This is a genomic window from Novosphingobium mathurense (assembly GCF_900168325.1).
GTDB classification, from domain to species: domain Bacteria; phylum Pseudomonadota; class Alphaproteobacteria; order Sphingomonadales; family Sphingomonadaceae; genus Novosphingobium; species Novosphingobium mathurense.
In genome coordinates this window covers 1-107,335 of sequence record NZ_FVZE01000002.1, presented here as the reverse complement: position 1 = coordinate 107,335, position 107,335 = coordinate 1, and the positions used below count along the sequence as shown (strand labels likewise).

Annotated in this window: 123 protein-coding genes, 1 tRNA gene and 1 pseudogene (1 of these 125 cut by a window edge); 62 read left to right on the top strand and 63 right to left on the bottom strand. The window is 63.9% G+C overall.

Features of this window, described 5'->3' with window-relative positions; all coding sequences use genetic code 11:
* Positions 1–1,191: the 5' portion of a glutamate-5-semialdehyde dehydrogenase gene (locus tag B5483_RS07335; protein ID WP_079729961.1), read on the bottom strand. Its footprint begins 99 nt before the window's first position; 1,191 of the gene's 1,290 nt are visible here — the first part of the coding sequence; it begins with the start codon at positions 1,189–1,191; the stop codon falls past the left edge of the window.
* Between the two features lie 294 nt (positions 1,192–1,485).
* On the opposite strand from B5483_RS07335, the gene B5483_RS07330 reads away from it, so the two are divergent.
* Positions 1,486–2,622 (top strand): peptidoglycan DD-metalloendopeptidase family protein, encoded by a 1,137-nt coding sequence (locus B5483_RS07330; RefSeq protein WP_079729960.1) that lies wholly within the window; start codon positions 1,486–1,488, stop codon positions 2,620–2,622.
* A gap of 1 nt (position 2,623) precedes the next feature.
* The gene (locus tag B5483_RS07325; RefSeq protein ID WP_054944664.1) at positions 2,624–3,034 is read left to right on the top strand and encodes a bactofilin family protein; all 411 of its coding nucleotides are present in this window, start codon (positions 2,624–2,626) and stop codon (positions 3,032–3,034) included.
* Positions 3,035–3,087: 53 nt separating this feature from the next.
* On the opposite strand, the gene B5483_RS07320 is transcribed toward B5483_RS07325, so the two are convergent.
* The 4 genes from B5483_RS07320 to B5483_RS07305 all read right to left on the bottom strand — a co-directional run bounded on the left by B5483_RS07320 (position 3,088) and on the right by B5483_RS07305 (position 7,458).
* Entirely contained in the window at positions 3,088–4,773 is a 1,686-nt protein-coding gene (locus tag B5483_RS07320) for a long-chain-fatty-acid--CoA ligase (protein ID WP_079729959.1), read from the bottom strand.
* 127 nt (positions 4,774–4,900) lie between these two features.
* Entirely contained in the window at positions 4,901–5,602 is a 702-nt protein-coding gene (locus B5483_RS07315) for a DUF1013 domain-containing protein (protein ID WP_079729958.1), read from the bottom strand.
* A gap of 203 nt (positions 5,603–5,805) precedes the next feature.
* Positions 5,806–6,423 (bottom strand): glutathione S-transferase family protein, encoded by a 618-nt coding sequence (locus tag B5483_RS07310; protein ID WP_079729957.1) that lies wholly within the window; start codon positions 6,421–6,423, stop codon positions 5,806–5,808.
* Positions 6,424–6,480: 57 nt separating this feature from the next.
* A complete protein-coding gene (locus tag B5483_RS07305) occupies positions 6,481–7,458 on the bottom strand; it encodes an NAD(P)H-quinone oxidoreductase (protein WP_369817860.1) in 978 nt (325 codons plus the stop codon).
* Here B5483_RS07305 and B5483_RS23750 point away from each other — a divergent pair.
* The 5 genes and pseudogenes from B5483_RS23750 to B5483_RS07285 all read left to right on the top strand — a co-directional run.
* Positions 7,430–7,492: pseudogene (locus tag B5483_RS23750) on the top strand (hypothetical protein); the annotation flags it as partial. The gene B5483_RS07305 and the pseudogene B5483_RS23750 sit on opposite strands and share 29 nt — an antisense overlap.
* A gap of 77 nt (positions 7,493–7,569) precedes the next feature.
* A complete protein-coding gene (locus B5483_RS07300; protein WP_054944660.1) occupies positions 7,570–7,788 on the top strand; it encodes a DUF1192 domain-containing protein in 219 nt (72 codons plus the stop codon).
* Positions 7,789–7,913: 125 nt separating this feature from the next.
* Complete coding sequence (gene clpA, locus B5483_RS07295; RefSeq protein ID WP_054944659.1) at positions 7,914–10,286, top strand: ATP-dependent Clp protease ATP-binding subunit ClpA; 2,373 nt, start codon at positions 7,914–7,916, stop codon at positions 10,284–10,286.
* Positions 10,287–10,467: 181 nt separating this feature from the next.
* Positions 10,468–10,887 carry a group II truncated hemoglobin gene (locus B5483_RS07290; RefSeq protein ID WP_054944658.1) on the top strand — a complete coding sequence of 140 codons (420 nt, stop codon included), beginning with the start codon at positions 10,468–10,470 and terminating at the stop codon, positions 10,885–10,887.
* A gap of 85 nt (positions 10,888–10,972) precedes the next feature.
* Positions 10,973–11,620, top strand: a complete 648-nt coding sequence (locus B5483_RS07285; RefSeq protein WP_054944657.1) for a YoaK family protein — start codon at positions 10,973–10,975, stop codon at positions 11,618–11,620.
* On the opposite strand, the gene B5483_RS07280 is transcribed toward B5483_RS07285, so the two are convergent.
* The 6 genes from B5483_RS07280 to B5483_RS07255 all read right to left on the bottom strand — a co-directional run bounded on the left by B5483_RS07280 (position 11,604) and on the right by B5483_RS07255 (position 17,951).
* Positions 11,604–11,885 carry a DUF167 domain-containing protein gene (locus B5483_RS07280; protein WP_054944656.1) on the bottom strand — a complete coding sequence of 94 codons (282 nt, stop codon included), beginning with the start codon at positions 11,883–11,885 and terminating at the stop codon, positions 11,604–11,606. The two genes, B5483_RS07285 and B5483_RS07280, sit on opposite strands and share 17 nt — an antisense overlap.
* Complete coding sequence (locus B5483_RS07275) at positions 11,885–12,448, bottom strand: gamma carbonic anhydrase family protein (RefSeq protein WP_079729956.1); 564 nt, start codon at positions 12,446–12,448, stop codon at positions 11,885–11,887. The genes B5483_RS07280 and B5483_RS07275 overlap by 1 nt, the downstream gene beginning before the upstream one ends.
* Positions 12,445–14,658, bottom strand: a complete 2,214-nt coding sequence (locus B5483_RS07270) for a spermidine synthase (RefSeq protein WP_079729955.1) — start codon at positions 14,656–14,658, stop codon at positions 12,445–12,447. The genes B5483_RS07275 and B5483_RS07270 overlap by 4 nt, the downstream gene beginning before the upstream one ends.
* Before the next feature lie 10 nt (positions 14,659–14,668).
* Complete coding sequence (locus tag B5483_RS07265) at positions 14,669–15,244, bottom strand: GNAT family N-acetyltransferase (RefSeq protein ID WP_079729954.1); 576 nt, start codon at positions 15,242–15,244, stop codon at positions 14,669–14,671.
* Positions 15,237–16,232 (bottom strand): porphobilinogen synthase, encoded by a 996-nt coding sequence (hemB, locus tag B5483_RS07260; protein ID WP_079729953.1) that lies wholly within the window; start codon positions 16,230–16,232, stop codon positions 15,237–15,239. The genes B5483_RS07265 and hemB overlap by 8 nt, the downstream gene beginning before the upstream one ends.
* A gap of 72 nt (positions 16,233–16,304) precedes the next feature.
* Positions 16,305–17,951, bottom strand: a complete 1,647-nt coding sequence (locus tag B5483_RS07255; protein ID WP_245828876.1) for a M23 family metallopeptidase — start codon at positions 17,949–17,951, stop codon at positions 16,305–16,307.
* Between the two features lie 181 nt (positions 17,952–18,132).
* Between B5483_RS07255 and B5483_RS07250 the strand changes: the two genes are divergently transcribed.
* From B5483_RS07250 to B5483_RS07230, 5 genes are all read left to right on the top strand, one after another.
* Entirely contained in the window at positions 18,133–20,697 is a 2,565-nt protein-coding gene (locus B5483_RS07250) for a helicase-related protein (protein WP_079730324.1), read from the top strand.
* A 29-nt stretch (positions 20,698–20,726) separates the two neighbouring features.
* Positions 20,727–21,020: an RNA-binding S4 domain-containing protein gene (locus B5483_RS07245; protein WP_054944651.1), complete on the top strand. Its 294-nt coding sequence runs from the start codon at positions 20,727–20,729 to the stop codon at positions 21,018–21,020.
* A gap of 19 nt (positions 21,021–21,039) precedes the next feature.
* Positions 21,040–21,378: a ferredoxin FdxA gene (gene fdxA / locus B5483_RS07240; protein WP_007012628.1), complete on the top strand. Its 339-nt coding sequence runs from the start codon at positions 21,040–21,042 to the stop codon at positions 21,376–21,378.
* Between the two features lie 324 nt (positions 21,379–21,702).
* The gene (locus B5483_RS07235; protein ID WP_013831484.1) at positions 21,703–22,236 is read left to right on the top strand and encodes a CarD family transcriptional regulator; all 534 of its coding nucleotides are present in this window, start codon (positions 21,703–21,705) and stop codon (positions 22,234–22,236) included.
* A gap of 173 nt (positions 22,237–22,409) precedes the next feature.
* Positions 22,410–22,742 carry a hypothetical protein gene (locus B5483_RS07230; protein ID WP_079729952.1) on the top strand — a complete coding sequence of 111 codons (333 nt, stop codon included), beginning with the start codon at positions 22,410–22,412 and terminating at the stop codon, positions 22,740–22,742.
* Between the two features lie 17 nt (positions 22,743–22,759).
* On the opposite strand, the gene B5483_RS07225 is transcribed toward B5483_RS07230, so the two are convergent.
* Positions 22,760–23,725, bottom strand: a complete 966-nt coding sequence (locus B5483_RS07225; protein ID WP_079729951.1) for an L-threonylcarbamoyladenylate synthase — start codon at positions 23,723–23,725, stop codon at positions 22,760–22,762.
* A 92-nt stretch (positions 23,726–23,817) separates the two neighbouring features.
* On the opposite strand from B5483_RS07225, the gene B5483_RS07220 reads away from it, so the two are divergent.
* Positions 23,818–24,642 (top strand): DUF815 domain-containing protein, encoded by an 825-nt coding sequence (locus tag B5483_RS07220; RefSeq protein ID WP_079729950.1) that lies wholly within the window; start codon positions 23,818–23,820, stop codon positions 24,640–24,642.
* A gap of 10 nt (positions 24,643–24,652) precedes the next feature.
* On the opposite strand, the gene B5483_RS07215 is transcribed toward B5483_RS07220, so the two are convergent.
* The gene (locus B5483_RS07215) at positions 24,653–26,116 is read right to left on the bottom strand and encodes a PQQ-dependent sugar dehydrogenase (RefSeq protein WP_079729949.1); all 1,464 of its coding nucleotides are present in this window, start codon (positions 26,114–26,116) and stop codon (positions 24,653–24,655) included.
* A gap of 62 nt (positions 26,117–26,178) precedes the next feature.
* Between B5483_RS07215 and B5483_RS07210 the strand changes: the two genes are divergently transcribed.
* Both B5483_RS07210 and B5483_RS07205 read left to right on the top strand, forming a co-directional pair.
* On the top strand, positions 26,179–26,673 hold the full coding sequence (locus B5483_RS07210) for a GAF domain-containing protein (RefSeq protein ID WP_079729948.1): 495 nt from the start codon (positions 26,179–26,181) through the stop codon (positions 26,671–26,673).
* 125 nt (positions 26,674–26,798) lie between these two features.
* The gene (locus tag B5483_RS07205; RefSeq protein ID WP_054944645.1) at positions 26,799–27,425 is read left to right on the top strand and encodes a glycine zipper 2TM domain-containing protein; all 627 of its coding nucleotides are present in this window, start codon (positions 26,799–26,801) and stop codon (positions 27,423–27,425) included.
* 117 nt (positions 27,426–27,542) lie between these two features.
* Here the strand turns inward: B5483_RS07205 and B5483_RS07200 are convergent, their stop codons facing one another.
* From B5483_RS07200 to B5483_RS07175, 6 genes are all read right to left on the bottom strand, one after another.
* The gene (locus B5483_RS07200) at positions 27,543–28,529 is read right to left on the bottom strand and encodes a ParB/RepB/Spo0J family partition protein (RefSeq protein WP_176167974.1); all 987 of its coding nucleotides are present in this window, start codon (positions 28,527–28,529) and stop codon (positions 27,543–27,545) included.
* Positions 28,526–29,302, bottom strand: a complete 777-nt coding sequence (locus B5483_RS07195; protein ID WP_054944643.1) for a ParA family protein — start codon at positions 29,300–29,302, stop codon at positions 28,526–28,528. The genes B5483_RS07200 and B5483_RS07195 overlap by 4 nt, the downstream gene beginning before the upstream one ends.
* Positions 29,299–29,940 carry a 16S rRNA (guanine(527)-N(7))-methyltransferase RsmG gene (rsmG, locus tag B5483_RS07190; protein ID WP_079729947.1) on the bottom strand — a complete coding sequence of 214 codons (642 nt, stop codon included), beginning with the start codon at positions 29,938–29,940 and terminating at the stop codon, positions 29,299–29,301. Before rsmG ends, B5483_RS07195 begins: the two co-directional genes overlap by 4 nt.
* Positions 29,937–31,784, bottom strand: coding sequence for a tRNA uridine-5-carboxymethylaminomethyl(34) synthesis enzyme MnmG (gene mnmG / locus B5483_RS07185; protein WP_079729946.1), 1,848 nt, complete (start codon positions 31,782–31,784; stop codon positions 29,937–29,939). The genes rsmG and mnmG overlap by 4 nt, the downstream gene beginning before the upstream one ends.
* A 68-nt stretch (positions 31,785–31,852) precedes the next feature.
* Positions 31,853–33,130, bottom strand: coding sequence for a tRNA uridine-5-carboxymethylaminomethyl(34) synthesis GTPase MnmE (mnmE, locus tag B5483_RS07180; RefSeq protein ID WP_079729945.1), 1,278 nt, complete (start codon positions 33,128–33,130; stop codon positions 31,853–31,855).
* A gap of 44 nt (positions 33,131–33,174) precedes the next feature.
* Entirely contained in the window at positions 33,175–33,444 is a 270-nt protein-coding gene (locus B5483_RS07175; protein WP_054944639.1) for a DUF6489 family protein, read from the bottom strand.
* A 108-nt stretch (positions 33,445–33,552) separates the two neighbouring features.
* On the opposite strand from B5483_RS07175, the gene B5483_RS07170 reads away from it, so the two are divergent.
* Genes B5483_RS07170 through B5483_RS07160 form a run of 3 tightly spaced genes read left to right on the top strand, consistent with a single transcriptional unit; the run spans position 33,553 to position 36,849 of the window.
* Positions 33,553–34,254 carry a dienelactone hydrolase family protein gene (locus B5483_RS07170; RefSeq protein ID WP_079729944.1) on the top strand — a complete coding sequence of 234 codons (702 nt, stop codon included), beginning with the start codon at positions 33,553–33,555 and terminating at the stop codon, positions 34,252–34,254.
* Positions 34,255–34,271: 17 nt separating this feature from the next.
* Complete coding sequence (locus tag B5483_RS07165; RefSeq protein WP_079729943.1) at positions 34,272–35,858, top strand: FMN-binding glutamate synthase family protein; 1,587 nt, start codon at positions 34,272–34,274, stop codon at positions 35,856–35,858.
* A 22-nt stretch (positions 35,859–35,880) separates the two neighbouring features.
* Positions 35,881–36,849, top strand: coding sequence for a quinone oxidoreductase family protein (locus B5483_RS07160; RefSeq protein WP_176167973.1), 969 nt, complete (start codon positions 35,881–35,883; stop codon positions 36,847–36,849).
* Positions 36,850–36,869: 20 nt separating this feature from the next.
* On the opposite strand, the gene B5483_RS07155 is transcribed toward B5483_RS07160, so the two are convergent.
* From B5483_RS07155 to hemE, 4 genes are all read right to left on the bottom strand, one after another.
* The gene (locus B5483_RS07155) at positions 36,870–37,574 is read right to left on the bottom strand and encodes a YjbE family putative metal transport protein (RefSeq protein WP_013831468.1); all 705 of its coding nucleotides are present in this window, start codon (positions 37,572–37,574) and stop codon (positions 36,870–36,872) included.
* A 33-nt stretch (positions 37,575–37,607) separates the two neighbouring features.
* Positions 37,608–38,864, bottom strand: coding sequence for a transcription termination factor Rho (gene rho, locus B5483_RS07150; RefSeq protein ID WP_007012610.1), 1,257 nt, complete (start codon positions 38,862–38,864; stop codon positions 37,608–37,610).
* Positions 38,865–39,083: 219 nt separating this feature from the next.
* The gene (locus tag B5483_RS07145) at positions 39,084–39,527 is read right to left on the bottom strand and encodes a CopD family protein (RefSeq protein ID WP_054944635.1); all 444 of its coding nucleotides are present in this window, start codon (positions 39,525–39,527) and stop codon (positions 39,084–39,086) included.
* A gap of 46 nt (positions 39,528–39,573) precedes the next feature.
* A complete protein-coding gene (gene hemE / locus B5483_RS07140) occupies positions 39,574–40,605 on the bottom strand; it encodes a uroporphyrinogen decarboxylase (protein WP_079729942.1) in 1,032 nt (343 codons plus the stop codon).
* Between the two features lie 339 nt (positions 40,606–40,944).
* Here hemE and B5483_RS07135 point away from each other — a divergent pair, with 339 nt between their 5' ends.
* The 10 genes from B5483_RS07135 to B5483_RS07090 all read left to right on the top strand — a co-directional run bounded on the left by B5483_RS07135 (position 40,945) and on the right by B5483_RS07090 (position 47,438).
* Complete coding sequence (locus tag B5483_RS07135; RefSeq protein WP_054944633.1) at positions 40,945–41,790, top strand: pyruvate, water dikinase regulatory protein; 846 nt, start codon at positions 40,945–40,947, stop codon at positions 41,788–41,790.
* Between the two features lie 25 nt (positions 41,791–41,815).
* Positions 41,816–42,400, top strand: a complete 585-nt coding sequence (locus B5483_RS07130) for a Maf family protein (protein ID WP_079729941.1) — start codon at positions 41,816–41,818, stop codon at positions 42,398–42,400.
* Positions 42,397–43,269 (top strand): shikimate dehydrogenase, encoded by an 873-nt coding sequence (aroE, locus tag B5483_RS07125; protein ID WP_079729940.1) that lies wholly within the window; start codon positions 42,397–42,399, stop codon positions 43,267–43,269. Before B5483_RS07130 ends, aroE begins: the two co-directional genes overlap by 4 nt.
* Positions 43,266–43,865, top strand: coding sequence for a dephospho-CoA kinase (coaE, locus tag B5483_RS07120; RefSeq protein ID WP_079729939.1), 600 nt, complete (start codon positions 43,266–43,268; stop codon positions 43,863–43,865). Before aroE ends, coaE begins: the two co-directional genes overlap by 4 nt.
* Positions 43,866–43,918: 53 nt before the next feature.
* Positions 43,919–44,602: a DNA polymerase III subunit epsilon gene (dnaQ, locus tag B5483_RS07115; RefSeq protein WP_054944629.1), complete on the top strand. Its 684-nt coding sequence runs from the start codon at positions 43,919–43,921 to the stop codon at positions 44,600–44,602.
* A gap of 25 nt (positions 44,603–44,627) precedes the next feature.
* Positions 44,628–45,197, top strand: coding sequence for a ribosome hibernation-promoting factor, HPF/YfiA family (hpf, locus tag B5483_RS07110; protein WP_079729938.1), 570 nt, complete (start codon positions 44,628–44,630; stop codon positions 45,195–45,197).
* Positions 45,198–45,323: 126 nt separating this feature from the next.
* A complete protein-coding gene (locus B5483_RS07105) occupies positions 45,324–45,785 on the top strand; it encodes a PTS sugar transporter subunit IIA (RefSeq protein WP_079729937.1) in 462 nt (153 codons plus the stop codon).
* Between the two features lies 1 nt (position 45,786).
* Positions 45,787–46,272 carry a PaaI family thioesterase gene (locus B5483_RS07100; RefSeq protein WP_054944626.1) on the top strand — a complete coding sequence of 162 codons (486 nt, stop codon included), beginning with the start codon at positions 45,787–45,789 and terminating at the stop codon, positions 46,270–46,272.
* A gap of 3 nt (positions 46,273–46,275) precedes the next feature.
* Complete coding sequence (locus tag B5483_RS07095) at positions 46,276–46,605, top strand: DUF1491 family protein (RefSeq protein WP_054944625.1); 330 nt, start codon at positions 46,276–46,278, stop codon at positions 46,603–46,605.
* Positions 46,606–46,799: 194 nt separating this feature from the next.
* Entirely contained in the window at positions 46,800–47,438 is a 639-nt protein-coding gene (locus tag B5483_RS07090; protein WP_054944624.1) for a cell wall hydrolase, read from the top strand.
* A gap of 34 nt (positions 47,439–47,472) precedes the next feature.
* Here B5483_RS07090 and xth read toward each other — a convergent pair whose 3' ends face one another.
* The 3 genes from xth to B5483_RS07075 form a co-directional block, all read right to left on the bottom strand.
* Positions 47,473–48,246 (bottom strand): exodeoxyribonuclease III, encoded by a 774-nt coding sequence (gene xth, locus B5483_RS07085; RefSeq protein ID WP_054944623.1) that lies wholly within the window; start codon positions 48,244–48,246, stop codon positions 47,473–47,475.
* A gap of 37 nt (positions 48,247–48,283) precedes the next feature.
* Positions 48,284–48,616 (bottom strand): iron-sulfur cluster insertion protein ErpA, encoded by a 333-nt coding sequence (erpA, locus tag B5483_RS07080; RefSeq protein ID WP_013834555.1) that lies wholly within the window; start codon positions 48,614–48,616, stop codon positions 48,284–48,286.
* A 106-nt stretch (positions 48,617–48,722) separates the two neighbouring features.
* On the bottom strand, positions 48,723–49,148 hold the full coding sequence (locus B5483_RS07075) for a CBS domain-containing protein (RefSeq protein WP_054944622.1): 426 nt from the start codon (positions 49,146–49,148) through the stop codon (positions 48,723–48,725).
* 135 nt (positions 49,149–49,283) lie between these two features.
* On the opposite strand from B5483_RS07075, the gene B5483_RS07070 reads away from it, so the two are divergent.
* Positions 49,284–49,577, top strand: a complete 294-nt coding sequence (locus tag B5483_RS07070; RefSeq protein ID WP_054944621.1) for a hypothetical protein — start codon at positions 49,284–49,286, stop codon at positions 49,575–49,577.
* A 9-nt stretch (positions 49,578–49,586) separates the two neighbouring features.
* On the opposite strand, the gene B5483_RS07065 is transcribed toward B5483_RS07070, so the two are convergent.
* The 4 genes from B5483_RS07065 to B5483_RS07050 all read right to left on the bottom strand — a co-directional run bounded on the left by B5483_RS07065 (position 49,587) and on the right by B5483_RS07050 (position 52,665).
* The gene (locus B5483_RS07065; RefSeq protein ID WP_054944620.1) at positions 49,587–49,976 is read right to left on the bottom strand and encodes a (2Fe-2S) ferredoxin domain-containing protein; all 390 of its coding nucleotides are present in this window, start codon (positions 49,974–49,976) and stop codon (positions 49,587–49,589) included.
* A gap of 66 nt (positions 49,977–50,042) precedes the next feature.
* Positions 50,043–50,501 (bottom strand): DUF2497 domain-containing protein, encoded by a 459-nt coding sequence (locus B5483_RS07060; RefSeq protein ID WP_079729936.1) that lies wholly within the window; start codon positions 50,499–50,501, stop codon positions 50,043–50,045.
* A gap of 83 nt (positions 50,502–50,584) precedes the next feature.
* Entirely contained in the window at positions 50,585–52,048 is a 1,464-nt protein-coding gene (locus B5483_RS07055) for a TolC family outer membrane protein (RefSeq protein WP_079729935.1), read from the bottom strand.
* A 2-nt stretch (positions 52,049–52,050) separates the two neighbouring features.
* Complete coding sequence (locus B5483_RS07050) at positions 52,051–52,665, bottom strand: protein-L-isoaspartate O-methyltransferase family protein (RefSeq protein WP_079729934.1); 615 nt, start codon at positions 52,663–52,665, stop codon at positions 52,051–52,053.
* 217 nt (positions 52,666–52,882) lie between these two features.
* On the opposite strand from B5483_RS07050, the gene B5483_RS07045 reads away from it, so the two are divergent.
* From B5483_RS07045 to B5483_RS07035, 3 genes are all read left to right on the top strand, one after another.
* The gene (locus tag B5483_RS07045) at positions 52,883–54,406 is read left to right on the top strand and encodes a fumarate hydratase (RefSeq protein WP_176167972.1); all 1,524 of its coding nucleotides are present in this window, start codon (positions 52,883–52,885) and stop codon (positions 54,404–54,406) included.
* 106 nt (positions 54,407–54,512) lie between these two features.
* Entirely contained in the window at positions 54,513–55,820 is a 1,308-nt protein-coding gene (locus B5483_RS07040; RefSeq protein WP_054944615.1) for a sensor histidine kinase, read from the top strand.
* 1 nt (position 55,821) lies between these two features.
* Entirely contained in the window at positions 55,822–56,568 is a 747-nt protein-coding gene (locus tag B5483_RS07035; RefSeq protein WP_176168004.1) for a LytR/AlgR family response regulator transcription factor, read from the top strand.
* A gap of 126 nt (positions 56,569–56,694) precedes the next feature.
* Here B5483_RS07035 and B5483_RS07030 read toward each other — a convergent pair whose 3' ends face one another.
* Positions 56,695–57,003 (bottom strand): UrcA family protein, encoded by a 309-nt coding sequence (locus tag B5483_RS07030; RefSeq protein WP_054946409.1) that lies wholly within the window; start codon positions 57,001–57,003, stop codon positions 56,695–56,697.
* A 293-nt stretch (positions 57,004–57,296) separates the two neighbouring features.
* Between B5483_RS07030 and B5483_RS07025 the strand changes: the two genes are divergently transcribed.
* The 3 genes from B5483_RS07025 to B5483_RS07015 are packed head-to-tail and all read left to right on the top strand — an operon-like array spanning position 57,297 to position 59,328.
* Positions 57,297–57,566: a hypothetical protein gene (locus B5483_RS07025; RefSeq protein ID WP_054946410.1), complete on the top strand. Its 270-nt coding sequence runs from the start codon at positions 57,297–57,299 to the stop codon at positions 57,564–57,566.
* A 36-nt stretch (positions 57,567–57,602) separates the two neighbouring features.
* Complete coding sequence (locus B5483_RS07020; protein WP_079729932.1) at positions 57,603–58,457, top strand: diacylglycerol/lipid kinase family protein; 855 nt, start codon at positions 57,603–57,605, stop codon at positions 58,455–58,457.
* A gap of 10 nt (positions 58,458–58,467) precedes the next feature.
* Positions 58,468–59,328, top strand: a complete 861-nt coding sequence (locus B5483_RS07015; RefSeq protein ID WP_054946437.1) for a metallophosphoesterase family protein — start codon at positions 58,468–58,470, stop codon at positions 59,326–59,328.
* Positions 59,329–59,471: 143 nt separating this feature from the next.
* Here the strand turns inward: B5483_RS07015 and B5483_RS07010 are convergent, their stop codons facing one another.
* From B5483_RS07010 to B5483_RS07000, 3 genes are read right to left on the bottom strand one after another with little or no spacing between them, the layout of a single operon-like run.
* Positions 59,472–60,185 carry a GIN domain-containing protein gene (locus B5483_RS07010; protein WP_079729931.1) on the bottom strand — a complete coding sequence of 238 codons (714 nt, stop codon included), beginning with the start codon at positions 60,183–60,185 and terminating at the stop codon, positions 59,472–59,474.
* A 25-nt stretch (positions 60,186–60,210) separates the two neighbouring features.
* Positions 60,211–60,777, bottom strand: a complete 567-nt coding sequence (locus B5483_RS07005) for a DUF1700 domain-containing protein (RefSeq protein ID WP_054946413.1) — start codon at positions 60,775–60,777, stop codon at positions 60,211–60,213.
* Positions 60,767–61,126, bottom strand: a complete 360-nt coding sequence (locus B5483_RS07000) for a PadR family transcriptional regulator (RefSeq protein ID WP_054946414.1) — start codon at positions 61,124–61,126, stop codon at positions 60,767–60,769. Before B5483_RS07000 ends, B5483_RS07005 begins: the two co-directional genes overlap by 11 nt.
* 251 nt (positions 61,127–61,377) lie before the next feature.
* Between B5483_RS07000 and B5483_RS06995 the strand changes: the two genes are divergently transcribed.
* From B5483_RS06995 to B5483_RS06975, 5 genes are all read left to right on the top strand, one after another.
* Positions 61,378–62,733 (top strand): PAS domain-containing protein, encoded by a 1,356-nt coding sequence (locus B5483_RS06995; RefSeq protein WP_079729930.1) that lies wholly within the window; start codon positions 61,378–61,380, stop codon positions 62,731–62,733.
* A gap of 181 nt (positions 62,734–62,914) precedes the next feature.
* The gene (locus B5483_RS06990; protein ID WP_139383935.1) at positions 62,915–64,255 is read left to right on the top strand and encodes a M48 family metalloprotease; all 1,341 of its coding nucleotides are present in this window, start codon (positions 62,915–62,917) and stop codon (positions 64,253–64,255) included.
* Positions 64,256–64,321: 66 nt separating this feature from the next.
* On the top strand, positions 64,322–65,008 hold the full coding sequence (locus B5483_RS06985) for a DsbA family protein (protein WP_054946417.1): 687 nt from the start codon (positions 64,322–64,324) through the stop codon (positions 65,006–65,008).
* Between the two features lie 64 nt (positions 65,009–65,072).
* The gene (locus B5483_RS06980; RefSeq protein ID WP_054946418.1) at positions 65,073–66,236 is read left to right on the top strand and encodes a sensor histidine kinase; all 1,164 of its coding nucleotides are present in this window, start codon (positions 65,073–65,075) and stop codon (positions 66,234–66,236) included.
* Between the two features lie 46 nt (positions 66,237–66,282).
* Entirely contained in the window at positions 66,283–67,080 is a 798-nt protein-coding gene (locus tag B5483_RS06975; RefSeq protein ID WP_013834537.1) for a LytR/AlgR family response regulator transcription factor, read from the top strand.
* A gap of 93 nt (positions 67,081–67,173) precedes the next feature.
* Here B5483_RS06975 and B5483_RS06970 read toward each other — a convergent pair whose 3' ends face one another.
* A complete protein-coding gene (locus tag B5483_RS06970; RefSeq protein WP_054946419.1) occupies positions 67,174–67,383 on the bottom strand; it encodes a hypothetical protein in 210 nt (69 codons plus the stop codon).
* Positions 67,380–67,550 (bottom strand): hypothetical protein, encoded by a 171-nt coding sequence (locus B5483_RS23140; RefSeq protein ID WP_156367348.1) that lies wholly within the window; start codon positions 67,548–67,550, stop codon positions 67,380–67,382. The genes B5483_RS06970 and B5483_RS23140 overlap by 4 nt, the downstream gene beginning before the upstream one ends.
* Before the next feature lie 158 nt (positions 67,551–67,708).
* On the opposite strand from B5483_RS23140, the gene nadC reads away from it, so the two are divergent.
* Together nadC and B5483_RS06960 are read left to right on the top strand one after the other, a co-directional pair.
* Positions 67,709–68,581 carry a carboxylating nicotinate-nucleotide diphosphorylase gene (nadC, locus tag B5483_RS06965; protein ID WP_054946420.1) on the top strand — a complete coding sequence of 291 codons (873 nt, stop codon included), beginning with the start codon at positions 67,709–67,711 and terminating at the stop codon, positions 68,579–68,581.
* A gap of 44 nt (positions 68,582–68,625) precedes the next feature.
* The gene (locus B5483_RS06960) at positions 68,626–69,288 is read left to right on the top strand and encodes a ribonuclease T2 family protein (protein ID WP_079729929.1); all 663 of its coding nucleotides are present in this window, start codon (positions 68,626–68,628) and stop codon (positions 69,286–69,288) included.
* Between the two features lie 48 nt (positions 69,289–69,336).
* Here the strand turns inward: B5483_RS06960 and B5483_RS06955 are convergent, their stop codons facing one another.
* The gene (locus B5483_RS06955; RefSeq protein WP_079729928.1) at positions 69,337–69,792 is read right to left on the bottom strand and encodes a nucleoside deaminase; all 456 of its coding nucleotides are present in this window, start codon (positions 69,790–69,792) and stop codon (positions 69,337–69,339) included.
* A gap of 114 nt (positions 69,793–69,906) precedes the next feature.
* Here B5483_RS06955 and rpmB point away from each other — a divergent pair, with 114 nt between their 5' ends.
* The gene (gene rpmB / locus B5483_RS06950) at positions 69,907–70,191 is read left to right on the top strand and encodes a 50S ribosomal protein L28 (protein ID WP_007012569.1); all 285 of its coding nucleotides are present in this window, start codon (positions 69,907–69,909) and stop codon (positions 70,189–70,191) included.
* A 117-nt stretch (positions 70,192–70,308) separates the two neighbouring features.
* Here rpmB and B5483_RS06945 read toward each other — a convergent pair whose 3' ends face one another.
* Genes B5483_RS06945 through xseA form a run of 4 tightly spaced genes read right to left on the bottom strand, consistent with a single transcriptional unit; the run spans position 70,309 to position 74,008 of the window.
* Positions 70,309–71,295, bottom strand: a complete 987-nt coding sequence (locus tag B5483_RS06945; RefSeq protein ID WP_054946422.1) for an esterase-like activity of phytase family protein — start codon at positions 71,293–71,295, stop codon at positions 70,309–70,311.
* Between the two features lie 48 nt (positions 71,296–71,343).
* Positions 71,344–72,258, bottom strand: coding sequence for a M23 family metallopeptidase (locus tag B5483_RS06940; RefSeq protein ID WP_483869919.1), 915 nt, complete (start codon positions 72,256–72,258; stop codon positions 71,344–71,346).
* The gene (locus B5483_RS06935; protein WP_038576060.1) at positions 72,255–72,458 is read right to left on the bottom strand and encodes a DUF2093 domain-containing protein; all 204 of its coding nucleotides are present in this window, start codon (positions 72,456–72,458) and stop codon (positions 72,255–72,257) included. The genes B5483_RS06940 and B5483_RS06935 overlap by 4 nt, the downstream gene beginning before the upstream one ends.
* Positions 72,459–72,484: 26 nt before the next feature.
* The gene (xseA, locus tag B5483_RS06930) at positions 72,485–74,008 is read right to left on the bottom strand and encodes an exodeoxyribonuclease VII large subunit (RefSeq protein ID WP_079729927.1); all 1,524 of its coding nucleotides are present in this window, start codon (positions 74,006–74,008) and stop codon (positions 72,485–72,487) included.
* Here xseA and purD point away from each other — a divergent pair.
* Together purD and B5483_RS06920 are read left to right on the top strand one after the other, a co-directional pair.
* On the top strand, positions 74,007–75,290 hold the full coding sequence (gene purD, locus B5483_RS06925) for a phosphoribosylamine--glycine ligase (protein WP_054946424.1): 1,284 nt from the start codon (positions 74,007–74,009) through the stop codon (positions 75,288–75,290). The two genes, xseA and purD, sit on opposite strands and share 2 nt — an antisense overlap.
* 13 nt (positions 75,291–75,303) lie before the next feature.
* Positions 75,304–75,828: a hypothetical protein gene (locus B5483_RS06920; RefSeq protein ID WP_054946425.1), complete on the top strand. Its 525-nt coding sequence runs from the start codon at positions 75,304–75,306 to the stop codon at positions 75,826–75,828.
* 79 nt (positions 75,829–75,907) lie between these two features.
* Here B5483_RS06920 and B5483_RS06915 read toward each other — a convergent pair whose 3' ends face one another.
* Together B5483_RS06915 and B5483_RS06910 are read right to left on the bottom strand one after the other, a co-directional pair.
* The gene (locus B5483_RS06915; RefSeq protein WP_079729926.1) at positions 75,908–76,417 is read right to left on the bottom strand and encodes a 3'-5' exonuclease; all 510 of its coding nucleotides are present in this window, start codon (positions 76,415–76,417) and stop codon (positions 75,908–75,910) included.
* A 14-nt stretch (positions 76,418–76,431) separates the two neighbouring features.
* Entirely contained in the window at positions 76,432–77,439 is a 1,008-nt protein-coding gene (locus B5483_RS06910) for an adenosine kinase (protein ID WP_054946427.1), read from the bottom strand.
* Between the two features lie 137 nt (positions 77,440–77,576).
* On the opposite strand from B5483_RS06910, the gene B5483_RS06905 reads away from it, so the two are divergent.
* Positions 77,577–78,029, top strand: coding sequence for a hypothetical protein (locus B5483_RS06905; protein WP_139383934.1), 453 nt, complete (start codon positions 77,577–77,579; stop codon positions 78,027–78,029).
* A 71-nt stretch (positions 78,030–78,100) separates the two neighbouring features.
* Positions 78,101–78,403 carry a hypothetical protein gene (locus B5483_RS06900; protein WP_054946428.1) on the top strand — a complete coding sequence of 101 codons (303 nt, stop codon included), beginning with the start codon at positions 78,101–78,103 and terminating at the stop codon, positions 78,401–78,403.
* Between the two features lie 15 nt (positions 78,404–78,418).
* Here B5483_RS06900 and B5483_RS06895 read toward each other — a convergent pair whose 3' ends face one another.
* From B5483_RS06895 to B5483_RS06855, 9 genes are read right to left on the bottom strand one after another with little or no spacing between them, the layout of a single operon-like run.
* Positions 78,419–78,778 carry a HesB/IscA family protein gene (locus B5483_RS06895; protein ID WP_054946429.1) on the bottom strand — a complete coding sequence of 120 codons (360 nt, stop codon included), beginning with the start codon at positions 78,776–78,778 and terminating at the stop codon, positions 78,419–78,421.
* Complete coding sequence (locus B5483_RS06890; protein ID WP_079729925.1) at positions 78,775–79,293, bottom strand: GNAT family N-acetyltransferase; 519 nt, start codon at positions 79,291–79,293, stop codon at positions 78,775–78,777. Before B5483_RS06890 ends, B5483_RS06895 begins: the two co-directional genes overlap by 4 nt.
* Positions 79,290–79,781 carry an SUF system Fe-S cluster assembly protein gene (locus tag B5483_RS06885; protein ID WP_054946431.1) on the bottom strand — a complete coding sequence of 164 codons (492 nt, stop codon included), beginning with the start codon at positions 79,779–79,781 and terminating at the stop codon, positions 79,290–79,292. The genes B5483_RS06890 and B5483_RS06885 overlap by 4 nt, the downstream gene beginning before the upstream one ends.
* Positions 79,778–80,935, bottom strand: a complete 1,158-nt coding sequence (locus B5483_RS06880; RefSeq protein ID WP_079729924.1) for an aminotransferase class V-fold PLP-dependent enzyme — start codon at positions 80,933–80,935, stop codon at positions 79,778–79,780. The genes B5483_RS06885 and B5483_RS06880 overlap by 4 nt, the downstream gene beginning before the upstream one ends.
* Positions 80,936–80,982: 47 nt before the next feature.
* Entirely contained in the window at positions 80,983–81,720 is a 738-nt protein-coding gene (locus B5483_RS06875) for a SufD family Fe-S cluster assembly protein (RefSeq protein ID WP_054946433.1), read from the bottom strand.
* Positions 81,717–82,460 carry a Fe-S cluster assembly ATPase SufC gene (gene sufC / locus B5483_RS06870; RefSeq protein WP_079729923.1) on the bottom strand — a complete coding sequence of 248 codons (744 nt, stop codon included), beginning with the start codon at positions 82,458–82,460 and terminating at the stop codon, positions 81,717–81,719. Before sufC ends, B5483_RS06875 begins: the two co-directional genes overlap by 4 nt.
* 2 nt (positions 82,461–82,462) lie before the next feature.
* Positions 82,463–82,939, bottom strand: coding sequence for an endonuclease domain-containing protein (locus B5483_RS06865; RefSeq protein ID WP_079729922.1), 477 nt, complete (start codon positions 82,937–82,939; stop codon positions 82,463–82,465).
* Entirely contained in the window at positions 82,939–84,429 is a 1,491-nt protein-coding gene (gene sufB / locus B5483_RS06860) for a Fe-S cluster assembly protein SufB (RefSeq protein WP_054946436.1), read from the bottom strand. Before sufB ends, B5483_RS06865 begins: the two co-directional genes overlap by 1 nt.
* Positions 84,426–84,836, bottom strand: a complete 411-nt coding sequence (locus tag B5483_RS06855) for an SUF system Fe-S cluster assembly regulator (protein ID WP_007012550.1) — start codon at positions 84,834–84,836, stop codon at positions 84,426–84,428. The genes sufB and B5483_RS06855 overlap by 4 nt, the downstream gene beginning before the upstream one ends.
* Before the next feature lie 385 nt (positions 84,837–85,221).
* Between B5483_RS06855 and B5483_RS06850 the strand changes: the two genes are divergently transcribed.
* Together B5483_RS06850 and B5483_RS06845 are read left to right on the top strand one after the other, a co-directional pair.
* Positions 85,222–86,277: a quinone-dependent dihydroorotate dehydrogenase gene (locus B5483_RS06850; RefSeq protein WP_079729921.1), complete on the top strand. Its 1,056-nt coding sequence runs from the start codon at positions 85,222–85,224 to the stop codon at positions 86,275–86,277.
* Positions 86,278–86,450: 173 nt separating this feature from the next.
* Complete coding sequence (locus B5483_RS06845; RefSeq protein WP_054945845.1) at positions 86,451–88,256, top strand: AMP-dependent synthetase/ligase; 1,806 nt, start codon at positions 86,451–86,453, stop codon at positions 88,254–88,256.
* A gap of 25 nt (positions 88,257–88,281) precedes the next feature.
* On the opposite strand, the gene B5483_RS06840 is transcribed toward B5483_RS06845, so the two are convergent.
* The gene (locus B5483_RS06840) at positions 88,282–89,397 is read right to left on the bottom strand and encodes a calcium:cation antiporter (protein ID WP_079729920.1); all 1,116 of its coding nucleotides are present in this window, start codon (positions 89,395–89,397) and stop codon (positions 88,282–88,284) included.
* A 222-nt stretch (positions 89,398–89,619) separates the two neighbouring features.
* Here B5483_RS06840 and B5483_RS06835 point away from each other — a divergent pair, with 222 nt between their 5' ends.
* Positions 89,620–90,642 (top strand): transporter substrate-binding domain-containing protein, encoded by a 1,023-nt coding sequence (locus B5483_RS06835; protein WP_245828874.1) that lies wholly within the window; start codon positions 89,620–89,622, stop codon positions 90,640–90,642.
* 41 nt (positions 90,643–90,683) lie between these two features.
* Here the strand turns inward: B5483_RS06835 and B5483_RS06830 are convergent, their stop codons facing one another.
* From B5483_RS06830 to B5483_RS06815, 4 genes are all read right to left on the bottom strand, one after another.
* A complete protein-coding gene (locus B5483_RS06830) occupies positions 90,684–91,211 on the bottom strand; it encodes a hypothetical protein (RefSeq protein WP_054945900.1) in 528 nt (175 codons plus the stop codon).
* Between the two features lie 147 nt (positions 91,212–91,358).
* Complete coding sequence (locus B5483_RS06825) at positions 91,359–92,141, bottom strand: bifunctional sulfur carrier protein/thiazole synthase protein (protein ID WP_054945846.1); 783 nt, start codon at positions 92,139–92,141, stop codon at positions 91,359–91,361.
* Positions 92,142–92,272: 131 nt separating this feature from the next.
* Positions 92,273–92,485 carry a sulfur carrier protein ThiS gene (gene thiS, locus B5483_RS06820; RefSeq protein ID WP_054945847.1) on the bottom strand — a complete coding sequence of 71 codons (213 nt, stop codon included), beginning with the start codon at positions 92,483–92,485 and terminating at the stop codon, positions 92,273–92,275.
* Positions 92,486–92,532: 47 nt separating this feature from the next.
* Positions 92,533–92,910 (bottom strand): MerC domain-containing protein, encoded by a 378-nt coding sequence (locus tag B5483_RS06815; RefSeq protein WP_079730320.1) that lies wholly within the window; start codon positions 92,908–92,910, stop codon positions 92,533–92,535.
* 102 nt (positions 92,911–93,012) lie between these two features.
* Between B5483_RS06815 and B5483_RS06810 the strand changes: the two genes are divergently transcribed.
* From B5483_RS06810 to rpsI, 4 genes are all read left to right on the top strand, one after another.
* Positions 93,013–94,101, top strand: coding sequence for a COX15/CtaA family protein (locus B5483_RS06810; RefSeq protein WP_079729919.1), 1,089 nt, complete (start codon positions 93,013–93,015; stop codon positions 94,099–94,101).
* 5 nt (positions 94,102–94,106) lie between these two features.
* Positions 94,107–94,439, top strand: coding sequence for a divalent-cation tolerance protein CutA (gene cutA / locus B5483_RS06805; RefSeq protein WP_079729918.1), 333 nt, complete (start codon positions 94,107–94,109; stop codon positions 94,437–94,439).
* Between the two features lie 146 nt (positions 94,440–94,585).
* Entirely contained in the window at positions 94,586–95,065 is a 480-nt protein-coding gene (rplM, locus tag B5483_RS06800) for a 50S ribosomal protein L13 (protein WP_054945850.1), read from the top strand.
* Positions 95,065–95,580 carry a 30S ribosomal protein S9 gene (gene rpsI / locus B5483_RS06795; protein WP_054945851.1) on the top strand — a complete coding sequence of 172 codons (516 nt, stop codon included), beginning with the start codon at positions 95,065–95,067 and terminating at the stop codon, positions 95,578–95,580. The genes rplM and rpsI overlap by 1 nt, the downstream gene beginning before the upstream one ends.
* 170 nt (positions 95,581–95,750) lie before the next feature.
* Here the strand turns inward: rpsI and B5483_RS06790 are convergent, their stop codons facing one another.
* The 4 genes from B5483_RS06790 to B5483_RS06775 all read right to left on the bottom strand — a co-directional run bounded on the left by B5483_RS06790 (position 95,751) and on the right by B5483_RS06775 (position 99,815).
* Complete coding sequence (locus B5483_RS06790; RefSeq protein WP_079729917.1) at positions 95,751–97,040, bottom strand: MFS transporter; 1,290 nt, start codon at positions 97,038–97,040, stop codon at positions 95,751–95,753.
* Positions 97,041–97,118: 78 nt separating this feature from the next.
* Positions 97,119–97,505: a DUF2141 domain-containing protein gene (locus B5483_RS06785; RefSeq protein WP_079729916.1), complete on the bottom strand. Its 387-nt coding sequence runs from the start codon at positions 97,503–97,505 to the stop codon at positions 97,119–97,121.
* Between the two features lie 41 nt (positions 97,506–97,546).
* Positions 97,547–98,281 carry a sterol desaturase family protein gene (locus tag B5483_RS06780; protein ID WP_079729915.1) on the bottom strand — a complete coding sequence of 245 codons (735 nt, stop codon included), beginning with the start codon at positions 98,279–98,281 and terminating at the stop codon, positions 97,547–97,549.
* Positions 98,282–98,315: 34 nt separating this feature from the next.
* On the bottom strand, positions 98,316–99,815 hold the full coding sequence (locus tag B5483_RS06775) for a DEAD/DEAH box helicase (protein WP_054945855.1): 1,500 nt from the start codon (positions 99,813–99,815) through the stop codon (positions 98,316–98,318).
* A gap of 282 nt (positions 99,816–100,097) precedes the next feature.
* On the opposite strand from B5483_RS06775, the gene B5483_RS06770 reads away from it, so the two are divergent.
* Positions 100,098–100,277, top strand: coding sequence for a DUF1289 domain-containing protein (locus B5483_RS06770; protein ID WP_079729914.1), 180 nt, complete (start codon positions 100,098–100,100; stop codon positions 100,275–100,277).
* A gap of 40 nt (positions 100,278–100,317) precedes the next feature.
* Here the strand turns inward: B5483_RS06770 and B5483_RS06765 are convergent, their stop codons facing one another.
* Positions 100,318–100,818 (bottom strand): MmcB family DNA repair protein, encoded by a 501-nt coding sequence (locus B5483_RS06765; RefSeq protein ID WP_054945856.1) that lies wholly within the window; start codon positions 100,816–100,818, stop codon positions 100,318–100,320.
* A gap of 62 nt (positions 100,819–100,880) precedes the next feature.
* Positions 100,881–101,321, bottom strand: coding sequence for a hypothetical protein (locus B5483_RS06760; RefSeq protein ID WP_139383933.1), 441 nt, complete (start codon positions 101,319–101,321; stop codon positions 100,881–100,883).
* A 186-nt stretch (positions 101,322–101,507) separates the two neighbouring features.
* Here B5483_RS06760 and B5483_RS06755 point away from each other — a divergent pair.
* From B5483_RS06755 to B5483_RS06725, 7 genes are all read left to right on the top strand, one after another.
* Positions 101,508–101,584 (top strand) — tRNA-Arg (locus tag B5483_RS06755).
* Positions 101,585–102,568: 984 nt separating this feature from the next.
* Positions 102,569–102,982, top strand: a complete 414-nt coding sequence (locus B5483_RS06745; RefSeq protein WP_245828871.1) for a hypothetical protein — start codon at positions 102,569–102,571, stop codon at positions 102,980–102,982.
* A 191-nt stretch (positions 102,983–103,173) separates the two neighbouring features.
* On the top strand, positions 103,174–103,395 hold the full coding sequence (locus tag B5483_RS23360; RefSeq protein WP_079729912.1) for a hypothetical protein: 222 nt from the start codon (positions 103,174–103,176) through the stop codon (positions 103,393–103,395).
* Between the two features lie 10 nt (positions 103,396–103,405).
* Positions 103,406–103,642: a hypothetical protein gene (locus B5483_RS22800; protein WP_176167971.1), complete on the top strand. Its 237-nt coding sequence runs from the start codon at positions 103,406–103,408 to the stop codon at positions 103,640–103,642.
* A gap of 199 nt (positions 103,643–103,841) precedes the next feature.
* Entirely contained in the window at positions 103,842–105,176 is a 1,335-nt protein-coding gene (locus B5483_RS06735; protein ID WP_079729911.1) for a phage major capsid protein, read from the top strand.
* Between the two features lie 371 nt (positions 105,177–105,547).
* Positions 105,548–105,769, top strand: coding sequence for a hypothetical protein (locus B5483_RS06730; RefSeq protein ID WP_079729910.1), 222 nt, complete (start codon positions 105,548–105,550; stop codon positions 105,767–105,769).
* 13 nt (positions 105,770–105,782) lie between these two features.
* A complete protein-coding gene (locus tag B5483_RS06725) occupies positions 105,783–107,129 on the top strand; it encodes a deoxyguanosinetriphosphate triphosphohydrolase family protein (protein WP_217698197.1) in 1,347 nt (448 codons plus the stop codon).
* The last annotated feature ends 206 nt before the right edge of the window (positions 107,130–107,335 follow it).

Sequence of the window (107,335 nt, the reverse complement as noted above, 5' to 3'; positions counted from 1 at the left end):
GCCGATCTCGGCGCCAAGACCGAACTCGCCGCCATCGGCGAACTGGCTCGACGCATTGACCATGACGATGGCGCTGTCGGCTTCCGCGAGGAAGCGCTCGGCCGCCGCTTCATCGGCAGTGATGATCGCGTCGGTGTGATGCGAGGAATGCATCGCGATGTGATCGAGCGCGGCATCGAGACCGTCAACGACCGCAACCGAGAGCACCGCGTCGAGATATTCGGTGTCCCAGTCTTCCTCGGTCGCCGGCAGAATCCGCGGATCGAGCGCGCGGGCGCGAGCGTCGCCGCGCAGTTCGCACCCGGCATCGAGCAATGACGTCACGACGTCGCGCGATCCGGGGAACTGGGTATCGAGCAGCAAGGTTTCCATCGCCCCGCAGATCCCGGTCCGCCGCATCTTGGCGTTCAGCGCGACGCTGCGGGCCATTTCCGGATCGGCGGCGGCATGCACATATGTGTGGCAGATGCCATCGAGATGGGCGAGCACCGGCACGCGGGCGTCGGCCTGGACCCGCGCGACAAGGCTCTTGCCGCCGCGCGGCACGATCATGTCGATCAGGCCGGCTGCGGTCAGCATCGCGCCGACGACGGCACGGTCCTGCGTCGGCACGAGCTGGATCGCCGCCGCGGGAATGCCGACGCTCTCCAGCCCCTTGGCCATCGCGGATTGAATCGCGCGATTGGAATGCAGCGCCTCGCTACCGCCACGCAGCAGCACGGCATTGCCGGAGCGCAGGCACAGGGCCGCGGCGTCGGCCGTCACGTTGGGGCGGCTTTCATAGATGATTCCGATCAGGCCGATCGGGATGCGTACGCGGCTGAGCTGCAAGCCGTTGGGCCGCTCGGTCTTCTCGATCACCTGCCCGACGGGATCGGGCAAGGCAGCGACCTGGTCCACGGCATCGGCGATACCTGCAAGGCGCGCCGGATCGAGCCGCAAGCGATCGAGCATCGCACCGGTCAGGCCCTTGGCTTCACCGGCTGCGATGTCGATCGCATTGGCTTCCAGAATTGGCGCTTCCGATTCCCGCAGGGCTGCAGCCGCAGCGCGCAGCGCCTCGGCCTTCTGGGCATCGCTGAGCCGGGCAAGAACGCGCTGGGCGGCGCGACCCTCGCGAGCAATGCGCGCGACAAGCACTTCGGGCGTTTCGGCATCGGTCGTGCCGGCGATTGTGGTCTCTACGGTCATGGGCGCGAACTAGCACCGAAGCGGCCGCGTGTCACCGATCCCGCGTGGTAACCAAATTGGTGCAACATGGCTTAATGGTTAACCGTATGTGGGAACAGAGAAACCATTCTTGACAAGAACCGCGCAATTCCGGGCAAAGGCCCAAAGGCGGGTTCCATCAGGTCATCGCAACGAGGGCTCGACTCACCCCGAATCTGCAGCCCTTTAAGGTCAGTGGATTCGCATTTTGGGCCCCTCCCTGCTAGTTGCCGCGGCCGGGACTGGGAAAACAATAGTTTAACGAGCGGGGTCGTTTTGAACTTCACATCAGCCGGGGCGTGGCTTTCACGCCTTAGGGCCAAATTTCCGGATCGCGAGTTTATCATGCGGTCAGACGGACAGGTCCGTTTCATCCGCATTTCCTCTGCCATGCAGCTCAGCGCTGTGGGCGGCGCAGTGTTGCTGGCAACGGCCTGGTGCGGCTCGATGGGCGCGGTGGCGTTCGAACGCTGGTCCGCGACGAGCGAGCAGGCCGAACTGCTCGACCGCGAAGCCAAGGTCGCCACGGCCGAAAGCCGAGTCGCCAAGTACCGCGACGGCATCGATGAAGTGACCTCCGATCTTGCGCGCCGCCAGAAGTTCATCGAACAGATGGTGGAAGCCCACATCGGCGACCTGCCCGATGACAAGGCCGAAGGCGAAGCCGTTTCCGACAGCAGGCAGGAAACCGTGAAGACCGTCTCCAAGGTCAGCGCCGTCCTGCCCGAGGCTTCGGAACTGGCTCATATCGAAGCCGAGCAGCTCGCCTTCGTCGAACGCCTGACCAGTTATGCCGACCGCCGCGCCGAATCGGCATCGAAGGCCATCCGCAAACTCGGCCTCAATCCCAACACGATCATCGCCGGCTCGCGCCGCGCCGAAGGTGGTCCGCTGCTGCGCCTCGCCACCGGCAAGGACGGTTCGCTGGATCCGCGGTTCAAGCGCCTGGGTGTCAGCCTTGCCCGCATGGACGCTCTGGAAAACGGCCTTGCCTCCATCCCGCAGGTGAAGCCGGCCAAGGTCGCATACGTTTCCTCCAGCTACGGCTATCGCTCCGACCCGTTCACCGGCGGAGCAGCCTTCCACGCCGGCCTCGACTTCCCCGGCCCGAAGGGATCGCCGATCTACGCCGCAGCCAAGGGCAAAATCACCTTCGTCGGTGGCCGTCAGGGTTACGGCAACTGCATCGAGATCAGCCATGGCAATGGCCTGATGACCCGTTACGGCCACCTTTCGGCCTTCAAGGCCAAGGTCGGCCAGAAGGTCGATGCCGGGACGGTCATCGCTGCCATGGGCAGCACCGGTCGCTCGACCGGTTCGCACCTTCACTTCGAAGTCCGTGTCAACGGCCGGCCGGTGAACCCGCGCCCGTTCCTCGAGGCTGCCACCAATGTTCAGCAAGAAGCCCGCTAATATGGCCAAGTCGAATGCGAGCCCGCGTCCGTCCAACGGTTCGACGTTCTCGATGCTGGGCGCCGACACCAACATCGTCGGCAATATCGAGGCTTCGGCGGACCTGCACATCGACGGACGGATCGAAGGCGACATCACCTGCAACGCTCTGGTCCAGGGCGAAGCGAGCGAGATCGTCGGCGCCGTAAAGGCGGAAACGGTCCGCATCGCCGGCACCGTTCGCGGCACCATCGCCGCGCGCGAGGTCGTCATTCTCAGGACCGCGAAGATCGACGGCGACGTGGCCTACGATGCCCTGACCATCGAACAGGGCGCCCGCCTCGACGGCCGCCTGAGCCCGAGCGGCGGCCACATGCCGCCAGCCTTCGGCAACGCAGACGAAGCGCAGGTCGCCCTCGAAGCGGCCGAATAAGAACGCAATTGCAGAAATCAGGGCAGGCCGCTCCCGCTGGAGCGCCTGCCTTTTTATTTGCCCAGCACTTCGGCCCGCAGCGCCTTGCGGTCGAGTTTGCCGACCATCGTCTTGGGCAGCGAATCGCGCAGCACAACCTTATCGACGCGCTCATGCTTGCCGACCCGCTCGTTGAGCCAAGCGGCAATCTCTTCGGCGCTCGTCGCCTCACCCGTTTCGGCAACGACGTAAGCGCGTGGGACTTCTCCGTGATAATCGTCGGGCACGCCCAGCACCATCGCCTCGCGCACTGCGGGGTTGGCGAGGAGCACTTCCTCGACCTGGCTGGGAAAGACCTTGAATCCGCCGACTGCGATCATGTCCTTGCTGCGGTCGATGAGGTGGACGTAGCCGTCCTCGTCGATCGTCGCGATGTCGCCGGTGCGCAACCAGCGCTTGCCATCCAGTTCGACGAAGACCTTGGCCCCGGCCTCGGGCCGGTTCCAGTACCCGACCATGACCTGCGGCCCGTTGATCGCCAGTTCACCCGGCTCTCCCGATGCTGCCTCGCGCGTGGGATCGTCCTTGTCGAGCAGGCACAGGTCCGTGCCGGGCATGGGGTGGCCGATGGTTCCCGGCCGCTCCGGCCCGTCGAAAGGATTGGTCGCGACGACCCCGGCGGCCTCGGTCAGCCCATAGCCTTCGACAAGGGTCGCGCCGCTCGCCTTCTCGAAGCGCGCCTTGACCGGCCCCGGCAAAGGCGCGCCGCCGGAAATGCAGGTGAACAGGCTGGAGAAATCGGTGCGAGCCATGTCGGGATGATCGAGCAGCGCCTGGTACATGGTCGGCACACCGGGCATCGCGGTCGCCCTCACCCGTTGCAGCGTGGCCAGGCATTGCCCCGCATCGAAGCGCGGCAGCATGGCGATGGTCCCGCCATCGTAGACCGTGCGATTGAGTACCGTCGCATTGGCAAAGACATGAAAGAAGGGAAGGACACCCACGATCACGTCGCGCGCATGGGCATGGGGATCGATTTCCTCGATCTGCCGGGCGTTGACCGTGAGATTCTGGTGGGTGAGCATCGCGCCCTTGGGCGTTCCGGTCGTACCCCCGGTATATTGCAGCATCGCCAGGTCGGTCATCGGGTCAATCTCGACCGGCGCGGGTTCGCCATCGTGCAGCAGGTCGTTGAATTCGAACACGCAGTCTTCGCGCGGGATTGCAGCGATGTCCTTGCGGCGGAACAGACGCAGGCCCAGGCCCTTCCAGAACGGCAGCATGCTGGAAAGACGGGCGACCACCAGCCACTCAAGCGCGGATTCCCGGTGCACCTTGCACGCCGTCGGCAGGAGAGCCGGAACGTCCAGCGTCACCAGCAGGCGCGCGCCCGAGTCGGCGACTTGCGCCTCCAGTTCCGTGGCCGTGTAGAGCGGCGAGAAGTTGACGACGGTGACGCCCGCCATGAACGCGCCGAAGTAGGCCGAAAGATAACAGGGCACATTGGGCAGGAACAGACCGATCCGGTCACCCTTGCCGAGACCGAGAGACTGCAACCCGCGGGCGAAGCGGCGCGCCTCTTCGTCGATCTGCCGATAGGTGAACGCGCGCCCGAGAAAGTCGGCTAGGACACGTTCGCCATAGGCGGCCACACTGCCGGCAAACATCTGCGGCATCGCAAGCGGAGCGAAGTCCTGCTGCCAGTTGCACGGGTGCGCGTAACGTTCCCGCCAGACTTTGGGGCCGATCCTCTCGTTCATGAGAGCAGTGTGAAGCGTCACCGGTCCTGCGACAAGGGCGATGCAGCCTATGCAAACGAATGCAGCGGGGACGACCGGTCAGTCATCCCCGCTGCTCTTGTTCTCATCCCCTGGGGGAGAAGAAAGCTTATTCGCCGTTTTCCGCTTCGGCTGCGCGCTTGGCTTCGAGCCATGCGGCGGCTTCGGCTTCCTGCGCGGCTTCGCTGGCAGCCTTGACGGCAGCCTCGCGCTCGGCGCGCAGTTCCTCGATCAGGGCCTCGCGGTCGTCGACCAGACGCTCGTCACTGACGACTTCGTCCTCGATGCCGGCCTTCTTGGCGGCCTTGGCTACAATCGCGTCAAGCTCTCGCTGCGAGCACAGGCCGAGGGTAACCGGGTCCTTCGGCGTGATGTTGGCGATGTTCCAGTGCGAACGGTCGCGGATCGCGGCGATGGTGTTGCGCGTCGTGCCGATCAGCTTGCCGATCTGCGCGTCCGACACCTCGGGATGGTTGCGCAGGATCCAGGCGATACCGTCCGGCTTGTCCTGGCGCTTCGAAACCGGGGTGTACCGCGGTCCCTTGGTGCGGCTGACGGTGACCGGCACCTTGTGCATCTTGAGCTTGTACTCGGGGTTCTTCTGACCCTTTTCGATCTCGTCCATGGTCAGCTCACCAGCGCGAACGGGATCGCGCCCGGTGTACTTGCTGGAGGCAAGATCATCGGCCATCGCCTGCACTTCAAGCATGTGCAGGCCGCAGAATTCGGCGATCTGCTCGAAAGTAAGGGCAGTATTGTCGACCAGCCAGGAGGCGGTCGCATGCGGCATGAGCGGTGTCGGCTGGCTCATTGTTCTGGATCTCCGACGAACTTTGGCAAGTAGCGCAAATAATAAGGGCCGCCCCTTCGCGGAGCGGCCGTTCCGGACCCGATTTAGGTGAAAGTTCCGGATTCGGCAAGCACGATGCCCGAGAATCGCGCATTCTCGGCTCAAGGCCTGCAAGCGAGGTCGGCAAGACGGTCCGATCAAGCCGGCGTCGGCCTTGTCAGAAGTCAATCCATCCGAACGTAACCGGGAAGCCCAGAGATGCGTTCGAGCCAACGGCAGATTGCCGGATAATCGTGCAGGCGAAAGCCGCCTGCCTCGCAGACGTGGGTATAGGCATAGAGCGAAACGTCGGCGAGACTCGCGCTGCTGCCGACAAACCAGTCGTGCACGCCGAGGTGCTGTTCCATCACCGAAAGGGCCGCCTCTCCCCCTGCCCGCTTCGCCATGATCTGGTCGCGCTGCATGGGTGTGAGATTGGCCTCGCCGACGAAGCAGAGCCAGAATCGCAGGGTCGCGATATTGGGTTCGTGATTGTACTGCTCGAAGAACATCCAGCGCAGCATGTCGGCCCGTTCGAACCGGTCCACTGGCACAAGGCTTGAACCCTCGGCGAGATACCAGCAGGCCGCATTGCTTTCCGGCAGGAACCTGTCGCCGATCTGGAGAACCGGAATCCGGCCGTTGGCATTGACGTTCGCCAGAAACTCCGGCGTGCGCGTTTCGCCGTTCATGATGTCGTAGAGGCGCCGCTCCAGCGGCACGCCGAGCATGGCCGCAGTAAGGCGGATCTTGTAGCAATTGCCGCTGCGCGGATCCTCGTGAAGGATCAGATTACCGCTCAATCCCGCCTCCTTCCTGTCTACGAGAAGCGGCGCTGCCCGCTGCGCGATGTCATGACGTCACGCAGCGAGGACGATCTTCCCGATATGGTCTCCCGATTCCATGTGGGCATGTGCCTTGGCAGCTTGGGCCAGCGGAAACTGCCTGTCCATGATCGGGCGCAAGGACCCGTCAGCCACCAGCGACCAGACATTCGACAGGATTTCCTGTGCCAGCAGCTCCTTGAACGTGTCGGACCGCGGCCGCAGCGTCGAACCGGTCAGCGTGTAGCGATTGCGCATGACGATGCCCATGTTGATCTCGGCCTTGACCCCACCCTGCACCGCAATGGTCACGTGCCGCCCATCCGGGGCAAGGCACTTGAGATTGCGGGCGACGTAATCGCCGGCAACCATGTCGAGCACGAGGTTCACACCCTTGCCATCGGTAATCCGGGCAACTTCGGCGACGAAATCGGACGCCTTGTAGTCGATCGCGTGATCGGCGCCGATCTTCAGCGCCTGTGCGCACTTTTCCGCCGAGCCACAGGTCACGATGACGGTCAGGCCGAATAGCTTGCCGAGCATCGTCGCCATCGTCCCGATGCCGCTGGTCCCGCCATGGACGAGCAGGGTTTCCCCCTCGCAGGCGTATCCGCGCTCGAACACGTTGTGCCAGACGGTGAACAGAGTCTCGGGCAAGGCCGCAGCCTGGTCGAGCGGCAGGCTGGCCGGCACGGGCAGGCAGTGTCCGGCGCGGGCGATGCAGAATTCGGCATAGCCGCCGCCGGAAACGAGTGCACAGACGCGGTCTCCCTCGCCGATTTCGACGACGCCTTCCCCGACAGCGACGATCGTGCCGGAAATCTCCAGGCCCGGAATCGGCGAGGCGCCCGGCGGCGGAGGATAGTGTCCCTGTCGCTGTACGACGTCAGGTCGGTTTACTCCGGAAAAGGCAACCTGGATGAGCACTTCTCCGGGGCCTGGAACGGGTACGGAAAGCTCTTGCGGCTGCAGGACCTCGGGGCCTCCCGGCTCGAGAAATCCCATGGCGGCCATGGTCTTGGGCAGTTTAACTGACATGGCTGACTAGTTGGCACAGTCACTGGCCACAAGGAAACCACTTTGATGCATTGACATGGAGAAATTCCCGTCCGATGCTGCAGTGCAATGGACGATGATGATCGACCGCGGCGGCGGTCGTCCGAGGACAACCTCGGCGCAGCCAGCCTCCTCGCCAGCGAAAGCCTGGATCGCTATTCGCTGGACGAACTCGATGCACGTGTCGCCCTTCTTCAGGAAGAGATCGACCGCATAAAGGCGCACCGTCAGAAGGCTTCGGCGCACATGCAGGCGGCCGAGTCCCTGTTCAGGCCAAGGACATCGTGATGGCGGCAGGTTCCCAACGTGAACCTCGCAAGCGCCCTGAGTGTTCCTATATGGAACCTGAAACCAGTTTTCGTCCAAAAACTCCCCTGCAAGGAGAGTCCCACTTCGCAATGAAAGTGTCCTAGATGCCCAGTTTTGCGCAAAGCCTAGAAAAGACCCTGCACTCCGCGCTGTCACACGCGTCCGAGCGGAGCCACGAGTATGCGACTCTCGAGCACTTGCTGCTCGCGCTGATCGACGATCCGGACGCGGCACAGGTCATGCAGGCTTGTGGCGTGGATCTCGGCGATCTGGGCGATGTCGTGCGGCAGTATCTCGACCAGGAATATCAATCGCTGAAAACCGAGGAAAAGGGCGATCCCGCCCCGACCGCCGGGTTCCAGCGGGTGATCCAGCGCGCGATCCTGCATGTGCAATCGTCGGGCAAGGACACCGTGACGGGCGCCAACGTACTCGTCGCACTGTTCTCCGAACGAGATTCCTACGCGGTCTATTTCCTGCAGCAGCAGGACATGAGCCGGCTCGATGCGGTCAGCTACATCAGCCACGGCATCGGCAAGGGCGGCAAGCGAATCGAAGACCGCAGCCCCAAGGGATCGGAAGAGCAGACCCCGACACCGGAAGAAAAGGCCGAGACCAAGGCCGCCAACAAAAAGGACTCGGCGCTCGACCAGTTCTGCGTCAACCTCAACGAAAAGGCACTTGCCGGTAAGGTCGACCCGCTGATCGGGCGCGGCCCGGAAGTGGATCGCACGATCCAGATCCTGTGCCGCCGTTCCAAGAACAACCCGCTCTATGTCGGCGATCCCGGCGTCGGCAAGACCGCTATCGCGGAAGGCCTGGCGCGCAAGATCGTCGAGGGTGAAGTGCCCGAAGTCCTGTCCGAAGCGGTGATCTACTCGCTCGACATGGGCTCGCTGCTCGCCGGCACCCGCTATCGCGGCGACTTCGAGGAACGCCTCAAGCAGGTCGTGGCCGAACTGGAAAAGATGCCGCACGCGATCCTGTTCATCGACGAGATCCACACGGTGATCGGTGCCGGCGCCACCAGCGGCGGCGCGATGGACGCATCGAACCTGCTCAAGCCGGCGCTTTCGGGCGGTACGATCCGCTGCATCGGCTCGACCACCTACAAGGAGTTCCGCAATCACTTCGAGAAGGATCGCGCCCTGCTGCGCCGGTTCCAGAAGATCGACGTGAACGAGCCGACCGTCGAGGATACCATCAAGATCCTCAAGGGCCTTCGCACGGCTTTCGAGGATCACCACGGCGTGCGCTACACGCCCGATGCGATCAAGACCGCCGTCGAGCTTTCGGCGCGCTACATCAATGACCGCAAGCTGCCCGACAAGGCGATCGACGTGATCGACGAAGTCGGTGCGATGCAGATGCTGGTGCCGCCCAGCCGCCGCAAGAAGACGATCACCGCCCGCGAGATCGAGCAGGTCATCGCGACGATGGCGCGCATCCCGCCCAAGTCGGTCAGCTCGGACGACAAGAAGGCGCTCGAGAATCTCGAACGGGACCTGAAGCGCGTGGTCTTCGGCCAGGACAAGGCGATCGAGGTCCTCTCGACCGCCATGAAGCTGAGCCGCGCCGGCCTGCGCGATCCGGACAAGCCGATCGGCTCGTTCCTGTTCTCCGGCCCGACCGGCGTCGGCAAGACCGAAGTCGCCAAGCAGCTCGCCACGATCATGGGCATTCCGATGCAGCGCTTCGACATGTCCGAGTACATGGAGCGTCACTCGGTCAGCCGCCTGATCGGCGCACCTCCGGGGTACGTTGGGTTCGACCAGGGCGGCCTGCTCACCGATGCCATCGACCAGCAGCCGCACTGCGTCCTGCTGCTCGACGAAATCGAGAAGGCGCACCCCGACCTGTTCAACATCCTCCTGCAGGTGATGGACAACGGGAAGCTGACCGACCACCACGGCAAGACCGTCGATTTCCGCAACGTCGTCCTCATCATGACGACCAATGCGGGCGCTTCGGACATGGCGAAACAGGGCATCGGCTTCGGCGACACCTCGAAGGCCGACGCCGGCGAGGAAGCCGTGAAGCAGATGTTCAGCCCCGAGTTCCGCAACCGTCTCGATGCCATCGTGCCCTTTGCCTATCTGGCCAAGGAAACGATCAGCCGGGTCGTGGACAAGTTCATCCTCCAGCTCGAACTGCAGCTGGCCGACCAGAACGTCCACATCCAGTTCGACTCCGATGCCCGCGAATGGCTGGGCCACCGCGGTTACGACCGCCTCTACGGTGCCCGCCCGATGGCGCGGGTCATCCAGGAGCGGGTCAAGCAGCCGCTGGCCGAGGAACTGCTGTTCGGCAAGCTCGCCCATGGCGGAGAGGTCCACGTCTCGGTGAAGGAAGACGCGCTCAATTTCGAGCTGACGCCCGCCCCGCCGAAGGAAACGAAGGCCAGGAAGAAGAAGGCACCTGCCAAGAAGTCGGTCCGCAAGACCGGGCCCCAGCCGGAAGAGAACACCGACGACTGAGGCTACACGGCACGGGCGATGCAAGGGGGCGGGCGCCGAGAGGTTCCCGCCCCCTTTCGTGTGCGCCCCTCACTTCGTCCAGTTCCGGTCTGCGAGACGATCCGCCACGGTTTGACCGCGATCAAGTTCCACGTGAAACGCATCGGCTATGCGACAGGAATAGCCCCCACTTGCGGAGAAGATGTCAGTGTCGAGCCAAGCCCCCGTCATCGATGAAGCCCAAACTCCCGATACCCCTTTCTATCGCCTCGGTGGCGCGCCGGTGTTCGAAGCCATCTGCAACCGCTTCTACGACCTGATGGACGAAGACCCGCAATATGCCGAGCTGCGCGCCATGCATGCCCAGGACCTTGCGCCGATGCGCAAGGCCCTGCCCCAGTTCCTTGCCGGTTGGGCCGGCGGCCCGCGCGACTGGTTCGAGGCCGTCCCCGGACGCTGCATGATGAGCGTGCACAAACCCTTCGCCATCAACAGGGCCGTTGCCGAGCAATGGGCCGATGCAATGAACCGGGCGGTCGCCGATGTCGCACCCGAACCGGCGGACATGGCCAAGGCGATGGGCGAGGTTCTCGGCAATCTCGCGCGCGGCATGGGCCGCTGAGCCGAATCTGCGGATCGCGCCTGCGCACATCGCCTCCTTTCAGATCGCACTCGCCAGACGGACCGGCGCGCGATAGGTTGCGCAGGTGAACTCGCTAGACCCACCGCGACAGGCCCTCGCTACCGCGCTTGCCGCGCTCGCCGGCTACGTCGATGCCGTGGGGTTTCTGTCAGCTGATCGCTATTTCGTGTCGTTCATGTCCGGCAACACGACGCGCCTCGCCACCGACCTCATTGCCGAGGGACCGCATCGCGCGCTCGTCCCGGCGCTTCTGATCCTTGGGTTCGTGCTGGGCGTGGCGATGGGCAACGTGGTCGCCCACAAGGCAGGCCGATGGCGCAAGCCCGCCGTTCTCTCGCTCGTTACCGCGCTCCTCGCATTGGCCGCGCTTCTGGCACTGGCGGAATATCTCGAAGCGATGATGGCCATGCTCGTCTTCGCCATGGGCGCGCTCAACAACACGATGCAGCGCAACGAGACGCCCGTAGCGCTGACCTATCTCACCGGCGCGCTGGTGCGCATCGGTCAGGGTCTGGGCGGCCTGCTTAGCGGACGCGGAGCCAACGGCATCGCCGGCTTCCTCGCCCTGTGGCTGGCACTGGCCGGCGGCGCGGCGCTCGGCGCGACGATGTTCCTGCGGGTCGGTGCAGCCTGCCTGCCCCTCGCCGTACTCGCCGCAGCGCTGCTATCGGTTGCCGGCTGGCGAATCGCCCGCGTCAGTCGCGAATCCTGAACTGCTTTTCGCGAGAAGTTGCGCCGCGCAACAACTCCAGCCGCGACGGAGCCAGCCCGAGAGCCTCGGCAAGCAGGTCGCGCACGGCATCGTTGGCCTTGCCGTCCTGCGGTTTGGCCCGGACCTTGGCGAGCAGCTTGCCCTCGGCGATCTCCAGACCTTCGACCTTGGCGCCGGGAGTCACACGGACCGCGAGCCGACTCTCCGCATCGACCAGCGCCCGAAGCGCCTGTGCATCGGGCAGTGCCGGCCTGGGTCTTGCCATCAGCCCGCGACACCGAGCGTCTCGGCGTGGTTGCGACCGTTGATGACATAACGGGCAACGCCCTCGCGGTTGGCAACAATCGCATCTTCGGAAAGGTCGCGGATGTACTTGGCGGGACGCCCCATCCACAGCTGGCCTGCGCCGATGCGCTTGCCGGTGAGCTGCGCCCCGGCCGCGAGCATGCCATCGGTCTCGATATGGCTGCCGTCCATGACGATCGCGCCAAGGCCAACGAAGGCACTGTCTTCCAGCGTGCAGCCATGGACCATCGCCATGTGTCCGATCAGTACGTCCTCGCCGATCAGCGTCGGATAGCCTTCGGGTCGACCGGCCTTGGGACTGTCGCAATGGACGACGGTGCCGTCCTGGATGTTGGTGCGCGCACCGATGACGATGCGGTTCACATCGGCCCGGATCACGCAATTGTACCAGATGCTCACGTCTGGGCCGATCTCGACATCGCCGATGATCCGGCAACCCGGCGCGATAAAGGCGCTGGAGTGGATCTTCGGAGCCTTGCCGTGGATAGCGGCGACGGTGATGTCGTTGCGGTTTTCGATCATGGGTATCCTATCAGCCTGGACCAGCGAATGAACGGCAGGATGGAGGCGTGGTCGTCCGTCCAGGGCCTCTGTGCCGGTGCTTGCAGCCGACTCCATGGGCTATCGGGCTGCATCTTCGCAAGCTCGTTGATTGAAGAGCTGTCGCGCGAGAGAGCGATCCAGTGCGACGGCGTATAGAGGTCGAGGTTCTCGGGCCAGTCCTGGCGCACGCGCGCGGTCAGCCCTTCGCTGCGGGCCAGGGCGGCGATCACCGGCTCCAGCTCCACGTAGCGGTTCGAGATATGCATGAGCAGGACCCCGCGGCCGGTCAACGCGCGCAGATACACTTCCATGGCTTCGCGGGTGAGCAGGTGAAGCGGGATGGCATCGGAGGAGAAGGCATCGATCACCAGCATGTCGAACCGGTGCGGCGGCACCGATTCCAGTTCAAGTCGGGCATCGCCCAGGATAACTTTGGCCTGTGGTGCGCAGTCGCGCAGATAGGTGAACTGCCCCTTGGTCGAATAGTTGAGGATGACAGGATCGATCTCGAAGAAGGTCCAGTCCTGCCCCGGTTTGGCGTAACAGGCGAGCGAACCGGTGCCGAGGCCGACCACCCCGATCCGCGCCGCATCTCCCTCCATCCGATTGGCCGATGCCAGCGCCAGGCCGACGCCGGACCTCGGACCGTAGTAGGTCAGCGGCATGCGCCGCTTGTCCGGATCGAGCGACTGCTGTCCGTGCAGCGTAGTGCCATGGCTGAGGATCCGCATACCGGAGGAGCGATAATCGCGTACGGTATAGATGCCGAAGTAACTGCGCGTGCGCTGGCCTTCGTAGCTCGACATGATCGTGACGAGACCACCCTGCCCGAGCATCGCCAGCAAAAGCACCGTCACGAAGGCCCAGCGCCAGCCCATGACCATGACGCCCGTCCCGGTGAGGAAGACCGTCAGCAGCATCGCCATCGTCGTCGTCCCGGGTTCGGTGAAAAGATCGAAGAGCTGGACCGAAAGGAACAGCGCCAGCATCAGGAGCAGCACCAGCGCAATCCGGGCCAGCCTTGGATCGAGGCCATCCATGCGGCGCCAGCGCAGGATTTCATCGAGCGGGATGAGCAGCGCCGCCCCGAGAATGAGCAAGGGATGTTCCCAGGACCAGTCGAACACCAGCGGCGCGACAAGGGCCGTAAACAGGCCGCCCAAGGCCCCGCCGGCCGAAAGGATCAGGTAGAAGCCGGTGAGATGTCCTGCATCCGGGCGCAAGTCATAGAGCCGGGCATGGAGCGCGACGGACACCACGAAGAGCAGGACGCAGCTCCCGCCCGCCAGCAGCAGTGCTCCGGACCCGTCGGCCAGCATCGCATAGCTTCCGGTAAAGAGCAGAACGACCGGCGCGACAAATGTCAGCGCGCGCGCCTGGGCGCGGCGATCGGCGAAGGCGACGGCGAAGCTGAGGAGGTAGAGACCCAGCGGAATCACCCAGAGCAGCGGGGAGGCAAAGATGTCGGTCGTCAGGTGCGTCGTCGTCGAGAGCATCAGCCCGGAGGGAATCGCGGCCAGGGCAAGCCAGTGCAGCTTGCGACGCCATGACGTCACATCGCTGGCGCGCAGCAGCGATTCGCTCGGCCTTGCCGCGTCGACGGTCCTCCGACGGGTCCATGCACAAGCTGCAACGAGCAGGACCAGCAGGCCATATCCCAGGGCCCAGACAAGGCTCTGGCCGTGCAACGCAAGCAAGGGCTCGGCGACGAGAGGATAGGCGATCAGTCCGGCGAAGCTGCCCAGATTCGATGCAGCATAGAGCGCCCAGGGTTGACCCGCGCGGGCATCGGCCGCGAACCAGCGCTGCATCAGCGGAGCCTGCGCGGCGACGAGGAAGAATACCGGGCCGACCGTCAGCAGCAGCAGCCAGGGCACCCAGATCGCTTCCCAGCCGGGCGCAGGCGAAGCCACTTGCGCCAGCCCGATCGGCAAGGTCGTGGCCGCAATGCACAGGGCAATCAGGTGGATGACGGCCTGATGCCCCAGGGGCTTTTGCGAAAGCCAGTGTGCATAGCCGTAACCGGCGAGAAGCAGGGCCTGATAGACCAGCATCGCGCTGTTCCAGACATTGGGCGCACCGCCCAGCCGCGGCAGTGCCATGCGGGCAACCATCGGCTCGACCATGAACAGCAGGAAACTGCCGACAAGGATCGTCAGGATGAAGAGCGCGCGGTCGGACCTGCCCATCGCCTGCGTCTCAATCGTGGCGCACGCGCCACTCCCCCGCGGTGATCGACCAGGCGAGCGTATCGCAAAGCGGCGGCTCCCACCTAGTGTCGACATAGTCGAGGTCGGTGCGGCGACGCATTCCCAGCCGCTCCATCAGTCCCCAGCTTGCGGTATTTCCGCTGACCGTGATCGCCACGATCTCCTGCGCGCCGAAGCGATCGAAGCCGGCATCGAGCGAGGCGATGGCCGCTTCCTTCGCGTAGCCCCTTCCCCATGCCTCCTCGCGCAGGCGCCAGCCGATCTCGAACCCCTCGGGAAAGGTACTGTCGGGAGCATTGCCGCGCTTGAGTCCGCAAAAGCCGAGCAGCTCGCCGGACAAGTGGCCGCCATCGGCCTTGCGTTCGACCAGCCAGAAGCAGTGGGCATGCTCCTGTTCGCAGCCGATCACCGCATCATAGAGCTGTTCCAGTCGCTCTTCGGACAGCAGCCCACCCAGCCATCGCATCACCGCAGGCGTGTTGGTAATCTGCGCAAACCGCGCCAGATCGGGCCTCGTCCATGAACGCAGGACGAGCCGCCCGGTCTCGAGGCGAAAGTCAGCCATTCAGCAGTCGCGCTGCGTGAGCGGCGTGATAGGTCAGCACACCCGAGCACCCGGCGCGTTTGAAGGCCATCAGCGTTTCCAGCACCAGCGCGTCGCGGTCTCCCGCGCCGACCGCGGCGCTGGCCTCGATCATCGCGTACTCGCCGGAGACCTGGTAGGCGAAGACGGGAACCTCGAAGGTCTCCTTTACCCGACGCACGATGTCGAGATAGGGCAGCCCCGGCTTGACCATGACGCTGTCTGCGCCTTCGGCCAGGTCCAGCTCAACCTCGCGCAGCGCTTCCTCGCTGTTGGCCGGGTCCATCTGGTAGGTCTTCTTGTCGCCCTTGAGCAGGCCGCGCGAACCCACGGCATCACGGAACGGACCGTAGAATGCCGAGGCGTATTTCGCGGCGTAAGACATGATCTGGATGTTGGCGTGCCCTTCGTCCTCCAGCGCGTCGCGGATCGCGCCGATGCGGCCGTCCATCATGTCCGAGGGCGCAATGATGTCTGCCCCGGCGGCCGCCTGGTTGAGCGACTGGCCGACAAGGACCTCGACCGTCTCGTCATTGAGAACATAGCCGTTCGCATCGACCAGCCCATCCTGGCCGTGGCTGGTATAGGGATCGAGCGCAACGTCGGTGAGAAGGCCGACCCGGTCGCCCAGCGCATCGCGCACGGCCCGCAGCGCGCGGCACATGAGATTGTCGGGATTGAGCGCTTCCTTGCCATCGTCGCTGCGCCGCTCGCGCTGGGTGTTGGGGAACAGGGCCAGGCACGGAATGCCAAGGTCCGCCGCTTCCCTTGCCCGCTCGACGATACCGTCCACCGACCAGCGCGACACGCCAGGCAGCGAGGCGATCGGCTCCTCCACGCCCTGCCCTTCGGTCACGAAAAGCGGCCAGATCAGGTCGGCCGGGGTCAGCACATTCTCGCGATGCATCGCACGGCTCCAGGCCGTTGCACGGGTGCGGCGAAGTCGGGTGTGGGGATAAGTTCCAGTCATCACCGGTGATTGCCGGAAAATCGCCGAAGGTTCAATCTGGGCAAAATGTCCCGTTGGACCGAAGCCGTGCGATCAGCCGACCTTCTTGGGCTCGAGCCGGTCGATTTCGCGTGTGTCCGCATCCTGCGGCGCATCGGGCTTGGCGAAACTGTCGAGCGCCGCGCCGGGTTCTACCGTCAGCAGCGCCTTCATGCGCTGCCTGAACTCGTCGCGTTCCTTCCCGTCGATCTGCGGCCGGGTAACGAGACGGATCGACAGGGGATCGACGGTCCTGCCGCCGCGATAGGCTTCGAAATGCAGGTGTGGACCCGTCGACAGCCCGGTCGAGCCGACATAGCCGATCACCTGTCCGGCCCTGACGTGGGTGCCGTTTCTCACCGCGATGCGGCTCATGTGACCATAGCCGGTACCAAGACCGCCGCCGTGGTTGATCCGCACGTAATTGCCATGGCCGCCATGGCGCCCGGCATAAGTGACGGTGCCATCGCTCACGGCATAGATCGGCGATCCATAGGACGCGCCGAAATCGACGCCGGCGTGCATGCGCGTGTAGCCGAGAATCGGGTGACGGCGCATCCCGTAGCGCGAGGTGATCCGTCCCGCGACCGGCATGCCGATCGGCGCACTGCGCGTTTCGGCAAGGCCCGAGGCCGAGAACATCTGCCCGTCTTTGCCCCAGCGCATGAGCTGGAGGCGCGGCTTTCCTTCGCGCTCGACTCCCGCATAGAGCAGTTCGCCCACCTGCCGTTCGCCCTTGGCCGATCGCTTATAGGATAAGATCAGGTCGAATTCGTCGTTCGCCGAAATGTCGCTTTCGAGCGAGAGATACTTGTCGACCGCACGCAGGTAGCCCTGGATCGCGGCGACCGGCGCCCCGGCATTGCGCGCCGAGCGATAGAGGCTCGACCCGACGGTGCCGCGAATGCGCAAGGGGGTCGTATCGACGGCAATGGGATGGCGCACCAGGGCCAGCGCGCCGTCATGACGTGCGACCGAGAGATCGAGGTCGAAGCGGGCGCGGAAGGCCATCTCGTCCAGTGGGCGCGAGACGCCTTCGGCGGGGCGCTTGCCCAAGGTGATATCGAACTGTGTGCCTGACGCGATGTCGGACAGCGGCACCGCACCGGAAATGAGATCGGATACCTGCGAAATGTCGCTGCTGCCAACGCCCGCACGTTCCAGCATGCGGCGGAAGCTGTCGCCCTGCCCCAGCGTGGAGACCAACTGGATCATCGGCCGTTCGGGCACTTTCGCCAGCGGTCGCACCAGCGGGCTTGCCCCCATGTGACGGCCGCTGTCGGCCCCGAAGGCAAGCGGCGCGATGGTCTGGCTGCGGAATTCGTCGCGAACCCGGTCGTTGACCGGCATGGGCGTCGCCGCCTCTACAGCAGCAAAGCTTGGAGAAAGAGCAATGGCGGCCGCGCTCAAGCCGAAAAGCGTAGCGAGGCCGCGATACCAGCGCGGGCTGCCGATGTCGGTGGCAAGGTCAGGCGCCAACTCGACCTTCTCGCACCAGGCTTCGATGTCCTGCTTCCACGCCTGCAAGCGTTCGCGCAGGCCGGGACCGGCAACAAGGGTCTCACCGGAAGGAGGCGGAACTGCGACGTTGGAAATCTCGGGCAGGACCTGGGCATGCGAAAGCGAGGCAGCCGATGCCGCACCGCCTGCATAGTCCCCTTCGGCCGAATTTCCGCCGTTCTCGTCAAGCGCCTTGAACAAAGGCCCCTTCCTCATCGCAACCCACAGGCTCAGGCAGAGCCCGGCGCCCACCTCGGGCACATTCTGCAGAAACCATGCCCACTCAAGGTTAAGACCCCCCTAACTCTGTGGATTTCCGCCCCCATACAGGACGAGTCGACCCTTGTACGCGGCCAGCGGCGATGCCACATTCGGTGGTGAAATGGTTCAGGACCGGAATGTAACGGCGCGCGGTGACGCTCCAACAGGGGTGAAGGCCGTGCTCGGGCCGACCAACACCGGCAAGACTCACCTCGCCATCGAGCGGATGTGCGCCCATTCCAGCGGAGCGATCGGCTTTCCGCTGCGTTTGCTGGCGCGCGAGGTCTATGACCGGGTCTGCGCCATCAAGGGTGAACAGAACGTCGCCCTGATCACCGGCGAGGAACGGATCGAGCCCCGGAACGCGCGCTACCTGCTGTGCACGGCCGAGGCGATGCCGGTGCTCGATCGCAGCCTCGCTTTCGTGGCCATCGACGAAGCCCAGCTGGGCGCCGACCGCGAACGCGGCCATGTCTTCACCGATCGCCTGCTCTACGCCCGGGGCCGCGAGGAGACGATGATCCTCGGTTCGTCGACGCTCGAACCGATGGTCAGGGCGCTCGTGCCCCACGCCGAGATCGTCACTCGCCCGCGCTTCTCGACTCTCAGTCATGCCGGGGCGAAGAAGCTCAGCCGCATCCCGCCACGCAGCGCCATCGTCGCCTTCTCGACCGAGCAGGTCTACGCCATCGCCGAAATGCTGCGGCGCTTCCGCGGCGGCGCGGCCGTCGTCATGGGGGCGCTCAGCCCACAGACACGCAATGCCCAGGTCGCGCTCTACCAGTCAGGTGAAGTCGATTATCTGGTCGCCACAGACGCCATCGGCATGGGACTCAACCTCGATGTCGAACACGTCGCCTTCGCCGGCCTGTCCAAGTTCGATGGCGTGCGCCATCGCCGCCTCACCACCTCGGAAATGGCGCAGATCGCCGGACGCGCCGGACGTCACCAGAAGGACGGCACTTTCGGCACCCTCACCGGATCTGGCACGCACGATTCGGAATTCGACCCCGAAGAGATCTTCGCCATCGAGGAGCACCGCTTCCCGCCGCTGACGAAACTGTTCTGGCGCGAGGCGGAGCCCCGATACGACAGTATCGCCACTCTGATCGGCGACCTTGAGAGCCCGCCGGATCTGCCCGAACTGGTTCCGGCCCCCGAAGCCATCGACCTTGCCGTACTCAAGCGCCTGTCGGACGATCCGCAAGTCACGGATTCGGTGCATGGGTCGGCGATGGTGGAACGCTTCTGGGAAGTCTGCCGCCTGCCCGATTTCCGCCAGCAGGGGGCCGAGACCCATTCGCGCTTCGTTGCCCGTCTGTGGCAGGACCTGCGCCGCGGCGAACTGGGCGCCGACTACGTTGCCAATGCCATTGCCCAGCTCGACCGCACCGGCGGCGATATCGATACCCTCCAGGGACGGATCGCCGCGATCCGGTCATGGGCCTATATCGCCCAGCGACCCGACTGGGTCCTGGCGCGCGACGAGATGGCCGCCCGCGCCCGGGCCGTGGAGGCACGGCTTTCCGATGCCCTCCACGGAAAGCTCACCGAACGATTCATCAACCGACGGACTGCCGTACTCATGAAGAAACTCGGGCCCGATACCGGGCTGCTCTCCGTGCGCATGGAAGACGAGGAAGTGCTGGTCGAAGGCGAGCACATCGGCTCGCTGCGCGGCTTTGCCTTCCATGTCGATCCCGGCGCCCGCCTGTCGGACCGCAAGCTGCTGCTGGCTGCCGCGGAAAGGCACCTGACCTCGTTGCTGCAGAAGCGTGCCGACGAACTGACCGAAGCGATTCACGCCGGGAGCGCCGGGATCACGCTCGATCGTGGAAAGCTCATGTGGGATGGCGAATCGCTTGGCACTCTCGCGCCGGGACGCTCGCTCCTGTCGCCGGTTCTGGTCCCCGACCGCACGCTCGATTCCGTGCCGGGCCCCTCGCGCAAGGCGTTGGTCGCCGCGCTCGAAGCCTGGCTCGATGCTGCGCTGCAACCGCTGGCTCCATTGCTCAAGCTCGATGAAGCCAGCCGTTCCGAGGAAGCTGGCCCCGATCTCAGGGCCCTGCTCATCACTCTCGTCGAAGCTGGCGGCATGACGTCACGCGAGGATTCGGGAGTCGACAAGCTGGACAAGCAGCGCCGCACGATGCTCTCGCGGCTCGGCGTGCGCGTTGGCGCGCTCGATGTTTTCTTACCTGCGATGCTCCGCCCGGGCCCGATCGTGCTGTGGCGCGAACTCGCGCAGGTGTTCGGCAAGTCCCCGCGCGATGGGGCTCCCGAAGACGCGATGCCACCCGCCCTGCCCGCCAAGCGCCGCCAGCGCACACCGGGCTATCGCAGCCTGGGCAAGCAACTTGTGCGTCTCGACATGGCCGAAAAGCTCCTGCGCGAAGCCCACGAGGCGCGCGGCGGCGGCAAGCCCGCGGGAAGCGGACGCAGCTTCGCGCTCGACCCGGCCAAGGCGGTGTCGATGGGACTGACCACCGAAAGTTATGCCCGGCTGCTTCGGCTTGCAGGCTTCCAGCCGATCATGCCCCGCCAGCTGGCCGAAGGCGCCCATGGCCCGCCGGCACCGGTGCGCTGGCGCTGGCGTCCGCCGCGCCGTCACGTCGAAGAAACAAGACCTCAGCCGGTGCGCAAGGACAATGCCTTTTCCATTCTTGCGGATATGGTGCGCAACTAGAGGGGATTCGGGGAGATGGAGGCTACCGCATGAGGATCGACAAGCTGATCTGGTTCCTGCGTCTCGCCAAGACCCGCACCATCGCCCAGGCCATGGCGGAAGAGGGCCACATGCGCCTTAACGGCAGGCGCGTGGAACGCGCGCACCAGAAGGTTTCGACGGGCGATGTGCTCACCCTTGCGACCCCTTCCGGGGTGCGGGTGATCGAGATCGTGACCCTGCCGATCCGCCGCGGCCCCGCCCCGGAAGCGCAAGCCTGTTACAGAGTGCTTGACGGCGGGGCAGATAATCCCATAGCAGCGGCCTTCCGTAACGAGGCCTGATGAAGAGGATACCGCCTCCATGACCTATGTCGTCACCGACGCCTGCATCAAGTGCAAGTACATGGACTGCGTGGAAGTCTGCCCTGTGGACTGCTTCTACGAAGGCGAGAACATGCTCGTCATCAATCCCAGTGAATGCATCGACTGCGGCGTCTGCGAACCGGAATGCCCAGCCGAAGCCATCCTTCCCGACACCGAAAGCGGTCTCGAGCAGTGGATGGAACTGAACACGAAGTACTCGGCCGAGTGGCCGAATCTCACGTCCAAGAAAGATTCGCCGGAAGATGCCGACGAGTACAAGGGCGTGGAAGGCAAGTTCGAGAAGTTCTTCTCGCCCGAGCCCGGCGAGGGCGACTGAGGCCTGATCTTTCCGGGGGTTCGCCCCCGGAAACAGACGTATCCGCCTGAGGATACGTCGCAATCGGCATGCCGGGGGCTCGCTGAACCTAATGGTTCGCGCCCCTCTGGCAATTTTGTCACATGTATGCTATATAATAGTCCAACTGCCCGGGCCGTCTGCCCGTTTGGCAGGCGTTTCAGTGCGAGGCAGGGATTCGAGAGCAAGCGGTTGGGGGAGTAATCTGACCGGGCGGCGGAGGCGGCTGACACGCTTCCAAGTCGCACCCCCGGTTATCTCCCGACAAAAGTATGGCTCTCGGACCTGCAGGTGAAAGGACGATACATGGCAACCAAGGCCGATGCCTTCGATGTTGGAGATTACGTCGTTTATCCCAAGCACGGCGTAGGCCGTGTGATCGAGTTGCAAAAGCAGGAAATTGCCGGAATGCAGCTCGAACTTTATGTGCTGCGTTTCGAAAAGGAACGCATGACCCTACGCGTTCCCGTGAACAAGGTTGAATCGATCGGCATGCGCAAGCTGTCCTCGGACAAGACCCTGCGCGAAGCTCTCGATACCCTCAAGGGCAAGCCCAAGGTGAAGCGCACCATGTGGTCGCGCCGTGCCCAGGAATACGAAGCCAAGATCAACTCGGGCGATCTCGTCTCGATCGCGGAAGTCACGCGCGACCTGTTCCGCGCTGACGACCAGCCGGAGCAGAGCTACTCCGAACGTCAGATCTTCGAGGCTGCATCCTCGCGACTGGCGCGCGAACTCGCGGCCATGGAAAAGACCGACGAGCCGGCCGCTCTGCAGAAGATCCTCGCGATCCTCAACGAGTATGCTCCGAAGTACTACGAGAGCGCCGAAACCGCCTGATCGGGCGTTTCGATGCCGACGAAAGGGCCGCTTCCGCAAGGAGGCGGCCCTTTTCGCATGTCGGGGTGCCGCAGACCGCCATACGCTGCGTCAAAGTTGCGCGGCGCAATTTCTGTTGCCTGCCGCGCAGCGTTCATTGCGATGACATACGGAACATGACAGGTTCCGCCCCGATGACTTCACGCCTCAGGCTATACGCCCCGTTCGCCCTTGTCGCGGCCCCGTTGCTGGGCGGCTGTGTGTCCACCGTCGCCAAGGTAGCGACCGCCCCCGTGCGCGTTGCCGGCAAGGGCGTGGACATGATGACGACCAGCCAGTCTGAAGCCGACGAGAAGCGCGGCCGGGAACTGCGCAAGCGCGAGGAACGTCTCGGCAGCCTGGAACGGGACTACGATCGCCACTTGCGCGAATGCAACGAAGGCGACAGCCGCTCGTGCCTCAAGGCGCGTGACGACTACGCCGAGATCCAGCAGGTCCTGCCGACAGTTCCGGTCGAACGCCGTTGATTCCTTCGCGGCAATAGTCAGGCAGCAGCCCGGCGCAGGCGATCGTTGATCGCCTTGCCGATGCCATCCTCGGGTACAGGTGCCACGGCAATTCTCGGCTGTGGCGATGCCGCCCCTTCGTGCAGCAACGCATAAAGCCGCGATGCAGCTTCGGAGAGATCGCCCGAAGCCGACAGTGTGACGTGGCCCGCGACATCCGCGAAACCGATATGAAACTCGTCCGCTTCAGCGGTTCGTGCGTCGAGCCGTACTGGCTTGCCCGGCGCATAGTGGCTGGCAAGCTGGCCGGGCGCCTCGATCGCATGTGACGTCACGGCGTCGCTTCTCGAACCGAGAACGGCGGAAATCGCTGACTCCGGAATCGGACCGGGACGCAGGACCTGCCAGCGCCCGCCCTCGCGCAAGGCGATGATCGTCGATTCGAGCCCCGCTTCGCAGGCACCGCCATCGAGAACGGCGTCGATCCTGTCCCCCAGCGATTCCACCACATGGGCCGGTGTCGTGGGACTGACCCCGCCGCTGCGATTCGCGGAAGGCGCGGCGAGCGGGAGGCGAGCCTCGGCAATGACCGAGCGCATGACCGGATGCGCCGGACAGCGCAATGCAACGGTCGGCAGACCGGCAGTCACGGCAGCGGCAATTGGCGCGCCTTCCTGCACAGGCAGGACCATGGTCAGGGCGCCCGGCCAGAATCGCCTGGCAAGCAACACGGCGCGCTCGTCGAAAACGGCCAGTCGCCGGGCCGAGGCCAGGTCCGCGACGTGCACGATCAGCGGATTGAAACTGGGCCGACCCTTCGCGCGATAGATCGCAGCCACCGCTTCATCGCGATCGGCGCGGGCGGCGAGTCCATAGACCGTCTCGGTCGGCACGGCGACAAGGCCCCCCTCGCGCAGCACGCGCACCGCCTCAGCGATACCTTGCGGATCGGACGACAGCAGGGCAGGCCGACCTGCCGGACTATGCTCGCTGGATTGGGCCATGGACCGCCGCTATAGGCGGATGCGCAAAATGCCAAGGAAAAGCGCTCGATACCGGGCCTTTCCATCGCAAAACGAAGCAAAGAAATGACGTCATGACGCAAACCGACCTGCTTTCCCGCATTGCCGACGCGCTGGAGCGCATCGCCCCTTCCCCCGTCGCCGAGACCGACTGGCTGGCCCATCCCGCCTATGTCTGGACCGGGCTAGCGGCACGCGCCGTCAACACGCTGGAGGCCCCTGCCCTCGATCTCCTGCGCGGGATCGACGACCAGAAGCAGCGCGTCGTCACCAATGTCGCGCGCCTTGCCGCCGGCTTCGCCTCGCACGACATGCTGCTTTGGGGCTCACGCGGCATGGGCAAGTCTGCCGTGCTGCGCGCCGCGATCCAGGCCGCACAGCAGGAACATCCGGGCCGCATTGCCCTCGTCCAGGTCGCGCAGGAAGCGCTCTCCGGCGTAACGGGCCTGTTCGCGACATTGGGCAAGGTGGACCGCCAGTTCCTCGTCTTCGTCGATGATCTCGGCTTTGAGGAGAGTGAAACCAGCGGCCCTCGCCTGCTGCGTTCCTGGCTGGAAGGCGGGGTCGAGGCACGCCCGGCCAATGTCCGCCTCGCCGTGACCTCCAATCGCCGCGCGATCGTCGCGCGCACGATGTCCGAGCAGGACGACCCGATCAATCCGCGCGACGCCGTGGACGATCGCCTCGCGCTGGCCGACCGCTTCGGCCTGTCGATCGGGTTCCACAACTGCGATCAGGACGCCTACCTGGCGATCATCGGCGGCTATGCCGATGAATTCGGACTGCAGTGGGACTCAGGCGATGCGCTCGAATGGTCACGACGCCGCGGAGCCCGGTCAGGCCGCGTCGCCTGGCAATATGTCAATGAGCTTGCCGGACGCGCCGGCAAGGCTCTCTGACCTTTCGCGATCAGTTGTCCATCATCCCCCCGAGCAGCGCCTCGGGGGTGAGCTGGGTCGGGTCCTTGAGGTCGGTCTGGGGCTCGAGGTGATCGGTCTCGACCCGCTTGATCGCTTTGGAAGGCTTGGCGCCGGGCGCCATGACCCGCCAGATCACACCCGCGGTATCGTCACTCACCAGCAGCGCCCCGGTCTTGTCCCAGGACACCCATGTCGGGCGGCCATGGGTTGACCCTTCCTTGTCGAGGAAGCCGGTCAGGACGCGCACCGGCTTCGCGTCCTTGGGATTGCCGTTGGCATCGAAAGGAATGAAGACGACGTCGTAGCCCACAGCCGGACGGCGGTTCCACGAACCGTGACGTGCAATGAACGCACCGTTCGCAAACTGCGAACCCATGATGTTGCCGCCATTGGAAAAGACCATGCCCAGTACGGCCGTATGCGCGCCCATCGCGTATTCGGGCTTACGGGTATAATCGCCCATGCCGTACTGCATCGGCCAGCTCACGCGATCGTCGTAGACATTCTTCCAGTAGATCCATGGCCAGCCGTACTGCACGCCAACGGGGACGTTCGTGAAGTAGTCGGGCACGAGATCCGGCCCGAGCATGTCGCGCTCCTGAACCGTGGCCCACATTTCCTCGGTCGAGGGGTTCCAGGCCATGCCGTTGGGATTGCGCATGCCGGCGGCGAATTGGCGACGATGCCCGGTATCGGTGTCGATTTCCCAGATCGCGGCGCGTCCGGCCTCTTCCTCCATGCCGTTATCGGCGATATTGGTGGCCGAACCGACCGCGACATAGAGATGCAGCCCGTCCTCGCTCAGCAGCAGGTTGCGCATCCAGTGATTGCCTGCCGGCGGCAGGTCCATCAGCTTCTTCGGCGCGCCTTCCAGCTTGGTGGCTCCCGCTTCGAAGGAAAATTCCAGCACCGCGTCGTGATTGGCGATGTAGAGTTTGCCGTTGCCGTAAGCCATGCCGGATGGGGAATGCATGTCGGCGGTCCGGAAGTCGAAACGCTGCTCCGCCTTCCCGTCGCCGTCTTCGTCGCGCAGCAGGACGATCTTGTCCGGCGAAGGCGCCCCCGCACCGACGCGATCCATCATCCAGGTCATTACGGCGCCGGTTATGCCGCCCGGCTTGCTCGCGGCGGGGGCATTGGTCTCGGCGACCAGGACATCGCCATTGGGCAGCGTGATCATCGTGCGCGGATGGTCCAGCTTGTCGGCAAATCGGCTGACGGACAGCCCCTTGGCCGCGACCGGCTTCTCACCCTCGGCCCAGCCAATCGTCTTGGGCAGGCTGACGCTGGGGATCCATTGCGGATCGGGATCGACCAGCGTGGGGTCCTTGCCCGCCGTGGCATCGCTTGGCAGGTCCGAGCTGTTCGAGAACTGCGCCCAGGCTATCGCCCCGACAAGGACGACAAGGAGCACGGCGAGGACCACGAGGGCCTTGATGAGGATGGAGCGCATGTGCTGCGAGATAGGCTTCTGCCAGCTATGCGGCAACCTCGTCTTGAGCTAACTGAAGCGCCATGTTCGATTTCCAGACAGATACCGGGCTCGACAAGCCCGAGCTTTACGAAGCCCTTACGCAAGCGGCACAGGCGCTCGTCTACGGCGAAAGCGATCCCGTTGCCAACATGGCCAACCTGTCCGCCGTGATCTGGCAGTTCCTGCCGGACCTCAACTGGGCAGGCTTCTACCGCACGATCGGCGACGAACTCGTCCTCGGCCCCTTCATGGGCAAGCCCGCCTGCATCCGCATTCCCTTCGGGCAGGGCGTCTGCGGCACTGCTGCTGCGAGCGCACGCACGCAAGTCGTCCCCGACGTCCACGCCTTTCCCGGACATATCGCCTGCGACGCCGAAACGCGATCAGAAGTCGTCGTACCTGTGGTCGTCGACGGCAAGGTCATAGCCGTGATCGATCTCGACAGTCCGACGCCGAGCCGCTTCGACGAAGCCGATGCTGCAGGACTGGAGAAGCTTGCCCTGATCGCCGCGAAGGCGATCTGTGCCACGCCCTGATGCGTCGAAACGGGACAGCATCGAAGGAGGTATGAGCAAGCGCTTGGTTTTGCGCGCAATACGATGCTAAATTTCGCGTTAACTTACCGGGCCAACACTCCGGTCCTCGCGAAAGGGCAATCCCGATGCGTCTGCATTTCCTTGCTGCCGTTGGCACGGCACTGATACTTTCCGTTCAACCTGCCCTCGCCCAGCCTGACGATGTGTACGACCACGGCATGCCCGAGGCAGCTCCGATGCATCATGCCCGTCCGGACGGGCCGCGATACGCATTCGATCCAGCCGCACGCGATGCCTGGCTAGCCGATTGCCGCAGCCGGGTATCGCGCCGGGATTCCGGCGTGGGCGGCGCGCTGATCGGCGGTGCGGTCGGCGGTCTGGCCGGCAATCGCATTGCGGGGAGCGGCAACCGGACCGTCGGGACAATCGCCGGTGCAGTGGTTGGCGCCGCTGTCGGAGCCGCAATCGACAAGGCGGAAGATGCAGGCCGCTACCGGGACGAATGCGAAGCCTACCTCGACGACTACTACGCCTGGTATACCCGGAGCGCTAACTATTCACCCGGCTACGGCTATGGGCCGGCAACTTATGTCGCACCGATGTCCCGGCCGGAACCGGAATGCACCGAGACGATCGAATATGTCTATGAAGACGTGCCGGAGCGCCCCGCGCCCCGGAAGCGGTATATCCCGCGTCATGCCCCAGATAAGCGCATCAAGATCGTTCCCGACAAGCGCGTTCCGATCAAGTAACTGAAGGCACGAGAAAAAGGCGGGACCGGATACACAATCCGATCCCGCATGGTTCTTAATAAATTCAGGAACTTAATTACAACAAAGCACGGCCTGCCACGGCCGGCAGCAAGACCGTCAGATCGAACCGCCGGTCAAACGCTGGCAAATCAGATCGAGCTGATCGAGCGTTGCATACTTGATCGTCACCGTGCCCGACTTGGGATCGGCATCGGCGTTGATTTTCACCGGCAGACCGAGGAATTCCTCGAGATGATTCTGCACGGCAGCAATGTCGGCATCTTCCGAAGCGCTGCGGGCAGTGCGGACCCGGCGCGGTGCCGCATCGCCGCGAGCCTTCTTGCGCACCAGCTTTTCGACTTCGCGCACCGACATCTGCTTGGCAATCGCTGCCTCTGCAATCTCGGCAGCACCTTCGCATCCGATCAGGGCACGCGCGTGACCCATCGACAGATCACCCTTCTCGACCATGACGATCACATCGTCCGGCAGTGCGAGCAAACGCTGGAAGTTGGCGACATGGCTGCGGCTCTTGTCGACCATGCGGGCGATCTCGGCCTGTGTCATGCCTTCCATCTCGGACAGGCGATTGTAGGCACGTGCCTCTTCGATCGGATTCAGATCCTCGCGCTGGAGGTTTTCGATCAGGGCCAAGGCCATGACTTCGCGCTCGGTCAGATCGCGAATCAGCGCCGGGATTTCGTGCAGTTGCGCCTTCTGCGCCGCACGCCAGCGACGTTCACCGGCAACGAGCTGGTAACGGCCGTTGTCCATCGGCCGCACGATGATCGGTTGGATCACCCCGCGCTGGGCGATCGACGCAGCCAGTTCCTCCAGCGCTTCTTCCTCGAAGATGCGGCGCGGCTGATCCGGATGCGGAATGATATCGGAAATCGAGAGCGTGGCGAGGCCCCCGACGCGCGGCGTGTCCACAGCAGAACCGCCCGCTTCATCCGGATGCGCCAGCGGTTCCTCGCGGCGCGTTTCGCCCAGCAAGGCGCCCAGACCGCGGCCAAGCCCCTTCGGCTTCTGCTTCACCGGCTTGGCTCCGACGGAGCTCAATCCCTGGGGAACGCTCATACGGACAACAGATTCTTCGCTCATGCCGCTTTCCTCTTCTCGGGCAGTCGGGTGATCAGTTCCCGGGCCAGCGCCATGTAGGCCCGACTGCCGGCACAGGCGTGATCGTAAATCAGGGCAGGAACGCCATGGCTGGGCGCTTCAGACAGACGGACATTTCGCGGGATCGTCGTCTCGAACACCAGTTGACCAAGGCAAGAACGCACGTCGTCGGAGACCTGCTCGGTGAGGCGATTGCGGCGGTCGAACATGGTCAGGGCAATGCCGATGATCCCGAGATCGGGATTGAAACGCTGCTGAACCCGCTCAACCGTCTGGAGCAACTGGCTCAAGCCTTCGAGCGCAAAGAATTCGCACTGCAGGGGAACCAGCAGGGTATCGGCCGCCGTCAACGCATTGAGCGTCAGCAGCCCCAGCGAGGGCGGGCAGTCGATAAGGCAGACGTCGTAGCCGATATCCTTGCGCAGCGCGTGCTGGAGGCGGTGAGCGCGATCCTCGGCGCCGACCAACTCGACTTCGGCACCCGACAGATCGACCGTCGCGGGCAAGAGATCGAGGCCCGGAATACGCGTGGGAATGACGCAATTTTCAACCGGGGCCTTGTCGACCAGCACATCATAAGTCGATGCGTCCCGTTCGGATGCTGAAATGCCGACACCGGTCGATGCATTACCCTGCGGATCGAGGTCGATAAGCAGGGTCTTCCAGCCCGTGGCCGCCAGCGCAGTCGACACATTGATCGCTGTGGTCGTCTTGCCGACGCCGCCCTTCTGGTTGGCAATCGCGATACGGATCACTTGGTCTTACCCTTCCTGCCGGCCAAATTTCCGACAATAATGCCCGCCTGCGGGTCCGTAAGAGACTGTTCCACGTGGAACACATGCCGCCACTTGCGAAGGTCATCCAATTCTTGCTGTGCAGACCGCCCTTTGGGCAACAGCCAGATCGTGTCACTTGTGGAAAATCGCGCGGATAATGTCAGAAGTCGGTCCAACGGTGCGAATGCACGCGCGGAAATGACACCGACCTGACATGTCTCGACCATTTCGAGGCGCTGACCGACGATGCGTGCGCGCTCCAGACCCATCGCGATTCGCGCACGATCGAGCCACTCGATTCGGCGCGCCCGCGATTCGACCATCAGCACTTCAAGCTCAGGTCGCAGGGCAGCGATGACGAGACCGGGGAAACCCGCACCTGTTCCCAGGTCCATCCATGGCAGCGATGTTCCACGTGGAACATGCGGCAGCAACTGCGCGCTATCGACAATATGCCGCAACCAGACATGATCGAGACTGGCCGCCGAAACGAGGTTCTGTCGCTGGTTCTCCTCCGCGAGCATCTCGACCAGCTTCTCGAGCCGGGCCATCGCCGCTTCGTCGCACTCGGGCAGCGCACGCAACCACGCGCGCGCTTCGTCTTCCGTGGTAATCAAGCAGCCTCCCGACGGGCATGAACAAGCAGAGCAGCCAGTGCTGCAGGGGTAATTCCAGGTATGCGTCCAGCCGCGGCCAAGCTCTCTGGACGGGCACGCGTCAGGCGCTCGACCATCTCGCGGGATAGCCCCGGAATTTCAGCATAAGGAAAATCTTCGGGCAGCGGCAGGGCATCGCTTGCCCGCAGCTCGCGCAGTTCGCGCTCTTGCCGTTCGAGATACGGGGCATAGGCCGCATCCTCGGTGACTTCCTCAAGAAGCGACAGGTCGTCCAGCAGCGCGGGATCGACCCAGTCGGACAGTCCGGTCATCTCCACGCCATCGAAGCGCAGCCACTCCCGGATCGGCATGCGCCCGGCATCGCTGCGAACCGGCAGGCCCGCAGCCACGAGTTCCGAAGCCGAGGGCTTCTGGTCCATGGCGTCGTTGAGGGCCGCCCTCGCCTCCGCGCGCCGCGCGAACCAGTCGCGCCGCAACTCACCGATCGCACCGACGGCAAGACCGAGCGGCGTCAGGCGGGTCGAGGCATTGTTCGCCCGCAGGCGCAAGCGATACTCCGCGCGCGCGGTAAGCATCCGGTAAGGTTCGCTGACCCCGTGGAGGGTCAGGTCGTCGATCATCACCGCCAAGTAGCTGTTGGCACGATCGAGCCCCGGCGCTTCCCGATCCAGGACAACGGCAGCGGCATGCATACCTGCCACGAGCCCCTGGGCGGCCGCTTCCTCATAACCCGTCGTTCCATTGATCTGGCCTGCACAGTAGAGCCCGGGCATGTCGCGCAGCTCCAGACTTGAACGCAAGGCACGCGGATCGATGTGATCGTACTCGACGGCATAGCCGGGCACGACCATCTCGACCGTCTCAAGACCTTCCATCGTGCGGAGCATCTCAAGCTGCACTTCGGCCGGAAGCGAGGTGCTGATCCCGTTGGGATAGACAAGGTGAGTCCCCAACCCTTCCGGTTCGAGGAAGATCTGATGACCATCGCGATCTGCGAAGCGGTGAATCTTGTCCTCGATCGACGGACAGTAGCGCGGACCCAAGGCCCCGATCGCCCCCGAGAACAACGGTGAGCGATGGAGATTTTCGCGAATGACATCGTGACTGCGCACATTGGTCCGGGTGATAGCGCAGAACACCTGAGGATTAAGACGCCGATCCCCCATTGCCGACATCGTCCAGAACTCGCCATCCGATGGCTGCTCATCCAGACGAGACCAATCGATCGTGCGGCCATCGAGCCGCGGCGGCGTCCCGGTCTTGAGCCGGGCCATCGGCAAGTCAGCCTCACGCATCTGCACGGCCAGCTTCTGGGCCGATGCTTCTCCGATCCGACCCCCGACGATCCGTTCCTCTCCGCGGAACAAGGTCCCGCCGAGAAAGGTGCCAGTGCACAGAATGACGGCGCGAGCCATCAGTCGCTCACCATCGGCAAGCTCGATGCCGACCACACGCTCACCATCGAAGACCAGCGCCGCTGCTTCGCCGGCGACCAGAGCCAGATCACCCTGCTCTCCAAGCAGACGATGAATCGCTGCTTTGAAAAGGCGACGATCAGCCTGGATCCGCGGCCCTTGCACCGCGCTGCCCTTTGATCGATTGAGCATACGATAGTGGATGGCTGCTGCATCGGCTGCGCGCGCAATCAGACCATCGAAGGCATCGACTTCGCGCACGAGGTGGCCCTTGCCCAACCCACCGATCGCCGGGTTGCAGCTCATTGCACCGACAGCGTCGAGATCGAAACTGACGAGCGCAACGCGCGCGCCCATGCGCGCGGCAACGGCAGCCGCCTCGCAGCCGGCATGGCCGCCGCCAATCACAATCACATCGAATGCACGCATGGCGATGCGCTTACTCGAATGCGGGATTCGCGTCAAAGCGACTTGCACTGTTTCACGTGAAACATGGGCTATTTGCCAATGCAGAAACGTCCGAACAGCGCATCGAGCATGTCCTCGGTCGTAGTGCGGCCGATCAATCCGTCAAAAGCGACGCGGGCAAGGCGCAAGGCCTCAGCTACCAGCAGAGGATCGCTCTCTTGCCCTGCAGCGGCAATGGCCAACGCCGCCTCGCTGACGAGCAAATGCTGTCGGCGATTGAGCGCCGCGTCACCGGGCCGAGGCATCCTCCTTCGCGCGGTCTCGATCAGGTCGCGCCGGATCTCATCCAGTCCCGATCCTGTTACGGCAGAGACCCGATGACGCGGGGCGTACTTGTCTGCGATATCCGAACGGTCACACTGCGCAGCAATCTCCCACGCACCGGTAGGGCCCTCCCCTTCAGGCCCAAGCCAGAGAACGAGATCCGCACCGTCAAGGGCCGCGCGCGCCCGGGCAATACCGATCGCTTCGATCTCGTCTCCGGTTTGATCGCGCAGTCCGGCAGTGTCCGCGAAGACGAAGGGTACGCCGCCGATGGCGACCGCACGCGTGAGGACATCCCGGGTCGTTCCGGCAAGCGGTGCCGTGATCGCAGCCTCGTCCTCGACAAGCGCATTGAACAAGGTGCTCTTGCCGGCATTGGGCGGCCCGGCCAACACGACGCGGAATCCATCCTTCAATCGTTCGGCGCGGGGACGCTTGAGCCATTCGGTGAGTTCCACGTGGAACCTGTCAAGGCCAGCGAGGAAATCCCCGGGCAAGTCCGCGACATCGTCTTCGTCCCCGAAATCGAGGATCGCCTCGACGGCAGCCGAAGCCGCCAGAACACGATCGCGCCAGGTCTCGACCTGGCGGGAGAAGGCCCCATCGGCCATGGCCAGCGCACTCCGGCGCTGCAGCTCCGTCTCGGCCGAAAGCAGGTCGGCGAGGCCCTCCGCCTCCGCCAGATCGATTCGGCCATTGGCGAAGGCACGTCGGGTAAATTCGCCCGGAGTTGCGCGGCGCAACTTTGCCATTTGGGACAGTGCGGATTCCACCGCGGTCACGACTGCCCTGCCCCCATGCAAATGAAATTCCGCAAGGTCTTCGCCGGTTGCCGTATTCGGCCCGGGAAACCAGAGCACCAGCGCGTGATCGAGAATGGCGCCCTCGCCATCGCGCAACTTGCGATAGCTGGCGCGGCGCGCGGGCGGAACGGAACCGGCCAGCGCTGCAATGGCTTCACCGGCTTGTGGCCCACTCACACGCAGGACCCCAATGGCCGCCGGCGGCGAACCACTCGAAAGCGCAAAAATCGTATCGGTCATGAAAGGCCCATGCCCCGTCAGGCGGAGCGAGGGAAGAGGCTAGATCAGCCGTCCTTCTTCGGCTTGTTCTGACCAGATCCACTCATCGCCATTTGCGCCCCACTCTCAAGCAGCTGTTGGAACAGCTTGAGTCCGAACTGACCCATGGGAGCGATCTGCTTGGCCATCTCGTTGAGCTGATCGAAACTGCCGACACCCTGCATGGCATTCGTGATGGCATCTACATAGACTTCGTTGGCCTTCGTAACGTCTGGAAGACCCAGGAAACGCCGCGCCTCTTCGGGGGAGCATTCCACCTCGACATTGACCTTCATGCGCGTCTCCCGCTTGAAATTTACTTGCCCTAGCTGACACATACGCTTGGCAAAGTCCATTGCCCGTGCCTAACTCCTCCCAAAGAACCGCCCACGAGGAGAGTCTCCATGACAACGACCAACACCGAAATTCCCGCACTCGACGGCGACGGCATGATTCCGGCCTACGTGGCCAAGCCCGAGGGCACACCCCGCGGCGCGATCATCGTCCAGCAGGAGATCTTCGGCGTCGACGCCGGAATCCGCAAGAAGGCCGACAGCTGGGCCAGCAAGGGCTATCTCGCTGTCGCGCCCGACACCTTCTGGCGCCAGAAGCCGGGGGTCGAGCTGGATGCCGACAAACCGGAAGAATTCCAGCAGGCCATCCAATACATGTCGAACCACGATTTCGACCTCGGCATTCGCGACATCGAGGCGGTGATCCACTGGATCCGCCGCGAAGCGGGCGTGCCCAAGGTCGGACTGGTAGGCTACTGCATGGGTGGCCGCATCGCCTATATGGCCGCCGCGCGCACGGACATCGATGCCTCGGTCGGTTACTACGGCGTGATGATCGACCAGATGCTCAACGAGAAGCACGCGATCGCCCGCCCCCTCATGCTGCACATTCCGACCGCCGACGGCTTCGTTCCGCCCGAAGCGCAAAAAACCATCCACGATGCCCTCGACGATCACCCCAAGGTCACCCTCCATGACTATGAAGGCCTCGACCACGGCTTCGCTGCCGAGATCGGCTCACGCCGCGACGAGGCCGGCGCCAAGCTTGCGGACGAACGAACCGTCGCATTTTTCGCGGCGCATATCGGCTGATCGCGCGTCAGCTCGGCATGCACCTGGCACCTCGCTATTTCGTGCCATTGGCGGTCGTGGTCGTCACGGCCGCCTGCTGGCTGATTCATCCGCTGCACTGGGCCCTTGCGGTCATGGTGCCAGTGCTGCTGCTGACCTTGTGGGACTTCGGTCAGAACCGGCATGCCTTGAGGCGAAACTATCCCCTCATCGCGCGCATCCGCTGGCTGTTCGAAGACCTGCGGCCTTACCTTCGTACTTACATCGTCGAAAGCGACCGGGAAGGAAGGCCCTTCACTATCGACGAGCGCAGCCTGGTCTATGCACGGGCCAAGGGCGATATCTCCACCCACCCAATGGGGACCGAGCTCGACGTCTATTCCGACGAATACGAATGGCTCGGCCACTCGATCGCTCCGAATGAGGAAGCACCAAAGAGCTGGCATGTCCGCATCGGAGCCGACTCTTGCGCCAAGCCTTATGACAGCGCCCTGCTCAACATATCGGCAATGAGCTTCGGCTCCTTGTCCGCCAATGCCATCGAAGCGCTCAACAAGGGCGCGGCGCTTGGCGGCTTCGCCCATGACACTGGCGAAGGCTCCATCAGCCGTTATCACCGCAAGCACGGCGGCGACCTGATCTGGGAACTGGGTAGCGGCTACTTCGGCTGCCGCACCAGGGACGGCAATTTCAATCCTGACCTGTTCGCCGAACAGGCTCAGGACGATCAGGTCAAGATGGTCGAGATCAAGTTGAGCCAGGGCGCCAAGCCCGGACACGGCGGCATGCTTCCCGGGGCGAAGGTCACCCCGGAGATCGCCGAAGCACGCAAGGTGGAGATTGGCGAGGACTGCATCTCGCCCGCAGGTCATTCGACGTTTTCGACGCCGATCGAACTGCTCGAATGGGTGGCGCAATTGCGCGAACTCTCGGGTGGGAAGCCTGCCGGTTTCAAACTCTGTGTCGGCCAGCCGCACGAAGTCATGGCAATCGTCAAGGCGATGATCGAGACCGACATCGCCCCGGACTTCATTGTCGTCGATGGCGCAGAAGGCGGAACCGGGGCGGCGCCGCAGGAACTGACCGACAACGTCGGCATGCCCCTGCGCGAAGGCTTGATCCTCATGCGCAATGCCCTCGTCGGCGCCAACCTAAAGCACCGCATCCGCGTCGGCGCCTCGGGCAAGGTCCATAGCGGAGCCGGCATGGCCCGTTCCTTCGCGCTCGGTGCCGACTGGTGCAATGCCGCACGCGCCTTCATGTTCTCACTCGGCTGCGTGCAATCGATGAAGTGCCATACCGGCGAATGCCCTACCGGTGTCGCGACGCAGGTACCCTGGCGCCAGCGCGGGCTCGTAGTGGATGACAAGGCCGAACGCGTCGCACGCTTCCAGAGCGAGACTCTCAGGGCCCTTCGCGAGATCGTCGTCGCCATGGGGTACGAGAGCCCCTGGGAACTCACCCAGCATGACATGTACCAACGTATCGACAGTGCCAAGGCCGGTCCTCTCGATGAAGTCTACGGTTTCCTGAAGCCCGGCCAGCTTGTCGAAGATCCCGATTCCACCCAATACGCTCACGCCTGGCGCGTTGCCCGCGCGGACACGTTCCGCCGCGTCTTCTGAAGTCGATCCGAGGATCAGGACAATGACAATCGGCTACCGGATGATCGTTCCCGCCCATGGCGGCCCTGAAGTCATCGCGCGGGAGGACTTCGAAGTCCCCTCGCCCGGCCCGGAGGAAGTGTTGATCGAGACCGAAGCCGTCGGTCTCAATTTCATCGACACTTATTACCGCAAGGGACTCTACGACGATCCCTTGCCGATTACCCTGGGTTCGGAAAGCGTCGGGCGGATCATCGCACTAGGGGACGGAGTCACCGGGTTCTCCATCGGCGATCGCATCGGGTGCACGCAAAACGGCGGCGCCTATGCCACCCATCGCATCATTGCCGCATCCAAGGCCATTCCGGTGCCTTCGGACATCGATCCGCAGATCGCCGCCGCGGTAATGTTGAAAGGTCTGACTGCCTGTTATCTGGCTGAGGACACCTATCCAGCCAAGGCTGGTGAAATTGCTCTGGTCCATTCCGCTGCGGGCGGCGTGGGTTCGCTACTGGTGCCCTGGCTGCTCGAAAAAGGCGTCATCGTGATCGCCCACGCCGGTTCGCCTGAAAAGGCAGCAAGTGTTCCGGGTGAACACAAGCTCTCTTGCGCCTTCAGTGCATTGCCGGAGGCGGTACGGGAACTGACCGCGGGAAGGATGTGCGATGTCGTCTATGACGGTGTCGGCGCTGCCAGCTGGTCCGCCTCACTGGCCTGCCTGCGCCGACGCGGGATGATGGTGAGTTATGGCAATGCATCGGGTGCAGTGCCGCCGATTGCCGTGCTGGACCTGATGAAGGGAGGCTCGCTCTATCTCACCCGTCCCACACTGGCTGACTACATCGCCACGCCGGAGATGCTGGCCACCAATGCAGCCAAGCTGTTCAGCCGCATCAGCAGCGGCGTTCTCAAGCCGCAGATCGGAGCGCGTTTCGCCCTGAGCGATGCCGCCCAAGCCCACAGGGCGCTGGAGAGCCGCGCGACGACGGGGTCGACGGTCCTCCTTCCCTGAAGGCTAAGGCAAAACGGTTCTCAGACGAGAGAGACGATGCCGAGGTGCGGGTCGATCCAGCCCTCGTAGATCATCTTGAGCGCAACGTAGAGGATGACGGCCAGGCCGACATAGCCGATCCAGCGGTAACGCTCGATGTAGCGGGCAATGATGTTGGCCGCGACGCCCATCAGGACGACGGAGAGCAGCAGGCCGACAATCAGGATGCCGGGATGCTCCCGTGCCGCACCGGCTACGGCAAGCACATTGTCGAGGCTCATCGATACGTCGGCGATGGCAACCGCCCAGGCGGCGCCCGCAAAGCTCTTGGCCGAGCGCAGGCCACTGTGCTCGTCACCCTCGATCTCGGGAGAGCCGCCGCTTTCACCGGCACCGTCCCGCAATTCGCGCCAGAACTTCCAGGCAACCCAGAGGAGGAGCAGGCCGCCTGCGAAAATCAACCCGACAATGCCGAGCAGCCACGTCACCGCCAGCGCAAAGGCGATGCGCAGAACGAGCGCAGCGCCGATACCGATAAGGATCACCTTCTTGCGATCAGCCGCAGGAAGGCCCGCCGCCAGCGCGCCGACAACGATGGCATTGTCGCCGGCCAGCAGCAGGTCGATCATCAGTACCTGGCCGAAGGCGGCAAGGGCTGCCGCCTCGGTGATGTTCGAGAAGTCGTTGACGATATGTTGCCAGATCTCGGCCGGTCCACCGATCGAACCGCTGGCGACAAGAGTCATCAGGATACTCACGGATAGCCCCCTTCGACGGTCTTACTGGTTCATCGTCGCGAAGAAGTCTTCGTTGGTCTTGGAATCCTTCATCTTGTCGAGAAGGAATTCCATCGCATCGACAGTACCCATCTGCATCAGGATGCGACGCAGGACCCACATCTTGGAGAGCTGGTCCTTGGGAACCAGCAGCTCTTCCTTGCGGGTGCCGGACTTGCCGACGTCCAGCGCCGGGAAGATGCGCTTGTCGGCCACCTTGCGATCGAGGACGATTTCCGAGTTACCGGTGCCCTTGAACTCTTCGAAGATGACTTCGTCCATGCGGCTGCCGGTATCGATCAGGGCCGTGGCGATGATCGAGAGCGATCCGCCCTCCTCGATGTTGCGAGCGGCGCCGAAGAAGCGCTTGGGGCGCTGCAGGGCGTTCGCATCGACACCGCCCGTCAACACCTTGCCCGAACTGGGCACTACGGTGTTGTAGGCGCGGCCGAGGCGGGTGATGGAGTCGAGCAGGATGACTACGTCGCGCTTGTGTTCGACGAGACGCTTGGCCTTCTCGATCACCATTTCCGCGACCTGCACGTGGCGCTGGGCCGGTTCGTCGAAGGTCGAGGAGATGACCTCGCCCTTCACCGAGCGCTGCATGTCGGTAACTTCTTCCGGGCGCTCGTCGACGAGCAGCACCAGCAGGAAGACTTCCGGATGGTTGTCGGTGATCGCCTTGGCGATGTTCTGCAGCAGCACGGTCTTGCCGGTCCGCGGCGGCGCTACGATCAGCGCGCGCTGGCCCTTGCCCTGCGGGCTGATCAGGTCGATCACGCGGGCCGACTTGTCCTTGACCGTCGGGTCGAGGCTGTCGAGCTTGAGGCGTTCGTCAGGATAGAGCGGCGTCAGGTTGTCGAAGTTGACGCGATGACGAACCACGTCGGGATCGTCGTAGTTGACGCTCATGAGCTTGGTAATGGCGAAGTAACGCTCACCGTCCTTGGGAGCGCGGATCTCACCTTCCACGGTATCGCCGGTGCGCAGGCCCCACTTGCGGACCTGGTTCGGCGAGACGTAGATATCGTCCGGGCCGGCGAGGTAATTCGCTTCGGGGCTGCGCAGGAAGCCGAAACCGTCCGGCAGCACTTCGATCGTGCCCTGGCCGATGATTTCTTCCCCGTCTTCGGCGACTTCCTTGAGAATGCCGAACATCAGGTCCTGGCGGCGCATCGTCGAAGCGCCTTCTACTCCCATTTCCTCGGCCATCTCCACGAGCTCGGCCGGGGTCTTTCTCTTCAGTTCTTTCAGATGCATCTTGCTTGGTTTCCGAATGGAAAAGTTTGGATATGGCCGGCTGATCGAGGGGCTTGGGGAAAGCAGATCCGGGCTTGCGGACGGGCGTCGCGGCCCAATGCCGGTGGTCTGTCCAGATAAGGCCTGCGCGGCCCCCGGTCAACGGCACACTTCTGTGCGGCTGCGCAAGCGGGACAAACTGCCTCGCCTGCACGCCGGACCATCATTCGGAAATGCGATTCAGAACGGCTTGACGACCACGAGGACGACAATGATCGCGGCCGCCAGCCCGGGAATCTCGTTGAGCAGGCGCAGGGCCTTGCCCGACAGGGTCCGCTCGCCGCGCGCCAGCTTCTTGCCGTAGCCGACCAGCCAGCCGTGATAGCCGCTCAGCGCCACGACGAAGAGCAACTTGGTGTGCAGCCAACCTTGGCTCCATGCCCCGATCGAGCTGGCCAGCGCCAGGCCCAGGAGCCAGACCATGATGAGCGAGGGGGTGAGAATGATCTTGCGCAGCTTGGCTTCGCGATCGATCCACTTCGCCTCTTCGTCGGAGCCGGGCGCCGATTCCTGATGGTAGACGTAGTAGCGCGGCAGCATGAAGAGCCCTGCCATCCAGAAGATCACGAAGATGATGTGGCCGGCTTTCAGCCAAAGGTAGGTGGTCTGCAAAATCTGCTCCATGAGTCACCTCTGGCGCGTGAAAGCCGCGCCCTCCTTCCTTCTACACTTACGCTTGGCGCTGCCAGGTACGAACGACCCGCAGCAGGTCTTCGACGTGCGCGATCGGCGTGTGCTGGCCGATCCCGTGGCCGAGGTTGAACACGTGGGGACGCGCGGCAAAGGCATCAAGAACCGCGTGGGCCTGCTTTTCGAGTTCCGCGCCGCCCGAAAGCAGCAGCAGCGGATCGAGATTGCCCTGCACCGGCATGCCTTCCGGCAATTCGCGCGCGGCCCAGATCGGGTCTATCGTCTCGTCGACACCCACGGCATCGACTCCGGTCTCGCGCGCATAGGCGGCCAGCTTCTCGCCAGCGCCCTTTGGGAAGCCGATGATCGGGGTCTGCGGGTGCAGGGCCCTGACCCGCTCGACGATGCGCGCATTGGGCGCCACGACCCATTTTTCGAACTGTGCGGGGGCAAGACTGCCCGACCATGAATCGAACAGCTGGACAGCTTCGGCGCCGGCCGCGATCTGGCCGCTGAGATATTCGACCGTTACGTCGACGATACCGTCGATGATCGCCTGAAAGGCCGCAGGATCGCGATAGGCCATGGCCCGGGTCTCATGCTGGTCCCGACTCCCTTCGCCTGCGACCATGTACGTCGCGACGGTCCAGGGGCTCCCTGCAAAGCCCAACATCGTCTTGTCGGTATCGAGCGAGGCCCGAACTTTGGCGACCGTGTCGTAGATCGGGGAAAGCCGTTCGGGCACTGCAGTGAGTCCTTCAAGCGCATGATCGACGAGGCGCGGACTCAGTTTCGGGCCTTCGCCTGCAAGGAACTCGAGATTCTGTCCCATCGCGTAAGGCACGATGAGGATGTCGGAAAAGAGGATCGCTCCATCGAAACCGAACCGGCGGATCGGTTGCAGGGTAATCTCGGCCGCGGCGTCGGTATCGTAGACCAGCGCGAGGAATCCGCCCTTCTCTGCACGCAAGGCCCGATACTCCGGAAGGTAGCGTCCAGCCTGGCGCATGAGCCAGATCGGCCGCTTGCCGGAATTTTCGCCACGGAGCGTGTTCAGAAGGAGGCCTGGCATCGCGTTTCGGGTCCGATCAAAAAAATAAAAGATTTTATAAAGGGATGATGGAGTCTGTTGGCCCTGTGGATATCGGGGACGGGCGTCCCTTGCCCGATTTGTCCCGGATTGAACAGGGTGAAGTCGCCGATGCGACTCTCGCTCGGTTCAGAGTCAATGAATCGTTTTGCCCCTTATCCCCAGCCTGTGGAATGACTCTCCAGACTGTCCACAAGTACCCCCTGTGGAATCTGGAGGATGGGGACGGAATCGGCCTCGCGAGTTGTCACCGGAACGCTCCCGTGGTTTATGCCGCTACATATCCACAGGCCGCCACAAGGACCTCGCGAGACCGCATTCATGGCGCGATTTCACCTACATCTGCTTTCGGACTCCACCGGCGAGACGCTGGAAATGATTGCCAAGGCGGCGCTGGCCCAGTTCGATGACAGCGACGTCTTGCGCCATTTCTGGCCGATGGTCCGCTCACAGCAGCACCTCGACCGCATCATGGGGGAAATCGCCGCCAATCCCGGTCTCGTCTTTTTTACGCTGGTGAATGAGGAGACGCGCGGGAGGCTGGAAGAGCGGTGCCACTCGCTGGGGCTCCCTGCGCTTGCGGTGCTCGATAACGTGACCGATGCGCTTGAGGCGCATCTGGGGCAGGAGGCGAAAGGGCGTCCCGGCCGTCAGCACCGCCTCGACGATGCCTATTTCGCGCGGGTCGATGCGATCCAGTTCACCATCGCCCACGATGACGGGATCGCATGGGAAGACTGGGAAGACGCCGACATCATCCTTGCGGGCGTGTCGCGCACGTCTAAGACTCCGACGAGCATCTATCTTGCCAATCGCGGTTACAAGGTCGCGAATATCCCCATCGTCGTGGAAAGTCCGCCGCCCCAGGCCCTGTTCGGTCTGCGCCGGCCGATGGTGGTGGGCCTGACGACGGCGCCGGAGCGCCTGATCCAGGTGCGCCGCAACCGGCTGCTCTCCCTGAGCCAGTCGCCCGATACCGACTACGTGCAGGCGGAAAAGGTCGAGAGCGAGGTCAAATACGCACGTCGCATGTTCGCCGACAATTCGTGGCCGGTCATCGATGTTACCCGCCGCTCGATCGAGGAAACGGCAGCGGCGATCATCAACCTCTACAACGAGCGCAAGGCCTCGGGCATCAAGGGCCCGGTCGGACCCAAGCCGATCTGATTTTTCGGGAAGCACAGCAAAGACAATGATCGTTCTCGCATCCAAGAGTGCATCGCGTCGCGCGATGCTGGAAGCTGCCCAGATTCCCTTCTGCACACAGCCTGCCCATGTCGACGAACGGGCGATCGAGGCTGAGCTCGGCGCAGTTCCGGCCGGCGAAGTCGCGCTTGCCCTCGCGAAGGCCAAGGCCCTTGCGGTATCGCAGAATGCACCCGGCACGCTGGTGCTGGGCAGCGACTCTCTCGTTACCTGCGACGGCTTCCGGTTCGACAAACCGGGAACGCGCGAGGCGGCGACCGAACATCTCCGCTTCTTTTCCGGCAAGGTGATGAAGCTCCACAGCGCGGCTGCCCTTGCCCGCGATGGCGAAGTGGTCTGGGCCGATGGCGGTCTTGCCGAACTGCACGTGATCGCCATGTCCGATGGCTTCATTGCCGATTACCTGGAGGCTGAATGGCCCGAAGTGTCGGGCTGCGTTGGCGTCTTCCGGTTCGAAGGCCGCGGCGTGCAATTGTTCGAGAAGGTCGAAGGCGACTACTTTACCATTCTCGGCATGCCGCTGCTCAAGGTACAGGCGGCACTGCGCGAACTGGGAGTGATGAAGAAATGACCTCGTTCACCCGGGACCAACCCTATGCCGAAGTCATCGGCGATCCCATTGCCCAGTCGAAGTCTCCGGCGATCCACAATTTCTGGCTCGGCAAGCTGGGCATCGATGCGCGCTATGAAGCCTGCCGCGTGGCACCTGGCGGCTTGCCCGAATATCTGGCGGCCCGTCGCGCCGATGCCGGGTGGCGCGGTTGCAACGTCACCATGCCGCACAAGCAGGACATCATTCCGCTGCTCGACCGGCTCGATCCGCTTGCGCAGACCATCGGCGCGGTCAACACCGTCGTGCGTGAAGAGGATGGAACGCTGGTCGGCTACAACACCGATGCCCCCGGCTTTCTCGAACCGCTTCAGGATCGGCTCGACCAGCAACACCTGTTCCGCATGGCGCGTATCCTCGGCACCGGTGGAGCTGCGCGTGCGATCGTCGCCGCGCTGTCGCGCAAGGGCTTCGTGCTCGTCCTGGCCGGTCGCAACTCCGATAAGGCGCGCGGACTGCTCGACGAACTGGCGACGGGGGACGATCACCACGCGATCGATCTCGCCCATTTCGCCCAAGCCACCGATTTTGCCTTTGACGATCGCAAGGGCATCATGGATCTGGTCGTCAATGCCAGCCCTTTGGGGATGACCGGACAGGCTGCACTGGAATTTGATTTCAGTCATGTCCCGCCCGGCAGCGTCATCTATGACATCGTTACCAGCCCGCTGGAGACTCCTTTTCTGAAGGAGGCGCGCGAGGCCGGGTTCGAGACGGTGGACGGGCTGTCCATGCTGATCGGCCAGGCTGCATTCGCCTTCGAGAAGTTCTTCGGCACCTTTCCACCGCGCGACTCGGACGGCGAGCTTCGGGAGATCCTGCTCAAGTGACTGCGACTCGACCCCGGATTCTCGGTCTGACCGGCTCGATCGGCATGGGCAAGTCGACAGTGGCGCAGATGCTGCGCGACCTGGGCGTTCCCGTGTTCGATGCGGACGCCGCGGTGCACGAACTGCAGGGTCCGGGCGGTCGCCTGCTTCCGGCGATCGAGGAAGCCTTCCCCGGAACCACCGGGGCGCAGGGCGTGGACCGGCCGAAACTGGGCGCCGCAGTCTTCGGGGACAGGGAAAAGCTGGCCCGGCTGGAAGCCATCGTGCATCCCGCCGTGGCCGAAATGCGACAGGATTTCCTGCAGAAGAATGCAGGCAAGGCATTGATCGTTTTCGATATCCCTCTCCTTTATGAAAAAGGCGGGGCGCAAGGGGTCGATGCCGTTGCCGTCGTTTCCGCCCCGGCCGAGGCCCAGCGCGAACGGGTCCTCGCGAGGCCGGGCATGACCGAGGAAAAGTTCGAGCAGATCCTGTCCCTGCAGGTACCCGACGCTGAAAAGCGCGCGCGGGCCGATCATGTCATCGAAACCGGTACGAGCCTTGCCGAAACGCGCGAACAGGTCGCCCGATTGGTTGCTGCGTTGGGTAGCGCATAATTTCCTTCGTCAGCCCCTTGCACACCGGGCTCAGCAGGCAGATATGGGAAGTGATGAGAGAGATCATCTTCGATACCGAAACGACGGGGTTCGACCCCAAAAACGGTGACCGGATGGTCGAAATCGGTTGCATTGAAATGGTCAACCGAGTGCTCACTGGACGCACCTTCCACGCCTACTTCAATCCCGAACGGTCGATGCCGGCCGAGGCCGAAGCCGTGCACGGTCTTTCCGATGCTTTCCTTGCCGACAAGCCGCTGTTCGCAGAGCGTGCGCACGAGTTCCTCGATTTCATCGAAGACAGCCCGATGGTGGCGCACAACGCCGGGTTCGACTTCAACTTCATCAATTTCGAATTGCAGACCTGCGGTCATCCGGAAGTCAGCCGCGACCGGATGGTCGATACCGTGGCCCTGGCCAAGGTTCGCCATCCCGGCGCGAAGCTCTCGCTCGATGCGCTGTGCACACGCTATGGCATCGATCGCAGCCACCGCACGAAGCACGGCGCGCTGCTTGACGCCGAGCTGCTGGCACAGGTCTATGTCGAGCTCCGCGGAGGCCGCCAGATCGGCCTCGAGCTGGGAGCCGAAATCACCGAGATCGTGATGGAAACGAAGATCCTCACACGAAGGGATCGACCTTTCCGTCAGCCGCGTTCCCACGCGGCCACCGAAGAGGAACTCGCAGCACATGCGGAATTTCTCAAGTCGGTCGATACCCCGCTCTGGGGTGCCTAAACTCTAGCAAGAGGAGAATACGCCCATGGATATCCGCGTCTCCGGTCACCAGGTCGATACTGGCGAGGCCCTTCAGGTCCACGCCGGTGAACGTCTTACGGCGATCATCGAGAAGTATTTCAGTCGGGCCTTGTCCTCGCACGTGACCTTCGGCCGAGCGCCTGCCGGCGCTTTCCGGTGCGATATCATCATGCATGTCATGCAGAACCTGGTTCTCAAGGCCACCGGCCTTGCCCATGATGCGCACCTTGCTCTCGACCAGGCTGCGGAAAAGATCGACAAGCAGCTGCGCCGTTACAAGCGCCGACTGAAGGATCGCCACGAGCAGTCTGCCCATGCGATTGCTGCCGAGGAAGCGGCCTACACCATCTTCGAGGAAACGCCGGTCGAGAACGACGACGAGATCGAGGCCGATGCGCCGCTGGTCATCGCCGAGACTCGTGTGGACGTTCCCGAAGCAACCGTTTCCGATGCGGTCATGATGCTTGACCTGCGCAATACCACGGCTTTGTTCTTCAAAAACGCTGGTACTGGTCGGCATAATATGGTTTACCGCCGCGGCGACGGTTCGATCGGCTGGGTCGAACCTCACTGACGCCGAGCAGTGACGTCACCAGGCGTTTGAATTCCTGATCGGAGGAGAGGACGTAACCCCCGGATATTCCGGGGGTTATGAGCGTATAATAAATGGCAACCGGTCAAGACTAGAATCAGATTTGGCATGAATGGTCTTTTTACTCTTCTGCCTGAGGCCGTCGTTACGACTGTCGCAGACAGCAAGGATCTTATTCTCAGCGAGCTCGCCGGCCTTTTTGCGCAGGTCTATGACCTTCAGCGCGATGAGGTGCTGGAACGCATGCTCGAACGTGAGGAATTGGGCAGTACCGGCTTCGGTCGCCGTATTGCGATCCCGCACGCCCGCATTTCCGGCCTCAAGCGTCCGGTTGCTGCGTTCATGCGGCTTGAAGCTCCCGTAGAGTTCGATTCCGCCGACGGCATGCCGATCGATCTGGTTTTCGGCCTGCTGTCCCCGGACGGCGCCGGCGCCGCGCACCTTCATGCCCTCGCCGCGATCTCGCGCATGATGCGCGATGAGCGCATGCACGACGACCTGATCGAAGCCCCGGGGCCGGAAGTTCTCTACAGCCTCCTGAGCAACGTCATCGAACGCGACGCTGCCTGACATGACCGAGGCTGACAACGCCGACGCAGCCGGTGCGAACCTTCACTGGCGGGCCCTGGAAAGCCTCTATGCTTCAGCCGCCATCAACGAGAAGTTTCGTTCGGTTCTCCAGATCACCGGTGAAGGGCATTCGTGCATCACGTTCGATGTCGGGCCCGATTGTTTTCACGCAGCCGGAGCCGCGCATGGCACGATCTATTTCAAGATGCTCGACGACGCGGCCTTCTATGCCGCGAACACGCTGATCACCGATCGCTTCCTGCTTACCACCTCGTTCAACCTCTTGCTCAGCAAGCCGATCAAGGGAGGGACTGTCCGTGCCGAAGGGCGCTGGGTCAGCGGCCGCCGCCGCGTGCTCGTGGCGGAATCGCGATTGATCGACGAGGAAGGCGACGAGGTGGGACGCGGGACCGGCACATTCATGCGCTCGCGCATTCCTCTCTCCGGCCTTCCCGGATATTCCGCCGCCTTCACGGCCCCGGCCTGACCGATGGAAGCGCGCCTGCCTGCACACCTCGAGGTGTCGGGTCTGATTCGTCGGGTCCAGGCCGAAGGTGGTTTCGCAACCGTTATCAATAAAGGTGAACGCGACGCTGGAACGATCATGGTCGTCCTTACCGAAAACGGAGCGAATACACGCGCTTACGAGCGCATGCCGCAATTGGATGGAACCCGCCAGTGGACTTGTTCAAAGAGACAAGACACTGAAAAACCATGGGAAATTTCAGAGTTTATCACTCGTAGGGCCGAACAGGACCCGGATATCTGGGTTGTAGAGCTTGATATCGCGGATGGTGAGCGTTTCATCGGAATCGGGTAACGAATCCGGTTGACTTGCAAGGAATGCAAGGTAATGGGGCCGCAAACGCGAAGGCGGCGCGGGAGGCATTTCGGCCACACCAGCTAGCACGCAGCCGGGGGATCGTCGGCAGGCGCTGACAGAACTTCAATGCCCGAAACGGCATTCTGTTTCAGCCTGTATCAGATGGGTCCACCGCTTTAGACCAAGGCTTGATGCGAACTAAATTGCAGTGGGCCAGCGCTATAGCGCTGACCGCAACGGTGTTTACCGCATTGTTCAGCGCCCAGGGGTCGGGCGCAGCCACGTCGGACATCGTTCCGATCCTGGCGAAACCGGAACCCCAGGTGAATTTCGTCTCCGAACCGGTAATTCAGGCGTTTCCGTCCGAAGATGACGGGATCGAAGTGGAAGACGACAGCGACGATCAGGTCATCGAGGCCGACACCCTCGCGCAACTTGTTGCAGAGCAGAGCATGCCCGATGCAGTCGGCAGGCAGCTGCGTTGCCTTGCCGGTGCGATCTATTTCGAATCGCGCGGTGAATCGCTCGAAGGGCAGCTTGCCGTCGGACGGGTGATCGTCAATCGCACCAAATCGGATCGTTTTCCCGACAACTTCTGCGACGTCGTGTTCCAGCGCTCGCAGTTTTCCTTCGTGCGCGGCAACCGCATGCCAAAGATCCGTGAGCGTTCAAAGGACTGGCGCCGGGCGCTGGCCATCGCCACCATCGCGATCGACGGCAGTTGGAAAAGCCCGGCCAAAGGTGCGCTGTTCTTCCACGCCGCCCGCGTGTCGCCGAACTGGCGTCTCAAGCGCCTCGCTCAGGTCGACAACCACATCTTCTATCGCTGACGGACGGCCCGCCCCTTCGGGCGGGCCCCGCGCATCACTTCCTCAGTTCGACCCACACCGGTGCATGGTCGCTGGCCTTCTCCCGGCCGCGATGCGCCTTGTCGACGCCGCAGGCGACCAGACGATCGGCCAGTTCGGGCGAAAGTAGGGCATGGTCGATGCGAAAGCCGTGGTCGCGCTGCCAGGCCCCGGCCTGGTAATCCCAGTAGGTCCAGACGCCTCCGCGCGGGTTGTGGGTGGCGATTGCGTCGGTCCAGCCGTCGCCGAGCAGGCGGAAGTAGGCATCGCGCGATTCCGGCTGCATGAGGGCGTCCGCGGCCATGGCCGGCGGCGACCAGATATCGCGGTCGTGCGGAATGACGTTGAAGTCGCCGGTGACGATGGCGGGGACTTCCTCGGCCTTGATTGCGGCCATGCGTTCCCGCAGCCGCTTCATCCAGCGCAGCTTGTAGTCGAACTTGGGACCGGGCACCGGGTTGCCGTTGGGCAAGTAGATGCACACGATCCTGATGCCGAAGACATCGGCTTCCAGATAGCGCGAATGATCGTCCTCGGGCTCCCCGTCGAGGCCCCGCTGGACTTCGACCGGCGCTTCGCCGTCGGCAAGGATGGCCACGCCGTTGAAGCTTTTCTGGCCATGCCAGATGCCCTTGTAGCCCAGCTTCTCGAACTCGGCGATCGGGAAGCCTTCATCCTGTGACTTGATTTCCTGCAGGCAGGCGACAGCCGGGCGGGTTTCCTCGAGCCATTCGAGTAGACGGGGCAGGCGCGCCTTGACGCCGTTGATATTGAAGGTTGCGATTTTCATGGCGCCTTCTCGGCAGTCAGGCGCCGGTTCGTCAAGCTCAGATACTGAAGCTCGATCCGCATCCGCATCCGGCGGCGGCGTTGGGATTCTCCACCCGGAAAGCCGCTCCACCCAAGGATTCCACGTAATCGACGATGCAGCCGCTGACGAGATCGAGGCTGACCGGATCTACGACCAGCTTCACGCCGTCGGTTTCGGTCACCGAATCCTCGCTCTCGGGAGCATCGGCGAGGCCGAACTTGTACTGGAACCCGGAGCACCCTCCGCCTTCGACCGAAAGGCGCAGGATCGCGGCCTTGCCCTGCTTGGCGGCAATCGTGGCCACGCGCGCGGCGGCGGAAGGGCTGAGAGTGAGATTCTGCTGGTCCATATGCCGCATGTAGGCGTCCCTGCCCCGTGCGGCAAGGCGTCGGGGCAGAGCCGACGCGGCGCCTCAGGACAGGGAATTGCGGCTGATCGTCCGGTTTGGGCGGCGATCAGGCCATCTGGATATAGTCGCGCATCGCCGCGGCTTCGGATTCCACCTTGTCGATGCGATATTTCACGAGGTCGCCGATCGAAACCATGCCGATCATGCGCTCTCCGTCCATGACCGGCAGGTGGCGGATGCGCCGCCGGGTCATCATGGCCAGTGCCGTCATCACCGAGGTCAGGGATTCCACGGTGACGGCAGGCGCCGTCATGACGTCGCTGACCGGTTTGTCGAGAACGCTGGGACCGAATTCGCGCAAGCGGTAGATGACGTCGCGTTCGGAGAACATGCCGGCAAGGCTTTCGCCATCCAGGACCGGCAAGGCACCGATACGACGTTCGGCCAGTATTTCCACGGCTTCGCGCACCGTGTTGCTGACCTGGCAGGTAAGAACAGTATCGCGGCCTTCGATAATGCGCCCGATCGTCATCGTCGTATTCTCCCCGTTTTGCTTTGCAGGCGCAGAATACCACAGGTTTCGGGGACTAGCCACTTCGACAGACAGATCGCGCTGCGTGTCACGAGGCCCTTGCGACAGGGGCCCACAAGGCGCAAATGAGACGCAATGATACCACGCTCCCCCCTCGAAGATCCGGTCAACGCGGCGCACGCCTGGAACCGGTTCAGGCGTATCATGCGCTGGATGATGACGATCACGGTTGGCCTCGTTCTGGGCTCGGTGATTGTCCTCTACCGGTCGAACGGCATGGTCTCGGTCCACCTCTACATTGCGACCGCGCTGGGAATCGGATTCACGATGCTGCTGGCTTCGGCGCTGATGGGGCTCGTTTTCCTGTCCAGCGGAACCGGCCACGATGAATCGATCGTCAACCCGCTCGAAGACGAAACCGATCTCTGAGTCAGTCGATCAGTTTGCCGCAGGACGCAGGCGATAGTCCTCGACCGGTGTGCCGCCGATGAGATGTTCCTGGATGATCCGTTCCAGCACGTCCTCATCGCAGGAGTGATACCAGACCCCGTCCGGCCAGACGACGGCAACCGGGCCTGATGAACAGATGCGCAGGCAGTCCGCCTTGGTACGCGCGACGCCCCCGCCCTCGGTCGTCTTTGGGCCGTCGAGGCCCAGCTGCTTGAGGCGTTTCTTCAGGTATTTCCAGCTCGCCTGGCCCTTTTCCGGGCTGCAGCATTCACCTTTCTGCGGTTCGGCGCAGATGAAGATGTGGCGTTCGATGGAATTGCCACCCGCCTTGGCGAGGGCTTCTTCGGCCTTCTCGAGTTCGTGGCGGTGCTTGCTCATGGACGGCAAGTAGGCACCGAAGGGGCGCAGGTCCAGTGCGAGCGTCGTCGCATCGGACCTTTAGCGTCAGCCCTTCTTGCCGACGATCCGCGAAATTTCGGCTGCGACCATCCGCTCCACGAGCGGAGGCAGGTTCTTGTCCAGCCATTCGGCAAGTGCGGGGCGCAGCAGTTCGCGGGTCAGCGATTCCAGCGAGGTTTCGCCCGAACGCACGATCTGCGGCGGGGCGCTGGGTTCGGAAAGCATCGCCAGGGCTGCCAGGGATTCGCGCATCGAGGCGCGGACATTGTCCTGAATCAGCGAAGGTTCCTCGTTATCCTCGTCCATATCGGGCTCCAGCTCGGCGGTTTCCTGCAGCTCGAGGACGTCTTCGAGGTCCTCGTCCTCTTCTTCCTCAAGCTCGATGACGCCGGCGGTGGCGCGACGCGTGCGTTCGACCTTGGCGCCCGCGCGGTTGTCGCGCGCGATCACCTGCTTGATCGACTGCAGGATCTCCTCGACCGAGGGTTCACCGTTCTGACGCATCGTATAGGCCCCTTAGCATGCCTTAGGACAAAGGCAGACACACGCGCGGCCGAATCACTTTGGCCCCGATTCGCTGCGCATGCTTAATTCTGTGGAATTTCACCGTCCTGCAGCGGCGTGTCAACGGTTCGTGTCGATTGGGCGACCGGAGCGGGATCGTTCTCCCAGTCGAAGATCTTGCCCTTGACCCGTTCGTAGTTGACCTCGGGGTCATAGAGAATCCCGCCGTCGAGGTTCAGATCGCGCGCTTCGGCGCGGCCCATCGCGGCAAGCAGGGAGAATCCGGCGACATAGGCGTTGCGCCTGGCAGTGACGAACTGGACTTCCGCATTGAGCAGTTCCTGTTCGGCATTGAGGATGTCCAGGATCGTGCGATTGCCGACCGTGTTCTCGGCGCGCACGCCTTCGAGGCTGAGCTTCGCCGCATCGACGGCGACCTGGGTCGAACGGATCAGGTCCTTCGAGGCAATCCACGAGGTGTAGGCGGAGCGTACTTGCGCGATGACCTGGCGCTCGATGGCGATCTCGTTCTCGAGCGCGGTCGAGGCCGAGGCCTGCGCCTGGCGCCTCTGGGCGGCAGGCAGGCCGCCTTGGAACAGCGGAATCGAGATCGAAGCGCCTGCCTGCGCAGTCGTTTCGGCCTGCCTTGCGCTGCCGCCACCTTGCCCCCCGCTGACCAGCGTGCCGAGATAATTGTTGTAGGCACCGGAGGTGAACAGGCTGACCTTCGGCAAGCGTCCGGCGCTGGCGACGTCAATGTCCTTTTCCGCCGCGAGCGTGCGTTCGCGGGCGGCGATCAGGTCCGGATTGTGCTCCAGCGCCTGATCGACCGCGGTCTGCGGGCTGTCAGGCAGGTTCGGCAGTGGCGGCGGCGTCTCCAGCGCTTCCGGAGCCTTGCCGACGAGCTGGATATACGTCTCGCGCGCGGCGGCGAGGTTGGCTTCGGCCGTGCGGGCGTCGCTTTGCGCCAGGGCCAGTCGCGACTGTGACTGGGCGACGTCGGTACGCGTCAGATCGCCGATCTCGTAGCGGTCGCTGGTCGCCTGCAGATTGACCTTGAGCACGTCGACCTGGTTATGGTTCAGCCCCACGATGGCCTCGTTGCGGATGACGTCCATGTAGGCCGCGACCACCGAGGAGAAGACCGAACTTTCAGAGCCGCGCAAGGAAGCCTGCCCGGCCTCAACGCGGATCTTGGCGGCCTTGATCTGGTTCTTGACCAGGCCACCGGAGTAGATCGGCACATTGAGGTTCGTGTTGGCGTTGACCGCCCGGTCCGGGGCGTTGAACGCCGTGCTGCTCTGCTTCACGAATTCGGTGTAGCGGCCATCCGCGCTGACGCTCGGCAAGCCTGCGGCCCGGGCGATCGGCACGCCTTCGTCCACGCCGCGCTGCTGGGCGCGGGCCGCCTGCAGCGTCGGGTTGGTCTGATAGGCAAGGACGAGAGCCTCACGCAGCGTGTCGGCGCGCGCAGACGGAGCCTGCATCGCTGCGATGCAGGCTATTCCCGACAGTAGCCCGGCGCGCCCCCACACGAACCGGGTCATGGTCAGAAGCTCCAGCGTTTCGGAGCCGCCAATTCGGGAAGTGCAGGAATGCCGATCTCGGCAAGCGGGAGCAGCGACACCACGCCTGCAGCCTTGCGGCCGGAAGCGAGACGCGAAACGCCACGGGTCATCAGGCCGGTGACGATGCGTCCGTCTTCGCCGAGCTGGGCGGCGACATTTGCGGGCAGTTCCTCGATTGCGCCGTCGATCACGACGAGCGTGTAGCCACCCTCACCTGCCATGGCGCCGGCTTCGGCGGGATCCACGGCATCGAGCGTGCCGACCAGCGGACGCAGCAGCGCGGCGAGGTAGCCGGCGCCATCGCCGACGAGCAGGGCCTTGTCCTGCGCGGTCGGTTCGGCTTCGGCCAGCATCTTGGCCTGGACGAGCGGTGCGGCCAGTGAGCGGCCGTTGCCCAGCGGGATCGCACGGTCGATATAAGCGGCATCGCGCATGGCTTCGGGAACGAAGTCCTCGCGGGCAACGCCGGCCATCGCTGCGAGCACCCAGGGCTCGTTGACGCCGCTGGTGCGCAGCTGGCTGGTGATCATGGCGCGACGGGCCGCGCTCACGGAATTCTGGGCGGACGGGGCGGACCGATCCTCGGTCAAGGTCATTTCGTGCTGTTCCCTCGATACTTGCAGGGCCGATGCGTGCCATTTGCATGGGTTGCAAATTCGGCATTTGTGGGGCGCCTTCTAGGACAAGGCGCCTGCGAGGCCAAGCGCTTTGACAATACGCTCGTCGAGTTGTCGTAGCGCTTTGACGATCACCCCGTCCCGCCGTATGGGGACCGGCAAATCCACGATTTCCGCGAACCGGGAGCGCAATTCCATGGCAGATATGGTGACAATCCGCGAAGACGACCTCATCGAGAGTGTTGCCGACGCCCTCCAGTACATCAGTTACTTCCACCCGATGGACTACATCCGCGCGCTGGGCGACGCCTACGAGGCGGAGCAGGGCCCCGCGGCAAAGGACGCCATCGCGCAGATCCTGACCAACAGCCGCATGTGCGCGGAAGGGCATCGCCCGATCTGCCAGGACACCGGCATCGTCAACGTCTTCATCGAGTGGGGCCAGAACTGCCGCCTCGAATCCGACCGCAGCTTGCAGGAAGTGGTCGATGAAGGTGTGCGCCGCGCCTACAACAATGCCGAGAACAAGCTGCGCGCCTCGGTGCTGGCGGATCCTGCCTTCACCCGCCGTAATACCAAGGACAACACCCCCTCGGTTCTGTCGGTCAGCATGGTCCCGGGCTCGAAGGTCTCGGTCGACGTTGCCGCCAAGGGTGGCGGCTCTGAAAACAAGTCGAAGTTCAAGATGATGAATCCCAGCGATTCCATCGTCGACTGGGTGATCGAGATGCTTCCGCAGATGGGTGCCGGCTGGTGCCCGCCCGGCATGCTGGGCATCGGCATCGGCGGAACCGCGGAACACTGCGTCAAGCTTGCCAAGCAGAGCCTGATGGAGCCGATCGACATGGCCCAGCTCAAGGCTCGCGGGCCCCAGAACGACATCGAGGCGCTGCGCATCGAGATCTTCGACAAGGTGAACGCGCTGGGCATCGGCGCGCAGGGCCTTGGCGGCCTTGCCACCATCCTCGACGTCAAGATCATGGACTGGCCGTGCCATGCCGCCGGCAAGCCCGTCGCCATGATTCCGAACTGTGCCGCCACTCGCCACGCGCACTTCACGCTGGACGGTTCGGGGCCGAGCTTCCTCGAGACGCCGAACCTCGACGACTGGCCGAAGGTCGAATGGGCTCCCGATGCCGGCGCAAAGCGCATCGACCTCGACACGCTCACCCCGGAAATCGTCCAGAGCTGGAAGCAGGGCGACCGCCTGCTGCTCAACGGCAAGATGCTCACCGGCCGCGATGCCGCGCACAAGCGCATCCAGGACATGCTGGCCAAGGGCGAGGAACTGCCGGTCGAGTTCAAGGGCCGCGTGATCTACTACGTCGGCCCCGTCGATCCGGTGCGCGAGGAAGTGGTCGGTCCGGCCGGTCCCACCACCGCCACCCGCATGGACAAGTTCATGGACATGATGCTGGGCCAGGGCCTGCTCGCCAGCATCGGCAAGTCGGAGCGCGGCCCTGCCGCCACCGAGTCCATCGCCAAGCACAAGTCGGCCTACCTCATGGCCGTCGGCGGCGCTGCCTACCTCGTCGCCCGCGCGATCAAGGAAGCCAAGGTCGTCGGCTTCGCCGACCTCGGCATGGAAGCGATCTACGAATTCACCGTCAAGGACATGCCGGTGACCGTTGCGGTCGATTCCGAAGGCAAGAACGTCCACCAGCTGGCCCCGCTGGTCTGGAAGGAAAAGATCGCCAAGGAGCATCTGCTCGCCGACTGATCTCCGGCAGGCAAAGGCCCCCGGATCCGGTGCATCGACGAACGGCGCACCGGATCCGATCGGGGAACTGGCGCGAAAGGGAACTTTCGCGCTATTCCGATCGGTTATGACGGATCTTTCCAACGAACCCCGGGTTCCGGCGCGGCTGGTGCTGCTGTCGCTGGCGGCCCTTTGGGCGTGCTACTTCACGGTCGCGACGCTGCGCGGCGTGGTGATCGGCTTCGATTTCGTATGGCCGATCATCTCGCGCCGGCTGACGATCTGCATTCTGTCCATGCTGGTCATGGTGGCGGTGTGGCCGCTGCTGCAGATGCTCGACCGCAAGTCCGCGGGGGTGCGGCTGGCCGTGGTGTTGGTGGGTGCCCTGCCCCTGTCGCTGGTCCTCAGCCTGATCAACAACACGATCTTCTCCGACATCGAATATGACGAGGACCAGGGCGGCAAGCACGAGACGTCGGTGACGACGCAAAAGGGCAACGTGCGCATTTCGCGGGACGAGGCCGGAAACATCCTGGTCGACCTGCCAAACCTGCGCGAAACCGGCGGGCCCGGAGACGAGGGCACCGGGGCCGCGGGAGAAGAGGCGGTCCCCGATGTGCAGGTGCACCCCACCCGGCGCGATAACGGCGAATCCGCCATCACCATTCACACCGAAATGCCCAAGGATGCTGCGTTCAAGCGCTGGGCCGGGATCGCCGACACCGCATTCGGGCGCTATTTCCTCGTCCTGGCCTGGGCAGCGCTGTACTTCGCGCTGGCCAAGGCGGAGGAAGCCCGCGCGGCCGAGCGGCGCGAGGGTGAATATCGCCGCGCGGCAGAGGCGGCGGAGCTGCGCTCGCTGCGCTATCAGGTCAATCCGCACTTCCTGTTCAACACGCTCAACTCGCTTTCGGCGCTGGTCATGACTGGCAGGCAGGACGATGCCGAAACGATGATCCAGACGCTTTCCACGTTTTACCGGCGCACCCTGTCGGGCGATCCGACCGGCGATCTGCCGCTGGCTGAAGAGATCGAGCTGCAGCAGCTATACTTCGCCATCGAGGCGGTGCGTTTTCCCAATCGTTTGCTGACGAAGATCGATATTGACGATGCCGTCGTCGATGCGAAGGTGCCGGGCATGATCCTCCAGCCGCTGGTCGAAAACTCGGTCAAGTACGCGGTCGCCGCCACGCAGAAGCCGGTGACGATCGCCATCGCTGCGCATCGGGAAGGGGAAGAACTGGTGATTTCGGTAAGCGACGACGGTCCCGGCATCGAAGCGGGCAAGACGCAAGGCTGCGGAATCGGCCTGGGTAATGTCCGTGACAGGCTGCGGGCCCGCTATGGCAGCGCGGGCAGCATCGATTTCGGAAAGACGGCCGATGGCGGCTTCGCCACGGTCCTGAGAATGCCGCTGGAGCATCGCCGTGGCTGAAATGGATGCGGGCAACGGCGCTGCGCAAGGCCCACTGAAAACGCTGATCGTCGATGATGAACCTCTCGCGGTAGAGCGCATGCAGGTGATCTGTGCGCGCATGGACGGGATTACCGTGACCGGTACGGCCAGCGATGGCGAAGCCGCGCTGCGTCTGATCGAGGCGCTCAGGCCCGATCTCGTGCTGCTGGACCTGACGATGCCGGAAACCGACGGTCTCACCGTCGCCCGCAGGCTGTCGGGCAAGGCGGACGCGCCTGCGGTGATCTTCGTGACGGCGCATGACGAGTTTGCGGTCGAGGCCTTCGATCTCGATGCGGTCGACTACGTGCTCAAGCCGGTTGCGCCCGATCGGCTGCAACGCGCCATCGGGCGGGTCATGGCAAGGCGCGGTGAACGCAATGCCCCGCCGAGCGAGTGGCTCGAGGAATTCTGGGTGCCTCACCGCTCCGAACTGGTGCGGATCCCGGCAAGCGACGTGCAGCGCATCGATGCAGAGCGCGACTACGTGCGCCTGCATGTGCCGGGGCAGAGTTACCTGCTGCTACAGACCATCACCAGCCTCGAGCAGAAGCTCGATCCGGAGCACTTTATCCGCATCCACCGCAGCTGCATCCTGCGCCGCGATTTCGTGATGGGTCTCAAGCATGAGGGGCTGGGCGTGTGGTCGGCAGAAACCGGCGACGGTGAAGCCTTGCGGATTGGCCGGACCTACCTGCCCGCAGTCAAGAAGATGGCGGGCCGCTGAGCCTTACGTCCCGGTTTCCTGCCGTTGTGGGATGCGCAAAGAAAAACGGCGGGCCGCAAAGCCCGCCGCAGGCGTTTTTCCGGGTCTTATTTTTTTGGGACCTCGTTGGTTCGGAAGGCATAGGCCTCAGCCGCCGAGCTGCGATTCCCGAGCGGCTTCGATCTTGCTCGCCATCAGCGTCTTCGCGCTTTCCAGGGCCTTGCGGTAGCACTGGATCTTCTCACGCGAGTGGATGCGCGAACCGGTGTCGTAACGATCGTATTCGCAGGCGCTGCGGGCGGCGCGATCGATGCGGCGTTCCAGGGTCTGCTGGCCTTCGACCGAAGCCAGGTCGAGATCGGCATAGCGGACCTCGACGTCCCTGGCGAAGGACGGGGCCGCGGTCAGGGCAAGGCCAAGAAGTGCGGCGGCGGCGATCGGGGTAGTCGTGAACATCGTGATTTCCTCCTCGGGTCTGAGCCAGGGCGGAAAGTGTTCCGGGCGGCTCGATGAGATTGTTCTGCCCCCGATTCCCGCGGGCTTCACGCGCACCTCGACCGCGGGTCGTTCGACTTCGACGAAAGGCCTGCAACTTGGATGAACGACATATGCAGCCGACGAACGGCGAGCGTCGGTCCCCGGAAAAACCGTCCAATCTGCCGGTAATCTGCCTTCAGGCCCGTGAATCGGCCCTGTGATTCGTGCATGTGCTGGCAAGTTCGCTGCGCGCGATGTAGAGTGTGACGGCAATGGTGGGCCTGATCATCGTCTTTTGCCTGGGCGTACTCAACTTCGCTGCGCACAAGGCTGTTCTGGAAAGCGGCCACCCCATGCTTGCGCACGTGCCCTGGTTCTTTCAGCCGCTGGGGGGACGTCTCAGCCTGATCGTCGAATTCGCAATGCTGCTGGGCGCGATGGTCATGGCCGCGGCGGGGTCTTCCGGCTGGGCCTGGGTCTATGCGCTCTACACCGTGCTCAACGGCTTTTCCGCATGGCTCATCTACAGCGGCAAGGTGTGACGGGAACCGCGGGGCAGCCGGCCGGTTTTTTGCTGCATGGGAAACGCAAAGAAAACCTGGCTGGTCTGTAACGCGGCGAGCGGCAGCAATGACGATGAAGCCGTTGCCGAACTGGTTAGCGCGCTGGACAACGCGGGCATGCCGCCGGCCCGGCGTATCCGCTTCCCGGACGAAAGCGCGCCCACTCCCGAAGAACTCGATGCCCAGGGCGTGGATCTGCTGTTGGTGTTCGGCGGTGACGGGACCACCCATACCGTCGTCACCAGGGCTTATGGCTGGAACGGCGCGGTGCTGGTCCTGCCGGGCGGCACGATGAACCTGCTGTCCAAGCGCCTGCACGGCGACGTCCCCGCGACGCAGATCGTCGAAAGGCTCGCAAGGGGCAAGGCCCGCCGCGTCCGGCCGAGCGTCATCCGTTCGCGCCATGGTGAAGGGCTGACCGGCGTCTTGGCCGGGCCGGGTGCGATCTGGAACGAAGTGCGCGAGGCAATCCGCTCGTCCAGCATCCTGGAAGTCGTGACGGCCACGCGCGAAGCGATCGCCCATTCCACAAGCGCACCCAAGGTGGTCTGCGAAGGTGTCGACTGCGGGCGCGAGGAAGGCTATGCGGCGATCACCGTGAACCCGCATGACTCCGGCCTCGAAGTAAAAGGCTATTATGCCGAGACGCTTGGCGATTTCGCCGGGCAGGGTATCGCGCTGCTCAATCGAAACTTTCGCGATGGCCCGCACGACCGGTTGGGCATTCACGAAACCATCCGGCTCGTTTGCCCCGAGGGAGAACCCATGGGCCTGTTGATCGACGGCGAACCCTTCGACGGGGGAACCGCGGACCAGTTCAGTCTGGCCAATTGCGAAGTAGACCTGTTGGCAACCGCCGATGCACGGTAAGGTCTCGAGCATGTATTCCGGTCCGATCAAGCTCTTCCATCTCAGTGACATCCATTTCGGACTGGAAGACCGCGACGCTCTCGCCTGGGTGGAGCAGTGCATTGCCCGCGAAAAGCCGCATGCGGTTGCCATCACCGGCGACCTGACGATGCGCGCGCGCCATCGCGAGTTCGCGGCGGCAACCGACTGGATTTCCGCGCTCGACGTGCCGGTCACGGTCGAGGTCGGCAATCACGACATGCCCTATTTCAACCTGCTCGAGCGTTTTACCACGCCCTACAAGCGGTTTCACAAGATCGAACGCATGGTCGAGGCGCAGCTGGACCTGCCCGATCTTGCCATCGTTCCGCTCAAGACGGCGACGCGGGCGCAGTGGCGTTTTCCCTGGTCGAACGGGTGGGTGACACCAAGGGCGCTCGAGGAGACTCTGGCCGCCATCGATGCCCATCCTGCCGGAACGCGCATCCTTGTTACGGCGCATCACCCGCTGACCGAACGCGCGCCGAGCGGCAAACGCCTGACCATCGACGGGACGCAGGCGATGGAGGCCCTGGCCGAGCGCAAGGTAGCCGCGATCCTGACCGGGCATATTCACGATCCTTTCGATCTTCTCCAGCAGACCGCGCGCGGACCGCTGCGCATGATCGGTGCCGGTACGCTCTCGCGCCGCATCCGCTCCACCCCGCCGAGTTTCAACGAGATCCTGATCGACGGCGACGAGATCCGGGTCACCGCCCGCAATCTCGAACACGTCGCCACGCCGGACATGCAGATTCGCGAGGTACCGGAAAACGCGATGCCGCCGCGTGAGAGCGACGAGCCGGTGGCGCCGGTTCATGCCGTGCCCCCTGTCGATCCACCGGTGCACTGAGTTTCCAGGGCGCCGGGCGCGCCTGCAGACGGACTCACAGAAGAAGGCCGCACCGTCCCATGACGATGCGGCCTTCTTCGTGGATCGACCGCCGCTTGGCCGGGGGATGCCTGGCGGCGGAAGGCTCCTCCCTTCCGGTGTTCTCAGTAGTCGTGGTCGACCGAGCCGACGCCGTTGATCTGGCTGCGCAGGGTCGCAGGCTTGCGGACCAGGCTGACGTGGCCTGCACCGTTGATCACGACATCGATCAGGTTGCTCGCGCCCACGGTGACGTCACCCACGCCGTCGATGCGGACCACGGCGTCTTCGGCATCGACTTCGCCGACGTCGATCGATCCGGCGCCGGCCGAAGTGATGACCAGCTTGCGCACGCGGCCCTTGGCATCGAGATCGACCGCGCCTTCCGAGCGCAGCGTGAACTTCTCCTGGTCGAGACCGGCGAGAGTCACGTCGCCCGGGGCGTCGAGGTCGAGGCCGTTGATCTCGGGCGCGGTGATCCGGACCTTGATGCCGCGGCTGGAGCGGTACTTGCCCTCGATGCCGAGGCGACCGTCCACCCAGGTCAGGCGGTCGACGATCTTCTGCGGGCCGGTGACGACCATCTCGGAGGTATCGCCACGGGTGAAAGTGAGCTGGACCGGGATTTCCATGGCCAGCTTGGCGCCGGGCTCGACGGCGAACTTGCGGGTCTTGTCGGGCCCCCGGTCCTCGTCCTCGTCGCCGATGGTCCAAGTCCAGCCATGGCCTTCGGCGACGTCCTTGCGCAGTTTCTCACCGCCGATGACCCATGCCGAGCCGAATGCGACGATCGAAAGGATCACGCCGCTGGCGAATACGATGAGCAGTTTCCTGAGCATCTCAGTTTCTCCTTCCTTCGTCTTTTCAGTCTTCTGCGTGGATGGCAGGCTCGATCACCCGGTAGTGCAGGCGGCCGAACCACATGAGGGCATTGACGATCCCGATGCTGATCAGCATCAGCAGCGCGCCAGCCGCGACCGCGGCGCTCATCATGCCCAGTCCTGCGAGGATCGCGACCAGCCAGCCGCCGGGAAAGCCGCTGAAGGGTCCGGCGATCAGCACGAAGCCACCGGAAACGAAGATCGCCAGAACCGCCACGAACAGGCCGAACACGACGCCGATGACCGGCAGGACGACCGGCAGCAGTATCAGGATGTCGATCGTTGCCAGGCCCATGAAGGCCAGGATTGCGGACCATGCCGAAGACGGCGAGCGGGCGCTTTCCCAGTTGCGGAAACCGGCCTCGAAGCGCAGTTCGCGGGCCAGGCGGCTAGGATTGCCGAGGGCTGCGGCGACTTCTTCCTCGCTGCGGCCGTCTGCGGCGCCGGCGTCGAAATGCTCTTCGTAGTCGGCGACGATTTCGGCGATGTCTTCCTGAGGCATGCCCTTGAGGCCGGCCTTCAGGCGCTTGATGAACTCGTTACGCTTCATGGCTGGTCTCCCCTTCCTCCATCGGCGCTTCACTGCCGAGGATGAGGCCGTTCACGGCGGCGGTGAAGGTACGCCAGTCGCCAACCTGTTCTGACAGGCGTTCGCGACCGGTATCGGTGATGCGGTAGTACTTGCGCGGCGGACCCGAGGGCGATTCCTCGAGGTAGGTGGTCACCAGACCTTCCGACTGCATGCGGCGCATGAGCGGGTAGATCGTGCCTTCGCCCATATCGACCGCGTCGGCCATGCGGCTCGCGATTTCGTAGGCGTAGCTGTCACCGCGCGACAGCAGTGCCAGGACGCACAGCCCAAGCACCCCTTTCTTCAACTGGATTTCGATTTCGGACATCGAATCAACTCCTGCGGATGCCCAGTGTATATCGCAAGCTACTATGTGATGCAAGGTACCATGTTAAAGGTAGTACATATGCATTGATTGGTACCTCGCTATAAGCAGGTATCGGGCCATGTGCTGAGAAGGAAAAATCGCGTGTTCGCGGCAGCTTGCAGGCGCCGGCCGGAGACAATGGCGCAACTTAAGCGTTAATTTACCATGTTGCGCCAGAAGGGAGATCAATTCGACTTGCTGGGGATTTCCGCATGGACAGTTTGCGCGGTCAGTTTTCTGGAGAGGACCAGCCCGAGGAGGGCTCCTGCCACGAACAGGACAGCGGCCGGCAGCCGCCCGCCATCATCGGCAAGGATGAACGGCGCATGCAGGTGCGCGCCTACAATTTCTGGGCGAGTCTGCTGGATAACCGCCAGTTTCCGGACATTGCCGACCTCGATCCGGAAAGCCTCGGCGATTTCGGACCCTATAGCGTATTGCTCGACTTTACCCATGGAGTCGACGATCCGGCGGTCGTCTATCTCGGCGCGGAACTGGCCGACGAATGCGGCACGACCGGCGCGATTCGCACCCTGAGCCAGGTCCCCACCCGCTCATTGCTGTCACGCATCACCGATCACTACATGCAGATCATTGCGAACCAGGCGCCGATCGGTTTCGAGGCGGAATTCGTCAACCAGCGCGGCGCGACGATTCTCTATCGCGGCATTCTCCTGCCCTTCTCGCGCAACGACGACCAGATCGATCACATCTATGGCGTGATCAACTGGAAGGAACTGGCCGACCAGACCAGCACCGATGCGCTGATGAAGCAGATCGACGAAGCGGTCGAATCGCGCCCGGCCATGCTGCGCAGCACGATGCCGCTGACCGGTTGGGCCGACGGCCCGCTCGATCTCGGCATGGTCGAACCGGTCGAAGGGCCGGCCGGGATGGACCTGTCGCTCGAGGGTTACGAGATCGACGAGGACTATTTCGAAGATGCGCCGATGCCGTCCGTCCATCGCGAGATGGAACTGGGCGACTGGCTTGCCTCGGCCCGCGAGCAGGCGATGCTCGCGCGCAGCAGCGAAGAACGTTCGCGCCACGCTCTCTACGAGGCGATCGGCCTTGCCTACGACTTCGCCCTCGCCGCCGAAGGCGCGCCGGAAGATTTCGCCGAACTCGTGGAGGATGCCGGCCTCAAGGTGCAGGACCGCGCGCCGCTGATTCCGCTGGTCAAGCTCGTCTTCGGCAGCGACTACGACAAGACCCGCCTGACCGAATTCGCGACCGTCATTGCCCATGGCCGCCGCCTCGGCCTCGAATGCGGGACGCTTGGGGCATTCCTGTCCGATGCGCCGGGCGGACTCAAGGGCCTCGTCAGGGAAGAGCGCCGTCTGCGCCGCGAGGAAAGCGGCAAGGGCAGCGGGCCGCTGTCGCGCCACGAGACCCTGATCGAGGGACTGCGTTGCCTCGATCCCAAGCCGATCGAGGAGGTCGCCCGCGAAAGCGAGTTCACGGTCATCGTCGCACGGCGACTGGAATCGGGCGAAGTGGTGTTGCTCGGCGAAGTCTGCGACGACGAGGCGCTTCTGGACCGCGCCGCTCGCCAGATTCTCGGATAGGCACCGCGTCGGGGCATTCGCCCGGTGCATGGCCTGCGCCGCTCTTGGAAACGGCACGGGTGCCCGCTAGGCTGGGCGCATCCCGTGCGACAACGGGCCTGACCCTGGCGCTTCAGCGGGGGTTAAGGCCAAAAAGGTTCCAAGAGAGACGATGCCGTTAGAGCGATTTGCCGTCCCCCTGATGAGGCTCCTTGCCTTTCTGGCCCTGCTGGGCTGGGCGGCTGCGCCCGCTGCGGCGCAATCGATCCTGCGCGATGCGGAGACCGAGGCCCTGCTCAAGGACATGGCGACGCCGCTGGTCAAGGCATCGGGCCTCGATCCGGCCAATGTCGACATCGTCCTCGTCAACGACCCTTCGGTGAATGCTTTCGTTGCGGGCGGACAGGCCGTCTACGTCAACAGCGGCCTGATCAATGAGGCGGATACCGCGGGCGAAGTGCAGGGCGTGATCGCTCACGAGCTGGGCCACGTGACCGGCGGGCACGCGGTACTCAATCTCGGTGCGAGCAGTGCAACCAATATCTCGCTGCTTTCGCTTCTCCTTGGCGCGGCTGCTGCCGCGGCCGGTGGCGGTGAGGCGGCGATGGGCGTGATCATGGCCGGGCAGCAGGCGGCCATGGGCAAGTACCTCGCCTACAACCGCTCGCAGGAAGCGTCGGCCGACGCTGCCGGGGCGCAGTACCTGTCGACAGCCGGGATAAGTGGCCGTGGCTCGGTCGAATTCTTCAAGAAGCTGCAGAACCTCGAATTCCGCTACGGCTACCGGCCCAAGGACGGCGACGAGTTCTACAGCACCCACCCGCTCACCGGTGACCGTATCCAGACGCTGCAGGATACTTATGAGAAGGACCCGGCCTGGACCAAGCCGGACGATCCCAAGCTGCAGCAGCGGTTCATGCGGATGAAGGCGAAGCTGTTCGGCTATCTCGCCGAACCCAAGGACGTCCTGCGCCGGTACCCGCTGACCGACAATTCCATTCCCGCCCACTATGCCCGCGCCTATGCCTATCACAAGGACGCGCAGTTCGATCTCGCCACGGCGGAGACCGACGCGCTGATCAAGGCCGATCCCGAAGATCCGTATTTCCTGGAGCTGGAAGGCCAGATCATGCTGGAATCGGGCCGTCCGCAGGAGGCGCTCGCGCCGCTGCGCAAGGCGACCGAACTGACCGGCAACCAGCCGCTGATCGCCACCCTCTTCGGTCACGCCCTGATCGCCACCGAGGACCCGTCGAACTTCAAGGAGGCCGAACGGGTGCTGCGCAATGCCGTGGCTCGCGACCGCGAGAATCCGTTCACCTGGTACCAGCTCGGCGTGATCTACGCGGCCAAGGGCGATATGCCGCGCGCGCGGCTCGCCAGCGCGGAGCAGCAGGTGCTGTCGGGTAACATGAATGCGGCGCTGATGAGCGCACAGGCGGCCGAGGCAGGCCTGCCGACGGGCACGCCGGACTGGATCCGCGCGCAGGATATTGAAATGCAGGCGCGCGCCGAACTGGAACGCGAGAAGAAGCGCCGCTAGGACAGCGCGAAGAAAGCGGCGGCGCGCTTTGCCGCAACGAGGCAGGATCTACGAATGGCTACAGGCATGAAGTACGCATTTTTCGCCGTGCTGATCGCGGTGCTCGGTGTCGGCGGCTGGTTCGGCGGGCGCATGGCGATCGAGAGCGTGGTGCACGACTATATCCTCGAGCATCCCGAGATCCTGCCGCAGGCGATGGAGAACCTCCAGAACCAGCAGAGCAGCAAGCAGCTGGCGGGCGTCCGCCAATCGGTGGAAACGCCCTTCCCCGGCGCGGTGCTGGGCAACCCCCAGGGCAAGGTCACGCTCGTCGAATTCAGCGACTATGCCTGCGGTTATTGCCGCGCGAGCCTGCCCGACGTGATCGAGCTGGTGAAGAAGAACCCCGACCTGCGCATCGTCATCCGCGAACTGCCGATCATCAGCCCGCATAGCCCGGAAGCGGCCAAGATGGCCCTCGCCGCGGCAGAGCAGGGCAAGTTTGCCGAATTCCACGATGCCATGTTCGCAGCCGGACAGCTCGACCCGCAGACCATCGAGGCGACGGCCAGGGCCGTCGGCCTCGACATGGAGCGCGCCCGCAAGGTGGCCGAAAGCAAGGACGTGGCAGCGGAAATCCAGCGTAATTACGAAACTGCCGGCAATCTCGGCTTCGGCGGAACGCCGAGCTGGATCGCGGGCGATCGCCTGATTTCGGGCGCCGTGGGTATCGATCAGCTCTCCAATGCGGTCGCCGACGCTCGGGGGAGTTGATAAACGGAACATCCCGTCGCACGGGATTGTTCAGCTTTGCGCTGAACTGGGCTAGGAAACGGACATGAGCGTCCTGCCGATCCAGCCCATTCCGTTCTTCGCCGACAAGGACAAGGCCTTCTGGCGCCTGCAGGCGCTCGGCTGGGGCGGCGCCATGCTGCTGCGCACGATGTCGGCGATCGCCAACGACCAGCGCCTGTCGTTCCTCGTCCTCGTCCTGATCGCCACGATCACCGGCTTCTCGATCTCGCTGGTGCTCTCGGTGATCTACCGCACCCTGATCACCCGCCGGGCGCTGGTGACCTGGGGCATGACCGCGCTGATCCTGCCCTTTGCGGTCGGCCTGAATGCCTTCATCGATGCCTGGGTCATTTCGCTGTACCGTTCGGACAGCGACGCGACCTTTACCCAGTTGTTCCTCGGCGTGTTCTATCTCGACGCCACCCTGCTCGGAGCCTGGTCCGCGCTGTATTACGCGATCAACTTCTATCTCCAGATCGAGGAGCAGAACGACCAGCTGATCCGGCTGGAGAACCAGGCGACCCAGGCGCAGCTGGCGATGCTGCGCTACCAGCTAAACCCTCACTTCCTGTTCAACACGCTCAATTCGATCTCGACCCTGGTGCTGCTCAAGCAGACGGAGCCGGCCAATGCCATGCTCTCGCGCCTCTCGTCGTTTCTGCGCTACACCTTGGTCAACAAGCCTTCCGCGCGGGTGACGGTTGCGCAGGAGGTGGAGACGCTCAAGCTCTATCTCGATATCGAGCGCATGCGTTTCGAAGAGCGCTTGCGGACCACCTTCCATATCGACCCGGCGACCGAATCCTGTCTGCTGCCCTCGCTGCTGCTCCAGCCGCTGGTCGAAAATGCCATCAAGTATGCAGTGACGCCGCAGGAGAGCGGGGCGGAAATCACCATTTCCGCGCAACTCGTCGGCTCCATGCTTCGCATTACCGTTTCGGACACCGGCCCCGGCTTGCAAAGCCCCACCACCGACAACAGGTTGTCGGGTATGTCATACGATGGAGGTGAGCCCGTCTCCACGGGCGTTGGTCTGTCCAATATCCGTGATCGCCTGTCCCAGGCCTATGGCGAACATCACCGATTCGAGACTGTCGAGCCGATCGAAGGCGGTTTTGCCGTCCTGATCGAAATTCCTGTCGAGCGCCGCGAAGCAGCAGAGGTCGTCCCGGAAGCCCCTCGGTTTGCCGCAATGGCTGCACAATGAAACAATTTTGGGTCTCATGCGTTATGGGGCCCGGAGAACGAACCAGATGACCATCCGCACCATCCTCGTCGATGATGAGAAACTCGCGATTCAGGGCCTTCAGTTGCGCCTTGAAAAGTATCCGGACGTCGAGATCATCGATACCTGTTCGAACGGACGCGAAGCGATCCGCAAGATCAAGACCGAAAAGCCCGACCTCGTGTTCCTCGACATCCAGATGCCCGGTTTCGACGGGTTCTCGGTGGTCAAGGGCGTCATGGAGATCGAGCCGCCGCTCTTCGTCTTCGTCACCGCCTATCAGGAACACGCCGTGCGCGCCTTCGAGGCGAACGCGGTGAACTACCTGATGAAGCCGGTCGAGGAATCGAAGCTCGACGATACCCTTGCCCGCGTGCGCCAGCGCATCGCCGAGAAGCGTTCTGCCGATGAGGCGGAGAAGCTGAAGAACGTGCTGGCCGAAGTCGCCCCCGACGCGGTCGAGGCGATGCCCGAGGAAACCGATCCCAACGCCGATCGCTACGAAAAGCTGATCAACATCAAGGATCGCGGCCAGATCTTCCGCATCGACGTGGACAGTATCGAGCATATCGAGGCGGCCGGCGACTACATGTGCATCCGCACGGCCGACAATTCGCTGATCCTGCGCGAGACGATGAAGGACCTTGAACGCCGGCTCGACCCGCGCGTGTTCCAGCGCGTCCATCGCTCGACCATCGTCAACCTGAACCAGGTCCGCCAGGTCAAGCCGCATACCAACGGGGAATGCTTCCTCGTGCTCGATTCAGGCGCGCAGGTGAAAGTCAGCCGCTCGTACCGCGATGTGATTGCGCGTTTCGTTCACTGATCGAGCTGCTACTGCCAGCGCACGAACACGAAAGGCCAGGGGCTCGCGCTCCTGGCCTTTCGTTGTATGCGGTAGTGAAGCCGAACCCGAAGGTTACTTCGTCGCGTACTGTCCGGCCTGGGCCTTGAAGTTTTCGCGCGCGAAGGTCTTGGCCGCGGCCTGCGTGTCGAAGACTTCGTCCTGCAGGGTCGACTTGACGATTGGATAGCCCCGCGAATTGTAGTGCGTGTCGCGCACGGTCAGCCGGTATTTGCCATCCTCGCCCTTCTGGATGAGGTAAGGTTTGTCGACGCTGTCGTTCATGGCATTTCTCCGGGTGTCAGGGTTGTGGGGCGTTGTGGTTTCGCGATCGGATCGCAGAAACCTTGCGCGGTCTGATGGCAGGACAGCGCTGTCCCGAGCACGGGCAGGACCTGGGCCAAGGCGGCCGTCGGGATACTCCGGCGCAGATTGATATGATCGATCTTCATCACGATGCTCCAGCGACGTAAGCGGGAGCGCGGATGGTCTCTCAGCCACGAGCGCCTACGAATTCGGTTGCTCGTGATCGTTTCGCTATGGTCCCATGTGGCTACGATTGCAAATCGCGCATCGACGGTGGAACTCGACATGGGCCCGCGGCCTTGGCATGGACGGCGCCATGAACGACTTCACGCTGACCGGTTTCGACCTTGCCGCCTTCGTTGATGCCACGCTTGCCGAAGACCTCGGCGTGGGCCTGCCGGGAGGCGGGCATGACGTGACCTCGGAAAGCGTGATCGATGCCGATGCGCGCTTTGCCGGCGTCATGGATTCGCGCGATGCGATCACTGTTGCGGGCCTGCCGCTTGCGGCGGCTTTCTTCCGCAAGCTCGACCCGGACATGGAGATCGAGATCCTGGTGGAGGAAGGCGCGCGCGTCGAGCCGGGCTCGGACCTCATGCGCCTCTCGGGCAATGCCCGCGCCATGCTGACGGCAGAGCGCAGCGCGCTCAATACCGTGCAGCATCTGTCCGGGATCGCGACGATGACGCGTGAATATGTCGATGCCATGGGCGGCCACGGCACTCTTCTCGATACGCGCAAGACGATCCCGGGCCTGCGTCACCTCGAAAAGTACGCGACCCGCACCGGCGGCGCGCAGAATCATCGCATGGGCCTGTGGGACGCGGCGATGATAAAGGATAACCACGTCCTCGTTGCCGGCGGCGTCGGTCCGGCCGTGGCGCGTGCCAGGGCGGCGGGCGTGGCCCAGATCATCTGCGAGGTCGATCGTCTCGACCAGATCGAACCGGCCATTGCGGCGGGCGCGCATCACCTCCTGCTCGACAACATGGGGCCCGACATGCTGCGCGAGGCGGTCGCCCTGGTCGCCGGACGCGTGCCGACCGAGGCTTCGGGCGGCGTCAATCTCAGGACCATCGGCGCGATTGCCGCCTCGGGCGTCACTTATGTCTCGGTCGGCCGTCTCACCCAGAGCGCACCGGCTGCCGACATCGGCCTCGACTTCACGCCGCTGTGAGGCCCCTGCTCGCGGCTCGGGCCGGTCTGGTCCTTGCGGCGCTTATGCCGGTCCCTGCGCTGGCCCAGGCCTATCAGTGCGCCGTACCGCGCAGCATTGCCCCGGTGGGGCCGCAGGCGCCCGACGGGCCGGTCCGCAAGGTCGCCGTCGCGGGCTATACCCTCGCGGCAAGCTGGTCTCCCGATTACTGCAAGATGAGCGGCGAAACGGATTCGATGCAGTGTTCGCGCCGCAACGGACGTTTCGGCTTCGTCCTGCACGGCCTCTGGCCCGAAGCGCGCAATGGCCCTGCGCCGCAGTGGTGCGCAACCCGGCCGCTGCCCTCGCCCGACCTGCTCCGCCGCCATATGTGCATGACGCCCTCTGCCAGCCTCCTCGCCCATGAATGGGCCAAGCACGGAAGTTGCATGACGAAGCGGCCGGAGACCTACTTCAAGGTCAGCGCAATCCTCTGGCGCTCGATCCGCTGGCCCGATGCCGATCGCCTTTCGCGCGAAGACGACCTGACGGTGGGCGATCTGCGCCGTGCCTTTCTCGCCGGTAATCCGGACTGGACGGCGGATCAGGTCGGCGTGGACGTCAGCCGCGGCGGCTGGCTGCGCGCGATCGAGCTTTGCTACGGGAAGGATTTCATGCCCCGGGCCTGCAACCGCAGGCAGTGGGGCCCCGGCGATTCCACGCCGCTGAAGATCTGGCGGGGCCTCTAGGGCCCGAATCCAAAGATACCCGCCAAGAATGCGTGGGAAGGTTGACGGCTATCTGCGGTCCCGGAAGAAGGCCCTGAGCATTTCCGCGGCCTCGGCTTCGCCCATGCCCGAATAGACTTCCGGACGATGCAGGCACTGGCTGTGTTCGAAGACGCGCGCGCCGTGTTCCACCGCGCCGCCCTTGGGATCGGGAGCGGCATAATAGAGTCGGGCGATGCGGGCGTGGGAGATCGCCCCGGCGCACATGGCGCAGGGCTCCAGCGTCACCCACAGCTCGCAGCCTTCGAGTCGTTCATTGCCGAGAATCTGCGCGGCGGTGCGAATCGCTTCGATTTCGGCGTGGCTGGTCGGGTCGTGGCGCTCACGTGGGCCGTTGCGGCCGGTGGCGATGACTTTTCCGTCCCTTACAATGACCGCGCCGATCGGGACTTCGCCCGAATCCGCGGCTTCGCGGGCTTGCGCCAGCGCCAGTTGCATGTATTCGGGGAGCGGCCAGCGAGTCATGAGGACGCGCTAGCCTGCGAAAAACCGCGGCGCAACTTGACGTTCACCTGGTGACTCGGTAAGGGCGCGCCTTCCCGTACAAACGGCCAAGATTTTTTTCGAGCGAGAGTAGACATGTCCCGCATCTGCGAACTGACCGGCAAGGGTCGTCAGGTCGGCTGCAACGTCAGCCACGCCAACAACAAGACCAAGCGCGTGTTCCTGCCCAACCTTCAGAACGTCACGCTGATGTCGGAAGGTCTGGAGCGTAGCTTCAAGTTCCGCGTTTCGACGCACGGCCTTCGCTCGGTTGAGCACAACGGCGGCCTCGACAACTGGCTGCTGAAGACTTCCGATACGAAGCTCAGCCCGCGCGCCGTCAAGGTGAAGCGCGAGCTGAAGAAGAAGCAGGCCGCCTGATTTCCGGCTCCCTTCGGGGAGCCTGACAAGGCACTGGTTCGAAAAAGGCGTGCGAGGGTTCCTCGCGCGCCTTTTCGCGTGGCCGCCTGCTTCCTGAAATATGCTCCTGAGTGATTTTCAGGGCAGGTCGCGTGGATCGACGGAGAGTTTCCAGAGCAGCGTGCGCTGGAAATCCGAAAAATTGTCGTCCGAGATCAGCCAGACGGTCAGGCGATCCTTGCCTTGTGGCACGACCGCAAGCCCTTCGAAATTGTCGACCGGCAGGCTCGTGGCGATTCGGGCCACTTCCTTTGCGCGCCAGGTCGCGCCGGGCCGAATCTCGGCAGGGTCGGCGATGGCGATGCGTCCGGCGAATCGTTGCGGCATCGGCCAGACGAGCCGACGCATCAGGATCAGCAGACGACCGTCGGGCAATTGCGTCATGTCGGTGGGGCTGAAGCCCTTCGGACCATCGAACGTGAAGTGCCACGATTTCGGCCGCGTCGTGGGATCGCCCTCGAAGACGACGGCGTCGTGTTTGCGGTCCTCGAGCCAGCCCTTGAAGGCCTCGCGCAGCAGGACGAATCGCCCGTCGGCAAGGCGGGTCATGGCTTCCGGGCCCGAGTTCACGCCCCAGTGGCGAATCGCGCCGGGCCGGATCTTGGTTTCCACGTTCAGTCCGGGACCGAGCCGAACGACCGAATTGGAGCCCTCCATTCCCAGCCAGATCGTGCCGGAGCGCGGATCGCGCGTTGCCGATTCGACGTCGCGATCGGCCTTGTCGTTCCATCGGCTGATATTCAGGTTGCCGCTTGCCAGCGCACCGGGTCTGCGACCCGGCAAAGTGAAGCGCAGGTATCCGCCCGAATCGCTGAGGGCGAGGAGCTGTCCACCTGGCATGGCCAGCAGCGTCGAATAGCCGCCGAAGCCGCGCGACCGGCTGGCCATGTGCCACGCGCCTTCCAACCGGAATGGGCCGAGGTGAAACTGCGGGTCCGCTCCGGGGCGCGGCGTCAGGGCGACATAGTCGAACGTCATGTCCGGAGGGCGCGGAGTCGTGGGCGATCGCAGCCAGGTGACGCCTGCAAGCAGGATCAGGAACGGAAGGGCGATGCTGCGGCGCACAAAAGCTGGATAATCAATCGTGCGCCGACGGCAAGGCCGCTTCGTCGATCAGTTCATCGGTCCGGTGAAAAGAAGCGGATCGAGCCTGTCGGACTGCCACTTGATGCTCCAGTGCAGGTGCGGGCCGGTCGCGCGGCCGGACATGCCGATCTTGCCGATCACCTGCCCCTGCTTCACGTGATCGCCTTCTTGCACAAGGATTTGCGAACAGTGCAGGAAGGCGCTGTTGAGGCCCATGCCGTGGTCCAGCATCAGCAGGTTGCCTTCCAGCGTGAAGGGCTTTTCCGCCGCGAGGATCACGACGCCGTCCGCCGGGGCGACGAAGGGCGTGCCGCTTGTGCCGGAGGTTATGTCGATACCCGAATGGTAGCTGCCCGGTTCGCCACGATAGATGCGCTGCGATCCGAAGCGGCCGGAAATACGGCCCTTCACCGGCCAGATGAAGTGCTGGCGCCACCCCTGCGCGCCGGTTTCCAGCGCCCGCGCGGCATTGATGCGGTCGAGTTCCGGCTGCCGGATCTTCATGAAGGCCTCGGAAGGCCCACCCGAGCGGCGCGGAATGTTGATTCGCTCGATGTGCCAGTCGCGCGGGGAAACGGTGAGCGCCTGGCGATAGGTCGTGCCGTCCTTCATCCGTGCGGTGAGGATCTCTTCTGGCCCGGCATCACGGTCGAACGCGGCGAACCAAGCGCCGTCCGGCGCGATCCGCACCGATTCGCCGTTGAGCTTGAGGTCGGTGGTTCCCGCGGGGGCCACCCCGCGAATCCATCCGCCCTGCGTCATTTCGCCGGAGAAGGCGATATTGGCCGGGCGCGGGGCTGCTGCCGGAGAAACCGGGACATTGGTTGAAGCATGGGCGGAACCGGCGGGTTCGACCATGGCATTACCGGCGAGAATCAGGCTGCCACCAGCGGCAAGGCCGCTCAGCTTCAGCCAGGCGAAACGAGCAGGTTGGCCCTTCATGCCTTCCCGAGGAGACGCCGGGTGGCAATTTCCGCGGTGGCATAGGGTTCCTGACGCTCCACGCTCCAGTAGCGCAAGGCTTCGAGCGAGATCTTCTCACCGGTCACGGCGCAAGTGACGAAGTGGCCGGAGCTGATCATGCGGAACCCGTTGGGTCCGTAGCTGAGGGTTGCGGGGCGTTCGGCAGAAGACATTAGCATGGGAGATTTCTAGCAGAGGCTCGTGGTCAAAACAAATCGCCCTGTCGCGGCCGATCCGGATTCGATCGTTCCGGTCTGGCCGCGGGCTTGCGCGGGGCTGCCGCAGCAGGCGCGGGCTTGGGTTCAGGAGACACCGAATCGCCTGAACCGGTCGTGACCGGGAGGTCCCCGTCACGGAATTCGAGCACCAGCGCCGCTTCCCGGGCCGCCAGCTCGCGGCTGGTCACTGCCCTGCCCTCGGCGGTCTTGACCAGGGCATAGCCGCGCTGCAGCGGTAGGCGCGGATCGAGCTGGGGCAGCACGCGCGATACCGGGGCAAGGCTGTCGCGCGCCATCGACCAGCGGCGGGTGAGCAACCGTGGCGTCAGTCCGGTGCGCGCCAGCCTCTCGCTGCTCGCCTGCGCGCGGTGGCGCAGCAGCGCGAGCGGCCTGCCGACCGAGGCGAGGCGCTTTTCGGCATTCGAAGCGCGGTCCTGCAGTCCGCGGCGCAGGCGATCGGTCAACTCGTCGAGCCGCTGCGTCTTGGCGGCAAGAATCGCATCCGGTTTGGGCAGGCGCTGGACCCGCGCCTCCAGCCTCTCGCGGCCCAGCGTCACCGGCCGTAACGCGCAGCGGCGCTTGCGCAGGGCCAGTTCGTCGAGCGTCGCCATCAGTTCCGCGCGTACCGGCACCGCGATTTCGGCGGCGGCGGTGGGCGTCGGCGCGCGGCGGTCTGCAGCATAGTCGCACAGGGTGGTGTCGGTCTCGTGCCCGACCGCGGAGATCACCGGGATCGAACATTCCGCCACGGCGCGCACGACCGGCTCCTCGTTGAAGGCCCAAAGGTCCTCGATCGAGCCGCCGCCGCGCGCGACGATGACAAGGTCTGGCCGCGGCACCGGGCCGTCGGCGGGCATCTGCGAGAATCCGCGCACGGCATTGGCTACCTGCGCAGCTGCGCCCTCTCCCTGCACCAGCACCGGCCAGACAAGTACGTGGCTCGGGAAGCGGTCGGCCAGGCGATGGAGGATGTCGCGGATTACCGCGCCGGTGGGCGACGTCACGACGCCAATCACCTGGGGCAGGAACGGGAGCTGCCGCTTGCGCTCGGGCGCGAAGAGACCTTCGGCGGCGAGTCTGGCCCGCAGCTTCTCGAGCAGGGCCAGCAGCGCGCCTTCGCCTGCAATCTCCATCGAATCGATGACGATCTGGTACTTGGAGCGGCCGGGATAGGTCGTCAGCTTGCCGGTCGCGATGACTTCGACCCCGTCTTCGGGGCGAAAGGCAATGCGCTGGGCATTGCCGCGCCACATCACGCCGTCGATCAGGGCCTTGTCGTCCTTGAGCGCGCAATAGAGGTGGCCGGAGGCCGCGCGCTTGACGCCGGAAAGCTCGCCGCGCAGGCGCACGAAGCCGAAGCGGTCTTCCACCGTGCGCTTGAGCAGTGCAGAAATCTCGCTGATGGACAGCGGCGCAGCGTTGTCCCCGGCCGATTGCTTCGCTACCAGCCCACCCTTACGACCATCTCCATATTCGTCGTCATCGTAAGACTCATCGAAAGGCCGCGGCATGAATATCCTTCTTCTGGGCTCGGGTGGACGCGAACATGCGCTGGCCTGGAAGCTGGCGCAATCCCCGCGCTGCTCCACGCTTTATGCAGCTCCCGGAAATCCGGGGATTGCCGAGGCGGGAACCTGTGTGTCGCTCGATGCCACCGATCATGGGGCGGTTATCGCCTTTTGCAACGAGAAGGAAATCGGTCTCGTCGTGATCGGCCCGGAAGCGCCGTTGGTCGATGGCCTGGCCGATTCCCTGCGGGCCGAGGGCATCCCGGTGTTCGGCCCGAGCAAGGCGGCGGCCCAGCTTGAAGGCTCCAAGGGGTTCACCAAGGACCTGTGCGAGAGGGCCGGTATCCCGACGGGCGGCTACGTGCGCGTGTCCAGCGAAGCGGACGGCCTTGCCGCGCTCGAAAAGTTCGGCGCTCCCGTCGTGATCAAGGCGGACGGCCTTGCCGCAGGCAAGGGCGTTACCGTTGCCATGACGATGGATGAGGCGCAGGAAGCGGTGCGCGACATCTTCGCAGGTCGCTTCGGCGAGGCGGGCGCGGAAGCCGTTATCGAGGAATTCCTGGAAGGCGAGGAAGCCAGCTTCTTCGCGCTGACCGATGGCAGCACCATAGTCCCCTTCGCCTCGGCGCAGGACCACAAGCGCGTGGGCGACGGCGATACCGGCCCCAACACCGGCGGCATGGGCGCCTATAGCCCGGCGCCGGTGCTTACACCTGCGCTGGAGGCCGAGGCGATGACCCGCATCATCGCGCCGACCGTGCGGACTCTCGCCGATGAGGGCATGCCCTATTCGGGGGTACTGTTCCTCGGCCTGATGCTGACCGAGCAGGGACCCAAGCTGATCGAGTATAACTGCCGCTTCGGCGATCCCGAGTGCCAGGTCATGATGCTGCGTCTCGAGAGCGATCTCGTCGAGATCCTGCATGCCTGTGCCGAGAACCGCCTTGGCGCGATCCAGCCGCCGCGCTTCTCCAAGGATACTGCTTTGACGGTCGTCATGGCCGCCGACGGCTATCCCGGCACGCCGGAAAAGGGCGGCAGCATCGCGGGGCTTGCCGCGGCCGAAGCCGATGGCGCCAAGGTTTTCCATGCGGGCACGGCTCTCAAGGATGGCCAACTCGTCGCCAATGGCGGACGTGTGCTCAACGTCACCGCGCGAGGGGCTTCGGTGACCGACGCGCAGGCGAAGGCCTATGCCGCCGTGGATGCGATCGACTTCCCGACCGGCTTCTGCCGCCGCGACATCGGCTGGCGCGAAGTGGCGCGCGAACGGGGCCAGGACTGACCGGAAGGCGGCGATGCTGGAACGTGCCGGTGCCATTCTCAAGCTGGCGGTTGCCCTTGCGATCCTGATCGCGGGCTGCGGGGTCGGATTCTACTACGGTATTTTCCTGCCGAACCATGCCGAGGTGCTCGAAGCGCGACGGCAGGCAGAGGTCGAGGCGGAAGCCGAAGCGCGGCGCGCAGCGCAGCAGCAACAGGCAGCCGAAGCGGCGCAGCGCCAGCAGGCTGCGCGGGTGGAGTACGAGGACTGCGTCAATTTCGCGGAACTCAATTACAAGAACCGCTGGGCCAAGAGCTGCCGCGCGATGCACGAGAACGACGTGGCGGAGTTCCAGGACTGCCTCGACAACTTCTTCAGCACCGAGGAATCGTGCCGTCGGCGCCATCCGATCCGCCCGGAACGCGGCTGCGCCCTGCCCTCGCAGATGGCGTCTGCCCTCTCCGACGACCGCGACCGCGCCAAGGACCAGTGCCTTGGCAAGCTGCAGGCGAGCCAGCCGGACGGGATCGGCGTTTCGGAGGATGCCGGCCCTTTCTGATCGGTCCGGTGTAACTGCGGGGTGCCGGGAAAGGGATCCTGAAACGCGTTCAGGATGAAGCGCTTCGCCGCGCGCAATCTTATTCCGCTTCCTGGCCTTCCAGCAGCAGCTTGACCACGAGGGCAAGGCGCTTGGCGTCCTCTCTTGCGAGGTGTTCCTTGGGCAGGCGCAGCTTGGCCGCTTCCAGAGCGGCCACGACCTGGGGCCGTGTGAAGTTGTGCCGCATCAGGTATTCGCCGAGGAAGTTCACCGCGAAAGGCACCGGGGCCTTGAGGCCGTGCGCCAGCAGTTCAAGCCAATAGGCATCGAGGTCGGCGTCGGCGTAGACTTCGCAATCGCCGACGAACCGGGCCATCTCCTCAAGGACCTGCCCGGCGGGGAGTCCTTCCTTGCGCAGCATCTCAGGGCTGATGCCGTGGAGTTTCTCCGCCTCCTCGGACCAGTCCCAGTGGCGCCACGCCTCCAGCGGACGGATCAGCCACGCGCGGCTTTCGCCGTCGATCCGCGCGATGGCGACTTCGATAGGATAGGATTGGCCGTACTCCGGCAGACAGCTCGCTTCGAAATCGATCAGTGCCGGACAGCTCAATCCGTGTGTGCTCCTTAGGTGAGTTTCTCTGCCATCAGCGCCTGCAGGCTCCGCTCTGGGCGGGCGCCGTAGTGCGAGATCACCTCGCAGGCGCAAATCGCGCCAAGTTTCAGGCTTTGTTCGAGATTCATGCCACGAACGTGCGCAAAGAGGAAGCCCGCGGCGAACAGGTCGCCCGCGCCGGTCGTGTCGACGACGCGCTCGATCGGTTCGGCCGAGACTTCGGCACGCTCGCCGCCCGATAGCGCCACAGCGCCTTCGGGGCCGCGCGTGACCACCAGCACCGGGATCTTCGGCGCGAGCATGGCCAGGCCCTTCTCGAAATCGTCGTCCTGCACGAGCGCGGCCATTTCATGCTCGTTGCAGAACAGCACGTCGATCTGGCCATCATCGATGAGGGCCACGAAATCGTCGCGGTGGCGGTCGATGACGAAAGTTTCGGACGGGGTGAAGGCGACCTTGCGACCGGCTGCGCGGGCGGCGGCGATGGCCTTGCGCATTGCGGCGCGCGGCTCTTCGGGATCCCACAGGTAGCCTTCGAGATAAAGCACGGCAGCCTTGGCGATCGTCGCTTCGTCGAGCGCTTCGGCGGGCAGGAAGTGCGAGGCGCCGAGGAAGGTGTTCATCGTGCGCTGGCCGTCGGGCGTCACGAAGATGAGGCAGCGGGCCGTCGGCGGGTCGCCAGCGCGCGCGGGGGTGTCATATTCGATGCCGCCGGCGCGGATGTCATGGGTGAAGACTTCGCCGAGCTGGTCCTGCGCGACCTGGCCGATGAAGCCGCACTTTGCGCCGAGCGAGGCAAGTCCGGCCAGCGTATTGGCGGCCGAACCGCCGGAGATTTCGCGTGCGGGGCCCATGGCGGCGTAGAGGTCGCGCGCCTGGTCGGCATCGATCAGCATCATTCCGCCCCGGGCAAGGCCGAGTTCCTCGATCAGGCTGTCCTCGCAATTGGCGATGACGTCGATGATAGCATTGCCGATGGCGATGACGTCCAGGGTGGGCGCCACGGGGTTGGATGCCATGAAGGGAAGGTCCTTGACTGATCGGGTTGGGAAATGACGATGCGGCCTGCCTACCGCGCGCCCTGTCGCTCCGCAAGCGCGCGCGCGAATTGCCCCCGTTGACAGCGGAGCGGCGGCGCGCGATGCGCAGGCCAGCCATGATCATGACTTCGTCCGGGGCTTCCCTGCATCGTCTTCGCGGACCCATCGCCGCCTGCTGCCTTGCCATGCTGCTCGCCGCCTGCGGCACGAGCCCCGGCGGGGTTTCCAGCGCGTCCGGCAGCGGTGGTGCGTCGCGCGTGCCTGCCGTGCGTCAGCCGACGCGCACTTCGCCGCGCGATCCCAAGTTCCTGAACCTGCCCGGTCTGGAAGGGGTGATCGGGGCGAGCCAGAAGCAACTCGTGCGCCAGTTCGGCAGCCCCCGGCTCGACGTGTGGGAAGGCGATGCGCGCAAGCTGCAGTTCACCGGAACCGCCTGTGTGCTGGACATCTACCTCTATCCCACGTCCTCCTCGCGCGAGCCGGTGGCGACCTACCTCGATGCGCGCCGTGCCTCGGATGGACAGGACGTGGATCGCGCCGCCTGCGTGGCCGCGCTGCGCCAGCCCTGACATGCTTGCCCCGGGGGCCGGGGAAGTTCCGAATTGTCAAAGTTAACTGGCGGTGTCTATCATGCTGCCCGATGGCGAAGGGCAGTGTCTTTCTCGTTTCATGTGAACTCGCAGGCGACAGCCCGCCGCTGCGCCGCGAAGGCTACGCGGGCGCCCATGTAACCTGTCTGGTTTCAAGCGAGGACATTCGCGAAGCGATATGGCTTGCAACCGAGGCCCTTGACGAGGATGAGTACGAGATTGTCGATATCTACAGTGCGGTCCGCTTTGATGCGGAGGACTGGCAGGACGACGATGAAATGATTTCGCTGGCCGAGCAGACGCGCAGCGATACCGAAACCCGCTATTCCACGTTCAACACCTGGGGGCATTGAGCCCCCTTTCCCGTATCAGACGGTGAAGCTCTCGCCGCAGCCGCAGCTGCCCTTGGCGTTGGGATTGTCGAATACGAAGCCGGCGGTGAAGTCGTCTTCCTGCCACGACATCGTCGAGCCGATGAGGTAGAGCACCGAGGCGCCGTCGATGTAGAAGGTGCCGCCGGGCGTCTCGATCTTCTCGTCGAGCGCGTTTTCCTCGCTGACGTAGTCGACCGAATAGGCAAGTCCCGAGCAACCGCGGCGCGGGGTAGACAGCTTGACGCCGATCGCGCCTTCGGGCGCGTCGGCCATGAGCTTGGCGATGCGCGTTTCGGCGGAAGGCGTCAGGATGACCGCGGCGGGACGCTGACGAGTCGTTGCTGTAGTCGTCATGGCAGCTTCTTTTCCCAGAATTGCGCCGTTCCCGCTTCGGGATCGAGCGCGTAGTTTTCATAGCCGAGCGAGGCGTAGAGCGCCTTGGCCGGCGCATTGCCGCCCAGCACTTCGAGCGTGACCTTGCAGGCTCCGCGGGCGGTGGCTTCGGCTTCCACGGCCTGCATCAATGCGCGGCCGATGCCTTTGCCCCTGTGCGCAGAGGATACCACAAGATCGTGGATGTTGACGAGCGAGCGGGCCGCGAAGGTCGAAAAGCCGGTGAAGCAGTTCGCCAGCCCGACCGGTTGCGCCGCGTCGAAAGCGAGCAGGGTAAATGCGCCGGGGAAGGCATCGAGCGCGGGCACGAGCCTGGCGCGCACGGCTTCGTCCAGCTCCTTGCCACCGCCCATCGGGTCGCGGGCATAGCTGTCGAGCAGCGCAACCAGCGCCGCGCCATCGCCTTCGTAGCCGTAATCGGCAAGGCGGATGGTCAGCCCTTCGGCAGTTTCGGGGGCGGCGAGGGTTTCGGTCACAGCATGCCCAGTTCGAGCTTCGCCTCGTCCGACATCTTGGCCATGTCCCACGGCGGATCCCAGACGAGATTGACTTCGCAGTCGCGCACGCCCGGCACTGCAGCCACGCGCATTTCCACTTCGCCCGGCATCGATTCGGCGACCGGGCAGTGCGGTGTCGTGAGCGTCATGGTCACTGCCACCGCGGATTCGGGCGAGACGTCGACGCCGTAGATGAGGCCGAGGTCATAGATGTTCACCGGGATCTCCGGGTCGAAGATCTCCTTCAGCGCAGCGATCACGCCGTCGTAGATATCGCCGCCCGGTTCGCCGGGGTTTGCGCCCTGCGGCTTTTCCGCGAGGAAGCCTTCGAGGTAGTCGCGCTTGCGTTCAAGCTTATCGGCCGCACTCTCGGCGGCCGGGGGCGCGGCGTCTTCGACCCGCGCGCGCGGCGGCGGTGTTGCCGAATCGACTTCCTCGACCTGAAACTTGCGGGATTCGTCGCTCATCCGAATATTCTCCTCGTGCGCTCGATTCCTTTCAGGAGCGCCTCGATATCGCTTTCGTCGTTGTAGAGACCGAAGCTGGCCCGGGCCGTGGCGGGAACGCCAAGGTGATCCATCAGCGGCTGCGCGCAGTGGTGACCGGCGCGAATGGCAACGCCTTCTTCGTCGAGAATCGTGCCGAGATCGTGCGGGTGGACCCCATCGAGCGCGAAGCTGACGATGCCGACCGAGTCGGCAGGGCCGAACAGGGTGACGTCGTTGCGCTGGCCCAGTTCTTCGCGCAGGCGGGCGGCGAGCTCGCGTTCATGCGCTTCGGCGACATCGAGGCCGACCTGTTCCAGCCAGTCGATCGCGGCGGCAAGGCCGATCGCTTCGACGATCGCAGGCGTGCCTGCCTCGAAGCGCTGCGGCGCCGGGGCCCAGGTCGTCCTCTCGAAAGTGACGCGATCGATCATCGATCCGCCGCCGTGCCACGGGGGCATGTTCTCGAGAATCTCTGAGCGGACCCACAGCACGCCGACACCGGTCGGACCATAGAGCTTGTGCGCCGAGAAAACGTAGAAATCGCAGCCGAGCGCGGCCATGTCGAGCTTGATGCGCGGGGCGGCCTGGCAGCCGTCGATCAGTACCCTGGCTCCGACTTTGTGCGCCAGTTCAACAAGATGTTCCACGTGGAGCACCGAGCCGAGAACGTTGGAGACATGCGCCAGCGCCACCAGCTTGTGGGCGGGCGTCAGCATGCGTTCGGCGGCTTCGAGGTCGATCCGGCCGTCTGCGGTCAGTGGGCAGACGTCGATTTCGACGCCGGTACGCTCGCGCAGCAGTTGCCAGGGCACGATGTTCGAGTGATGCTCCAGCGTCGAAAGCAGGATGCGGTCCCCTGCCCCGAGATTTTCGACGCCCCAGGTGTTGGCGACGAGATTGATCGCTTCGGTCGCGCCGCGCACGAAGACGATTTCCTCTTCGCGTCCGCCGATGAAGGAGGCGACCCGGCGGCGCGCGGCTTCGAAGGCCAGCGTCATTTCCGCCGAGCGGGCATAGACGCCGCGATGCACGGTCGCATAGTCGCGGCCCATCGCATCGACCGTCGCGTCGATCACCGCCTGCGGCTTCTGCGCCGTGGCGGCGGTGTCGAGGTAGTGCCAGCCGCCAGCCATGCCGGGGAACTGGTCACGCACCGAGATCCGGGTAGCCGCCTGGGTGCTCACAGGATCGACTCCAGCCGGGCCAGGGCCGCTTCGCTGAGCGCTTCCTCGTTCGGCGCGCCGATGAAGGCTTCGGCAACAAAAGCCTGCAACATCAGTCGCTTGGCTTGCGGTGGGGTAAGCCCGCGCGAAGCCAGGTAGAACAGGCCCTGCGCGTCGAGTTCGCCGACCGCGCAACCGTGTGCCGCCTTCACGTCATCGGCATAGATTTCCAGCTCGGGTCGGGCATTGGCCGTCGCGGTGCGGTCGATCAGCATGGCGCGGACCGATTGCTCGGCATCGGTGCCATCTGCGCCGCGCGCCACGGCGATGCGGCCGAGATAAGTGCCGGTCGAATGCCCGGCGAGCGCCGAGCGGATCACCTGCATGGACGTCGCATTCTGCTCGCAGTGGGTCACTTCGGTGACGATCTCGAGCGTTTCGCTACCCGTTGCGAGCTGCGCCGCGCCGAGCAGGAAGTCCGCGCCTTCGGCCAGTTCCACGTCGACGGCAATGCGGCCGTAGGCGGGGCCGGCGGTCAGGATGCGCAAGTCGAGCTTCGCGCCCTTCTCGACGCGAATCGCCAGGTGGCGCGCAACCGCGGCCTCGCCCAGCTCGACGATCTGGCGCGAATCTTCCTGTCCGGCCGCAACGACGATTTCCTCGCGCGCGATCGGCCAGACGCCGGCCAGTGCGTCGAAGTCGGCATAACGGAAGGCCTCGTCCTTCCGGGTGGGAAGAGTCGCGGCGAGAGTCATGCAGCCACCGCTTCGTAGCCCTCGGCCTCAAGCTGATGGGCCAGTTCGGGACCGCCCGACTTGACGATGCGGCCATTGGCGAGGACGTGGACGAAGTCCGGCTTCACGTAGTCGAGCAGGCGCTGGTAGTGGGTAATCAGCAGCACCGCCTTGTCGGGTGCGCGCATGATCGCGTTGATGCCTTCGCCGCAGACGCGCAGTGCGTCGATGTCGAGGCCGGAGTCGGTCTCGTCGAGGATCGCCAGCTTGGGGTCGAGAATACCCATCTGGACCATTTCGGCGCGCTTCTTCTCACCGCCGGAGAAGCCGACGTTCACCGGGCGCTTGAGCATGTCCATGTCGAGGCGCAGCAATCCGGCCTTTTCCTTGGCCAGCTTGAGGAACTCGCCGCCCGACAGCGGCTCTTCGCCCCTGCCCTTGCGCTGGGCATTGGCCGCCTCGCGCAGGAACTGGACGAAGGAAACGCCCGGAATCTCGACCGGGTACTGGAAGCCGAGGAACAGGCCGGCCGCTGCGCGTTCGTGGGGTTCCAGCTCGAACAGGTCCTGTCCGTCGAAAGTCACCGAGCCGCCGGTCACTTCGTAACCGGGACGGCCGCCCAGCGTGTAGCCCAGGGTCGACTTGCCGGCGCCGTTGGGGCCCATGATGGCATGAATCTCGCCCGGATTGATTTCGAGCGAGAGGCCCTTGAGGATCGGCTTGTCTGCGACGGTGGCCTGGAGATTATCGATCTTGAGCATTGTCATCCTTCGGCGCTCTCCATCCTGGGAGCGAACTGGCTGCGCGCGCTGCGCTTGTCGAACGGCTTGTTGGTTTCAGAGACGATGGTTTTCATCACGCTTTCGCGGTCGTCGAGCACGGCTTCCTCGGTAAAGCGCAGGACCCGGATGCCGACATCGGACAGCTTCCTGTCCTGCAGCGTCTCGACTTCCGGGTTGGCGTCGGCCGTGGAGATCGAAATGACGATCCAGCGTGACGGGCAGGCGAAATCGACGACTGTCGAACCGACGACGGCCTGGCGGGTGAACTTGACGCCGCCCAGCTTCGAGCCGGAAAGCTCGGCCCAGAGTGCCTGCTGCGCCTCGGTGGGATTGCGGCGCTGATCGCGGGCGCGTTCCTTGAGCCGTTCGAGACGGGCACCGGTGACGTTGAAGGTGCTGACATCGGGTTTCGACGCGGTGGCGGAACGGCTGACGCCCAGAGTCTTGCGTTCGGTCATTACCCTACGCTTCCTTCCAGAGAGATGCCGAGAAGCTTCTGCGCCTCAACGGCGAATTCCATCGGCAGTTGCTGCAAAACTTCCTTGGCGAAGCCATTGACGATCAGCGCCACGGCTTCCTCGGTGTCGAGGCCGCGCTGCATGGCGTAGAACAGCTGGTCATCGCTGATCTTGCTGGTGGTCGCCTCATGCTCGATCTGCGCAGAGGGGTTCTTCACTTCTATATACGGTACGGTGTGCGCGCCGCAGTCCTTGCCCAGCAGCAGCGAATCGCACTGGGTGAAGTTGCGCACGCCATCGGCATTGGCGGCGACGCGCACGAGGCCGCGATAGGTGTTGTTCGACTTGCCCGCCGAAATGCCCTTGGAGATGATCGTCGAGCGGCTGCCCTTGCCGTTGTGGATCATCTTCGTGCCGGTGTCGGCCTGCTGGTAATTGTTGGTGACCGCGACCGAGTAGAACTCGCCCACCGAATCCTCGCCGTTGAGGACGCAGCTCGGGTACTTCCAGGTGATCGCCGAACCGGTTTCGACCTGGGTCCACGAGATCTTCGAGCGCGCGCCCTGGCACAGGCCGCGCTTGGTCACGAAGTTGTAGATGCCGCCCTTCCCCTGGGCATCGCCCGGGTACCAGTTCTGCACCGTCGAGTACTTGATCTCCGCATCCTCGAGCGCGACCAGCTCGACCACGGCGGCGTGAAGCTGGTTCTCGTCGCGCATCGGTGCGGTGCAGCCTTCCAGGTACGAGACGTAGCTGCCCTTTTCGGCCACGATCAGGGTGCGTTCAAACTGGCCGGTATTCTCGGCATTGATGCGGAAATAGGTCGACAGCTCCATCGGGCAGCGCACACCCTCGGGGATGTAGACGAAGGTCCCGTCGGAGAAGACCGCGCAGTTCAGGGCGGCGAAGTAGTTGTCGTGCTGGGGCACGACCTTGCCCAGCCACTTCCTCACCAGTTCCGGATATTCGCGGATCGCTTCGGAGATCGAGCGGAAGATGACGCCGGCCTGCTCAAGCTCCTTGCGGAAGGTCGTGGCGACCGAAACGGAGTCGAACACGGCATCGACCGCGACCTTGCGCGCACCTTCGACGCCGGCGAGGACTTTCTGTTCCTCGAGCGGAATGCCCAGCTTCTCGTAGACCTTGAGAATGTCGGGATCGACCTCGTCGAGCGACTTGGGGCCGTCCTTCTTCTTGGGCGCGGCCCAGTAGTAGGCTTCCTGGTAGTCGATCGGCGGCACATCGAGCTTCGCCCAGTCGGGCGGAGTCATCTCGAGCCAGCGGCGATAGGCCTTCAGGCGCCACTCGAGCATCCATTCCGGCTCATCCTTCTTGGCGGAGATGAAACGGACGGTATCTTCGGAAAGCCCCTTGGGCCCGAATTCCTGCTCGATGTCGGCAACCCAGCCGTGCTCGTACTCGGCGACGCGTGCGGCCGCTTCGCGCGCGGCCTGATCGCGCAGTTCAGGTTGGATCGTTTCGTCGGTCATTCCACTTCCTCGACGAGCTGGACCAGCGAAACCTGCGCCAGTGCTCCGCGCAAGGCCGCATTCACTTGCGGCCAGTGCGGTTGCATGTTGCAGGTCCCCTCCAGCGTACAGTCGTGTTTTCCTTGTTCGAGACAGGCGGTGAGCGCGATCGGCCCTTCGACTGCCTCGACGATGTCGGCAATGGAGATCGCCGCCGGCGGTCTTGCCAGCTTCAGTCCCCCGCCGACGCCGCGCGAGCTCCGCATGAGCCCCGCGCCGGTGAGTTTGCTAACGAGCTTCTGTACCGTGGGTCCGGGAAGCCCGGTTTCCTCGGCAAGTTGGCCGGCCGACACGCGCGCACCGCCACAATGCCGCGCTGCAGCGGACATGATGACGACGGCGTAATCTGCCATGCTCGAAAGGCGCATTCTTGTTGTGTTCCGGACCCTGAATTCAAATCGGAGTAAATCTTTCCAATTTTACCTAGTGCAGGGTCCGGTGAGTTTCAATGGTCGATTGTGACAGCTCGTGCGCCCGGGTTTCCGGGATCCGCGGCCATGCGGCGCAACGGCATTCGGGAAGCAGGACGAAAAAAAGGCGGTTTCCCGTCGAGACAGGAAACCGCCTTTAGGTAATAAAGAACTCGTGCGCATCCCGCTACGAGCCCTTCGGGTCGCAGGTCTCATGTATGCTGCGACCGCGCTAATTTATTGTAGAATTGCGACACGAGCGCCTAACAGGTTGCAGACAACAATCGATTTTTCATGCTGTCTTGCGGAAAAGAAGCGTTTGAGATCGTTCCCTTCCAAGCTTATGCGGAGCCCCGTGATTTACACTCTTGTTCGTCCCGCCCTGTTCCGAATCGATGCCGAAAAGGCCCATGGCCTTGCGCTCAAGGCCCTGAAGCATGCACCGGCCAGAAAGGCGCCCGGCTTTGCAGCCGGCCTCGCCACGCGAGTCGCAGGGATCGAATTTGCCAATCCGGTCGGCATGGCTGCCGGCTTCGACAAGGACGGCGAAGTTCCCGACGCCCTGCTCGGCCTCGGCTTCGGATTTGCCGAAGTCGGCTCGATCACGCCTTTGCCGCAAAGCGGCAATCCCAAACCGCGTCTTTTCCGCCTGGTCGAGGACCGCGCGGTGATCAATCGCATGGGATTCAACAATGGCGGCGCCCAGGCGGCGGTCGAACGGCTCGAAGCGCGGCTCGGCAGGCCCGGAGTCGTCGGCATCAATATCGGCGCGAACAAGGATTCGGTCGACCGCGTGGCCGACTATGCAACGATGGCCCGGCTGATGGCGCCGCTCGCCAGCTACCTTGCCGTCAACATTTCCAGCCCGAACACCCCGGGCCTGCGTGCGCTGCAGGACGAATCGGCCCTCACCGGTCTGCTCGATTCCGTGATCGAGGCGCGTGGCGCGGTTTGCGGTGCCGACGGGCCGCCGATCTTCCTCAAGGTCGCGCCGGATCTGGAACCGGCCGACATCGATGCGATCGCGCGCATTGCCATCGACCGCAAGCTCGGCGCACTGATCGTTTCGAACACCACGATCTCCCGGCCTCCCCTCTCCTCTCCTCATGCCGGGGAAAGCGGCGGCCTGTCTGGCGCGCCGCTGCGTGACCTGGCCCAGCAGCGCCTGCGCGACTTCCGCAAGGCGACAGGCGGGGCGATGCCGCTGGTCGGCGTCGGTGGGATTGCCACGGCCGAGGATGCCTGGGCGCGCATTCGCGCCGGGGCCAGCCTCGTGCAGCTCTACAGCGCGATGGTCTACGAAGGTCCGGGTATCGCCAAGGCGATCTGCAAGGGGCTGGAGCGGCTGATGAAGCGCGACGGGTTCGCGACCGTCGCCGAGGCCGTAGGAACCACGTAACCCGGACGACCGGGCTTTCCGCTCCTTTCGCGGCGGGCACTCCCTGCCGGGTCGCCGGCTGGCGAACCTGCAGCGATCTCGGGGGTTTTGACAGCGTGAAGGCGAGCCTTGCCGGTCCTCGCCTGCCCGCCTAGACCGGCACCTGACGAGTTATACCGGAGCGGATGCCACACATGGATCTTGCCGATTTCGACAAGAGTACGAACATCGTTTCACTGTTCCTGGCGCGTGCGGATGGCCTGGGCGACGCCCCGATGCTCTGGACCAAGCGCGACGGGGAATGGGTTTCGCTCAGTTGGGCGCAAGTTGCGCGCAAGGTCTGCCTGATCGCGCAGTCGCTGCGGCAGATGGGGCTCAAGGCGGGCGACCGCGTGGTCATCGTCTCGGAGAACCGGCCCGAATGGTGCATCGCCGATCTCGGCATCATGGCTGCCGGGTGCGTCACCGTGCCGACCTACACGACCAACACCGTGCGCGACCACATCCACATCCTGGAAAATTCGGGTGCACGGGCGGCGATCGTCTCGACCGAGAAGCTGTCCCGCCAGCTCTTGCCGGCCATCGTCCAGACCGACCTGTGCCGCCATGTCGTGGGCATGGAGCGGGTTCCGGGGATGCAGGGCGGCGTCTACGATACGCACGAATGGGCCGCGCTCCTGACCGGCGATCCGGTGGCCGCCCGCGCCGAGGTGGAGGCGCGGCTGGTGGATGTCACCCGGCAGGACCTGGCTTGCATCATCTACACCAGCGGAACCGGTGGCGCGCCGCGCGGGGTGCGCCAGCATCACGGCATGTTGCTGACCAACATCGCCGGCGCGGCGGAAATCATCCGCGACGATTTCGGCTGGGATGCCGGAGAGACCTTCCTGTCCTTCCTCCCGCTCAGCCACGCCTACGAACATACCGGCGGCCAGTTCTTTCCGATCGGTCTGGGCGGACAGATCTACTACGCCGAGGGGCTCGACAAGCTGGCGTCCAATATCGAGGAAGTGCGCCCGACGATCATGGTCGTCGTGCCGCGGCTTTTCGAAGTCCTGCGCACGCGGATCATGAAGCAGGTGGAAAAGCAGGGCGCCCTGCCCGCGCGGCTGATGCATCTGGCGCTCGGCGTCGGGGCTCGCAAGGCGGCCGGGCAACGGCGCCTGACCGACTATCCGCTGGACCTGCTGCTCGAACATACCCTGCGGCCCAAGATCCGGGCGCGCTTCGGCGGGCGGATCAAGGCGCTGGTTTCCGGCGGCGCTCCGCTCAATCCCGAAATCGGAGTGTTCTTCGATGCGATGGGCCTGACGCTGCTGCAGGGTTATGGCCAGACCGAGGCCGGCCCGGTGATCAGCTGCAACCGCCCCGCCGCGGGGCTGGCGATGGACACCGTGGGCCCGCCCCTGCGCGGGGTCGAGGTCCGGATTGCCGAGGACGGCGAGATCCTGACCCGCGGCGAACTGGTCATGCGCGGTTACTGGCAGAACGAGGCGGCCTCGGCGAACGTCCTGATCGACGGCTGGCTGCATACCGGTGACATCGGCCATTTCGACGATGCCGGTCGGATCAAGATCACCGACCGAAAGAAGGACATGATCGTCAACGACAAGGGCGACAACATCTCGCCCCAGAAGGTCGAATCGATGCTGACCCTGCAGCCGGAGATCGCGCAGGCCATGGTCAGCGGCGACCGGCGGCCCTACGTCGTCGCGCTGATCGTGCCTGACGCGGACTGGGCGCTGGAGTGGAGCCGCCTGAACGATATTCCCTTCGACATCAGGGCCCTGCAGGACCTGCCGGTGTTTCGCAACGCGATCCGCGGGGCCATCGACCGGGTCAATGCCGAACTCTCGGTCATCGAGAAGGTTCGCCAGTTCGTCTTCGCCGACGAGCCCTTCTCGATCGAGAACGAGATGATGACACCCAGCCTCAAGATCCGCCGCCACAAGGTGCGCGAAGCTTACGGCGACCGGATCGACGTTCTCTATCGCAACTGAGACCGGGCCGGACGGGGGCCGCTGATCACGGCACCAGCGTGATGAACAGGTAGGTCGCGAAGATCACGAGGTGGACCACGCCCTGCACCATGGTGGTGCGGCCCGTGCTCAACGTCAGCGTCGCCACGAGCAGTGTGAGCCCGAGCAGCACGATCGACTTCATCGACAGACCCAGTTCGAGATCGAGTCCCATGCCGAGCGAGGTCAGGGCGACGGCCGGGATCGTCAGGCCGATGGTCGCCAGGGCCGACCCGATCGCGAGGTTGAGGCTCGTCTGGACGCGGTTCGCCTTGGCCGCGCTGATGGCCGCGAAGCTTTCAGGGGCAAGGACAAGCGCGGCGATGATGATGCCGACCATCGCGTGCGGCGCGCCGATGGCCGAGACCCCGGCCTCGATCGAGGGCGATAGCGCCTTGGCGAGCATGACCACGCCGATCAGCGCCAGCGGCAGAAGGACACCGGCGGCCAGGGCCTTGTTGCGCGGTACTTCCGCATGGTGGTCGACGCCTTCGGGATCGTCGAAAAGAAAGTGGTCGCGGTGCCGGATGGTCTGCGCGACGACGAATGTGGCGTAGAGAATCAGCGATATCGCCGCGACGAAGGCAAGCTGCTTGGCATTGTAGAAGGGGCCGGGCTCGCTCGTCGTGAAATTGGGCAGGACCAGGGTCAGGATCGACAGCGTCGCGACCATGGCAAGGCCGTGATTGACACCCGATTGGGTAAAGCCCTGCTCGTGGTGGCGTCGGCCGCCCATCAGCAGGCACACGCCGACGATGCCGTTGATCGTGATCATCATGGCGGCGATCACCGTGTCGCGTGCCAGCGACTGCGCCCCCGCGCCCTCGCTCAACATGATCGAGACGATCAGAGAAGTCTCGATCACGGTAACCGCAAAGGCCAGGATCAGGGTGCCGAACGGCTCACCCACGCGATGGGCGATGGCTTCGGCATGATAGACCGCCGACATGATCGCCCCGCCCAGCACGAGGGCAAGGGCGACGGTCACGCCGATGCCGGCCGGCTTGCCCAACGCGAGGGCGGCAATGGCCAGCAGCGGAACGGCGATCGACCAGGGCGCAAGGCCGAAGGTGGGAAATCCGGGCGAAGTCTTTGGCGGAGCGTCGGTTTCGGCGTCAGTCATGGTGCAGATATAGGTGAAGCCTGCCGGATAGCCATCGCGGGTTGGGGCTCAGCGGTCATTTGGCCAATTCGGGGCGTTGTGCGGAAGCAGGCCATTTCATGTTAGGCTGTACGCTCGGCAGCTTAACCAGAGTGCAACAGGGGAGATCGAACGCTGGCCTGCAGACCGCAAAGCTCATCCACCTTTCTCAGACTTATCTTGGCCGTTCTGGCCGTGGCCCTGATGCCAAGTGTCGCTGCGGCACAGGAACAGGACCAGCTTATCGTCGCCACCCGTGAAGCGCCGCCCTTCGCCATGAAGGACCCCAACGGCGACTGGAGCGGCCTGGCGATCGACCTGTGGCGGCGCATCGCCGCCGAAAGCGGCTATGACTACCGCTTCGTCGAATCCGACCTTGCCGGGATGATCGATGGTGGCGCCGACGGTCGGTACGATGCGAGTGTCGGCGCGCTGACCATTACGTCCGCTCGCGAAGCCAAGGTCGATTTCACACACCCCTTCTATCCCACCGGATTCGGGATCGCCGTGCACAAGTCGCCGCGCACGTGGCTTTCGCTGATGAGCAATTTCTTCACGCTCGATTTCCTCAAGGCGGTGCTGGCGCTGTCGGCCTTGCTGCTGATCGTGGGGTTGCTGTTCTGGCTGGTCGAACGACGCCACAATCCCGATGAGTTTGCGGAAGGACCCGAGGGGATCGGATCGGGCTTCTGGTTTTCCGCCGTGACGATGACGACGGTCGGCTATGGTGACAAGGCGCCGCGCACACCGGCCGGAAAGGCCATCGCCCTGGTCTGGATGTTCGCTGCAATCCTTATCATTTCGACCTTTACCGGCATGATCGCTTCTTCGCTGACGGCGGGGCGCCTCTCAGGCGCGGTTGCCGGTCCGGACGACCTGCCCGGGGTCAACGTGGGGTCGATCCGTCGCTCGGCAACCGACGATTGGCTGACCGGCGAGGGGATCGGCTTCACCGGTTATCCAGACGTGCAATCGGGGCTCGCCGCGCTGAGTGCGGGCAAGATCGACGCGTTCGTCTATGACGAGCCGCTGCTGCGCTACATGGTGCGCAATGGTGACGATGAGGGACTGGGAATGTTGCCCGGAACCTTCGGGCGGCAGGATTATGGCATCGCGCTTCGACAGGGCAGCGTCTTGCGCGAACCGGTCGACATATCGCTGTTGGCGCAAGTCGAAGGGCCGGAGTGGCGCGACGAAATCCGCAAGACGCTCGGCAAGCGCAACTGATCAGGTCGAGGCGGGGGTGACGGCGTCACCCCTATCGGCCTTCAGGCGGCTTCCTTCTCGATGAACTCGGGATAGAAGCTGGGTTCGCGGTCCGACCAGCCCGGCGCGGTGGCCGCGGCTTCGCTGATCGAGTGGAGCAGCACCTTGCGGCGGTCCGGGCGGATCTGCGGCAGGGCGGCCGCACCGCAGAATGCGCCGGGCAGCCAGGGCCGGGCCCAGGCGCCGAGCAGGCGCTCGTAAAGAAAGCGATAGGCCGAGAACGTGGTGATGCGTTCCTGGGCCAGGTCGAAGGCCGACATGCGCACGAGCTTGCCCATGAAAGTTTCCAGATCCTCGAACCGGCTGTCGTCCGGGCGCATCGCGCGCAGGGCCTTGAGGTCCTGGTAAGCGACGTACTGGCGGCGGATCGAGCTGAACTCGTCGGCGTCGCGCGCCCAGAGCTTGAAGGCGTCCTGGCGGCCAAGCCCGACATCGAGGCTGCGCCGGATGTAGCGCTGTTCACTTGCAGAAAAGCTGGCGAACTCCCGCAGTTCGCTGATCGTCAGAGTGGCCGTGCCTGCGTAAGACATGATCGTCGTCCCGATGACGCGAAGTATTCCCCCTCGCGTCAACGAGTTAACCATCAAGTGTTTACCAATGCGTTAACTATGCAATCGTTGGCTAACGGAGGTCGCCGCAGAACGATTGAGCAAGATTCCAGCAGGGACTCGCGGGATTCAGATGAGTCCCGCGAGCGGGCTCGACGGATCGGCGTAGCGACGGGTCGGCATGCGTCCGGCGAGATAGGCGTCGCGACCGGCCTCGACGGCGAGTCGCATCGCGCGTGCCATGCGAATCGGGTCGCGCGCTTCGGCGATCGCGGTGTTCATCAGCACGCCCTCGCAGCCCAGTTCCATCGCCACCGAAGCGTCCGATGCGGTGCCCACGCCGGCATCGACGAGGACCGGGACGCTGGCGCCTTCGACGATCAGGCGGATCATGACCCTGTTCTGGATTCCCAGGCCCGAACCGATCGGCGCGCCCAGCGGCATGATCGCTACCGCGCCCGCTTCCTCCAGCTGCTTGGCAGCAATCGGGTCGTCGGCGCAGTAGACCATCGGCTTGAAGCCTTCAGCGGCGAGCACTTCGGTCGCCTTGAGCGTTTCGCGCATGTCGGGATAAAGCGTGCGCGCTTCGCCCAGCACTTCCAGCTTCACCAGGTCCCAGCCGCCCGCTTCGCGCGCCAGGCGCAGGGTGCGGATTGCTTCCTCGGCGTTGAAGCAGCCTGCGGTGTTGGGCAGGTAGGTGATCTTCTTCGGGTCGATGAAGTCGGTCAGCATCGGCGCCTTGGGATCCGAGATGTTGACCCGGCGCACCGCGACAGTGACGATTTCCGCGCCCGAAGCTTCCACCGCGGCGGCGTTCTGCTCGAAGTCCTTGTACTTGCCGGTGCCCACGATCAGGCGTGAGCGGAATGTGCGGCCGGCAACGGTCCAGGTGTCTGCGGAGGTATCGGTCAAGGTTCGCTTCCTTTCGGAGACGCGCGGTAAGCGGGAAGGGCGGGGGTTACAAGGCTTGCAGGTGTCAGGCGTATTTGCCGCTTTGTCCCGGCACGCGGTGGCGGGCAGGGCGCCTGCGGCGCAGCAGCGTGTCAGCCGCCGCCGACGAAGTGGACGATCTCCAGCACGTCGCCATCGCCCAGTTGCACATCGGCGAGGGTCGAGCGCGGGGCGATTTCGCCGTTATGCTCCACCGCGACTTTCTTCGGATCCAGCCCAAGATTGGTGACGAGATCGGCGATGCTCGAGCCGGGAGCGGTCCGGCGCGGTTCGCCATTGACGGTGAGCGTGAGTTCTGCGGCCATGTCCCCGCAGATAGCGTGCCTGTTTCTCAGCGCAAGACCGACGCGGCTCAGGAGTGGGCGTGACTGCGCAAGTTGGCGATGTGGGCAATGGCTACGAGGGCGACGCCGAGCACGGTCAGCACCGCTTCGGGCAGGCCGTGGCCCACCGCGATCGCCATGGCCATCAGCGCCAGTCCGAGACCGCCGACGATCAGGGGGGCGACGCGGCCGTGGCGCATCACGCCGAAACCGAGCGAGACAAGGCCGACAACGAGTGCCAGGGCAAGACCGAAGCGGTGGATGGCGGGGGAAAGCAGGACTTCGCCGCCCAGGCCGAGAATGCCGACAAGGATCACGCCGAGGATGCAATGCACGGCACACAGGCCGCTCAGGACGATACCTGCACGGTCAAGCCGGTCGCGAATCGAGAACAGGGCGCTGCGCATGGCCATGCAGATATGTAATGTTGTAACATCAATCAAGGGCCAATGCTGCCGAATCACGCAGGGCCTTGCGCAAGTCGTCGCAAAACCGCAGGGAGTTGCGCCATGAGAGTCGCAGACGGTCGCCCCATAATAGGCACATCAGACGATATCACGCCGATGGTTCGGTGGCTGCTTTGCGTGGCAGCCCTCGTTATCCTCATCGTCGCGGTGGGCGGGATCACCCGATTGACCGAATCCGGTCTGTCGATCACCCAGTGGAAACCGATCACCGGGGCACTGCCTCCACTGACGGAGGCGCAATGGCAGGCGGAATTCGCCGGCTACAAGCAGATCCCGCAGTATCTCGAGGTGAACGGCCCGGCCGGAATGACGCTGGCGCAGTACAAGTTCATCTATTTCTGGGAGTGGGTGCACCGCCTGCTTGCACGCCTCATCGGGCTTGCTTTCGCGCTGCCGCTTGCGTGGTTCTGGCTCAAGCGCACGATTCCCCTCGGCTACAAGCCGCGCCTGCTCGCGTTGCTCGCGCTGGGCGGACTGCAGGGTGCGGTCGGCTGGTGGATGGTGTCGTCCGGCCTGTCTCCCGAAGCGCTGGACCGGGTGAGCCACTTCCGCCTTGCCGCGCATCTCATCACCGCGCTGGTCACGCTGGGCGGCCTGATCTGGACCGCACTCGACCTTGCGCAACTGCGGCTCGGCCAGCCGCCGGCCCGCGTGACCCGATTCGGCGGGATCGTCCTGTCCATGCTGGCCTTCCAGCTGTTCATGGGCGCCATGGTCGCAGGGCTTCGCGCCGGCTACGTCGCGGGCTCCGGCTGGTTCAATGCCGAGGCCTGGCCGCTGATGCAGGGCAGCCTCTTTCCCGATGGCGTGGAATGGGGGCTGGGACCGCTCCATGTCCTGTTCAGCGACCCTTACATGACCCATTTCATCCATCGCTGGTGGGCATGGGCCGTCGTTGCCGTGCTTGTCGTACTGGCCCGCCACATGCGCGCCCTGCGTGCACGCGGGACTTCGGTGGCCATCCACTGCGCTTTCGGAATCCAGATCCTGCTGGGCATCTTCACCGTGTGGTCGGGCGTGACCCTGTGGATCGCCGTCGCGCACCAGCTCTGCGCAGCCTTGCTCGTGGCCGTGACGGTCTGGGGCGTCCACATTCTGGGCCGCCGCGACATGGTCGGCCTCGGGGTCTGACGGGAATGGCGGGCGAACCGGTCCCGGCGCTGGTCTGGTGCCCGTTCCCCGACGATGAAGCCGCGCTCGCCGCCATTCACCTGCTGCTGGACGAGCGCCTGATCGCCTGCGGCAATGTGCTGGGGCCGATAACTTCCGTCTTCGTATGGAACGGCGAAAAGGGCACCGGTCGCGAGACCGGGGCCCTGCTCAAGACCAATTCGGACCTGCTCGATGCGGCGGTCAAGCGCCTTGCCGAGATCCATCCCTACGAGGAACCGGCAGTTGTCGGCTGGCGCTGCGATGCGGCCGCTGCAGGCACCGCTGCATGGCTCGCGGTGATCGCCGGGAATGCCTAACGGTATCATGTTACCTCTCTGCAATCCCGCAGTCAGCTTGACTTAGAGCCTTTTTTCGACGAATTGGCCGCCTTCCCGCGCACCGGGAGATTCGCGCTCATGCGATTCTTGCGGTGCTCGCACGAAACTATAGGGATAGACCAGCCATGAAGGCGCTCACGAAGGTCACCCGGTCGATCAAGCCGGCCGAGGTGGAAAAGAAGTGGCATCTGATCGATGCCGAAGGTCTGGTGGTTGGCCGTCTCGCGGTCGTCATCGCTGACCTCCTGCGCGGCAAGCACAAGCCGAGCTTCACCCCGCACGTCGATTGCGGCGACCATGTCGTCGTCATCAACGCCGAGAAGGTCCGCTTTACCGGCAACAAGCTGAAGCAGCAGACCTACTACAAGCACACCGGTTATGCCGGCGGCATCAAGGAAGTCACCGCGGACAAGGTCCTCGCCGGTCGCTTCCCCGAGCGCGTGCTCGAGAAGGCCGTTGAGCGCATGATCCCCCGTGGTCCGCTTGGCCGTGACCAGATGCGCGCCCTGCATGTCTATGCCGGCAGCGAGCACCCGCACGGTGGTACCCAGCCCGAAGCGCTCGACGTCGCTTCCATGAACCGCAAGAACAAGGTGGGCGCGTAATGTCCGATACCGATACCGTCCAGAGCCTGTCCGACCTCAAGGACCTCGGCGAAGTCGCCGCTGCTGACGAAACCGTCGTGGCTGCCCCCGTCTCGAACGCGCCGCTGCGCGAGCAGGAGCTCGACGCACAGGGCCGCGCCTACGCCACCGGCCGCCGCAAGGACGCCGTTGCTCGCGTCTGGCTGAAGCCCGGCACCGGCAAGGTCATCGTCAACGGCCGTGACCAGGAAGTCTACTTCGCGCGTCCGACCCTGCGTCTGGTCATCAACCAGCCCTTCGCGATCACCGGTCGTGAAGAGCAGTACGACGTCGTCGCCACCGTCAAGGGCGGCGGTCTCTCGGGCCAGGCCGGCGCTGTGAAGCACGGCATCTCGCAGGCGCTCTCGAAGTACGAGCCGACCCTGCGCGCCACCGTCAAGGCTGCCGGCTTCCTGACCCGCGACAGCCGCGTCGTTGAACGTAAGAAGTACGGCCGCGCCAAGGCACGCCGCAGCTTCCAGTTCTCGAAGCGCTAAGCGTCAGACTGGCTTCACAGCCATTCGAATTCAGGAAAAGGGGAGCGGAAACGCTCCCCTTTTTCGTGTCCGGCGTCTGTCGGGCTCAGTTGCACCGGCATTGCAGGTCACGACACAGGGGCCGGGCACGGCGGCACCCGCCGCGATTGCGACCGGCTGTTCCTATTGCGTCACTGGCTGCGCAGCACGCCTTCGCCGGGCTTGGGCATCGGTGCCAGGTAGCGCAGAATCACGAAGGAAATCGCCAGGACCGAGGCAGCTCCATGAAGCGCGAAGGGAAGGCCGCGCCAGTCGGCCGCGGCGCCCCACACCCATGAGCCGATGGCCATGCCGCCGAAAGTCACGGCCTGGTAGATAGACAGGCAGCGACCCAGGATCTCGTCCGGCGAGCGCATCTGGACGGCCGTGTTGAGCGTGGTGAGGATCAGCACCCAGGCCATGCCGGAAACGAATGCGGCGGGCAGGGCGTAGCGAATATCGTGGGTCGCGGCGAGCATCGAAAGCGAGACGACGAAGATCGCCGAGCCTGCCAGGATGATGCCTTCCAGCCCGATCCGGCGGATGATCGTGCGCACGAACGGGGCGGCGCAGATGGAGCCGATGCCGAACAGGCCCAGCATCAGGCCGAAATCGAATTCGTCGCCCTTGATGTGGTCGCTGACCACCGTCGGCAGCAGCGCCTGATAGGCGGCAAGGCAAAAGCCCAGTGCGAAGCCGCGGATGAGGATGCGTCGCAACTGATGCGAGGTAGCGCAATAGCGCAGGCCGACGCCGACTGCGGGCAGGATCGGCCGCCGCTCGATCTGGCGGGGCGGGGGGCGCCACCAGAGCAGTACGGCGATCAGGCCGATGTAGCTTACCGCGTTGATCAGGAACGCGAAGGACACGTCCCACAGCGATATGAGGATACCGCCAAGGGCCGGTCCGACCGAGCGGGCGATGTTGAACGAGATCGAATTGAGCGCGATCGCCTGCGGCAGTTCGCTGGGATGGACCTGCTGGCGCACCGAGGCTTGCCATGCCGGCGAATTGAGCGCGGTACCGATCCCGACGGTCAGCGTGAAGGCCAGCAACAGCATCGGATCGATCAAGCCGGCATAAGCAAGACCGGCAAGAATGCTGGAGACCAGCAGCATCCCGACTTGCGCGACCAGCATCACCAGGCGCCGGTCGTAGTTGTCGGCAATGGCCCCGGCAAAGACGCCGATCAGCAGGATCGGAACGGTTGCGGATGCCTGCACCAGCGCGACCAGCTGGTGCGACGGCGTCAGCTCGGTCATCAGCCAGGCAGCACCGACCGACTGCAGGGTCGAGCCGATGTTGGAAAACAGGTTGGCAATCCAGATCGCCCGGAAGATCGGGTAGCGAAACGGCGAGAAGGTGCCACCTTCGCGCTTGCCGCCGGGCCGATCGGCTACGACGCTGCCTGCGCCCTGATTTTCGCTGCTTCCCTGTACCACTGCCCGGGGGTATTCCGCTGCCGCGCGGCGGGCAAGCGCTAAGCGCGCCTGTTATCTTCCTGCGAAGAAATTACCGATTTACAGGATGTAGCGCATGCGGATCGAGACGTGGGCGTCCTCGCCCTCGACCGGAAAGGCGGCCTTGGCAAAGCTGGGCGGTCCCATGCGCACCGGCGCATCCCGGGAGAAGCCGAAGCCTTCGCGCGGGATCATCAGGCTCTTGTCGAGCTTGCCGTTGCCGTTCTCGTCATGGACGAGCGCAATGGCATAGCGCCCGTCAGGCACGGTTCCGAAATCGATGCGGACATCGGCCCCGGCCGGAACGATGCGGGTCAGGGCATGCGGGTCCTTCGCGCAGTCCGGGAAAGCATCGGGCCGCGTTGTCAGGCAGGCGAGGATCTGCCCCTTGACGGATCGCAGATCGGTGACCGTGGCCGAAACGTCGGCCTTGTCGATGCGCGACACGGGCGCTGCCGCCGTTGCCAGCGGCAGGCAAAGGGCCAGCGTCAGGGCACCGATAGGCCCTTGTCGGTCCCGCAAAGATGATCCCAGAATCGGAAGTAGAGCCCGTAGTTGCATCGATAGAACTCGTGATGGCGGTTGTGATGACTGGCCGTTATCAGCCAGTGCCCTGCGCGCGAATGAACGAGCCACCGCGGGAAGATCTCCCAACCCATGTGGTTGGTGATGCCCATGACGGTCATGATCAGCAGGACAAGTCCCAGCACGCCGACATGAATCGGCACGAAGAAGACGAGGGCGGGGATGACGATTGCGCCGGTCACGGCTTCGACGGGATGAAAGCTCATCGCCGCCCAGGCCGTCGGCGGCCGGCTGGCGTGGTGCACGGCATGGGCGATCCGGAACGGAACGGGCCGATGCATCCAGCGGTGGGTCCAGTAGAACCAGGTATCGTGAAGGAAGAGATAGAGGAACAGCGAGAGCGGCATCCACCACAGCGGGAAGGCTTGCGGATCGGCGTAGATCCGTGTCCAGCCCCGCTCCTGCCAGCCCCAGGCGACGATCCCGGCGGGAATGCCGTAGATCGCCGCAGAGAGCATCGACCAGCCGATCTCCCGGCCGATCTGTCCGCGCAGGCCCCGGTAGAGACCCGGGCGGACCCGATGGGTGATCAGGGCGAACAGGCCCGAGGTTATCAGGTAGCGTGCGCCGACGATTGCCGTCATGACGGCAGCGGAGGCGATCACCGCCCAAGGACCCGGACCCAAGCTCGCTGGCATTACCGTGCCTTATGCCTGTTGGGCGATGGCGTGACTAGCCTGCGCGGCGAACCTTACCCTTGTGCGCGCCGACGCTGCTTGGCCCGCGCGGACGGAAACGGCGCTTGCGCTCGCCACCTTCCTCGCTGGCGTGCTCGGCGCGGCGGTCTGAACGCTGGCCATCGTGACGGGGGCGTTCACCGCCGGCTGTGCGCTCGCCATGCGGACGTTCGCCGCGCGGGCGATCGCCCTGGGGCCGGTCGCGGCGACGATCGTCACCGCCGCGGCTGCCGCCACCACGTCCCTGCTGCCCGCGCGGCTTGCCCGAACCTTGCGGCTGGGCCGGTGCCTTGCGGGCCGGAGCGGGAAGGCGGGCAGCCTGCTTCTGGAAGTCCTCGGGCAGCGGCAGCGGCGCCAGCTTGATGCGGGTCAGGCGCTCGATGTCGCGGATGTAGGGCTTTTCGTCAGGCGCGACGAAGCTGATCGCGACGCCATCGGCACCGGCGCGTGCAGTGCGGCCGATACGGTGGACATACTGTTCCGGTACGTTCGGGATCTCGAAGTTGTAGACGTGACTCACGCCCGAAACGTCGATGCCGCGCGCAGCGATGTCGGTGGCGACGAGGACGCGCACCGTACCCTGGCGGAAGCCGCCGAGTGCGGCGGTGCGCTGGGCCTGGCTCTTGTTGCCGTGAATCGCGGCGGCCGGGATGCCCGCAGCGGTCAGATGGCGCACGACGCGGTCGGCACCGTGCTTGGTGCGGGTGAAGACGAGCGCGCGGTCGATGGCGCCGTGCTCGGCCTTCTCAGCCGCATCGGGGGCGAGGCCTTCGCGCAGGCGCAGGGTCAGGAGCGCCTGCTTCTCCGCCTGGTTGATGAAAGTCGCGTACTGTTCGACGCGCTCTGCCGTGGTCGACTGCGGCGCGACTTCGACCTTCACCGGGTTGTTGATGAACTGCTTGCCAAGTTCCGCGATCGCCTGCGGCATGGTGGCCGAGAAGAACAGGCTCTGGCGCTGCTTGGGCAGCAGTGCGGCGACGCGCTTGAGGGGCACGATGAAGCCCAGATCCATCATCTGGTCGGCTTCGTCGAGCACGAAGATCTCGACATGGCGAAGCGTAAGCGCGCGGTTGTCGATCAGGTCGAGCAGGCGACCGGGCGTGGCGACTAGAATGTCGCAGCCGCGCTCCAGCGCGCGGGCCTGCTTGCCCACCGGTACGCCGCCGAAGATGCACTGCACCGAAAGGTTCAGGAACTTCGCATAGCCGCGCATGTTGTCGGCAATCTGCGCCGCCAGCTCACGCGTGGGCGAAAGCACCAGCATGCGGCAGCCGGCGTTGTTGCGCGGCTTGGGATCGGCGGCCAGGCGATGCAGCGAAGGCAGCGAGAACGCGGCGGTCTTGCCGGTGCCGGTCTGGGCGATGCCCAGCAGGTCGCGGCCTTCCAGCAGCGAAGGAATCGCCTTGCGCTGAATCGGCGAGGGATCGGTGTAACCTTTGGTCTGGAGCGCGCGAAGAATGGGCTCGGCAAGGCCAAGTTCGGAAAAATAGGACATACGTCACTTTCAATAAGTGCGGAGCGCGCGAGCACCGTTGCCCGCGAACACAGCAAGGGTTCGTTTCGGGCGACCCTGCGTGAAGAAGGAAGCTTGGTTCAAAGGCAACCGCTCGTCCGGGCCGGTCTTCGCGCGGTTGACGCGCAACGACCTCACGCTGCTCTCGGACTGCGGCGGGCTGGAACCCACGCGCCGGTTACGGCGGCTCCTTTAGGGTGCATTGCAACAAATCGCAAGAAAATTGCGCTTGCCGCTTTTTGCGTCACCTGCTCAAGCGCGCCCATGAACTCCGTGCCATCCCCCTGTACCGGCGTGTGCCGGATCGATCCGGGCTCCGGCTTCTGCCTTGGGTGCAAGCGTACGATGGACGAAATCGCCGACTGGCCGATGTTGCCGGCCAAGGGAAAGCGGGCGATTCTCGCGCGGCTCGCAGGCAGGGAAGTAACCCCGATAAAGCCCTGAAATCCGGGTGTTTCGGGGCCTCAAACGGGGCTGGCCGCGATCACCCGCCCCACTGCGACGTGTGCATGTCGGCGATGTTGACCAGCCGGCGCAGCGATGCGCGCGCGAGGCGCTCGACTTCCACCTTGCGGCGCGCGGCGGCAAGCTGTCGCAAGGGGGCAGGGCGCAGGATCTCGGCGTCGTAGCCATCCGCGACGATGACCCCGCACTTGTCTGGCAGAAAGGCTTCTCCTTCCAGCGGCGAGCGATCGAGCGACGGGGGCAGGCCCCAGTAGAATCGGTCGCAGTAATCGAGGTAGTCGGTCCATTTGCCGTCGCCCAGCAGGTCTGCCCGGCTGACCTTGATCTCGACGATCACCACATGCCCCTTGGCATCTATGCCCATAAGGTCGGCCCGCCGCCCGCAGCGCAGCGGCATTTCGGTCAGGCACCAGATATCGTTGCGGGCAAAGAGCCGCCCGATGCCGCGAACGACATCGGGGGCGGCGAAGGAACCGGGATCGGTCTGCGGAATCAACCCGGGGGAATCGGTATCGGCCATCCGGCAATAATAGGAACATAAAGAGAACTGGCAAGCCCGATCCAACCGGACCCGGACGGGACTCAGCTCGGACGGCGTGCCGACTGCCGCTCGGGCGGCAGGAGTTCGAGCAGGGCATTGCGCGCCTCGAGGAACTCGTTCCACAACGCCAGTGCCGCCGCCTGAGGGTTTGCCCCACGCGCCAGAGCCGCCAACAGGGCGGACAGTCCCGGCTCCATGATCGAGGTCAGATCCGCGATTCCCTGTTCGGCATGCTGGAGCCGCCAGCCGCCTGCCTCGCGCATGGAGACCGGGAAACGCCTGACTTCATCGACGGCGACTTCGGGCGCTGCGCCGGCAATTGTGGCCACCGCCTGGGCGGCATCATGCAGGGCCGACCATTTCAGGCTGAGCGTATTGCCGGTGCCCTTGCCGAAATTTGGCCGACCGGGCCGAGGCCTCTGGCCATCGGGCGCGCGGCCATTCGTACCGTTGCTACCGTGCGCTTTGGAAGTCCTGTCCATCTCCGGCCTATTACCGCTGCGCCGCTTGCCAATTTCCTAACCCGTGAAGCCCGGAGGATAAGGCCGCTTTTCCTCCTCGATGCAGCGCCACTGCGATGCAGACTGGGGAAAGGGGGCAAGAGCGTCACCAAATTCGTGATTTGGCGCTGGAAACCGCCTGCGGCCTCTGCTACTCGCCCGTCCACTGCACCCGTAGCTCAGCTGGATAGAGCGCTGCCCTCCGAAGGCAGAGGCCACAGGTTCGAATCCTGTCGGGTGCGCCAAGAATCAACAACTTAGTGAAACTCAGCCAGCCCGCGCAACCGGTGATGGCGAGTTATGTGCGAGCAACGGGCTCGCCAAATACCAAGCTCTCCACCTGATTCAGAACCTGTCGGTTCGCCCGGAACTGGCCGTCCAACTCGCTGCACTGGCGTTTGGAGGTGGCCGGTGAGCATTGCGGACCTCATTCGTTCCATGGCTGCTTTGGGTGCCCCAGCCGAGGCTATTGCGCTGGCGGTTGAGGCGATCGAGGCAAAAGATGCTGAGATCGCTGCACGAGAAGCGGTGGCGGAAGAACGCAGGGCGCGAGATGCCAAGCGGAAGCGGGACGAACGAGCCGCGCGCCGCGTCCAAGGACAGTCCGCGGACAATCCGGGGACGGTCCAAGGAGAGTCCGGGACAGACCCCCTTTCCCCCTCCCCCTCTTCCTCCCCCCAGACCCCCCACCAACACCCCCGCCCCCATACCCCCGCGAATACCGAGAAACCCCGCGCACGTGAGGCGACCCTTTTGCCAGCCGATTGGGAGCCTGAACCGCTGACCGGGAGTGCTGCCGATGCGGTTGCATCCTGGCGAAACGGCGCCTTGGAGCGGGAACTGGACCGTTTCCGGGACTGGGCTGCAAGCACGGCTGGGCCGAACAGTCGAAAGAAAGATTGGCAGGCAGCTTGGCGCAATTGGGTGCTGAAGGCTGACGACGAGGGCAGAAACTCTGACCGACGCAGTGGCAGGTCGCGGACGGACAGGAAGTCAGTGCGCGAGATCGGCATGGGCCTGGCCAGTGGTCATGGGACCGCACTCGACCAAGCGATTGCCCTAGGCTTCGAGCATCTGGATTTCATCGAAGGGAATGTGCGATGAATGCCGTTACTCACTCCGGCTTTGAGAATGATCCCCGACAGTTGCAGAGGAGCCAGCAGGTTCGCGCAAGGTCGGAAAGGATCGCACTTGTCGCGTCGTGCCTGGCACTCGTGAAGCCTGCGGGTATGACAGACGGCGACGTGCGCGACTGGATTGCTGTCGCCACTAAGGCGCTCGAGCATGTGCCGCTAGATCTTTTGGAGATGGGTTGTCGCGCGGCGCAGCTTCGTTGCACCCATCATTCGCAAATCGTGCCGGTCATCGAAGCGGAGACGCGAGACGAGCTGGCTTGGCGCAATCGTCCCAAGCCGCAGCCAGTCCTGATGCTGGCGCTTCCCGCAGTGCCAGCGGAGCCGATCGAGCGCCCACCCTTACCCGAACCCGACACACTCAACCCGGCACTGCAGCGCATGGGCCTGTCGCGCGGCTGGATCATCGAGGCCGGCGACGGGCGCCTGGTCTGGTCGGACGTCACGACGGCCGGGGGGGAGGCCTGCAACTTCGGCGGATCCATTCGTAGGACCGATCCCGAACCTTAATTTTCGCATCCACGGTGCAATTCCATGAAAAGAGGGACGAAATGAGCCATCGCTTACCCCCGCAGGTTGCAAAGGTAACCGGCGCCACATCGAAGAACCCAGGTCGCCATGCTGGCCGCAATGACCCAACCTCTCCGCTGCTCGGGGAGCCATCGCGATATCTGAATGCCAAGCAAAGGCGTGCGTGGCGCATGTTCAAGGACGAGTTGCCGTGGCTCGTTGAATCCGATCGGCCGCTCGTCGACCTCGCGGCGATCCAGCGTGCCAAACTGATCGAATTTCAAGGCCTGACCATCAATGAAGTGCAAGTCTACTCCGCCATTTTGTCAAAGCTGGCTGCAACACCGGTTGACCGATCGCGTGCGCCAAGTTTCCTCGACGATGAGGAGCCAGACGAGTTCTTCGGTGACTGAAGGAGATCGTATGATCATGGAAATGACTGATGATGTCTTCGTTGCGGCAAGCCGTTCGGTGTCTCTTACCGTCCTGGAAGTTTGCGATGCTCTAGGCCTCGGATCCACGGATCAGGCTGACCTGGCGGGCGCGGCACTGGTAGAGATCCTGTGCCAAATCCTGGGGCCATTCGCTGCAGTCGAACGTCTGCGGGACATTGCTGACCGCATGGAAGTCCAACTTATCCCCACGAATTCAGTGCAATGACACGTTGTTGCGGACGGGATATTCCTGTAATGTTCTCCTCGATTGGCGCGCTTCCCGGCCTTTCCGGTTCAAGCGCGAGACGCCTCCACCGAGCGCCCTTTGTGTCTCGGCTCACGCGTCGGCACGAACGCAGCAGAACTGCTGCTCCCCTTTTCGTGTCGGCTGCTGTTGAGCCCGGCACTCAGGACAGGAATTCGAAATGAGGCAATCTCTCCAGGAAACCCGCGAAGTGATCGCGAAGAACAACGGCGCCCTGATGCGCGCTGACGGTCCATTCTTTCAGGACGTCGAACAGCGTTTCAACTCGCTCAAGGCGAAGTCCTCACATCCGGCCGATTTTCGGCGGCTGGCAGGGGATGTCCGAGCATGGACCCACGAATTCACCGGACGTAGTGACTGGGACAGTTCGGTTGACCAGCCGGTCTACGATGGCGCCATGGCCTGGTTTGATGTGATCGACCGGGAGATCGAGAACCGCGTGATCGCGAGCGAAGCGCTCGGTGGGTGTGTCGCCGAGGCGAAGCCGGACGTCTGGCGCAATGCGAAGACCGGAGAACCGATCAAGCTCTACGCCCCCGATGAGCGCATCGCGAGCGAAACGAAGCTACCAGTTTCGATGGGTGAACTCCTCGAAGGGATGCTCCTCGGCACCAAGAGGCAGGAGGTGCGTAACGCCCTCGAGTCGGGAACCGACACCGCCGGCGGCTACACGGTGCCTGAGCACATCACGAGGGAATTCATCGATCGTCTGAGGGCGAAATCGACCTTCATCCAGGCCGGCGCGCGAACGATGATGCTTGAAGGCACCACGCGCATGGTGCGACTGGATGGTGAGCCCACTGCGACCTGGCGTGGCGAAAACGACAGCATTGGCGATGAGGATATCGTGCTGGGGGCGATCACCATGACGCCAAAGTCGCTATCGACCCTCGTTAAGGTCCCATATGAGCTGCTGCAGGACAGCGTGAACGTCGCGGAAATTCTCAGCCGCGCATTGACTGCAGCTCTGTCGACCGAACTGGACCGCGCCTGCTTGCTCGGTTCGGGCTCGTCGAACGAACCGCTCGGCCTGTTCACGACGCCGAACATCAACTCGGTCAGCATGGGCACCAATGGCGCCGTACCGACTGACTGGGATGATTGGCTCGACATGCTCTATGAGATGGAAGTCGACAACGCTGCGGCACCGACGGCGGCGATCTGGCATCCTCGAACTGCCCGAACCTACCGCAAGCTCAAGGATGGCAACAACAACCCGCTTAGCATGCCGTCACCGATCGATACGCTTCCAAAGCTGTCGACCACGTCGATTCCGATCGATCAGACGCAGGGCACCGCAACCGATGCTTCGACCGTCTTCATGGGTAACTTCTCCGAGGCGATTGTGGGCATGCGCGAGCAGCTGACGATCATCCGCCTTGATCAGACCTATGCGGCGAACGGCCAGATCGGTTTCTGGGCGCGCTTGAGGGCCGACGTCGGCTTCGCTCATGGCCAGAGCTTCTGCAAGCTGATTGGCATCACCCCGGCATAATTCCGGTTTGCTCGTGAAGCTGGTGGAGAGCCCCGTGTCCAGCTTCACACTCCAGGGTGGGAGGGGGCGGCTTGGTCCCCTCCCATTCCCATGCTGGCCGTTGAGCTTCTCTGCGAAATTACTTCCGACTGCATGGTTTCGAGCTGCTTAGGTCTCGAAGACCGGATGGGTTATCAGGGGAAGGTTCTTGACTCAGGACTCCAAAGCTGATTCCATCCAGTGGCCTCAACAAGCGCGCAGGGTCGCCCAATGATGCGCTGGACAGGCAATCGGACTCAATCTCGACTCATTCGTCGGATAAATCTGACGAGTTGCCCGACGAGCTTGCCTCGTTGGGAACTTTTAACTTGTTCGTGGCATAGGAGAGCACCATGGAAAACGACGTCCCCCCGCAAGACGAAGAGATCCTGGCGCTCATTAGCAGCAGCGAGCAGGGTAGCATCGATCCACGAGTTCTGATCGAAACTCTCTCTGGCAACCACGAAACGAAAAATGTAATTGAGGCGCTTCAGAGAGCGCTTGAGCGTCGGAAAATAACCCTTGATCCGGATGGCATGGTCGTAGCGTTGGATCATCTCGCCGAAGCTGCCTAACTGAGTCTCTACATTGCTATCGCTGGACGAGCTGCGGGTTTCGCGCTGCCACATTCCTGACGACCCGTCGCAACTCGATCAGCGCCTCAGTTTTGAGCGCGACCGAGACCGCGTATTATACTCGTCCGCATTTCACCGTTTGGCCGGTATTACGCAGATTGTCCGTGCCGGCGAGCTGGATATCTTTCATACCCGCCAACAGCATACGTATAAGGTTGCCCAAATTGGCCGAAGGCTAGCTGAAAACCTCGTTCGCACTCAGGTTGCTGAGACGAGGATGCATGGTCTTGACCCTGAAGTCGTGGAGGCGGCTTGTCTCGCACATGACCTTGGGCATCCCCCGTTTGGCCATGCTGCTGAAACAGAATTGGATCGCATCGTCAGAAATCCGGTCGAGTGTGGCGGAGAACTCTCGGATGCCGCCTCCGATGGGTACGAAGGTAATGCGCAGACATTTCGGATTATCACCAAATTGGCGGTCCGATGGGGGCGCGACGCTCCTGGCCTAGATCTAACAAGAGCAACACTCGCAGCGACCCTCAAGTATCCTTGGCTACGCGATCTTTCCGACGCTAAGAAAACAGAAAAGTGGTCTGCCTATAAAACTGAAGAACGAGAATTTAAATGGGCTCGAGAGCATTGTCGAGGCGATTACAAGACTGCTGAAGCAGAGCTAATGGATTGGGCGGACGATATTGCTTACTCCGTTCATGACTTGGAAGATTTTCATCGGGTAGGGATTATACCGTGGGGCAGGATCACCGCTGTGGAGGCGGAGCCGATGTTGATCGAGGGCGCCTCTGCCGCCTGGTCGAAAGATCCTGAATGGCCGGCCGATGCAAATTCCCGCCTCAAAAGCGCGCTCGATCGTATTCGTCGCAAGATTTCGCCTTTCTATGCCATGACTATGGAATCCTATGAGGGCACCCGCGAGCAACGCAGGCAACTCCGAAACTTTTGTTCTCTGTTGATTGGGCATTATGTGCGCGCTGCGCGCTTGGCAGAAACTTGCGACGGGAAAGCAGTAATTATCGACCCCAATTCAGCAGATGAGGTCCGTCTGCTAAAATTCTTCGCTCGTCACTACGTTATTGGATTACCAGCGCTACATGCCCAGCAGCATGGGCAAAAGCGCATCATTCGCGAGCTTTTTGAAATTTTCCTCCGAGAAGGCAAAGCGAAAAAATCAAACTTGTTGCCAATGCGAATGCGCTACATCTGGGAAGATAACCAAGGCGCCCCGCATGCTCGGCTCGCCGCAGATTGTGTGGCATGTCTAACCGAAAATGAGGCCTACAACCTGCATGCCCGCCTCACTGGATCTAGCAGTGGATTGGTGTTGGACCCCATAGTCCGTTGAATGGCGCCCCGATCAGATCATGAGGCTGAAGAGTGGCCTCAGTGTGTCTTCTACTTCCGCAAGACCAGCCAGACCGAGAATCCGATCAACGCGAACAGGCCGATCAGGAACGTACGCATCCGATAGCGGCCGCCTTGCCCGGACGTTGACCTAGTCGGAGTTAGCGCGAGTGCAAACGTCGTGTTTTGCACTGGAGTTAGCGAGGA

Bases quoted from the DNA above. Each gene is read 5' to 3' on its own strand.
- B5483_RS07325 (WP_054944664.1), top strand. From the start codon at position 2,624: ATGGCCAAGTCGAATGCGAGCCCGCGTCCGTCCAACGGTTCGACGTTC.
- B5483_RS07320 (WP_079729959.1), bottom strand. From the start codon at position 4,773: ATGAACGAGAGGATCGGCCCCAAAGTCTGGCGGGAACGTTACGCGCAC.
- B5483_RS07315 (WP_079729958.1), bottom strand. From the start codon at position 5,602: ATGAGCCAGCCGACACCGCTCATGCCGCATGCGACCGCCTCCTGGCTG.
- B5483_RS07305 (WP_369817860.1), bottom strand. From the start codon at position 7,458: ATGGCCGCCATGGGATTTCTCGAGCCGGGAGGCCCCGAGGTCCTGCAG.
- B5483_RS07300 (WP_054944660.1), top strand. From the start codon at position 7,570: ATGGACGATGATGATCGACCGCGGCGGCGGTCGTCCGAGGACAACCTC.
- clpA (WP_054944659.1), top strand. From the start codon at position 7,914: ATGCCCAGTTTTGCGCAAAGCCTAGAAAAGACCCTGCACTCCGCGCTG.
- B5483_RS07290 (WP_054944658.1), top strand. From the start codon at position 10,468: ATGTCAGTGTCGAGCCAAGCCCCCGTCATCGATGAAGCCCAAACTCCC.
- B5483_RS07280 (WP_054944656.1), bottom strand. From the start codon at position 11,885: ATGGCAAGACCCAGGCCGGCACTGCCCGATGCACAGGCGCTTCGGGCG.
- B5483_RS07275 (WP_079729956.1), bottom strand. From the start codon at position 12,448: ATGATCGAAAACCGCAACGACATCACCGTCGCCGCTATCCACGGCAAG.
- B5483_RS07270 (WP_079729955.1), bottom strand. From the start codon at position 14,658: ATGGGCAGGTCCGACCGCGCGCTCTTCATCCTGACGATCCTTGTCGGC.
- B5483_RS07265 (WP_079729954.1), bottom strand. From the start codon at position 15,244: ATGGCTGACTTTCGCCTCGAGACCGGGCGGCTCGTCCTGCGTTCATGG.
- hemB (WP_079729953.1), bottom strand. From the start codon at position 16,232: ATGACTGGAACTTATCCCCACACCCGACTTCGCCGCACCCGTGCAACG.
- B5483_RS07250 (WP_079730324.1), top strand. From the start codon at position 18,133: ATGGTTCAGGACCGGAATGTAACGGCGCGCGGTGACGCTCCAACAGGG.
- B5483_RS07245 (WP_054944651.1), top strand. From the start codon at position 20,727: ATGAGGATCGACAAGCTGATCTGGTTCCTGCGTCTCGCCAAGACCCGC.
- fdxA (WP_007012628.1), top strand. From the start codon at position 21,040: ATGACCTATGTCGTCACCGACGCCTGCATCAAGTGCAAGTACATGGAC.
- B5483_RS07235 (WP_013831484.1), top strand. From the start codon at position 21,703: ATGGCAACCAAGGCCGATGCCTTCGATGTTGGAGATTACGTCGTTTAT.
- B5483_RS07230 (WP_079729952.1), top strand. From the start codon at position 22,410: ATGACTTCACGCCTCAGGCTATACGCCCCGTTCGCCCTTGTCGCGGCC.
- B5483_RS07225 (WP_079729951.1), bottom strand. From the start codon at position 23,725: ATGGCCCAATCCAGCGAGCATAGTCCGGCAGGTCGGCCTGCCCTGCTG.
- B5483_RS07220 (WP_079729950.1), top strand. From the start codon at position 23,818: ATGACGCAAACCGACCTGCTTTCCCGCATTGCCGACGCGCTGGAGCGC.
- B5483_RS07215 (WP_079729949.1), bottom strand. From the start codon at position 26,116: ATGCGCTCCATCCTCATCAAGGCCCTCGTGGTCCTCGCCGTGCTCCTT.
- B5483_RS07210 (WP_079729948.1), top strand. From the start codon at position 26,179: ATGTTCGATTTCCAGACAGATACCGGGCTCGACAAGCCCGAGCTTTAC.
- B5483_RS07205 (WP_054944645.1), top strand. From the start codon at position 26,799: ATGCGTCTGCATTTCCTTGCTGCCGTTGGCACGGCACTGATACTTTCC.
- B5483_RS07200 (WP_176167974.1), bottom strand. From the start codon at position 28,529: ATGAGCGAAGAATCTGTTGTCCGTATGAGCGTTCCCCAGGGATTGAGC.
- mnmG (WP_079729946.1), bottom strand. From the start codon at position 31,784: ATGCGTGCATTCGATGTGATTGTGATTGGCGGCGGCCATGCCGGCTGC.
- mnmE (WP_079729945.1), bottom strand. From the start codon at position 33,130: ATGACCGATACGATTTTTGCGCTTTCGAGTGGTTCGCCGCCGGCGGCC.
- B5483_RS07175 (WP_054944639.1), bottom strand. From the start codon at position 33,444: ATGAAGGTCAATGTCGAGGTGGAATGCTCCCCCGAAGAGGCGCGGCGT.
- B5483_RS07170 (WP_079729944.1), top strand. From the start codon at position 33,553: ATGACAACGACCAACACCGAAATTCCCGCACTCGACGGCGACGGCATG.
- B5483_RS07165 (WP_079729943.1), top strand. From the start codon at position 34,272: ATGCACCTGGCACCTCGCTATTTCGTGCCATTGGCGGTCGTGGTCGTC.
- B5483_RS07160 (WP_176167973.1), top strand. From the start codon at position 35,881: ATGACAATCGGCTACCGGATGATCGTTCCCGCCCATGGCGGCCCTGAA.
- B5483_RS07155 (WP_013831468.1), bottom strand. From the start codon at position 37,574: ATGACTCTTGTCGCCAGCGGTTCGATCGGTGGACCGGCCGAGATCTGG.
- rho (WP_007012610.1), bottom strand. From the start codon at position 38,864: ATGCATCTGAAAGAACTGAAGAGAAAGACCCCGGCCGAGCTCGTGGAG.
- B5483_RS07145 (WP_054944635.1), bottom strand. From the start codon at position 39,527: ATGGAGCAGATTTTGCAGACCACCTACCTTTGGCTGAAAGCCGGCCAC.
- hemE (WP_079729942.1), bottom strand. From the start codon at position 40,605: ATGCCAGGCCTCCTTCTGAACACGCTCCGTGGCGAAAATTCCGGCAAG.
- B5483_RS07135 (WP_054944633.1), top strand. From the start codon at position 40,945: ATGGCGCGATTTCACCTACATCTGCTTTCGGACTCCACCGGCGAGACG.
- B5483_RS07130 (WP_079729941.1), top strand. From the start codon at position 41,816: ATGATCGTTCTCGCATCCAAGAGTGCATCGCGTCGCGCGATGCTGGAA.
- aroE (WP_079729940.1), top strand. From the start codon at position 42,397: ATGACCTCGTTCACCCGGGACCAACCCTATGCCGAAGTCATCGGCGAT.
- dnaQ (WP_054944629.1), top strand. From the start codon at position 43,919: ATGAGAGAGATCATCTTCGATACCGAAACGACGGGGTTCGACCCCAAA.
- hpf (WP_079729938.1), top strand. From the start codon at position 44,628: ATGGATATCCGCGTCTCCGGTCACCAGGTCGATACTGGCGAGGCCCTT.
- B5483_RS07105 (WP_079729937.1), top strand. From the start codon at position 45,324: ATGAATGGTCTTTTTACTCTTCTGCCTGAGGCCGTCGTTACGACTGTC.
- B5483_RS07100 (WP_054944626.1), top strand. From the start codon at position 45,787: ATGACCGAGGCTGACAACGCCGACGCAGCCGGTGCGAACCTTCACTGG.
- B5483_RS07095 (WP_054944625.1), top strand. From the start codon at position 46,276: ATGGAAGCGCGCCTGCCTGCACACCTCGAGGTGTCGGGTCTGATTCGT.
- B5483_RS07090 (WP_054944624.1), top strand. From the start codon at position 46,800: ATGCGAACTAAATTGCAGTGGGCCAGCGCTATAGCGCTGACCGCAACG.
- xth (WP_054944623.1), bottom strand. From the start codon at position 48,246: ATGAAAATCGCAACCTTCAATATCAACGGCGTCAAGGCGCGCCTGCCC.
- erpA (WP_013834555.1), bottom strand. From the start codon at position 48,616: ATGGACCAGCAGAATCTCACTCTCAGCCCTTCCGCCGCCGCGCGCGTG.
- B5483_RS07075 (WP_054944622.1), bottom strand. From the start codon at position 49,148: ATGACGATCGGGCGCATTATCGAAGGCCGCGATACTGTTCTTACCTGC.
- B5483_RS07070 (WP_054944621.1), top strand. From the start codon at position 49,284: ATGATACCACGCTCCCCCCTCGAAGATCCGGTCAACGCGGCGCACGCC.
- B5483_RS07065 (WP_054944620.1), bottom strand. From the start codon at position 49,976: ATGAGCAAGCACCGCCACGAACTCGAGAAGGCCGAAGAAGCCCTCGCC.
- B5483_RS07060 (WP_079729936.1), bottom strand. From the start codon at position 50,501: ATGCGTCAGAACGGTGAACCCTCGGTCGAGGAGATCCTGCAGTCGATC.
- B5483_RS07055 (WP_079729935.1), bottom strand. From the start codon at position 52,048: ATGACCCGGTTCGTGTGGGGGCGCGCCGGGCTACTGTCGGGAATAGCC.
- B5483_RS07050 (WP_079729934.1), bottom strand. From the start codon at position 52,665: ATGACCTTGACCGAGGATCGGTCCGCCCCGTCCGCCCAGAATTCCGTG.
- B5483_RS07045 (WP_176167972.1), top strand. From the start codon at position 52,883: ATGGCAGATATGGTGACAATCCGCGAAGACGACCTCATCGAGAGTGTT.
- B5483_RS07040 (WP_054944615.1), top strand. From the start codon at position 54,513: ATGACGGATCTTTCCAACGAACCCCGGGTTCCGGCGCGGCTGGTGCTG.
- B5483_RS07035 (WP_176168004.1), top strand. From the start codon at position 55,822: ATGGATGCGGGCAACGGCGCTGCGCAAGGCCCACTGAAAACGCTGATC.
- B5483_RS07030 (WP_054946409.1), bottom strand. From the start codon at position 57,003: ATGTTCACGACTACCCCGATCGCCGCCGCCGCACTTCTTGGCCTTGCC.
- B5483_RS07025 (WP_054946410.1), top strand. From the start codon at position 57,297: ATGGTGGGCCTGATCATCGTCTTTTGCCTGGGCGTACTCAACTTCGCT.
- B5483_RS07020 (WP_079729932.1), top strand. From the start codon at position 57,603: ATGGGAAACGCAAAGAAAACCTGGCTGGTCTGTAACGCGGCGAGCGGC.
- B5483_RS07015 (WP_054946437.1), top strand. From the start codon at position 58,468: ATGTATTCCGGTCCGATCAAGCTCTTCCATCTCAGTGACATCCATTTC.
- B5483_RS07010 (WP_079729931.1), bottom strand. From the start codon at position 60,185: ATGCTCAGGAAACTGCTCATCGTATTCGCCAGCGGCGTGATCCTTTCG.
- B5483_RS07005 (WP_054946413.1), bottom strand. From the start codon at position 60,777: ATGAAGCGTAACGAGTTCATCAAGCGCCTGAAGGCCGGCCTCAAGGGC.
- B5483_RS07000 (WP_054946414.1), bottom strand. From the start codon at position 61,126: ATGTCCGAAATCGAAATCCAGTTGAAGAAAGGGGTGCTTGGGCTGTGC.
- B5483_RS06995 (WP_079729930.1), top strand. From the start codon at position 61,378: ATGGACAGTTTGCGCGGTCAGTTTTCTGGAGAGGACCAGCCCGAGGAG.
- B5483_RS06990 (WP_139383935.1), top strand. From the start codon at position 62,915: ATGAGGCTCCTTGCCTTTCTGGCCCTGCTGGGCTGGGCGGCTGCGCCC.
- B5483_RS06985 (WP_054946417.1), top strand. From the start codon at position 64,322: ATGAAGTACGCATTTTTCGCCGTGCTGATCGCGGTGCTCGGTGTCGGC.
- B5483_RS06980 (WP_054946418.1), top strand. From the start codon at position 65,073: ATGAGCGTCCTGCCGATCCAGCCCATTCCGTTCTTCGCCGACAAGGAC.
- B5483_RS06975 (WP_013834537.1), top strand. From the start codon at position 66,283: ATGACCATCCGCACCATCCTCGTCGATGATGAGAAACTCGCGATTCAG.
- B5483_RS06970 (WP_054946419.1), bottom strand. From the start codon at position 67,383: ATGAACGACAGCGTCGACAAACCTTACCTCATCCAGAAGGGCGAGGAT.
- B5483_RS23140 (WP_156367348.1), bottom strand. From the start codon at position 67,550: ATGAAGATCGATCATATCAATCTGCGCCGGAGTATCCCGACGGCCGCC.
- nadC (WP_054946420.1), top strand. From the start codon at position 67,709: ATGGACGGCGCCATGAACGACTTCACGCTGACCGGTTTCGACCTTGCC.
- B5483_RS06960 (WP_079729929.1), top strand. From the start codon at position 68,626: ATGCCGGTCCCTGCGCTGGCCCAGGCCTATCAGTGCGCCGTACCGCGC.
- B5483_RS06955 (WP_079729928.1), bottom strand. From the start codon at position 69,792: ATGACTCGCTGGCCGCTCCCCGAATACATGCAACTGGCGCTGGCGCAA.
- rpmB (WP_007012569.1), top strand. From the start codon at position 69,907: ATGTCCCGCATCTGCGAACTGACCGGCAAGGGTCGTCAGGTCGGCTGC.
- B5483_RS06940 (WP_483869919.1), bottom strand. From the start codon at position 72,258: ATGAAGGGCCAACCTGCTCGTTTCGCCTGGCTGAAGCTGAGCGGCCTT.
- B5483_RS06935 (WP_038576060.1), bottom strand. From the start codon at position 72,458: ATGCTAATGTCTTCTGCCGAACGCCCCGCAACCCTCAGCTACGGACCC.
- purD (WP_054946424.1), top strand. From the start codon at position 74,007: ATGAATATCCTTCTTCTGGGCTCGGGTGGACGCGAACATGCGCTGGCC.
- xseA (WP_079729927.1), bottom strand. From the start codon at position 74,008: ATGCCGCGGCCTTTCGATGAGTCTTACGATGACGACGAATATGGAGAT.
- B5483_RS06920 (WP_054946425.1), top strand. From the start codon at position 75,304: ATGCTGGAACGTGCCGGTGCCATTCTCAAGCTGGCGGTTGCCCTTGCG.
- B5483_RS06910 (WP_054946427.1), bottom strand. From the start codon at position 77,439: ATGGCATCCAACCCCGTGGCGCCCACCCTGGACGTCATCGCCATCGGC.
- B5483_RS06905 (WP_139383934.1), top strand. From the start codon at position 77,577: ATGATCATGACTTCGTCCGGGGCTTCCCTGCATCGTCTTCGCGGACCC.
- B5483_RS06900 (WP_054946428.1), top strand. From the start codon at position 78,101: ATGGCGAAGGGCAGTGTCTTTCTCGTTTCATGTGAACTCGCAGGCGAC.
- B5483_RS06895 (WP_054946429.1), bottom strand. From the start codon at position 78,778: ATGACGACTACAGCAACGACTCGTCAGCGTCCCGCCGCGGTCATCCTG.
- B5483_RS06885 (WP_054946431.1), bottom strand. From the start codon at position 79,781: ATGAGCGACGAATCCCGCAAGTTTCAGGTCGAGGAAGTCGATTCGGCA.
- B5483_RS06880 (WP_079729924.1), bottom strand. From the start codon at position 80,935: ATGGCTGGCGGCTGGCACTACCTCGACACCGCCGCCACGGCGCAGAAG.
- B5483_RS06875 (WP_054946433.1), bottom strand. From the start codon at position 81,720: ATGACTCTCGCCGCGACTCTTCCCACCCGGAAGGACGAGGCCTTCCGT.
- sufC (WP_079729923.1), bottom strand. From the start codon at position 82,460: ATGCTCAAGATCGATAATCTCCAGGCCACCGTCGCAGACAAGCCGATC.
- B5483_RS06865 (WP_079729922.1), bottom strand. From the start codon at position 82,939: ATGACCGAACGCAAGACTCTGGGCGTCAGCCGTTCCGCCACCGCGTCG.
- sufB (WP_054946436.1), bottom strand. From the start codon at position 84,429: ATGACCGACGAAACGATCCAACCTGAACTGCGCGATCAGGCCGCGCGC.
- B5483_RS06855 (WP_007012550.1), bottom strand. From the start codon at position 84,836: ATGCGCCTTTCGAGCATGGCAGATTACGCCGTCGTCATCATGTCCGCT.
- B5483_RS06850 (WP_079729921.1), top strand. From the start codon at position 85,222: ATGCGGAGCCCCGTGATTTACACTCTTGTTCGTCCCGCCCTGTTCCGA.
- B5483_RS06845 (WP_054945845.1), top strand. From the start codon at position 86,451: ATGGATCTTGCCGATTTCGACAAGAGTACGAACATCGTTTCACTGTTC.
- B5483_RS06840 (WP_079729920.1), bottom strand. From the start codon at position 89,397: ATGACTGACGCCGAAACCGACGCTCCGCCAAAGACTTCGCCCGGATTT.
- B5483_RS06835 (WP_245828874.1), top strand. From the start codon at position 89,620: ATGCCAAGTGTCGCTGCGGCACAGGAACAGGACCAGCTTATCGTCGCC.
- B5483_RS06830 (WP_054945900.1), bottom strand. From the start codon at position 91,211: ATGTCTTACGCAGGCACGGCCACTCTGACGATCAGCGAACTGCGGGAG.
- thiS (WP_054945847.1), bottom strand. From the start codon at position 92,485: ATGGCCGCAGAACTCACGCTCACCGTCAATGGCGAACCGCGCCGGACC.
- B5483_RS06815 (WP_079730320.1), bottom strand. From the start codon at position 92,910: ATGCGCAGCGCCCTGTTCTCGATTCGCGACCGGCTTGACCGTGCAGGT.
- B5483_RS06810 (WP_079729919.1), top strand. From the start codon at position 93,013: ATGAGAGTCGCAGACGGTCGCCCCATAATAGGCACATCAGACGATATC.
- cutA (WP_079729918.1), top strand. From the start codon at position 94,107: ATGGCGGGCGAACCGGTCCCGGCGCTGGTCTGGTGCCCGTTCCCCGAC.
- rplM (WP_054945850.1), top strand. From the start codon at position 94,586: ATGAAGGCGCTCACGAAGGTCACCCGGTCGATCAAGCCGGCCGAGGTG.
- rpsI (WP_054945851.1), top strand. From the start codon at position 95,065: ATGTCCGATACCGATACCGTCCAGAGCCTGTCCGACCTCAAGGACCTC.
- B5483_RS06780 (WP_079729915.1), bottom strand. From the start codon at position 98,281: ATGCCAGCGAGCTTGGGTCCGGGTCCTTGGGCGGTGATCGCCTCCGCT.
- B5483_RS06775 (WP_054945855.1), bottom strand. From the start codon at position 99,815: ATGTCCTATTTTTCCGAACTTGGCCTTGCCGAGCCCATTCTTCGCGCG.
- B5483_RS06770 (WP_079729914.1), top strand. From the start codon at position 100,098: ATGAACTCCGTGCCATCCCCCTGTACCGGCGTGTGCCGGATCGATCCG.
- B5483_RS06765 (WP_054945856.1), bottom strand. From the start codon at position 100,818: ATGGCCGATACCGATTCCCCCGGGTTGATTCCGCAGACCGATCCCGGT.
- B5483_RS06760 (WP_139383933.1), bottom strand. From the start codon at position 101,321: ATGGACAGGACTTCCAAAGCGCACGGTAGCAACGGTACGAATGGCCGC.
- B5483_RS06745 (WP_245828871.1), top strand. From the start codon at position 102,569: ATGACAGACGGCGACGTGCGCGACTGGATTGCTGTCGCCACTAAGGCG.
- B5483_RS23360 (WP_079729912.1), top strand. From the start codon at position 103,174: ATGTTCAAGGACGAGTTGCCGTGGCTCGTTGAATCCGATCGGCCGCTC.
- B5483_RS22800 (WP_176167971.1), top strand. From the start codon at position 103,406: ATGATCATGGAAATGACTGATGATGTCTTCGTTGCGGCAAGCCGTTCG.
- B5483_RS06735 (WP_079729911.1), top strand. From the start codon at position 103,842: ATGAGGCAATCTCTCCAGGAAACCCGCGAAGTGATCGCGAAGAACAAC.
- B5483_RS06730 (WP_079729910.1), top strand. From the start codon at position 105,548: ATGGAAAACGACGTCCCCCCGCAAGACGAAGAGATCCTGGCGCTCATT.